The 110621-nt window shown below is 39.5% G+C and carries 114 protein-coding genes, 1 other RNA gene, 1 pseudogene and 2 other annotated features (1 of these 118 only partly in view); of the genes and pseudogenes, 96 read left to right on the forward strand and 20 right to left on the reverse strand.

Going from position 1 to position 110621, the window contains the following annotated elements:
• The 8 genes from A4245_RS08465 to yajC all read left to right on the forward strand — a co-directional run.
• A protein-coding gene (locus A4245_RS08465) for a YhcN/YlaJ family sporulation lipoprotein (protein WP_067727292.1) crosses the window boundary here: on the forward strand, nucleotides 1-82 show its final stretch. The gene continues 473 nt to the left of window position 1, outside the view; only the last 82 of its 555 coding nucleotides appear in the window; its start codon lies off the left edge, out of view; its stop codon occupies nucleotides 80-82.
• Nucleotides 83-169: 87 nt separating this feature from the next.
• Nucleotides 170-901 carry a YebC/PmpR family DNA-binding transcriptional regulator gene (locus A4245_RS08470; RefSeq protein WP_067727293.1) on the forward strand — a complete coding sequence of 244 codons (732 nt, stop codon included), beginning with the start codon at nucleotides 170-172 and terminating at the stop codon, nucleotides 899-901.
• A gap of 88 nt (nucleotides 902-989) precedes the next feature.
• Nucleotides 990-1598: a Holliday junction branch migration protein RuvA gene (gene ruvA / locus A4245_RS08475; protein WP_067727294.1), complete on the forward strand. Its 609-nt coding sequence runs from the start codon at nucleotides 990-992 to the stop codon at nucleotides 1596-1598.
• 14 nt (nucleotides 1599-1612) lie between these two features.
• Entirely contained in the window at nucleotides 1613-2614 is a 1002-nt protein-coding gene (gene ruvB / locus A4245_RS08480) for a Holliday junction branch migration DNA helicase RuvB (RefSeq protein ID WP_067727295.1), read from the forward strand.
• Nucleotides 2615-2619: 5 nt separating this feature from the next.
• Nucleotides 2620-2811, forward strand: coding sequence for a DUF2905 domain-containing protein (locus A4245_RS08485; protein ID WP_084268733.1), 192 nt, complete (start codon nucleotides 2620-2622; stop codon nucleotides 2809-2811).
• 21 nt (nucleotides 2812-2832) lie between these two features.
• Nucleotides 2833-3861 carry a tRNA preQ1(34) S-adenosylmethionine ribosyltransferase-isomerase QueA gene (queA, locus tag A4245_RS08490; RefSeq protein ID WP_067727297.1) on the forward strand — a complete coding sequence of 343 codons (1029 nt, stop codon included), beginning with the start codon at nucleotides 2833-2835 and terminating at the stop codon, nucleotides 3859-3861.
• A 16-nt stretch (nucleotides 3862-3877) separates the two neighbouring features.
• On the forward strand, nucleotides 3878-5017 hold the full coding sequence (tgt, locus tag A4245_RS08495) for a tRNA guanosine(34) transglycosylase Tgt (protein WP_067727298.1): 1140 nt from the start codon (nucleotides 3878-3880) through the stop codon (nucleotides 5015-5017).
• Nucleotides 5018-5044: 27 nt separating this feature from the next.
• Nucleotides 5045-5305, forward strand: coding sequence for a preprotein translocase subunit YajC (gene yajC, locus A4245_RS08500; protein WP_067727299.1), 261 nt, complete (start codon nucleotides 5045-5047; stop codon nucleotides 5303-5305).
• A gap of 173 nt (nucleotides 5306-5478) precedes the next feature.
• Here the strand turns inward: yajC and A4245_RS08505 are convergent, their stop codons facing one another.
• Nucleotides 5479-5859, reverse strand: a complete 381-nt coding sequence (locus A4245_RS08505) for a TIGR04086 family membrane protein (protein WP_067727300.1) — start codon at nucleotides 5857-5859, stop codon at nucleotides 5479-5481.
• 130 nt (nucleotides 5860-5989) lie between these two features.
• Here A4245_RS08505 and A4245_RS08510 point away from each other — a divergent pair, with 130 nt between their 5' ends.
• Nucleotides 5990-7288 (forward strand): ArsB/NhaD family transporter, encoded by a 1299-nt coding sequence (locus A4245_RS08510; RefSeq protein ID WP_067727301.1) that lies wholly within the window; start codon nucleotides 5990-5992, stop codon nucleotides 7286-7288.
• A gap of 36 nt (nucleotides 7289-7324) precedes the next feature.
• Here the strand turns inward: A4245_RS08510 and spoVB are convergent, their stop codons facing one another.
• Complete coding sequence (gene spoVB, locus A4245_RS08515) at nucleotides 7325-8872, reverse strand: stage V sporulation protein B (protein ID WP_067727302.1); 1548 nt, start codon at nucleotides 8870-8872, stop codon at nucleotides 7325-7327.
• 112 nt (nucleotides 8873-8984) lie between these two features.
• Between spoVB and A4245_RS08520 the strand changes: the two genes are divergently transcribed.
• The 7 genes from A4245_RS08520 (at nucleotide 8985) to dtd (ending at nucleotide 17782) form a co-directional block, all read left to right on the forward strand.
• Nucleotides 8985-9281, forward strand: a complete 297-nt coding sequence (locus A4245_RS08520) for a post-transcriptional regulator (protein ID WP_067727303.1) — start codon at nucleotides 8985-8987, stop codon at nucleotides 9279-9281.
• 46 nt (nucleotides 9282-9327) lie between these two features.
• Nucleotides 9328-11580, forward strand: a complete 2253-nt coding sequence (gene secDF / locus A4245_RS08525; RefSeq protein WP_067727304.1) for a protein translocase subunit SecDF — start codon at nucleotides 9328-9330, stop codon at nucleotides 11578-11580.
• Nucleotides 11581-11677: 97 nt separating this feature from the next.
• On the forward strand, nucleotides 11678-12013 hold the full coding sequence (locus A4245_RS08530; protein WP_067727305.1) for a LapA family protein: 336 nt from the start codon (nucleotides 11678-11680) through the stop codon (nucleotides 12011-12013).
• A 56-nt stretch (nucleotides 12014-12069) separates the two neighbouring features.
• On the forward strand, nucleotides 12070-14388 hold the full coding sequence (gene recJ, locus A4245_RS08535; RefSeq protein ID WP_067727306.1) for a single-stranded-DNA-specific exonuclease RecJ: 2319 nt from the start codon (nucleotides 12070-12072) through the stop codon (nucleotides 14386-14388).
• A complete protein-coding gene (locus tag A4245_RS08540) occupies nucleotides 14378-14890 on the forward strand; it encodes an adenine phosphoribosyltransferase (protein WP_067727307.1) in 513 nt (170 codons plus the stop codon). Before recJ ends, A4245_RS08540 begins: the two co-directional genes overlap by 11 nt.
• 213 nt (nucleotides 14891-15103) lie before the next feature.
• The gene (locus A4245_RS08545) at nucleotides 15104-17305 is read left to right on the forward strand and encodes a RelA/SpoT family protein (protein WP_067727308.1); all 2202 of its coding nucleotides are present in this window, start codon (nucleotides 15104-15106) and stop codon (nucleotides 17303-17305) included.
• Between the two features lie 30 nt (nucleotides 17306-17335).
• On the forward strand, nucleotides 17336-17782 hold the full coding sequence (gene dtd / locus A4245_RS08550; protein WP_067727309.1) for a D-aminoacyl-tRNA deacylase: 447 nt from the start codon (nucleotides 17336-17338) through the stop codon (nucleotides 17780-17782).
• Between the two features lie 170 nt (nucleotides 17783-17952).
• Here the strand turns inward: dtd and A4245_RS08555 are convergent, their stop codons facing one another.
• On the reverse strand, nucleotides 17953-19017 hold the full coding sequence (locus tag A4245_RS08555; protein WP_067727310.1) for an N-acetylmuramoyl-L-alanine amidase family protein: 1065 nt from the start codon (nucleotides 19015-19017) through the stop codon (nucleotides 17953-17955).
• Between the two features lie 115 nt (nucleotides 19018-19132).
• Between A4245_RS08555 and A4245_RS20070 the strand changes: the two genes are divergently transcribed.
• The 4 genes from A4245_RS20070 (at nucleotide 19133) to ssrS (ending at nucleotide 23083) form a co-directional block, all read left to right on the forward strand.
• A complete protein-coding gene (locus A4245_RS20070) occupies nucleotides 19133-19306 on the forward strand; it encodes a hypothetical protein (protein ID WP_157087684.1) in 174 nt (57 codons plus the stop codon).
• Nucleotides 19307-19357: 51 nt separating this feature from the next.
• Nucleotides 19358-19579 (forward strand) — a binding site (T-box leader).
• A 143-nt stretch (nucleotides 19580-19722) separates the two neighbouring features.
• Nucleotides 19723-21015 (forward strand): histidine--tRNA ligase, encoded by a 1293-nt coding sequence (gene hisS, locus A4245_RS08560; RefSeq protein WP_067727311.1) that lies wholly within the window; start codon nucleotides 19723-19725, stop codon nucleotides 21013-21015.
• Nucleotides 21008-22783 carry an aspartate--tRNA ligase gene (gene aspS / locus A4245_RS08565; protein ID WP_067727312.1) on the forward strand — a complete coding sequence of 592 codons (1776 nt, stop codon included), beginning with the start codon at nucleotides 21008-21010 and terminating at the stop codon, nucleotides 22781-22783. Before hisS ends, aspS begins: the two co-directional genes overlap by 8 nt.
• Nucleotides 22784-22888: 105 nt before the next feature.
• Nucleotides 22889-23083, forward strand: a non-coding RNA gene (gene ssrS / locus A4245_RS08570) — 6S RNA.
• Nucleotides 23084-23165: 82 nt separating this feature from the next.
• On the opposite strand, the gene A4245_RS08575 is transcribed toward ssrS, so the two are convergent.
• Together A4245_RS08575 and A4245_RS08580 are read right to left on the reverse strand one after the other, a co-directional pair.
• Nucleotides 23166-23834, reverse strand: coding sequence for an RsfA family transcriptional regulator (locus A4245_RS08575; RefSeq protein WP_067727313.1), 669 nt, complete (start codon nucleotides 23832-23834; stop codon nucleotides 23166-23168).
• A gap of 83 nt (nucleotides 23835-23917) precedes the next feature.
• Nucleotides 23918-25195, reverse strand: a complete 1278-nt coding sequence (locus A4245_RS08580) for a replication-associated recombination protein A (RefSeq protein ID WP_067727314.1) — start codon at nucleotides 25193-25195, stop codon at nucleotides 23918-23920.
• A gap of 140 nt (nucleotides 25196-25335) precedes the next feature.
• Between A4245_RS08580 and cymR the strand changes: the two genes are divergently transcribed.
• The 15 genes from cymR (at nucleotide 25336) to greA (ending at nucleotide 39987) form a co-directional block, all read left to right on the forward strand.
• Nucleotides 25336-25755, forward strand: a complete 420-nt coding sequence (cymR, locus tag A4245_RS08585; protein WP_067727315.1) for a cysteine metabolism transcriptional regulator CymR — start codon at nucleotides 25336-25338, stop codon at nucleotides 25753-25755.
• 30 nt (nucleotides 25756-25785) lie between these two features.
• Nucleotides 25786-26928, forward strand: coding sequence for a cysteine desulfurase family protein (locus A4245_RS08590; protein ID WP_067727316.1), 1143 nt, complete (start codon nucleotides 25786-25788; stop codon nucleotides 26926-26928).
• Nucleotides 26929-26941: 13 nt separating this feature from the next.
• On the forward strand, nucleotides 26942-28054 hold the full coding sequence (mnmA, locus tag A4245_RS08595) for a tRNA 2-thiouridine(34) synthase MnmA (protein ID WP_067727317.1): 1113 nt from the start codon (nucleotides 26942-26944) through the stop codon (nucleotides 28052-28054).
• 12 nt (nucleotides 28055-28066) lie between these two features.
• Entirely contained in the window at nucleotides 28067-28729 is a 663-nt protein-coding gene (locus A4245_RS08600; RefSeq protein ID WP_067727318.1) for a tetratricopeptide repeat protein, read from the forward strand.
• Nucleotides 28730-28754: 25 nt separating this feature from the next.
• Nucleotides 28755-31073, forward strand: a complete 2319-nt coding sequence (gene recD2, locus A4245_RS08605) for an SF1B family DNA helicase RecD2 (RefSeq protein ID WP_067727319.1) — start codon at nucleotides 28755-28757, stop codon at nucleotides 31071-31073.
• A gap of 69 nt (nucleotides 31074-31142) precedes the next feature.
• Nucleotides 31143-31331: a hypothetical protein gene (locus tag A4245_RS08610; RefSeq protein WP_067727320.1), complete on the forward strand. Its 189-nt coding sequence runs from the start codon at nucleotides 31143-31145 to the stop codon at nucleotides 31329-31331.
• 51 nt (nucleotides 31332-31382) lie between these two features.
• Nucleotides 31383-32450, forward strand: a complete 1068-nt coding sequence (locus tag A4245_RS08615; RefSeq protein WP_067727321.1) for an AI-2E family transporter — start codon at nucleotides 31383-31385, stop codon at nucleotides 32448-32450.
• 42 nt (nucleotides 32451-32492) lie between these two features.
• Nucleotides 32493-32699, forward strand: a binding site (T-box leader).
• Nucleotides 32700-32845: 146 nt separating this feature from the next.
• The gene (gene alaS, locus A4245_RS08620; RefSeq protein WP_067727322.1) at nucleotides 32846-35485 is read left to right on the forward strand and encodes an alanine--tRNA ligase; all 2640 of its coding nucleotides are present in this window, start codon (nucleotides 32846-32848) and stop codon (nucleotides 35483-35485) included.
• 97 nt (nucleotides 35486-35582) lie between these two features.
• On the forward strand, nucleotides 35583-35852 hold the full coding sequence (locus A4245_RS08625) for an IreB family regulatory phosphoprotein (protein ID WP_067727323.1): 270 nt from the start codon (nucleotides 35583-35585) through the stop codon (nucleotides 35850-35852).
• On the forward strand, nucleotides 35849-36262 hold the full coding sequence (gene ruvX / locus A4245_RS08630; RefSeq protein ID WP_067727324.1) for a Holliday junction resolvase RuvX: 414 nt from the start codon (nucleotides 35849-35851) through the stop codon (nucleotides 36260-36262). Before A4245_RS08625 ends, ruvX begins: the two co-directional genes overlap by 4 nt.
• A gap of 12 nt (nucleotides 36263-36274) precedes the next feature.
• A complete protein-coding gene (locus A4245_RS08635; protein ID WP_067727325.1) occupies nucleotides 36275-36556 on the forward strand; it encodes a DUF1292 domain-containing protein in 282 nt (93 codons plus the stop codon).
• Between the two features lie 253 nt (nucleotides 36557-36809).
• Nucleotides 36810-37928: an endolytic transglycosylase MltG gene (mltG, locus tag A4245_RS08640; protein WP_067727326.1), complete on the forward strand. Its 1119-nt coding sequence runs from the start codon at nucleotides 36810-36812 to the stop codon at nucleotides 37926-37928.
• A 71-nt stretch (nucleotides 37929-37999) separates the two neighbouring features.
• Nucleotides 38000-38641 (forward strand): O-methyltransferase, encoded by a 642-nt coding sequence (locus A4245_RS08645; RefSeq protein ID WP_067727327.1) that lies wholly within the window; start codon nucleotides 38000-38002, stop codon nucleotides 38639-38641.
• Nucleotides 38642-38661: 20 nt separating this feature from the next.
• Nucleotides 38662-39291 (forward strand): uridine kinase, encoded by a 630-nt coding sequence (gene udk, locus A4245_RS08650; protein ID WP_067727328.1) that lies wholly within the window; start codon nucleotides 38662-38664, stop codon nucleotides 39289-39291.
• A 219-nt stretch (nucleotides 39292-39510) separates the two neighbouring features.
• Entirely contained in the window at nucleotides 39511-39987 is a 477-nt protein-coding gene (gene greA, locus A4245_RS08655; protein WP_067727329.1) for a transcription elongation factor GreA, read from the forward strand.
• A gap of 56 nt (nucleotides 39988-40043) precedes the next feature.
• Here greA and A4245_RS08660 read toward each other — a convergent pair.
• The 3 genes and pseudogenes from A4245_RS08660 to A4245_RS08665 all read right to left on the reverse strand — a co-directional run.
• Nucleotides 40044-40415 (reverse strand): annotated as a pseudogene (locus A4245_RS08660) (hypothetical protein); the annotation flags it as partial.
• A 129-nt stretch (nucleotides 40416-40544) separates the two neighbouring features.
• Nucleotides 40545-40718 carry a TcaA 3rd/4th domain-containing protein gene (locus A4245_RS20940; RefSeq protein WP_407668376.1) on the reverse strand — a complete coding sequence of 58 codons (174 nt, stop codon included), beginning with the start codon at nucleotides 40716-40718 and terminating at the stop codon, nucleotides 40545-40547.
• A gap of 78 nt (nucleotides 40719-40796) precedes the next feature.
• Entirely contained in the window at nucleotides 40797-41474 is a 678-nt protein-coding gene (locus A4245_RS08665; RefSeq protein WP_067727331.1) for a TcaA second domain-containing protein, read from the reverse strand.
• A 629-nt stretch (nucleotides 41475-42103) separates the two neighbouring features.
• Between A4245_RS08665 and A4245_RS08670 the strand changes: the two genes are divergently transcribed.
• The 10 genes from A4245_RS08670 to mtnN all read left to right on the forward strand — a co-directional run bounded on the left by A4245_RS08670 (nucleotide 42104) and on the right by mtnN (nucleotide 48044).
• A complete protein-coding gene (locus A4245_RS08670) occupies nucleotides 42104-42796 on the forward strand; it encodes a DUF4352 domain-containing protein (protein ID WP_067727332.1) in 693 nt (230 codons plus the stop codon).
• Between the two features lie 253 nt (nucleotides 42797-43049).
• Nucleotides 43050-43667: a DUF4352 domain-containing protein gene (locus A4245_RS08675; RefSeq protein WP_067727333.1), complete on the forward strand. Its 618-nt coding sequence runs from the start codon at nucleotides 43050-43052 to the stop codon at nucleotides 43665-43667.
• A 21-nt stretch (nucleotides 43668-43688) separates the two neighbouring features.
• Nucleotides 43689-43835 carry a TadE/TadG family type IV pilus assembly protein gene (locus A4245_RS20075; protein ID WP_157087685.1) on the forward strand — a complete coding sequence of 49 codons (147 nt, stop codon included), beginning with the start codon at nucleotides 43689-43691 and terminating at the stop codon, nucleotides 43833-43835.
• Nucleotides 43805-43993 (forward strand): hypothetical protein, encoded by a 189-nt coding sequence (locus A4245_RS08680; protein WP_157087686.1) that lies wholly within the window; start codon nucleotides 43805-43807, stop codon nucleotides 43991-43993. Before A4245_RS20075 ends, A4245_RS08680 begins: the two co-directional genes overlap by 31 nt.
• Before the next feature lie 21 nt (nucleotides 43994-44014).
• A complete protein-coding gene (locus A4245_RS08685) occupies nucleotides 44015-44689 on the forward strand; it encodes a DUF4352 domain-containing protein (RefSeq protein WP_067727335.1) in 675 nt (224 codons plus the stop codon).
• Between the two features lie 62 nt (nucleotides 44690-44751).
• Nucleotides 44752-45360 carry a DUF4352 domain-containing protein gene (locus tag A4245_RS08690; protein WP_067727336.1) on the forward strand — a complete coding sequence of 203 codons (609 nt, stop codon included), beginning with the start codon at nucleotides 44752-44754 and terminating at the stop codon, nucleotides 45358-45360.
• A 202-nt stretch (nucleotides 45361-45562) separates the two neighbouring features.
• Nucleotides 45563-45694, forward strand: a complete 132-nt coding sequence (locus A4245_RS20780; protein WP_267886908.1) for a hypothetical protein — start codon at nucleotides 45563-45565, stop codon at nucleotides 45692-45694.
• A gap of 253 nt (nucleotides 45695-45947) precedes the next feature.
• Nucleotides 45948-46346: a hypothetical protein gene (locus A4245_RS08695; RefSeq protein ID WP_067727337.1), complete on the forward strand. Its 399-nt coding sequence runs from the start codon at nucleotides 45948-45950 to the stop codon at nucleotides 46344-46346.
• 293 nt (nucleotides 46347-46639) lie between these two features.
• Nucleotides 46640-47326: a YrrS family protein gene (locus tag A4245_RS08700; RefSeq protein ID WP_067727338.1), complete on the forward strand. Its 687-nt coding sequence runs from the start codon at nucleotides 46640-46642 to the stop codon at nucleotides 47324-47326.
• Nucleotides 47327-47354: 28 nt separating this feature from the next.
• The gene (mtnN, locus tag A4245_RS08705) at nucleotides 47355-48044 is read left to right on the forward strand and encodes a 5'-methylthioadenosine/S-adenosylhomocysteine nucleosidase (RefSeq protein ID WP_067727396.1); all 690 of its coding nucleotides are present in this window, start codon (nucleotides 47355-47357) and stop codon (nucleotides 48042-48044) included.
• Nucleotides 48045-48088: 44 nt separating this feature from the next.
• Here the strand turns inward: mtnN and sigK are convergent, their stop codons facing one another.
• The 10 genes from sigK to A4245_RS08755 form a co-directional block, all read right to left on the reverse strand.
• Nucleotides 48089-48793, reverse strand: a complete 705-nt coding sequence (gene sigK / locus A4245_RS08710) for an RNA polymerase sporulation sigma factor SigK (protein WP_067727339.1) — start codon at nucleotides 48791-48793, stop codon at nucleotides 48089-48091.
• Between the two features lie 146 nt (nucleotides 48794-48939).
• A complete protein-coding gene (locus A4245_RS08715) occupies nucleotides 48940-50418 on the reverse strand; it encodes a UDP-N-acetylmuramoyl-L-alanyl-D-glutamate--2,6-diaminopimelate ligase (protein ID WP_067727340.1) in 1479 nt (492 codons plus the stop codon).
• 251 nt (nucleotides 50419-50669) lie between these two features.
• The gene (gene mnhG / locus A4245_RS08720) at nucleotides 50670-51020 is read right to left on the reverse strand and encodes a monovalent cation/H(+) antiporter subunit G (protein ID WP_324609851.1); all 351 of its coding nucleotides are present in this window, start codon (nucleotides 51018-51020) and stop codon (nucleotides 50670-50672) included.
• Entirely contained in the window at nucleotides 50995-51273 is a 279-nt protein-coding gene (locus tag A4245_RS08725; RefSeq protein WP_067727342.1) for a Na(+)/H(+) antiporter subunit F1, read from the reverse strand. The genes mnhG and A4245_RS08725 overlap by 26 nt, the downstream gene beginning before the upstream one ends.
• Nucleotides 51273-51749, reverse strand: a complete 477-nt coding sequence (locus A4245_RS08730) for a Na+/H+ antiporter subunit E (protein WP_067727343.1) — start codon at nucleotides 51747-51749, stop codon at nucleotides 51273-51275. Before A4245_RS08730 ends, A4245_RS08725 begins: the two co-directional genes overlap by 1 nt.
• A 5-nt stretch (nucleotides 51750-51754) precedes the next feature.
• Nucleotides 51755-53239, reverse strand: a complete 1485-nt coding sequence (locus A4245_RS08735; protein WP_067727344.1) for a Na+/H+ antiporter subunit D — start codon at nucleotides 53237-53239, stop codon at nucleotides 51755-51757.
• Complete coding sequence (locus A4245_RS08740; RefSeq protein WP_067727345.1) at nucleotides 53232-53570, reverse strand: Na(+)/H(+) antiporter subunit C; 339 nt, start codon at nucleotides 53568-53570, stop codon at nucleotides 53232-53234. The genes A4245_RS08735 and A4245_RS08740 overlap by 8 nt, the downstream gene beginning before the upstream one ends.
• Complete coding sequence (locus A4245_RS08745; RefSeq protein WP_267886909.1) at nucleotides 53570-54010, reverse strand: Na(+)/H(+) antiporter subunit B; 441 nt, start codon at nucleotides 54008-54010, stop codon at nucleotides 53570-53572. The genes A4245_RS08740 and A4245_RS08745 overlap by 1 nt, the downstream gene beginning before the upstream one ends.
• Complete coding sequence (locus tag A4245_RS08750) at nucleotides 54007-56424, reverse strand: Na+/H+ antiporter subunit A (RefSeq protein WP_067727346.1); 2418 nt, start codon at nucleotides 56422-56424, stop codon at nucleotides 54007-54009. The genes A4245_RS08745 and A4245_RS08750 overlap by 4 nt, the downstream gene beginning before the upstream one ends.
• A 316-nt stretch (nucleotides 56425-56740) precedes the next feature.
• On the reverse strand, nucleotides 56741-56881 hold the full coding sequence (locus A4245_RS08755) for a sporulation histidine kinase inhibitor Sda (RefSeq protein WP_067727347.1): 141 nt from the start codon (nucleotides 56879-56881) through the stop codon (nucleotides 56741-56743).
• A 384-nt stretch (nucleotides 56882-57265) separates the two neighbouring features.
• On the opposite strand from A4245_RS08755, the gene A4245_RS08760 reads away from it, so the two are divergent.
• The 11 genes from A4245_RS08760 (at nucleotide 57266) to A4245_RS08810 (ending at nucleotide 66433) form a co-directional block, all read left to right on the forward strand.
• On the forward strand, nucleotides 57266-57781 hold the full coding sequence (locus A4245_RS08760) for a YqeG family HAD IIIA-type phosphatase (protein ID WP_067727348.1): 516 nt from the start codon (nucleotides 57266-57268) through the stop codon (nucleotides 57779-57781).
• A 2-nt stretch (nucleotides 57782-57783) separates the two neighbouring features.
• Complete coding sequence (gene yqeH / locus A4245_RS08765; RefSeq protein WP_067727349.1) at nucleotides 57784-58884, forward strand: ribosome biogenesis GTPase YqeH; 1101 nt, start codon at nucleotides 57784-57786, stop codon at nucleotides 58882-58884.
• 11 nt (nucleotides 58885-58895) lie between these two features.
• On the forward strand, nucleotides 58896-59741 hold the full coding sequence (gene aroE, locus A4245_RS08770; protein WP_067727350.1) for a shikimate dehydrogenase: 846 nt from the start codon (nucleotides 58896-58898) through the stop codon (nucleotides 59739-59741).
• Nucleotide 59742: 1 nt separating this feature from the next.
• The gene (yhbY, locus tag A4245_RS08775; protein ID WP_067727351.1) at nucleotides 59743-60033 is read left to right on the forward strand and encodes a ribosome assembly RNA-binding protein YhbY; all 291 of its coding nucleotides are present in this window, start codon (nucleotides 59743-59745) and stop codon (nucleotides 60031-60033) included.
• A gap of 481 nt (nucleotides 60034-60514) precedes the next feature.
• On the forward strand, nucleotides 60515-61081 hold the full coding sequence (locus A4245_RS08780) for a nicotinate-nucleotide adenylyltransferase (RefSeq protein ID WP_067727352.1): 567 nt from the start codon (nucleotides 60515-60517) through the stop codon (nucleotides 61079-61081).
• Entirely contained in the window at nucleotides 61071-61643 is a 573-nt protein-coding gene (gene yqeK, locus A4245_RS08785; RefSeq protein WP_067727353.1) for a bis(5'-nucleosyl)-tetraphosphatase (symmetrical) YqeK, read from the forward strand. The genes A4245_RS08780 and yqeK overlap by 11 nt, the downstream gene beginning before the upstream one ends.
• Nucleotides 61644-61647: 4 nt before the next feature.
• Nucleotides 61648-62004 carry a ribosome silencing factor gene (rsfS, locus tag A4245_RS08790; protein ID WP_067727354.1) on the forward strand — a complete coding sequence of 119 codons (357 nt, stop codon included), beginning with the start codon at nucleotides 61648-61650 and terminating at the stop codon, nucleotides 62002-62004.
• Nucleotides 62005-62007: 3 nt separating this feature from the next.
• Nucleotides 62008-62760, forward strand: a complete 753-nt coding sequence (locus A4245_RS08795) for a class I SAM-dependent DNA methyltransferase (protein ID WP_067727355.1) — start codon at nucleotides 62008-62010, stop codon at nucleotides 62758-62760.
• Nucleotides 62761-62875: 115 nt separating this feature from the next.
• Nucleotides 62876-63463 (forward strand): helix-hairpin-helix domain-containing protein, encoded by a 588-nt coding sequence (locus tag A4245_RS08800; protein WP_067727356.1) that lies wholly within the window; start codon nucleotides 62876-62878, stop codon nucleotides 63461-63463.
• An 83-nt stretch (nucleotides 63464-63546) separates the two neighbouring features.
• Entirely contained in the window at nucleotides 63547-64110 is a 564-nt protein-coding gene (locus A4245_RS08805) for a ComE operon protein 2 (RefSeq protein ID WP_067727357.1), read from the forward strand.
• 22 nt (nucleotides 64111-64132) lie between these two features.
• Entirely contained in the window at nucleotides 64133-66433 is a 2301-nt protein-coding gene (locus A4245_RS08810; RefSeq protein WP_067727358.1) for a DNA internalization-related competence protein ComEC/Rec2, read from the forward strand.
• Nucleotides 66434-66540: 107 nt separating this feature from the next.
• Here the strand turns inward: A4245_RS08810 and A4245_RS19660 are convergent, their stop codons facing one another.
• The gene (locus A4245_RS19660) at nucleotides 66541-66675 is read right to left on the reverse strand and encodes a YqzM family protein (protein ID WP_084268734.1); all 135 of its coding nucleotides are present in this window, start codon (nucleotides 66673-66675) and stop codon (nucleotides 66541-66543) included.
• Nucleotides 66676-66995: 320 nt separating this feature from the next.
• Here A4245_RS19660 and holA point away from each other — a divergent pair, with 320 nt between their 5' ends.
• A complete protein-coding gene (holA, locus tag A4245_RS08815) occupies nucleotides 66996-68015 on the forward strand; it encodes a DNA polymerase III subunit delta (RefSeq protein WP_067727359.1) in 1020 nt (339 codons plus the stop codon).
• A gap of 53 nt (nucleotides 68016-68068) precedes the next feature.
• Here the strand turns inward: holA and rpsT are convergent, their stop codons facing one another.
• Nucleotides 68069-68329: a 30S ribosomal protein S20 gene (gene rpsT, locus A4245_RS08820; RefSeq protein ID WP_067727360.1), complete on the reverse strand. Its 261-nt coding sequence runs from the start codon at nucleotides 68327-68329 to the stop codon at nucleotides 68069-68071.
• A 229-nt stretch (nucleotides 68330-68558) separates the two neighbouring features.
• Here rpsT and gpr point away from each other — a divergent pair, with 229 nt between their 5' ends.
• From gpr to A4245_RS09010, 39 genes are all read left to right on the forward strand, one after another.
• On the forward strand, nucleotides 68559-69659 hold the full coding sequence (gene gpr / locus A4245_RS08825) for a GPR endopeptidase (RefSeq protein WP_067727361.1): 1101 nt from the start codon (nucleotides 68559-68561) through the stop codon (nucleotides 69657-69659).
• A gap of 115 nt (nucleotides 69660-69774) precedes the next feature.
• Nucleotides 69775-70938: a stage II sporulation protein P gene (gene spoIIP, locus A4245_RS08830; protein WP_067727362.1), complete on the forward strand. Its 1164-nt coding sequence runs from the start codon at nucleotides 69775-69777 to the stop codon at nucleotides 70936-70938.
• Between the two features lie 13 nt (nucleotides 70939-70951).
• A complete protein-coding gene (locus tag A4245_RS08835; RefSeq protein ID WP_067727363.1) occupies nucleotides 70952-71251 on the forward strand; it encodes a hypothetical protein in 300 nt (99 codons plus the stop codon).
• A gap of 182 nt (nucleotides 71252-71433) precedes the next feature.
• Nucleotides 71434-73242, forward strand: coding sequence for a translation elongation factor 4 (gene lepA, locus A4245_RS08840; protein WP_067727364.1), 1809 nt, complete (start codon nucleotides 71434-71436; stop codon nucleotides 73240-73242).
• A 95-nt stretch (nucleotides 73243-73337) separates the two neighbouring features.
• Nucleotides 73338-74501: a radical SAM family heme chaperone HemW gene (hemW, locus tag A4245_RS08845; RefSeq protein WP_067727398.1), complete on the forward strand. Its 1164-nt coding sequence runs from the start codon at nucleotides 73338-73340 to the stop codon at nucleotides 74499-74501.
• A gap of 97 nt (nucleotides 74502-74598) precedes the next feature.
• A complete protein-coding gene (hrcA, locus tag A4245_RS08850) occupies nucleotides 74599-75630 on the forward strand; it encodes a heat-inducible transcriptional repressor HrcA (protein WP_067727365.1) in 1032 nt (343 codons plus the stop codon).
• 77 nt (nucleotides 75631-75707) lie between these two features.
• Nucleotides 75708-76310 (forward strand): nucleotide exchange factor GrpE, encoded by a 603-nt coding sequence (grpE, locus tag A4245_RS08855; RefSeq protein WP_067727366.1) that lies wholly within the window; start codon nucleotides 75708-75710, stop codon nucleotides 76308-76310.
• A 30-nt stretch (nucleotides 76311-76340) separates the two neighbouring features.
• Entirely contained in the window at nucleotides 76341-78173 is a 1833-nt protein-coding gene (gene dnaK / locus A4245_RS08860) for a molecular chaperone DnaK (RefSeq protein ID WP_067727367.1), read from the forward strand.
• A gap of 236 nt (nucleotides 78174-78409) precedes the next feature.
• Nucleotides 78410-79537, forward strand: a complete 1128-nt coding sequence (dnaJ, locus tag A4245_RS08865) for a molecular chaperone DnaJ (protein WP_067727368.1) — start codon at nucleotides 78410-78412, stop codon at nucleotides 79535-79537.
• Between the two features lie 59 nt (nucleotides 79538-79596).
• Nucleotides 79597-80550 carry a 50S ribosomal protein L11 methyltransferase gene (prmA, locus tag A4245_RS08870; protein ID WP_067727369.1) on the forward strand — a complete coding sequence of 318 codons (954 nt, stop codon included), beginning with the start codon at nucleotides 79597-79599 and terminating at the stop codon, nucleotides 80548-80550.
• Between the two features lie 11 nt (nucleotides 80551-80561).
• Complete coding sequence (locus A4245_RS08875; protein WP_407668379.1) at nucleotides 80562-81341, forward strand: 16S rRNA (uracil(1498)-N(3))-methyltransferase; 780 nt, start codon at nucleotides 80562-80564, stop codon at nucleotides 81339-81341.
• Nucleotides 81329-82678 carry a tRNA (N(6)-L-threonylcarbamoyladenosine(37)-C(2))-methylthiotransferase MtaB gene (mtaB, locus tag A4245_RS08880; protein ID WP_067727371.1) on the forward strand — a complete coding sequence of 450 codons (1350 nt, stop codon included), beginning with the start codon at nucleotides 81329-81331 and terminating at the stop codon, nucleotides 82676-82678. Before A4245_RS08875 ends, mtaB begins: the two co-directional genes overlap by 13 nt.
• 30 nt (nucleotides 82679-82708) lie before the next feature.
• A complete protein-coding gene (deoC, locus tag A4245_RS08885) occupies nucleotides 82709-83380 on the forward strand; it encodes a deoxyribose-phosphate aldolase (RefSeq protein ID WP_067727372.1) in 672 nt (223 codons plus the stop codon).
• A gap of 147 nt (nucleotides 83381-83527) precedes the next feature.
• Entirely contained in the window at nucleotides 83528-83704 is a 177-nt protein-coding gene (gene rpsU / locus A4245_RS08890; protein ID WP_010650937.1) for a 30S ribosomal protein S21, read from the forward strand.
• Between the two features lie 15 nt (nucleotides 83705-83719).
• Nucleotides 83720-84166 carry a GatB/YqeY domain-containing protein gene (locus A4245_RS08895; RefSeq protein ID WP_067727373.1) on the forward strand — a complete coding sequence of 149 codons (447 nt, stop codon included), beginning with the start codon at nucleotides 83720-83722 and terminating at the stop codon, nucleotides 84164-84166.
• A 210-nt stretch (nucleotides 84167-84376) separates the two neighbouring features.
• Nucleotides 84377-85723, forward strand: a complete 1347-nt coding sequence (locus tag A4245_RS08900) for an NfeD family protein (protein ID WP_234402381.1) — start codon at nucleotides 84377-84379, stop codon at nucleotides 85721-85723.
• Between the two features lie 19 nt (nucleotides 85724-85742).
• Nucleotides 85743-86735 carry a flotillin-like protein FloA gene (floA, locus tag A4245_RS08905; protein ID WP_067727374.1) on the forward strand — a complete coding sequence of 331 codons (993 nt, stop codon included), beginning with the start codon at nucleotides 85743-85745 and terminating at the stop codon, nucleotides 86733-86735.
• Between the two features lie 31 nt (nucleotides 86736-86766).
• Nucleotides 86767-87273 carry a hypothetical protein gene (locus tag A4245_RS08910; protein WP_067727375.1) on the forward strand — a complete coding sequence of 169 codons (507 nt, stop codon included), beginning with the start codon at nucleotides 86767-86769 and terminating at the stop codon, nucleotides 87271-87273.
• 770 nt (nucleotides 87274-88043) lie between these two features.
• Nucleotides 88044-88325, forward strand: a complete 282-nt coding sequence (gene yqfC / locus A4245_RS08915) for a sporulation protein YqfC (protein ID WP_067727376.1) — start codon at nucleotides 88044-88046, stop codon at nucleotides 88323-88325.
• 21 nt (nucleotides 88326-88346) lie between these two features.
• Nucleotides 88347-89567 (forward strand): sporulation protein YqfD, encoded by a 1221-nt coding sequence (gene yqfD / locus A4245_RS08920; RefSeq protein ID WP_067727377.1) that lies wholly within the window; start codon nucleotides 88347-88349, stop codon nucleotides 89565-89567.
• A gap of 2 nt (nucleotides 89568-89569) precedes the next feature.
• Nucleotides 89570-90529 (forward strand): PhoH family protein, encoded by a 960-nt coding sequence (locus tag A4245_RS08925; RefSeq protein WP_067727378.1) that lies wholly within the window; start codon nucleotides 89570-89572, stop codon nucleotides 90527-90529.
• Between the two features lie 368 nt (nucleotides 90530-90897).
• Nucleotides 90898-93039, forward strand: a complete 2142-nt coding sequence (locus A4245_RS08930; protein ID WP_067727379.1) for an HD family phosphohydrolase — start codon at nucleotides 90898-90900, stop codon at nucleotides 93037-93039.
• Entirely contained in the window at nucleotides 93040-93504 is a 465-nt protein-coding gene (gene ybeY, locus A4245_RS08935) for an rRNA maturation RNase YbeY (protein WP_067727380.1), read from the forward strand.
• On the forward strand, nucleotides 93482-93850 hold the full coding sequence (locus A4245_RS08940) for a diacylglycerol kinase family protein (protein ID WP_084268736.1): 369 nt from the start codon (nucleotides 93482-93484) through the stop codon (nucleotides 93848-93850). The genes ybeY and A4245_RS08940 overlap by 23 nt, the downstream gene beginning before the upstream one ends.
• 310 nt (nucleotides 93851-94160) lie before the next feature.
• Entirely contained in the window at nucleotides 94161-95069 is a 909-nt protein-coding gene (gene era, locus A4245_RS08945) for a GTPase Era (RefSeq protein ID WP_067727382.1), read from the forward strand.
• A 97-nt stretch (nucleotides 95070-95166) separates the two neighbouring features.
• Nucleotides 95167-95313: a YqzL family protein gene (locus A4245_RS19665; RefSeq protein ID WP_084268737.1), complete on the forward strand. Its 147-nt coding sequence runs from the start codon at nucleotides 95167-95169 to the stop codon at nucleotides 95311-95313.
• A gap of 45 nt (nucleotides 95314-95358) precedes the next feature.
• Nucleotides 95359-96102, forward strand: coding sequence for a DNA repair protein RecO (recO, locus tag A4245_RS08950; protein WP_067727400.1), 744 nt, complete (start codon nucleotides 95359-95361; stop codon nucleotides 96100-96102).
• 984 nt (nucleotides 96103-97086) lie between these two features.
• A complete protein-coding gene (gene glyQ, locus A4245_RS08955) occupies nucleotides 97087-97965 on the forward strand; it encodes a glycine--tRNA ligase subunit alpha (protein WP_067727383.1) in 879 nt (292 codons plus the stop codon).
• Nucleotides 97966-100053 (forward strand): glycine--tRNA ligase subunit beta, encoded by a 2088-nt coding sequence (gene glyS / locus A4245_RS08960; RefSeq protein ID WP_067727384.1) that lies wholly within the window; start codon nucleotides 97966-97968, stop codon nucleotides 100051-100053.
• A 188-nt stretch (nucleotides 100054-100241) separates the two neighbouring features.
• Complete coding sequence (locus tag A4245_RS08965) at nucleotides 100242-100901, forward strand: transcriptional regulator CcpN (RefSeq protein WP_067727385.1); 660 nt, start codon at nucleotides 100242-100244, stop codon at nucleotides 100899-100901.
• 41 nt (nucleotides 100902-100942) lie between these two features.
• Nucleotides 100943-101755, forward strand: coding sequence for a pyruvate, water dikinase regulatory protein (locus A4245_RS08970; RefSeq protein ID WP_067727386.1), 813 nt, complete (start codon nucleotides 100943-100945; stop codon nucleotides 101753-101755).
• Nucleotides 101756-102204: 449 nt separating this feature from the next.
• Nucleotides 102205-104019 (forward strand): DNA primase, encoded by a 1815-nt coding sequence (gene dnaG / locus A4245_RS08975; protein WP_067727387.1) that lies wholly within the window; start codon nucleotides 102205-102207, stop codon nucleotides 104017-104019.
• Between the two features lie 31 nt (nucleotides 104020-104050).
• Nucleotides 104051-105166: an RNA polymerase sigma factor RpoD gene (rpoD, locus tag A4245_RS08980; protein WP_067727388.1), complete on the forward strand. Its 1116-nt coding sequence runs from the start codon at nucleotides 104051-104053 to the stop codon at nucleotides 105164-105166.
• Between the two features lie 86 nt (nucleotides 105167-105252).
• The gene (locus A4245_RS08985) at nucleotides 105253-105810 is read left to right on the forward strand and encodes a hypothetical protein (RefSeq protein WP_067727389.1); all 558 of its coding nucleotides are present in this window, start codon (nucleotides 105253-105255) and stop codon (nucleotides 105808-105810) included.
• Nucleotides 105811-105894: 84 nt separating this feature from the next.
• Nucleotides 105895-106278 carry a cytochrome c550 gene (cccA, locus tag A4245_RS08990; RefSeq protein WP_067727390.1) on the forward strand — a complete coding sequence of 128 codons (384 nt, stop codon included), beginning with the start codon at nucleotides 105895-105897 and terminating at the stop codon, nucleotides 106276-106278.
• Between the two features lie 164 nt (nucleotides 106279-106442).
• Nucleotides 106443-107168 (forward strand): tRNA (adenine(22)-N(1))-methyltransferase, encoded by a 726-nt coding sequence (locus A4245_RS08995; RefSeq protein WP_324609852.1) that lies wholly within the window; start codon nucleotides 106443-106445, stop codon nucleotides 107166-107168.
• The gene (locus A4245_RS09000) at nucleotides 107146-108264 is read left to right on the forward strand and encodes a Nif3-like dinuclear metal center hexameric protein (RefSeq protein WP_067727392.1); all 1119 of its coding nucleotides are present in this window, start codon (nucleotides 107146-107148) and stop codon (nucleotides 108262-108264) included. Before A4245_RS08995 ends, A4245_RS09000 begins: the two co-directional genes overlap by 23 nt.
• 21 nt (nucleotides 108265-108285) lie before the next feature.
• Nucleotides 108286-109599, forward strand: a complete 1314-nt coding sequence (locus A4245_RS09005) for a DEAD/DEAH box helicase (protein WP_067727393.1) — start codon at nucleotides 108286-108288, stop codon at nucleotides 109597-109599.
• 41 nt (nucleotides 109600-109640) lie between these two features.
• Nucleotides 109641-110534, forward strand: a complete 894-nt coding sequence (locus A4245_RS09010; RefSeq protein ID WP_067727394.1) for a deoxyribonuclease IV — start codon at nucleotides 109641-109643, stop codon at nucleotides 110532-110534.
• Nucleotides 110535-110621 lie beyond the last annotated feature (87 nt).

The following is a 110621-nucleotide window of genomic DNA, read 5'->3' on the forward strand; positions in this document are numbered from 1 at the left end:
TCTGGATGCAAGGCTGCAGGCGAAAACGATTGGTGAAGACATGGAGATCTTCGTGGAGGAATTGTTCCAATTGAATGACTGATACATGGAGCTTTCAAAGGGTTTCTCTTTTCCGGGACCGTATTATTTGGTATAGTAAGAAAAGAATTTCTAGAGAGGGGAAAGTCTAATGGCTGGTCATTCAAAGTGGAAAAATATACAAAAAAGAAAAAATGCACAGGATGCCAAAAAAGGAAAAGTCTTTATGAGGCATGCTAAAGATATCTATAATGCGGCGAAACAAGGTGGAGGAGATCTCGATACAAACGCCTCTTTGCGAACTGCAGTGGAAAAAGCGAAAGCCGATAACATGCCCAATGAGAATATCGACAGAAATATCAAAAAGGCAACAGGTACGCTTGATGGAGCGACATATGAGGAAATCACCTATGAAGGTTATGGACCTGGTGGTGTTGCAGTCATTGTAAATGTCCTGACTGATAATAAAAATAGAACTGCGGCAGATATTAGACATGCATTCAAGAAAAATGGCGGAAATCTCGGAGAAAATGGAAGTGTCTCCTTTATGTTCGATCGGAAAGGATATATCGTTATCTCCAATGAAGAAGGCTCTATCGATGAAGATTCCATTACATTGGATGCTCTTGAAGCGGGAGCAGAGGATATCACAAACCAGGAAGATGCCTATGAAATTTTCACAGAACCTGAAAACTATCAGGAAGTAGTTGATCGTCTTAAAGAAAACGGCTATGAGATTGCTGATGGAGAAGTGACGCTTATCCCGCAGAATTATAATAAATTACCTAAAGAAGATGAAGATAAGATGATGAACCTTATTGATACATTGGAAGAAAGCGAAGATGTGCAGGATATTCATCATAATCTCGAAGAATCCAATTAAACCGCCGTATAAACTTCTATTTCTATGCAGGAATAGAAGTTTATTGCTTAGAACACATTTATGTTAAAATAAGTAGAGGAATGATTGCATGATAGCATATATAAAAGGTCATCTGGCAATGATCCAGGATGAATCCGTCATAGTGGATGTACATGGTGTCGGTTATGAGTTGGTCTGTGCAAATCCTTTTTCTTTTCAATCATCGCTGAATAAAGAGGTACTGATTAATACATATCACTATGTCCGGGAAGATACACAAGTATTATTTGGCTTTAAAAACGAAGATGAGAAATATTTATTTACAAAACTGATTTCAGTGTCCGGTATTGGCCCAAAGGGTGCCCTGGCAATTCTTGCAGGTGTGGATATAGCTGGTTTTGTTTCGGCAATCGAACAGGAAGACGATAAGTTTCTTACAAGCTTTCCTGGCGTAGGCAAAAAAACAGCGAGACAGATTATTCTGGACTTAAAAGGTAAATTAACGACTGTATTCTCCGTGAATGCCAAAGAAGAAAAAGACCTTGTCGAGCAGGAAGGGAATGCATCCGAATCATACAGGGAAGCGGAAGAGGCGTTAAAAGCACTTGGTTATACAGACAGGGAAGTGAAAAGTGTTATTCCTGTGCTGAAAAAGGAAAAAATTACAAATACAGATGAAATAATACGTAAGGCGTTAGGATTACTCGTACGAAATTAAAGGGGGGAAGTGAAATGGAAGAGCGTATGGTGACCGGTGATTTGCAGGAAGATGATACAGCAATCGAACTGAGTCTTCGTCCAATAAGCCTGAGACAATATATTGGTCAGGATAAAGTCAAAGAGAATCTCAGTATATTCATTCAAGCTGCAAAAATGCGGGAAGAACCGTTGGATCATGTATTGTTATATGGACCGCCGGGGTTGGGAAAGACTACCTTAGCTGCAATTATAGCGAATGAGATGGGTGTCAACTTCAGATCTACATCCGGTCCAGTCATCGAGCGTGCCGGAGATCTTGCTGCTATTCTGTCTTCCCTCGAACCAGGTGATGTATTGTTTATTGATGAAGTACATCGTTTGCCAAGGGCTGTGGAAGAGGTCCTCTACCCTGCCATGGAGGATTTCTTTCTTGATATTGTCATTGGAACTGGTCCAAGTGCCAGATCGGTAAGGATTGATCTGCCCCCATTCACTCTTGTCGGTGCGACTACAAGAGCTGGATTGCTGACGGCCCCACTTCGGGACAGATTTGGTGTTCTTAGCAGACTGGAATTTTATGAAGTAAAAGATCTGTGCTCCATTGTTGAAAGAACAGCTGAAATTTTTGATACGACGATTTCAAAAGAAGCAGCTACTGAAGTGGCACGCAGATCCAGAGGAACCCCCAGAATCGCTAATCGATTGCTCAAACGAATCCGGGATATTTCCCAGGTTAAGGGAGAAAAAGAAATCAGCCTGGAATCAACGGATATCGCTTTAGAAATGCTTCAGGTCGATGATGCTGGGTTGGATCACATTGACCATAAAATCCTAAAAGGGATTATTGATGGATTCCAGGGTGGTCCGGTTGGTCTTGATACGATTGCTGCTACAATCGGAGAAGAATCCCAGACAATCGAGGACGTTTATGAGCCATACCTTCTGCAAATCGGTTTTATCCAACGAACGCCGAGAGGAAGGATTGTAACTCCGAAAGCATATCAGCATTTGGGATTAAAAAGGCATGGTGAGTGATGAATATGGGCAGACTTTTTATCATACTTGGTATTTTGTTTATCATTATCGGCCTCATATGGTCATTTATCGGAAAATTGCCAGGGGATATTACTTTTAAAAGAGGAAATTTCACGGTTTATTTTCCTATCATGACATCTATTGTAGTCAGTATCATACTCTCATTGTTATTTTTTATATTTGGCAGATTTCGTTAAGATACAGTTAGGAGATTTATTATGAATATAGAGGATTTTGATTTTGAATTACCAGAAGAGCTAATTGCGCAAACACCTTTGAAGGACCGGACAGCATCACGATTACTCGTTCTGAACCGAAAGTCACAGGAAATCGAACATAAGCATTTTGCGGATATAAAATCTTATTTCAAAGAAGGCGATTGCCTGGTTCTTAACGATACGCGAGTGCTGCCTGCCAGATTATATGGCATCAAGCAGGGTACTGGTGCAAATATAGAAGTGCTATTGCTTCATCAGGAAGAACAGGATCAGTGGGAAGTACTCACAAAGCCTGCCAAAAAAGTCAAGGTTGGAACAGAACTCATTTTCGGCGACGGAAAATTGAAAGCCACCTGTAAAGGAATCAAGGAACACGGTGGTCGGATATTGGAATTTTCGTATGAGGGGATATTTTACGAAGTCCTGGATGAACTTGGAGAAATGCCTTTACCCCCATATATTAAAGAGCAGCTTCCTGAAAAAGAACGTTATCAGACAGTTTATGCCAAAGAAGAAGGATCTGCAGCAGCACCTACAGCCGGGTTGCATTTTACAAATGAGCTTCTGGAGGAAATAAAGGAGATGGGTGTTACTGTTGCCTTTATCACATTACACGTTGGGCTTGGGACTTTTCGGCCTGTCAGCGTAAATGATATTAACGATCATAAAATGCATTCTGAGTTCTATCATATGACACAGGAAACAGCAGATATACTGAATAGGATCAAAGCGGATGGGGGAAGAATTATTTCTGTAGGAACTACTTCTACAAGAACGCTAGAGACCATTGCCAGAGACAATGACGGTAAATTTGTGGAATGCAGTGGATGGACGGATATTTTTATTTATCCACCATATGAATTCAGGGCTATTGATGGTCTGATTACGAATTTTCATCTTCCAAAGTCGACACTGATCATGCTTGTAAGTGCATTGTCTGACAGAGATACAATCTTAAAAGCCTATAACGAGGCAGTGAAAGAAAAATATCGTTTCTTCAGCTTTGGAGATGCGATGTTAATTTTATAAAAGAGGAACGAATACGATGACACCAATAACATATGAATTAATTAAGACAGATAAACAGACAGGTGCCAGACTTGGACGAGTTCACACACCCCATGGTTCATTCGACACTCCGACATTCATGCCTGTAGGGACTTTGGCTACAGTAAAAACGATGAGTCCAGAAGAATTGCACCAAATGGATGCGAAGATCATTCTGTCCAATACCTATCATTTATGGCTGCGACCTGGTGAGGATATTATCCGTGAAGCGGGTGGACTCCATCAGTTTATGAACTGGGACGGAGCAATTCTCACAGATTCCGGTGGATTTCAGGTTTTCAGTCTAAGCGACATGAGGGAAATAAAAGAAGAAGGGGTACATTTCCGTAATCACCTGAATGGTGAAAAACTGTTTTTATCCCCTGAAAAAGCAATGCAAATACAAAACGCGCTTGGTTCAGATATTATGATGGCATTTGATGAGTGCCCGCCATATCCTGCGTCCTATGAGTATATGAAATCCTCCGTGGAAAGGACTTCCCGGTGGGCTGAGCGGTGCTTGGCAGCACATGAGAGAGAAGATGCGCAAGGTCTTTTTGGAATCATTCAAGGTGGAGAATATGAAGATTTAAGGAAACTTAGTGTTCAGGATCTTGTTTCCCTTGATTTTCCCGGATATGCCATCGGTGGACTTTCTGTAGGAGAACCGAAAGATATCATGAACCGGGTCCTTGAAACAACGACACCGTTGATGCCTGCCAACAAACCCCGTTATCTGATGGGTGTGGGATCACCAGATTCATTAATTGATGGAGCGATCCGCGGTATTGATATGTTTGACTGTGTACTTCCGACAAGAATAGCACGTAATGGAACTTGTATGACTTCCAATGGAAGACTTGTTGTAAGAAATGCAAAGTATGCAAGAGATTTCAGTCCCATTGATGAGAATTGTGACTGCCATGTATGCAAAAATTATTCTCGAGCATATATCAGACACTTAATAAAATGCAATGAAACGTTCGGTTTCAGACTTACGACTTATCATAACCTCCATTTTCTGTTAAAATTAATGGAGCAAGTTCGAACTGCTATAAAAGAGGATCGACTTGGAGACTTTAGAGAGTCATTCTTTGAGCAATATGGTTTAAACAAACCGAATCCAAAGAACTTTTAATTTAATGAAGAAATGAGGTGAAAATATATGGAAATGTTAGTATCATTATTACCTATTATCCTGATGTTCGTCATTTTTTACTTCTTGCTTATTCGTCCGCAGCAAAAACGTCAAAAGCAAGTAAGACAAATGCAGAACGACCTGCAAAAAGGCGATGAGATCGTAACGATCGGTGGTTTGCACGCAAAGGTCCATGCACTTGATGAAGCTACAATCGTCCTGATTACTGGCGATGGAGCGAAACTTACTTATGACCGCTCAGCGATCCGCGAAGTAAAACAGTCTTGATAAGTATCGGGTCATAAGCCAAAGATGATGATCTTTGGCTATGCAGGTACTCGTTTTATGTATTTTTCAGTACATAGATGACTTTACAACTTAATCGATGTTAACGGAATGTTAACGCTAGAAGCAGAAAAGAAGTTAATGCACAGGCATTAACTTCTTTTTATTCGATAGAGTCACTCACTTGGTTCCCCTGCGACATTCACTCCAATGATACCGCCTAATAATGCGACAGCAAGATACGCAAGGTGGTAAAGGGACTGTTCGAGTGAAAATCCTTGCTGGTATCCAAGGTACTGTACCAAAAAAATAATGAGAGAAAATCCGAGTCCAATTGTACCTCCTATCATCCATCCTTTAGCTTTTCCTTTAATTCCCGCCGTGATTCCACCACTGAAAAGTGCCACAAGTCCAATAATCAATGTTGCCCATTCCAGTCCCGGCCGTTCAAATGAAGTGAAATTCAGAATAAGAGCTAATACAAAACTGGATATTAGAATGATACCGAAGACTACAATCCACCCATACAACAATGCAATAAATTGATTTTTTTGCATCTGTTTCCCCCCTAATGTTTGTCCGTCTATCACTATATTATTCCTGACAAATTAATTTAGAAGAAAATATTTAAATTTTCCAAGCATATAATCTATAGAAGAATTTACCTTTGGATGAAAGAGGGGTAATATGGATGTCATCCTTGCAGCTTTAATTTTTGTAATCAGTTATTTTTTTATTATGACAGAAAAAATAAACCGTGCTATTGCGGCACTTGCAGGAGGGGTACTCCTACTACTGACTGGAATATATTCGACATATGAAGTGTTCTTTCAGTATATAGACTGGAATACAATTGCACTATTGTTCTCGATGATGGTACTGATATCCATCACAGAGAAGACAGGTTTATTTACATTTATAGCAATCCGGTTTGCACAGAATGCACGAGGGAATCCAATATATCTTTTAATAGGTTCGGCATTGCTTACCGCATTAGGCTCTGCATTCCTTGATAATGTAACAACGGTGCTGATATTCGTCCCAGTGATGCTCAAAATTACTAAGCTGCTGCAGCTGCCGGCGTTTCCATATCTGCTGACAATCATATTCAGTTCGAATATTGGCGGTGCTGCTACATTGATAGGAGATCCTCCAAATATAATGATCGGACAGGCTGTTGACCATTTTACCTTTCTTTCTTTCATTCAGCATACCGCCCCTGTTGCGATAATCATGTTTGCCGTACTAATTGGCTTTAGTCTTATTTTCTTTAGGGGAAGCTTAGCTGACATAAAGCCCAATCTGAAAGACCTGTCAGCTATTGATGCAAAAGAAAATCTCATTGTTTCTCCATTGTTGTTCAAATCTGTTGCGGTTCTTTTCATGACCTTGCTGGGATTTCTGCTGCATTCCTTTTTGCATATGGAGATGACAGCAATTGCCCTCACAGGAGCAATATTACTGTTATTGCTGACAGAGAACGAAGTGGAAACGGAAGAGATTCTATCAAGCGTGGAATGGGTAACACTGTTCTTTTTTATCGGCTTGTTTGCCATTGTTGGGGGATTACAGCAGGTGGGTGTTATTGATGAAATGGCGAGAATGATTGTTGTGTCAACGGAAGGCGATTATGCCAAAACGACATTGCTGATATTATGGGCCTCAGGGCTTTTTTCAGGATTTATTGACAATATTCCATTTGTGGCTGCCATGATTCCAGTTATTCACGAATTCGAAACATACGGAATGGTCTATTTGGATCCGATATGGTGGTCATTGGCACTTGGAGCATGTCTTGGGGGGAATGCGACGTTGGTTGGGGCGTCGGCGAATGTGGTTGTTGCTGGGATGGCTGAAGCGGACAATCAAAAAATATCTTTTATCCGATTCATGATATACGGCATACCGATCGTAATGATATCATTAATTGTATCAACCATTTACATTTACATCAGATACTTGATTCCATATATGGGACAAGGATAAAACGGACACTTGGAATGAAAGCCAAGTGTCCGTCTTTTATCTTTTACGAAAGAATGGTATCTGTCTCAATTCCTCTTTTGTAATAAATTTGAGTGCAAAAATCAGTACCAGATATACAACAATAAATACAAATAAAACGAGTAAGAATGTCATCAGATTGGAATCCATTGTTTCAAGAATATTTTTCAGATAGCTTCCAACCATCCAGGAAAGAAAAAGCAGCACAATCATTTTACATGCATCCAATAGTGGGATAGCATAGCCTATTGCTTTATACAGAACAGCCAGATGAAGTAATGTTACTACTACCACTCCAGCACTGATTGCGATGGCAGCTCCCATAATGCCAAAGTTAGGGTTAGTTGCGAGTGCCAGTAATACAACAGATTTGAGGACGACACCTATCAGACTATTCCACATAGCCGGCCTGGCAAGGTCCAGCGCCTGCAACGTTGCCTGTAATGGAGATTGTATATAAAGAAGCAAGAAAAATGGTGCCATCAAAACAAGATAATGACTTGCATTGCCTGTCCCATACATATAGGTGAGCAGCTGTACGGAAAAGAGGGATAATACAACTGTTGAGATGGCACCGGAAGCAAATGATATTCTTATAGACTGATGGATACGATAATGAATCAACTTCCGGTTCTGATTGGCCTCTGCCTCCGCAATGGATGGAACGAGTGCAACTGACAGCGAATGGGTAATAAAAGTGGGGAGAAACAACAATGGCATTACATAGCCGGTTAATTCCCCGTATTGCTTTGTGGCAAGTGAACTTGACACTCCGGCCATGGCAAGACTCTGGAATACCAAAATCGGATCAAGAAAATTGGAGATGGATCCAATCATTCTGCTTCCGAGGCTGGGTAGTGCAATGGAGAACAGTTCTCTTAGAACAGTTTGCCCGGATTTGACATAGGAAAAAAATCTGCTTCTCAGTTTCAAGGTTTTTTTCCTCTTAAACACATACAGCATATACATCAATGAAATGAGTTCGCCGAGTATAACGCTGAACATAGCTCCGGCAGCGGCATACTCCACACCATAAGGGAGCAGGAGGTTTACAAAAAATGCCACACACGCAATACGGACTACCTGTTCGATGACTTGAGCATAGCTTTGCGGTTTCATATTCTGCTTTCCCTGAAAATACCCTCTAATGACAGCGGACACAGCCGCAATCGGAATTATAGGAGTTATGGCGATCAATGGAAGCATGGATCTGCTGTCTGTTAATAAGGTGGATGCAAGATATGGAGCTCCAAATGCCAACAAAATGGTAAAAAGGACACTCGAAAGTAATGTGATCGCCAATGAAACAATCACTATTTTCTTGATTTTACTCTGGTCATTAACAGCATCCGCTTCGGCAACCCGCTTGGATATGGCGACAGGCAGTCCGAGCTGGGTCAAGGTCATTACTAGAAACAGCGTTGGAAGTGCCATCATGTATAGACCGACGCCTTCCTCCCCCATAAGCCTTGCAACTACAATCCGATTGATAAACCCCATGAATCGGGTAATCATTCCTGCGATAATTAAGATGATCGCCCCTTGCAAAAATGTTTGTTTGGTCATTTTTGTCGACCTGCCTTCTCAAATAATTAAATATCATATACAATGATATATATGCAAAAAGGTGTACAAAGCATGACAGGCTAAAAGTATAAATCGGAATTGGTGGGATAACATGGAAATCAGACAGACCGTAAGTGAGTGGAAACAAATGGTGATTCCTGCATTGAAAAGCAAAGCAGAAGAATTGGAAATGATGGGTTACTCCCAGGCTACACCTGAAGATGTTTGGTCTTGCCTTGTGCAGAAAGTGTGGAAAGGAGCACCTGAAAAACGACTTTATGAGATCGTGCAGGATATTCTTCATCTGGCTTCAAATACATATTTAAGCTATTTAACAAGGAGTTCCTATCAGGACGATAATCTGATGGCTTCCATTGCAGCTTTAACAGGAGAAAAGAAGGAAATTTAGAAATCCTACATACTTGTTTTCGAAAAATTAGGGAGGAAGCAATTTAATGAAAAAGAGAGGCAGAATCGTTGCCTTTTTTCTTGTCGTTTTGGTTTTGGCAGGAACAATCGGTACAACGGTAGCAGGAATTACAAAAGATATTAATCTAGGTTTGGACCTTCAAGGTGGCTTCGAAGTGCTTTATGAGGTCGAGCCTGTTGATGAACGTCAGGAAGTATCAAGAGGATTGCTGGAGGGCACTGTTCAAACATTAAATGATCGTGTGAACCGACTCGGAATCAGTGAAGCCGTCATCAATATTGAAGGTGAAGATAGAATCCGAGTCCAGCTTGCGGGGGTTGAAAACCAGTCTGAAGCAAGAGATCTGCTATCTACATCGGCGCAATTATCTTTCCGTGATGTAAATGACAACGAATTGCTTGATGGTAATGACGTCAGAGAAGGAAGTGCAACACAGGATTTCGATCCGCAGACAAATGCTCCTATTGTCACTTTGCAGTTAAAAGACGCATCCAAATTTGGTGAAGTAACGACAAGGATCAGTCAGATGACACCGCCTGATAATAAGCTTGTTATTTGGATGGATTATCAGGAAGGTGACTCCTATGCAGAAGAAGCACGGACTGCAGATTCAAAGTTCGTATCTGCCCCAAATGTATGGGACCCTTTACATACAACGAATGTCATGATTTCTGGTGATTTTACTGTAGAGTCTGCAAAACAGCTTGCAGATATTATAAATTCTGGATCATTACCAGTTCATATGACAGAAATATTCTCCACTTCAGTTGGGGCACAGTTTGGTGAGCAGGCACTAAACGAAACCATTATCGCGGGAATTGTTGGTATCGGATTGATTCTGCTGTACATGGTTGTTTTTTACCGATTCTCCGGATTAATTGCAGCTATCAATTTGACCTTCTATGTATATCTTGTTTTATTAGTATTTGAACTCTTAAACGGGGTACTTACCCTCTCAGGAATCGCAGCCTTAATATTAGGTGTTGGTATGGCTGTTGATGCCAATGTGATTACCTTTGAACGCATTCGGGAAGAATTACGGACAGGAAAATCTGTCAAAGCTGCTTTTAAAGCGGGTAACAAAAACTCGCTGACAACTATACTGGATGCAAATATTACGACGTTGATCGCGGCGGTTGTTCTATTTATTTTCGGGACAAGCTCAGTTAAGGGATTTGCAACCATGCTTATCATCAGTATATTGATCAGCTTCCTGACAGCTGTTCTGGGAACAAGAATATTACTCGGTTTATGGGTTCAGAGCGGATTCCTTACAAAGAGAAAAACGTGGTTCGGTGTTAAGAAAACGGAAATTATGGATATCTCTGAAAGTGAAGGGGAACCGACGTTGTTCAACCGTAAAGTTGATATTGTCCAGCATCGGAAGAAATACTTTATGGGAACTTTAATACTCATCATAATTGGAGCAATAGCACTTGGTATCTACCAAATTAATCCTGGTATAGATTTTACGAGCGGGTCTCGGGTGGAAGTAGTTTCCGATTCAACATTGACTACTGAGGAAGTAGAGGCTGGGTTTGAAGAGCTTGGATTGGAAACGAACTCCATTGTACTTTCCGGTGGAAATAATGAACTGGCTGTAACACGGTTTGAGCATGTGCTTTCAGATTCCCAAGTGGAAGAAGTTCAGTCCTATTTTAATCAGCAATATGGTCAAGATCCGAGTGTAAGTGTCGTATCGCCGATCGTCGGGCAGGAACTGGTTAAAAACGCCATTTATGCAGTTTCCATTGCAGCCATTTTCATGATTATCTATGTGACCTTCCGATTTGAGTTTTTCTTTGCAGTCACGGCATTGATTGCATTGCTCCATGACGTATTTATTGTGCTTGCTGTTTTTAGTATTACGCAAATTGAATTCGACATTACGATTGTTGCAGCGATATTGACAATTGTTGGATACTCGATAAACAATACAATCGTTATATTTGATCGGATCAGGGAAAATATAAGGAAGAAAAAACGGGTGAAGTCATTTAAGGAACTCGCTGGAATTGTAAATACCAGCATCATCCAATCCTTTACAAGAACGATGAACACCTCTTTTACAACGATTGTAGCAATAATGGCATTTCTCATTTTGGGGGCATCTTCCATTGTCAGCTTCGCGATTGCGTTGGCAGTAGGTATAGTTGCCGGAACCTATTCATCGTTATTGCTTGCTTCCCAGCTGTGGCTCGTATGGCGCGGGAAATCAGTTAAAAATAAACCGTTGGACTTTACGAAGAAAAAAGGCGTTGAAGGACCCCAGGTATAGCTGAAAATACAAGCTTTGTTGGACTACTTGGGAAAACTTGCACACATCTGGATGGATGAGAAAGCACTTAGATTTCGACTGGGAGGAGGTACCCGAGGTGAAAGGACAGACATATGTGATACTGGCAATTATTTTAGTAATCGTTGTCGCTGTATTTGCTGTAATCAACGTGGACCCTGTAGAAGTGAATTATTTATTCTGGACACAGGAATCTCCGCTAATACTTGTCATATTATTTTCTGTATTGATGGGTGGAGTGATTACTGCATCAGTAGGTGCATTTCGCTTTTACCGATTACAGAAAGATTTGAAGCTCTTGAAAACAGAAAATGCTAATTTAACGAAAAAACTAGAAGATAACGAGATTCCTGCAGCCTACACTCAAAACGATACGGAAACTGACGCAGAGGACAATAATTCTATAACTAAATAATTCTGATTGCTACCCCTGCCTGTCTTTAGTATAATAGATAGGTCAGGGGTGAAATTATGTTAGAGAGTAAGGCAAAATGGAAATATCTTGCAGCAGATAACAATATAGGAGCAGCCTCGGATCCGTCACTTGATCTGTCACCAACTGTAAGACGGCTTCTAGAGCTTAGAGGCATCACCAGTACAGAAGAGGCCAGACAATTTTTATCACCTGATATTAAAAATTTACACAGTCCATTAAAAATTGATTCTATTGAAATAGCAGCAGAGCGTGTACATAAAGCAATCGCTGCGCATGAGAAAATACTTGTTTTTGGAGACTATGATGCTGATGGTGTAAGCTCGACAACCGTCCTTATCAAAGCTTTGAAAGAACTTGGCGCGATTTGTGATTATTATATACCAAACCGTTTCACAGAGGGATATGGACCCAATGAGGCCGCATTTAAATCCGCTGCAGAAAATGGATATACATTAATCATTACTGTCGATACTGGCATTGCCGCTGTACATGAAGCAATGGTAGCGAAGCAAATTGGTATTGATCTTATCATAACGGACCATCACGAGCCACAGGAACAACTGCCTGATTGTTTTGCAATTCTTCATCCGGGGTGTTCTGCGGATTATCCGTTTCGTGAACTTGCCGGTGTCGGGGTTGCATTCAAATTTGCTCAAGTGCTGCTTGGGTACTTTCCAAAACATTTGCTTGAATTCGTGGCAATTGGTACGATTGCGGATCTTGTTCCATTAATAGATGAGAATCGCGTGTTTGCGTTTTACGGACTTCATGCATTAACGATTTCAAACAATCCGGGAATCAGAGCACTTAAACAAGTTTGCAATATGGAAGGGAATGTCTCTGAGGAAGATGTAGGGTTTTTAATCGGACCGAGAATCAACGCCGTTGGGAGATTACAGGATGCTGACTTGGCCGTCCAGTTGCTTTTGACCGATGACCATGAGACTGCTCAGGAAATAGCGGAAGAAATTGATGCGATTAATCAGCAACGGAAACAAGTGGTCAATGAAATTGTCAAAGAGGCTGATTCAATCGTCCAGGAATCTGGTCCACATGGGGTTATTATTGTCGCAAAAGAAGGATGGAACGAAGGTGTGCTTGGTATTGTGGCCTCGAAGCTTGTCCGGACGTATGACCGACCGGCAATCGTTTTGACGATCAAGCCAGAGTCAGGTGTTGTTAAAGGCTCGGCAAGGAGTATACCTGCATTCGATCTATTTCATAACTGTATGAAAATCAGAAGTCTGTTTACACATTTTGGAGGTCACTCACAGGCAGCAGGAATGACCTTTCCACTGGAAAATATGGAAAGCATACAGAAAAGTCTCGATCAATTTATTCATGGACAATTAACGGTAGAAGATTTCAAACAGGAAATCATGATTAGCGCAGAACTATCATTGGAAGATATTGACGAAGAGCTTGTCAATGAAATTGATAAACTGGCTCCGTTTGGAATGAAAAATCCCAAACCGGTTTTTCAGTTAAAAGAAATACCTTCTGATGCAAGAAAAATCGGAAGTGCCAAAAATCATTTAAAGCTCCAATTCAGAAATAATGGCTCTTCGCTTGATGCGATTGGATTTGGCATGGGTGAACTGTACGGCAATATTTCCCCCAACACACCGCTTACTATCGCTGGGGCGCTTGGAATCAATGAGTGGAACGGAAACCGAAAGGCACAGATCCTTATTCAGGATATGAAGATTGATGAGTGGCAGCTGTTTGACTATCGAGGAAAACGAAATGGCAATATCAAACCTTCAGGGAATGGGAAAGAGTTAATTATAGGTTTTCCGACAGACAACGATTATACCCAAATTGACCAGATAGGCTACAAGGCGCCTATCGATAAAATTGAACAAAAGGATACAGTTTATTTATTTGACCTTCCTGATGATCTTGATTCTTTGAAGGAAATTATTCAGCATACTAAGCCATTAAATATTTACGCTTGTTTTGAACTGGAGGAAAGTGCCTATTTATCAGCTTTCCCTTCCAGGGAGGAATTTGTTTGGTTCTATGCACTGGTCAGACAAAGAAAAGTGATGGATCTGAAAAAGGAACTTGGCAATATCATGAGACATAAAGGATGGAATAAAGATAAAGTTATCTTTATCTCAAACGTGTTTTTTGAACTTGGGTTTGTTAAAATAGAAAATGGTATCATAGAAGCACAGCCGAATCCGGCGAAAAAGGATTTGCAGGGTTCAAAATTGTACCAGGAAAGACTTCAGAAGGCTGCCATCGAAAAACAACTATACTATTCAAACTATGATGAACTAAAAAATTGGTTCGCCAGTTATATGGATTATTTGGGAAACCCCAAGGAGGAAGTAATAAATGGATTATAAGCAATATGTCAAAATAGTAGAAGACTGGCCAAAACAAGGCATTAAATTTAAAGATATAACCCCGTTGATGGATAACGGCAAAGCTTACAAATCAGCAGTCGATGAAATTGTTTCATTTGCAAAAGAAAAAGAGGCAGACATCGTAGTTGGCCCGGAAGCAAGAGGTTTTATCGTTGGCTGCCCGGTTTCCTACGCATTGGAAATTGGTTTTGCTCCTGTTCGAAAAGAGGGGAAATTGCCGCGTGAAGTAATTAAGGTTGACTATGGCCTCGAATACGGCTCGAATGTCCTGACTATCCATAAAGACGCAATCAAACCAGGTCAGCGTGTATTGATTACCGACGATCTGCTTGCAACTGGCGGAACAATTGAAGCAACGATTAAACTTGTCGAAGAACTCGGTGGTATTGTTGTTGGTTGTGCATTTTTGATTGAATTAAGCTATCTAGACGGAAAAGAAAAACTTGATGGATATGATGTATTAACCTTAATGACATACTAAAAAACCTCATAATAGGTCTGATGCTATGAAAATAACGTCAGACCTATTGTTATATAAAAATTTAAATGGACACGTGAACAGGAAAAGCATATAATTAATAATATTTAGGGATTTTGTAAAAATTTGCGCTACCACTGAATGCGTGCAATATTCGGTTTTTAAAATCCGTTTGCTACGTGGTAAATAATGCAGACAGCTAGTAAAGGTGATTACATGGCAAAAGACGAAAATTTAACGATAGCAGATATTATAAATACAACTAAAATGTATTTGTCGATGGATGATGTCGGCTTGGTTCAGCATGCATATGACTTCGCAAATGAAGCACACCACGACCAGTTCAGAAAGTCAGGTGAGCCATATATTATCCATCCGGTACAGGTTGCTGGAATACTCGCCAATCTTGAAATGGATGCCGAAACAATTGCCGGTGGTTTTCTTCATGATGTTGTGGAGGATACTGATATTACAATAGAAAGATTGGAAGAGGAATTTAATCATGAAATTGCCATGCTTGTCGACGGTGTAACCAAGTTAGGGAAAATCAGGTATGAAACGAAAGAAGCGCAACAAGCAGAAAATCATCGTAAAATGTTTGTTGCAATGGCAAAAGATATTCGTGTAATCCTCATAAAACTTGCAGACAGACTGCATAACATGCGAACATTGAAGCATTTGTCTCCTGAAAAGCAGCGACGGATTTCAAATGAAACATTGGAAATATTCGCTCCTCTTGCACATCGCCTGGGGATTTCAACCATTAAATGGGAACTGGAAGATACGGCATTAAGATACCTCAACCCACAGCAATACTACCGAATAGTACAGTTAATGAAGCAGAAAAGGGAAGAGCGCGAATCCTATATCAGAGAAGTAATTGACGGGCTTACGGAGGAATTAGAGGAAGTAAATATTGAAGCTGAAATGTCAGGACGTCCAAAACATTTATACAGCATTTATCAAAAAATGGTGAAACAGAATAAACAATTCAATGAAATTTATGATTTGCTTGCGGTCCGGATTATTGTGGAAAGCATCAAAGACTGTTATGCGGTTCTTGGAATTATTCATACACATTGGAAGCCGATGCCGGGAAGATTTAAAGATTATATCGCAATGCCAAAGCAAAATCTATATCAATCCCTGCATACAACTGTGATTGGACCAAAGGGAGACCCGCTCGAGGTTCAGATACGAACAAAGGAAATGCATGAAATCGCCGAATATGGAATTGCAGCTCACTGGGCTTATAAAGAAGGTAAACAGGTTAAAACAGGCAAGCAGTCATTTGAAGAGAAATTGACCTGGTTCCGGGAAATACTCGATTGGCAAAATGATACACACGATGCAGAAGAGTTTATAGAATCACTGAAAATTGACCTGTTTTCCGATATGGTTTATGTCTTTACACCAAAAGGTGAGGTGGTTGAACTGCCGTCTGGCTCCATTCCACTTGATTTTGCCTATAAGATTCATACAGAAATCGGAAATAAGACAATAGGGGCAAAAATAAACGGCAAGATGGAGCCCCTTGACTATAAGCTGCAAAATGGTGACATTGTAGAGGTCATGACTTCCAAGCATTCCTATGGACCTTCACAGGACTGGCTTAAAATGACACAAACTTCTCAGGCTAAAAGTAAGATCAAGCAGTTCTTTAAAAAACAAAGAAGAGAAGAGAATGTTGTGAAAGGCAAGGAAGCAGTTGAAAAAGAAATTCGAGCGTTAAACATCGAACCAAAAGATGTTTTAGTAGCAGACAATATGCAGCGGGTGTTTGATAAATTTAATTTTACCAATGAAGAGGATATGTATGCTGCTGTCGGATATCAAGGAATCACAGCAGCGCTTATTGCCACACGACTTACAGAGAAGATCCGACAGACAAGGCAAAAGGAACAGGACCTTGCAGCAACGATTGAAGAAGTCAAAACCGATCAGACCTCTAAAAAAGGCCACAAAAGGGACTCCGGCGTAAGAGTGGAAGGAGTAGATAATCTCCTTGTTCGTCTTGCCAAGTGTTGTAATCCAGTTCCAGGTGATGAGATTTTGGGATATATTACAAAAGGAAGAGGGGTTTCTGTTCATCGGTCAGACTGCCCGAATGTACAGACAGAAGAAGCGAAGCAGCGCTATCTTCATGTTGAATGGGAAAACGAAAACACCGATAAAAAACAATACCATGTAGATATTCAAATAACTGGCTATGACCGAAGAGGTCTTCTGAACGAAGTTTTACAAGCAGTCAATGAAATGAAGACAAATATTACCCATGTAAATGGGAAATCGGACAGAAATAAAATTGCGATTATCCAAATCACCATATTGATCCATAATACGAGCCATCTGAGAAAAATTGTGGAGCGTATCAAACAAATAAAAGATGTATATACAGTAACGCGTACAGTTCAATAGCCGATAATAGTTGCAAAAGGGGAAAAGATGATGAAGGCCGTACTACAGCGGGCGAAAAATGCCAATGTTCGAGTGGATGAAAAAATAACTGGAGAAATTAAGAATGGCTTTGTTGTGCTTCTCGGTGTAACCCATGAAGATACAATGGAAGATGTTGACTATCTCGTAAATAAAATTATTCATTTACGGGTATTTGAAGATGAAAACAAGAAGATGAATCTTTCTTTAAAAGATGTTGATGGAAGTATTTTGTCAATTTCTCAGTTCACTTTATATGCTGACACAAGAAAAGGCAGACGTCCCAATTTTATGCAGGCTGCCAGACCGGGAACTGCAAATGATTTGTATGAGGCGTTTAATCGCTCCCTGATCGAGCAGGGGATACATGTCGAGACAGGGGAATTTGGTGCAATGATGGATGTCACATTAACAAATGCAGGACCGGTTACACTAGTCATTGACAGTAAGGAAAAATAGAAGTGATTGGGACATAACTGAAAGTACCATTACTAAAAACAAATGATTTCAAGATAAGTAGCTTTAAAAAAGAAAAATCCGAACTAATTCGAATTCTGACTAAAGAATTCTGAATCATAGTTCGGATTTTTCTATAACTAAACAACTTTTGTCCCATCCTCTTCTTTTGTTCATTCAACAGAATGGAAGTATTTATTTAGTCCATCAACAATACCAGAAACCAATTTTTTTTGATAGGCATTGGTTTGAAGCAATACATCACTTTCCGGATTTGACATAAAACCGAGTTCAATAAGAACGGATGGCTTCAAGTTCAATCTCAAAACTAAAAGATCTCCCTCATGAGATCCACGGTCCGTTTCATCCGTCGCACTGATAATACCATTGTGGATATAGTTTGCCATTTTTTCGTTTTGTTTAGAGTAATAAAATGTTTCAATGCCGGTTACTTCAGGAAGTTCGGGAACACTGTTATAATGAAGGCTTATAAATGCATCACTATCAACCAAATTGGAGTATGTTACTCTGCTCGTAAGTGAAACAAACTCATCCTGCTCTCTTGTTAAAAGTACATCGGCACCCAGATACTGGAGCTGCTTTTCCAGTTCTTTAGCAGTCACATAGGTAATGTCCTTTTCATAGGCATCAGTATCACTGACAGCACCGACATCCCTTCCACCGTGACCGGCATCGATAACAATTGTTTTGTTTTTAAAACCTTTGTATGTGGAATTATTCTCCGCAGTCTCCACAAGCTCCTTCAGTACAAATCCGGTTAGCTCCCCATTTCGGATTTCATACCATTCTCCTGAGGTGGAGACGACCTCATATTCCGTTCCCTTTTCTGCAAAGTGCACAATAGCATGTTCTGTTGAAGGTCCATCTCTTAACTGCGTGTTGTCATATTGGATTGTAATAGAGCTGATATCGGAATCCTCAAGGGGTACGGTAGAATCGGTTGAGGCTGTTTCATTAATTGTGATGAATTCTGCTGATACCCAGCCGGTTTCCTTTTCCAGTTCGATCTCTACCCAGCCATCAGCCTGCTGAACAACCTGATAAGTTTCTCCTGTCTCAGCTTGACCAATGCTTTCATATTCCGTTCCAGGCCCACTGCGGATATTCAAGTTGGACCCTTCGATAACCCCTTCATTGGCATAAGCCTGTTCTGTACCTAAGGCACAAAGAAAGATAAATGCAGTAAATAGCAGTAAAATTATTTTTCTGATATACACAGTATTCCTCCCTGAAATATTGTCTGTATGTAATCTATCTACTTAGTATAATAAAAATTGTACTTTTAGGCAAAACTGTATTAAAGATATTTGCCAATAGAGGAGGTAATATAAAGTGAGAATGTCTGATAAACAATGGAATGCAGGCAATCAAAAAGATATTTTTTCCGCAGACCCGCATCATTATCCAGATATCGAGGAAAACGGAACACTTATGGAAATTACCAGTGAACTGGGGATTTCCATTGGGGAAGTAAAAATGTTAAAGAAAAAGCTAAGTCGCTCTTGACATTATAAACGGTTCGGCTTAATATAATAGACATTCAACTAAATGAAATTAATAATACCGATGAAGGAAAGAGTAATCAGGTACCACCTGTGTAGAGAGAAAATGTCATTGGCTGAAAACATTTTCCCTGCTGGTCTGATGAAGGACGTTCCCGAGGATTTATATCGAAATATATAGTAGATATGAACGTTTTGCAGGCGTTAACTGTGAAGAGCGGGTGCAGTACTATAGCATCAACTAGGGTGGCAACGCGGGTGAACTCCCGTCCCTTATATTTATATAAGGGACGGGAGTTTTTTATTTGCAAGTAAGAAAGTATAAACTTTCTTACTTGCATAAAGGCAACTGAACCCGTTACCGAAAGGCTTGGTGACAGGCAAGTTTTCAATTAAATTAAGCTATTGGGGGTTTTTGAGATGAGCATGAAAGCGCCAAGAGGTACAGTAGATATTTTACCTGCTGATGCAGCAAAATGGCAGTATGCAGAAAACAAAATCAGGAATGTATGTGACAGATTTCATTTTAAGGAAATTCGTACGCCTTTGTTTGAGCATACCGAGGTGTTCCAGCGTGGAGTGGGGGATTCTACTGATATTGTACAAAAAGAAATGTATACATTTGAAGATCGGGGCGGCAGAAGTTTGACACTGAGACCAGAGGGCACAGCTTCTGTCGCAAGGGCATACGTGGAAAACAAATTATTTGGTAATCCCAACCAGCCTGTAAAGCTATATTATTTTGCGCAAATGTTCCGTTATGAGCGTCCTCAAAAGGGGAGAATGCGCCAGCTGAATCAATTTGGTGTCGAGGTCATGGGGAGTGCAGATCCAGCAGTGGACGCTGAAGTAATCGATCTTGCCATGACGACATACAAGGAAATGGGATTGAAATCATTAAAATTAGTAATTAATTCACTTGGTGACAAAGAAAGCAGAAATAACCACAAAAATGCGCTAGTAAAGCATTTTGAACCACATAAAGAGGAGCTGTGCAAGGATTGCCAGACACGACTCACACAGAACCCTCTTCGGGTGCTGGACTGTAAAACAGATCGTGATCATCCTGCAATGAGAACTGCACCCTCGATACTCGAGTATCTAAACGAGGAATCCAAAATATACTTCGATAAAGTCAAGGAGTATCTGTCCTTGATGGATATCGACTATGTTGTTGACCCCAACCTTGTAAGAGGATTGGATTATTATAATCATACTGCTTTTGAAATTATGAGTGAAGCAGACGGTTTTGGTGCCATTACAACGCTTGCTGGCGGAGGGCGTTATAACGGATTGATCCAGGAGCTAGGCGGTCCGGATACACCAGGCATTGGATTTGGAATGGGGTTTGAACGCCTTCTTATGGCTCTCGAAGCAGAAAATATTGAAATTCCCCTGAGCGACAGCCTCGATTGTTTTGTGGTGGCGATGGGTGCTGAAGAGGTGGAGAAAGAGGCAGCACGTCTCGTTCACCAGCTCCGGACAAACGGAATTCAGGTCGATAAAGATTATCAAGGCCGTAAAATGAAAGGTCAGTTCAAAGCTGCCGACCGCTATCACTCCAGCTATGTACTTGTTCTTGGAGAAGAAGAACTTGAAAAAAAGATTGTACACGTAAAAGAAATGAAAACAGGCGAACAAGTGGAAGTGCCAATTGAAAATATTGTGGAAGTAATAAAGCAGAAGCATCTGGGAGGTAAAATTGATGAGTGAACGGATGATGGCAGGTAAGTTATCAGAAGAAAATATCGAACAAGCGGTCCTTTTGAAAGGATGGGTCCAAAAAAGACGGGATCTGGGTGGGTTAATTTTTATTGACCTTCGTGACAAGTCCGGTCTTGTACAGGTTGTATTCAATCCGGATCATTCAAAAGAGGCATTGGAGGTCGCAGATAAAATCCGCTCGGAATACGTAGTTGAGCTGTATGGCAAAGTGGTTTCCCGTGACGTATCGACCATAAACCCAGCTATGAAGACGGGGAAGATAGAAGTTATAGCGTCATCCATTAAGATCTTGAATAATGCCAAGACACCACCTTTTACGATTCAGGATGAAACGGACGTATCCGAAGATGTGAGACTTAAATACCGTTATTTGGATTTAAGGAGGAGTCCATTGCAGGAAACTTTTAAGCTTCGCCACAGAACTACACAGGCAATACGAAATTTCCTCAATGACAATGAGTTTTTGGAAATGGAGACACCAATTTTAACGAAAAGCACTCCAGAAGGGGCCCGTGATTACCTTGTGCCAAGCCGTGTGCATCCTGGTGAATTTTACGCATTGCCCCAATCACCGCAGTTGTTTAAACAATTAATCATGATGAGTGGCTTCGAAAAATATTACCAAATTGCAAGATGCTTCCGCGATGAAGATTTACGTGCGGACCGACAGCCTGAATTCACTCAAATTGATATTGAAACATCATTCATGACCAGTGATGAGATTATGGAAATGACAGAGCTTATGATGCAGCAAGTCGTGAAGGAAGTTAAGGATATTGATATTGAATTGCCACTGCAGCGAATGCCATATGATGAAGCGATGGAACGTTTTGGTTCAGATAAACCAGATACACGATTTGGGCTTGAGTTAATCCATGTTTCCGACACCTTGGCAAATTCAACCTTTAAGGTGTTTCAGGGTGCAATTGAATCTGGTGGAAAAGTTGCTTTGCTGAATGTAAAAGGGGAAGCAGCTAATTTTTCCCGTAAGGACATTGATAAGCTGACTGAATTCGTAAAAATATACGGTGCAAAAGGGCTGGCATGGCTTAAAATGGAAAATGATGAATTGAAGGGCCCGATAGCAAAATTCCTTTCCAATGAAGAGAAGGCTGGTCTGATGGTAAAAGCTGAAGTAGAAGCAGGGGATTTGCTGTTGTTTGTTGCAGATAAAACGCCCGTCGTTCATGACAGTCTCGGGGCTTTACGATTAAAACTTGGTAAACAACTGAACTTGATCGATGAGTCACAATATAATTTCCTATGGGTAACTGACTGGCCATTATTGGAATATGACGAAGAATTAGGCAGGTATTTTGCAGCTCACCATCCTTTCACATCGCCTGTTGAAGAAGATATGGACAAATTGGAAATTGACCCGGCAACAGTCCGAGCCAATGCATACGATCTCGTTCTTAACGGTTATGAGCTTGGCGGAGGGTCCATCCGTATATATCAAAAAGAGCAGCAGGATCATATGTTTAAAATATTGGGATTCAGTGAAGAAGAAGCAAAAGAGCAATTTGGGTTCCTATTGGATGCATTGGAATATGGTGCTCCTCCACATGGCGGAATTGCCCTGGGACTTGACCGTATCATCATGTTGCTTTCCGGAAGGTCAAATCTAAGGGACACCATCCTGTTCCCGAAAACTGCATCTGCTTCCGACTTATTGACAGATGCACCAAGCGAAGTCAGCAATGCCCAATTAGAGGAACTATCCATTCAATTGAATAAGACGGGTAAGGACATATAAATACCAATATGCTTCATTGTGTAATCGAAATTTAATTTTTATAAACATTGAAAATACACAGTGCCTATGTTAATATTTATTTACAAATCAATACTACTTTATCGCTTCATCCTGATGTGTTCGTCTATTAAAAGTATTTTGACCGAACAATTTTATATTTGGGAACCCGTTATTGTTTTTACTGTGCGTGTATGCCACTGTCCATTGGACGTTGTGGAAACACAATAACAGTAAAACAGGGTACCCACCTGCCTCAAGCGGGATCAAAACTTAAAATAGGACGGCACAATCGGGATTGAGCGAGTACATAGAATAACAAAAGAGGTCGTGTATACAATGTATACATGACCTCTTTTTGATTCTATGGTAGCCAGCAGCGAAACTAATTTGATCCTTGTGCGAGTTGTTCAAGGTTACCGTTCTTATCCATCCGAAATGTTGGCGGCACATGGCTTCCTTTGTCATCAAGCACTGTCATTTTTCTTGCGCGGTCCATAATCTGTATGAATGTCTGATAGTCTTCCTGGATGGAAATCATCTGTTCTTCTGTGGAAGAAAGCTGCTTCTCGAGTTCCTTTACTTTTGTCTGCAACATTGAATTCTCTTTTTCAAGGTCTTCCAAAGCAGATTTTGATTGATTGGAAGCATGATAGTCTTTTTTCAATTCTCTTAAAAATTGAATGACCATATCAATATTTATAACAGGTGTATCCATAATGACAAGAGAATTGTCTTCTGGTTCCTCCATTTTACTTTCTTCCTGTACAGGAGATAGAGAAATTGCAGGGACTCTTGATTTCTTCATCGTGGAGCTCATCGCCCTTTTTTTCTCTTTTCGCTGCCTTTTGGCAAGATCGATCGCACTTTCATATTTTGTCCTTACTTCCGCATTCCAGCGAAACCCGCAGGCCGCAGATGTTCTGTTGAGCTTGTCACCAACCTCATCGAAGGCGTTCAGTTGTGTACTTCCTTCCCGAATATGGCGCAATACTGTTTCGGCAAGCAATAAATCATCTTCATGGGACCAGGCATCCTGTCTAACTTTTACCATATATACAACTCCTTTTTCTAGTATCACAGCAATAGATTGTAACTTTTATGTTTATTGTTGCCGCCTGAAAAAGGATTTATACGTCAATTCTTTTTATCTCTCGAGATTTTATCATAAACTTGCTTTAAAGCCTGTTCGAATTTACCGCTGTTCTTTGGCTGATAGTAGTTTTTGTTTTTGATAGAATCCGGCAAATACTGTTGCTCAACCCATGCACCTTCATAATTATGTGGATATTTATAATCGATGCCGCGACCCAACGTTGAAGCACCCTGATAATGGGAATCCTTGAGATGTGGCGGTATTTCCCCGCTTTTACCATTTCTGATGTCAGACAATGCGGCGTCCAGAGCTTTGTATGCCGTATTTGATTTGGGCGATAGGGCGAGTTCAACGATTGCTACCGACAATGGAATTCTTGCTTCAGGAAATCCGAGTCTTTCAGCAGCCTGGACTGCAGATACTGCTCTAGGACCAGCCTGCGGGTTTGCAAGACCAATATCTTCATAGGCTATGACAATCATCCTGCGTGCAATACTATCCAAATCCCCAGCTTCAATCAATCTTCCTAAATAATGAAGTGACGCATCCACATCACTTCCACGGATTGATTTTTGAAAAGCGGATAGAACATCATAGTGGGCATCACCGTTTTTATCATGGGAGAAGCTTTTTTTCTGCATACATTCTTCGGCTGTGTTCAAGTCTATTCGTATCTGATTTTCATTGTCTTCCGGTGTTGATGAAACCGCAAGTTCAAGCCCATTTAGAGCGGAACGGAGATCGCCGTTTGCTGAATTGGCCAAATGGTCGATAGCATCATCCGAGAGGACAACCTGCTTGTTTCCGAATCCTTGTTCCTCATTGTGAATCGCGCGAATAATCGCTTGTCTGACATTTTCAGCTGTTAAAGCATGCAATTCAAAGAGATGACATCTGCTTCTGATTGCAGGATTTATCGAATGATAGGGATTGCTTGTTGTACAGCCGATTAAAGTGATCAAGTTGCTTTCCAGATGGGGGAGAAGGAAGTCCTGTTTTGCCTTATCCAGCCGATGAACTTCGTCAAGGATCAAAACAACCTGTCCCATCATTTTTGCTTCTTCCACAACTATTTCCATATCCTTCTTCTTATCTGCTACCGCATTCAGCATTTTCACCGGTAAGCCCACGCTCTTGGCCAGAGCATAAGCCATGGAAGTTTTACCTGTTCCCGGTGGACCAAAAAGAATCATGGATGCCAATCTTTTCGCCTGCACCATTCGATTAATGATCTTACCCTCACCGACCAGATGCTCCTGGCCGATGATGTCTTCTATATGTTCTGGTCTCATACGAAATGCAAGTGGTTTTTGTTTCATTTTAATCGTCCTTTATATATAATTATACATTTAAAAGCTTAATCCTGATTCAGCTTAAATGCAAGGGGTATACTATTCATGCTATAATAGCATGTAAAATGGAACAATGGACGAAAAAACGGTTTTGAGGTGCAAAATAGATGAAAATTTCCACAAAGGGTAGATATGGTTTAACAATTATGATTGATTTGGCAAAGAAAAGCGGAGAAGGACCTGTATCCTTGAAATCAATCGCAAAAGAAAATAACTTGTCAGAGCATTATTTGGAACAGCTTGCTTCACCACTCCGTAATGCGGGTTTAATCAAAAGCATACGTGGCGCCTATGGGGGTTATATTTTAGCAAAAGAACCTAAAGAAATAACGGCAGGTGATGTAATCCGCGTTCTCGAAGGTCCGCTTACTATTGTAGAAGGCATTGAAGATGAACAGCCAGCTCAACAATCATTATGGCTGCAAATTCGGGATGCGGTTAAGGGAGTTTTGGATAGGACGACATTGGACGATCTGGCTAATCACGAAAATGATGAGCCACAGGATGCTTACATGTTTTATATCTAATATTGACTTGTAAAGGGAAGGAAAGTTACTATGAAACAAATTTATATGGATCATGCTGCTACCACACCTATGGCGGAGGAAGTTATACAGGAAATGCTTCCTGTCTATAATGATGTTTTCGGAAATCCTTCCAGTGTCCATTCGTTTGGGAGAAAGGCTCGTCAGATACTTGATGAAGCACGGCGTGTGATGGCGGGAAGCATTCATGCAGACGAAAAGGAAATTATTGTTACCAGCGGTGGAACGGAAGCTGACAACCTTGCATTAATGGGTACGGCATTGGCAAACCGTGATAAAGGCAATCACATCATTACAACTGCACAGGAGCACCATGCTGCTCTCCATACAGCAGAAGCCCTGGAAAAACAGGGTTTTAAGGTAACCTACCTCCCAATATATAAAAATGGGAAGATTTCACTGGAAGATCTTGAGATGGCATTGACTGATGATACGATTCTCGTCTCGATCATGTATGTAAACAATGAAACGGGAATTATCCAGCCAATCAGGGAAATCGGGGAACTTCTAGAAAACCATCAGGCATATTTTCATACAGATGCAGTACAGGCATACGGTCTCCTTGATATAAATGTTAAGGACTTAAAAATCGATCTGTTGACTGTGTCTTCACATAAAATAAACGGACCTAAAGGGATTGGATTTTTATATGTAAATGAAAATGTAAAAATCAATGCTTTGCAATTCGGTGGAGAACAGGAAAGAAAACGCCGTCCGGGAACAGAAAATATTGCGGGGGCGGCAGGGTTTAAAAAAGCAATTGAACTGGCAATCGAAAATAAAGAAAAAAGAAAGATGCAATATGGAAGGTACAAAGAAATTTTTATTGACGTATTAAGGGAAAATGGAATCAGCTTTGAGATTAATGGCGATATGAATTCTGCCATCTCCTCCATCGTCAATATCAGTTTTCCTGGGGCAAACGTGGAAACATTGCTGACAAACTTTGATTTGGACGGAATCGCAGCCTCCAGCGGAAGCGCCTGTACTGCAGGAAGTGTGGAACCTTCCCATGTATTAACGGCGATATATGGAGAGAACCATCCATGTACAACAAATTCGATTCGTTTCAGTTTTGGGATTTTTAATACAGAGGAAAACGTTAAGGAAGCAGCTGGTCGGGTAGCGAAAATTGTAAAACGATTAACAAAATAAGGGAATGAATGATATGAAAAGCAATAAAGATATACGCGTAGTAGTGGGAATGAGCGGTGGTGTTGATTCCTCAGTGGCTGCATTGCTCCTTAAAGAACAGGGCTATGATGTGGTCGGCATTTTTATGAAAAACTGGGATGATACAGATGAATTTGGTGTCTGTACAGCGACAGAGGACTTTGATGATGTCATACGGGTCTGCAACCAGCTGGATATCCCTTACTACTCTGTCAATTTCGAAAAACAATATTGGGATAAGGTTTTCACCTATTTTCTGGATGAATATAAAGCCGGTCGCACTCCAAACCCAGATGTTATGTGCAATAAGGAGATAAAATTTAAAGCATTTCTTGATCATGCGATGTCCCTTGGTGCAGATTACCTTGCAACCGGCCATTATGCCCAAGTAAGGGAAGAAGAAGGGCGAGTTGAAATGCTGCGGGGGGCAGATGACAATAAAGATCAGACATACTTCCTCAATCAGCTTTCAGCAGACGTTCTGAAACAGGTCATGTTTCCTCTCGGTCATTTGCCAAAAACCGAGGTGCGTAAAATCGCCAAAGAGCGCGGTTTGGTAACGGCCGAGAAAAAAGATTCGACCGGAATCTGCTTTATCGGAGAACGTAATTTCAAAGAATTTCTGAGTGAATACCTTCCAGCACAGCCCGGCGAAATGCAAACATTGGACGGTGTGACTATAGGCAATCATGATGGGTTAATGTATTATACGATTGGCCAGCGGCAAGGTCTTGGTATAGGAGGTTCAGGTGACCCGTGGTTTGTTGTAGGGAAAAACCTTCAGGAGAATATTCTGTATGTGGAACAGGGGTTCAGTAATGAAAAATTGTATTCTGATGCATTAGTTGCAACCGATATAAACTGGATCAATGAAGATGTGATTGCGGAGACGTTTACATGTACAGCCAAATTCCGTTACCGTCAAAAAGACAGCAGTGTAACCGTTCACCTTCGAAAGGACGGAAAAGTGTTCGTGCAATTTGCTGAAAGAGAACGTGCTATAACACCAGGACAGGCAGTGGTATTCTATAATGGTGAGGTCTGCCTTGGCGGTGGAACGATCGACGAAATTATAAAAGATGATCAAGCACTCGATTATGTTGGCTAAGGAGTTAAGCACATGAATAAAAATACAGAGGCAATAAATCAGATGAGAGAGCAAAACTACGAGGAAGCAGCAAGATTATTTAATGAAGTCATTGAGGAGCAGCCAGATGAACCATTGGGCTACATCAATTTTGGCAATCTTCTCGTGCAATTAAATGAAAATGAACGGGCAGCCCGTTTTTTTGAAAAAGCAATTGAATTGGATTCCAAAGCGGCGACAGCATATTACGGCTTGGGCAATCTGTTTTTCGAACATAATGATTACGGAAATGCACAGTTAAATTTTCAAAAGGCGATTGAACTTGGTCTTGAAGAAAGTGATGTCTATTTTATGCTCGGTCTGACATTACAGAATCAGGAACAATTCAAATTTTCATTGCCGTATCTGTTAAGGGCGACCGAATTGGCCCCGAACGATGAAGAAATACTGTTTCAATATGGTCTTTCCCTGGCACAGAGCGACAGCTTGAAGGATGCTGAGAATGTCTTTCTGCGAGTGCTTGAAATGAATGACGAACATAGTGATGCCCATTATAATCTCGGTGTGTTGTCTTTATTCAAGGAAGATGCCGATAAGGCTTTAAATCACTTTGAACATGCACTGCGTATTCAGCCGGATCATTTACTGGCTGCCAATGGCAAGAAAAATGTAGAGGAACTATTAAAAGAAAATTAGGCATAGGATAGTGGGGTTGTCTGAAATGGAATATGAACAACAACAATCAAATGAAGAACAAGGTTATATTAAAGGGAAAATAGTGAATACGATCTTTCATAATGAAGCAGAACATTTTTCAATCGTGAAGATCAGCGTGCAGGACACAAATGAAGAATTTAAAGAAAAAGAGATTGTTGCCAAAGGATATTTCTCCAACCTCCAGGAACAGACAACCTACTATTTTTATGGTGAATTTGAGAGACATGTCCGATTTGGGCTGCAGTATAAAGTATCTTCCTATAAAACCATCATTCCGGATACGAAAGAGGGACTCGCAGCTTACTTATCGAGTGATCTTTTCTATGGGATTGGTGAAAAAACGGCGGAACGAATCATCGGTCATCTGGGAGAAACCGCCATCTCCAAAATTCTGAATGATTCGAGCGTATTAAATGATATACCTGGCCTGAAAAAGGAAACTGCTGAGAGATTGGCAACGAGCCTTAAAGAAAATCAGGGCTTTGAACATGTAGCTGTCCATTTATCCAAATATGGGATCGGCTTGAAAATGGCACAGAAAGTATACCAAATATATAAAGAAGATGCGATGAACATTCTTGATAGAGACCCATATCAATATGTTTTTGATATAGAAGGGTTCGGATTTCGGACTGCAGATGAGATTGCCAGACAAAAAGGACTTCCATTGACACACCCAAACCGGATAGGAGCAGGATGCATTTACGTCCTTCAAAAGAGTATCCAGGATGGACATGTCTATTTGCCAATTGACCTTTGTTCGGATCAGGTAAGGGAGCTTCTTGCAGTGCATCCAGCAGAAACTTCCATTATCACCGATAGACTTGAGGAAATGAACACGGAAAAGAAAGTGATCATTCATGAAGGCAATGTGTATCTGCCATCACTTTATTATGCGGAGGATGGTTTTGCTTCCAACCTGAAGCGTATTATCAGTAAACCAATTGAAGAAGAAACTTCCTTGGCGGAAATGCTAAAGATTATCGGTGAAATTGAAGAGTCGGAAGTTCTGAGTTATGGGAAGGAACAGTTTTCAGCAATTAATCAGTCACTGCATTCCAAAATCATGATTTTGACTGGTGGGCCGGGTACAGGCAAAACGACAGTAATAAAAGGAATAATCAAAGCATATGCTGCAATCCATCAATTATCTCTAGACCCGAAAGACTATGAAAAAAAGCAAGTGTATCCTTTCATTCTTACTGCACCAACAGGTCGTGCTGCCAAGCGCTTGAACGAATCAACAGGGCTCCCAGCATTGACGATACATCGGCTGCTAGGCTGGAATGGAAGCAGTTTTGACAAAGATGAGCAGGAACAGCTTTCAGGAAAATTCTTGATTGTGGATGAATTTTCAATGGTAGACATATGGCTGGCGAACAGTCTTTTTAAAGCAATTCCTGACGACATGCAGGTTCTGCTCGTTGGTGATGAGGATCAGCTCCCATCAGTCGGTCCTGGACAGGTTCTGTCAGACCTGCTCAAAAGTGATTTAATGCCGCTAGTGAGTTTGAACGAAGTATATCGACAAAAGGAAGGTTCAAAAATCATTCAGCTTGCACATGAAATTAAAAATGACGCTTGTTCGGAACAATCGCTTCAGAATGATAAGGATTTCAGTTTCATTTCCTGCAATGAGCACCACATCCTGCAAGTAATTGCTTCGATTTTTAAAAAGGCTCAGGATAAGGGTCTTGATGTTCGGGATATTCAGGTACTAGCTCCGATGTATCGAACACAGGCAGGGATAACGATGATCAATAAAGAATTGCAACAGCTGGTCAACCCAAAAGTGAATCGAAAGAGGGAAGTTACCTTTAATGATGTTATCTATCGTGTCGGTGATAAAGTGATTCAACTCGTAAACCAGCCCGAACACGGGGTCTATAATGGTGATATCGGTGAAATCGCAGCAATCTTCAAAGAGGACGAAAATAAGGAAAACGTGGAACAGATCGTGATTACGTATGAGGACAGAGAGGTCGTTTATGTAAGACAAGATTATGTGAACTTTACCCATGCCTATTGCATCTCCATTCACAAATCACAAGGAAGCGAATTTCCGATTGTTATTTTGCCGGTAGTTTCAGCCTACAATCGCATGCTGCGTAAAAATCTATTATACACGGCAATCACGAGAAGCAAGGAGTCGCTAATCATCTGCGGGGAACAGCAGGCATTCCTGCGTGGCATACAGACGATGGATACGAATAAACGGTATACTTCATTAAAGGAACAGTTAACTGAAAGACTTAAGGATGTATCTGTACCGGAAATGAAAGAAACTGAAGCTGGAGAAATTTCTCCTTACGATTTTATGTAAGTGACGATGTATAAAACGTTTCAAATCGGGCAAGTATAGTAGCGTATTATTCGAAAAGGGGTATTAAATATGCTGCGCTGTCCGAATTGTAACGGAAAAGATATAGGTAAAATAGGTACACAGGATTATTTTTGCTGGACCTGCTGTATTGAAATGACAGTATCCGGCAATGAATTAATGGTTCATCAGATCGAATCTGACGGCAGTCTGAGTTCATTGGATGATCTATTTACAAAAGAACAAAGACAACTTCCATAAAGTGCTCCCAGTCTGGACAAAGAAATCCTAAATAGCTGAGGAGTGTCTTTTATGTTTGAAGATAAAAAGCGGTATAATTTGTTGTATTGGTTGCTTATCGGTATTGTCTTGTTTATATTCTCTTATCTGCTCGTGAAGACGATGCCTTTTTACGGGGCTTTTTTTTCGTTTCTATTAACTTTGCTTGTTCCTTTTATCATTTCCGCTCTGATTGCTTATTTGCTGCATCCCTTGGTTGAAAAACTGCATCGTATGAATATACCTAGAAGTTTAGCAATCCTGTTTATCTATCTTATTTTCTTTGGAGGTACAGGCTATTTGATATATAGGGGCTATCCTGCAATTGTGCATCAGCTAGAGGATTTAAATGATAATCTTCCGGAATTTATAGCAATGTATGAAAACTTGATTTATCAAATTTATAACTATACATCCTTTTTGCCTGAAGCAGTCCATGAAAAAATTGATGATCTGATCGTAGCTGTGGAAAGTTCTCTTGAAGGGCTGCTGAACAAGCTTGTGGGCGGGTTTTCCAAAATCGTGGATACGATTATCCTTATCACTGTCATCCCAGTTCTTGTCTTTTATTTTATTAAGGATTACGGGGAAATCAGCAAATTTTTCACGCGATTTATACCGCATAAATACAGGGACAATGTAAGCAATCTGATGACTGAAATAGACAAGGGTTTAGGTGGCTACATACGCGGGCAGTTAATTGTAAGCTTGTTCGTCGGCCTGACTGCCCTGATTATGTTTAAACTGCTTCAAATCAGATATGCTTTGCTACTGGCTCTTGTTATGGGAATAACGAATATCATTCCCTATTTTGGTCCGATCATTGGTGCGATTCCTGCAGTGACGATTTCCTATACTACTGCAGGAAATAAGGTTTTCTTCGTCATTGTTGCAATTTTTGCCATACAGATCATTGAAGGAAATCTGCTTTCTCCCTATATCATGGGCAGAAGCATCAAAATTCACCCCGTTGCCATTATTTTTGTATTATTACTGGGAGGTCAATTATTTGGAGTGTGGGGAATGATGCTGGCAGTTCCGGTTCTTACCATACTAAGAGTAATTGTAGGACAGCTGCTTCTCCTGCGTACATATAATTGACATCGGTGGCAAAGTTTCATATAATATCGCTAACATAATAAATTCAACACGAAGATGGTTATAAGTACATGATTGACCGGTTTAAAGAGAAGAATTTCCTTGGCTGAGAGAAATTCTAAACGCAGGATCATGGAAAGCTAAACCTGAGTACGGTTAATTCCCGTCGGTCTCATACCGTTAAAATGATCAAGTGATGGATGAATTTCATTCATAATTAGGGTGGTACCGCGAAAATATCTCGTCCCTGCAGGAATGCAGAGAGGGGATTTTTTTTATTTTCTGCAACAAGAAAGTATAGCCTTGTTGTCCGTATTCGTGCAGCGAAGACATTCGCCCAAGGTTTAAGAATGCCTGGTTTTTTAACTAACATAATACATTTTAATGGAGGAATTTACATGAAGCAATTAAGTTCAGCTGAAATCAGACAAATGTTTATCGACTTCTTCAAAGAAAATGGCCATCGTGTGGAGCCTAGTGCTTCACTTGTTCCAAATGATGATCCAACATTACTATGGATCAATAGTGGAGTTGCCACTTTAAAGAAATATTTCGATGGTCGTGTAATACCCGAAAACCCAAGGATAGTGAATGCACAAAAGTCAATCCGTACAAACGATATCGAAAACGTCGGCTTTACAGCACGCCACCATACTTTTTTCGAAATGCTCGGAAACTTTTCCATCGGCGATTATTTCAAAAAGGAAGCAATTGATTTAGCATGGGAATTTCTGACGAGTGACAAATGGATCGGCTTTGATAAGGAACTGCTCTCAGTGACCGTTCACCCGGAAGATGATGAAGCATATGACATCTGGTTGAACGATATTAAATTGCCGAAGGAACGAATCATTCGCCTTGAAGAGAATTTCTGGGATATCGGGGAAGGTCCAAGTGGGCCGAATACAGAGATATTTTACGACCGGGGGCCGGAATACGGCAACGATCCGAGTGATCCTGAACTTTATCCTGGTGGGGAAAACAATCGCTATCTGGAAGTTTGGAATCTCGTTTTTTCACAGTTTAATCACAATCCGGATGATACGTATACTCCACTTCCAAAGAAAAACATCGATACAGGAATGGGCCTTGAACGACTGACTTCGATCATACAGGAAGTCCCTACAAATTTTGAGACGGATTTGTTTATGCCGATAATTCGTAAAACCGAAGAAATAGCCGATACCGTCTATGGGAAAGATCGTGCAAGTGACACAGCTTTTAAAGTCATCGCAGACCATATCCGAACAGTAAGCTTTGCAATTGGAGATGGAGCTGTCCCTTCAAATGAAGGAAGGGGGTACGTATTGCGCAGACTTGTGCGGAGAGCTGTACGATTCGCTAAAGAGATTGGGATTGAAAAACCATTTCTGTTTAGTCTAGTCGGAACAGTCGGAGAAATCATGAAAGATTTCTACCCCCAAGTACTGGAACAGCGTGAATTCATTGTAAACATCATAAAGGTTGAAGAGGAACGTTTTCATGAAACGCTGAATGAAGGACTTGAAATTCTGACAACAATTATGGACCGAGAAAAAGCAGCAGGAAATTCTGTGTTTCCGGGAGAAGAAGTTTTTCGCCTCTATGATACGTACGGGTTCCCAAAAGAACTGACAGAGGAATACGTAGAGCAACAAGGATTCACAGTCGATAAAGAGGGCTATCAACGTGAAATGGCTAAACAACGCGAACGTGCCAGAAGCGCAAGACAAAAGGTTGATTCCATGCAAGTACAGGATACGATCCTCAGTGAAATCAATGTGGACAGCGAGTTTATCGGCTACAGCCACATGGAAGTGGAAACAACAGTAGAAACAATCATAGGAGGTAAGGACGTTATCGAAACAGCCGCAAAAGATGATGAAGTTTTCCTGTTTTTGGAAAAAACTCCTTTTTATGCGGAAAGTGGCGGCCAGGTTGCTGATCATGGTTGGATATATACAGATACTGCTTCCGCATACGTCCTGGATGTGCAGAAATCGCCGAAAGGGCAAAACATTCATCGCGTTCAATTAAAGGACGGCGAAATCCGTACAGGCGACAAGGTGAAGGCGATTGTTGATTCGCGCTTTAGAACATCTGTAGTAAAAAATCATACAGCTACACATCTCCTTCATCAAGCACTGAAGGATGTGCTCGGAAAGCATGTAAATCAAGCCGGCTCATTAGTTACACCCGAAAGATTGCGATTTGATTTTTCTCATTTTAGTGGAGTTTCCAGTGATGAATTGAAGCAGATAGAACAAATTGTAAATGAAAAAATTTGGGAATCTATTTCAGTAGCCATTGATAATAAGAAACTTGATGAAGCTAAAGAGATGGGTGCAATGGCATTGTTCGGCGAAAAATATGGGGATGTCGTTCGCGTCGTACAGATTGGTGGGTACAGCCTTGAGTTATGTGGAGGCTGCCATGTTACAAACACGTCAGAGATAGGATTATTCAAAATCATCACCGAAAGTGGAATTGGTGCCGGCACCAGAAGAATTGAAGCTGTAACGAGCAAACATGCCTATGAATTTCTGAATCATAAACTCGCCTTATTGGCAGACTCAGCGGAATTAGTAAAATCAAATGAAGAACAGTTGCCTGAGAGAATCGAAAGCTTACAGCATGAATTGAAGGCGGCTCAGAAGGAAAATGAATCGTTAAGTGCCAAGTTATCAAATCTTGAGGCTTTATCGATTCTGGATCAGGTTAAAACTGTACAAGGAATTCCATTACTCGCTCAAAAGGTTAATGTGAAAGATATGAATCAGCTTCGAAACATGCTTGATGGGTTAAAACAAAAATTAACTTCCGGTGTCATACTGCTTGCTGCAGAAAATAATGGAAAAGTCCAATTGGCTGCTGGAGTTTCCAAAGATTTAATCGAAAGAGGATTACATGCGGGAAATCTTATTAAGCAAGCTGCAACGGTGTGCGGTGGTGGTGGCGGTGGCCGTCCGGATATGGCTCAGGCCGGCGGTAAGGATCCTGCCAAAATTGAAGAGGCACTTGTCTCAGCCAGACAATATATCACCGAGAACGTCAAATAACGATACAGTTTGAATCAAAAAAAGTAAAAAAGTATAATAATACCAATAAACATGTTAGAATGATGTTTAGAAGGCAAACTTGGAACGAGGTGTCACGATGAGTTCAATTGATAAAACGATGAAATTCAATTTTTCTGAAGAGCCATTTGATCAGGATATAAAAGATATTCTTTTGAAAGTTCATGGATCTTTGAATGAGAAAGGATATAATCCTATCAATCAGATTGTGGGTTATTTATTATCAGGTGACCCGGCGTATATTCCGAGATACAATGACGCCAGAAATCTAATCCGGAAAGTGGAACGGGACGAAGTTATTGAAGAACTTGTTAAATTCTATCTGGAACAGAACAGGGAGAGTAAATGAAATTAATTGGACTGGATGTCGGATCCAAAACGATCGGTATTGCGGTTAGTGATGCATTTGGATGGACTGCACAAGGATTAACCACAATCAGCTGGGATGAAAACAATATTTATTCCGCCGATGATGAATTAAAAAAGATTATAAAAGAGCATGAAATTGGTAAAGCTATTGTCGGCCTGCCGAAAAATATGAATGGCACCATAGGCGAGCGTGGAGAAGCTTCTCAAAGATATGCCCGGCATATAGAAGAGATTCATGGAATTCCGACAGCATTATGGGATGAAAGGCTTTCTACCATTGCTGCCGAACGCGTATTGCTGGAGGCAGATATGAGCAGAAAGAAAAGAAAAAAAGTTATCGATAAAATGGCAGCGGTAATGATACTTCAAGGGTATTTAAATCAGAGATAAAGGAGTGGTCAAATGGCTATGGAAGAAAAAGAAAGAATTATCATTCCCGACGAAAATGGCGATGAGCATTTATTCGAAGTCTTGTTTACATTTGATGTTGACGAGACGGAACAATCTTACATTGCAGTAGTGCCAGCAGAACAGGCTGAAGAGGAAGAAGTCGAAGTTTATGCATTCCGTTTCGAGGAACAGGACAACGAAGATTTTACGCTTTTTCCAATTGAATCAGATGAAGAATGGGAATTAGTGGAAGAAATGCTGAACACACTGGCGGACGAAGAAGACGAAGCGTAAGATTGTAAGTGAAAAAGCGGCTGATGTCAGAAATTTGACATCAGCTTTTGCTTGGATAGCAAGAAATTATTAACTTTGGCAGTCATTAATTCTAATACATACATGTCCATGTCCAGCTCCGATTCTTAAAAACGCATGAATAAGCAGGTACATTCGAGGCAGAAAAAACTATGCGCTTTTGTTTTAAACCACTATATTATGGATTAAAAATATCTTTTTTAGTATAATATAGCGGATGAAGGGGGGATACTGGATGTCTAAGAAAAAAAAGACTGGCAGTTTTAAGGAAAACCTTATTGCCAGAAGTGAAGAAGCCAGCACTGTCAGAAAGATCGTATTTATTATTCTTATAGGGATACTGTTAATATTGATTATTGGCGGGATATCAGGGTTTCTGTACGTTAAATCTGCCCTTGAACCAGTGGATCCGGAAAGTGAGGAGCAAATTACAGTAGAAATCCCAATTGGGTCTTCAACTTCAACCATATCCAGCATTTTGGAGGAAAATGGAATTATTAGGGATGGAAGGATTTTTCAATTCTATACTAAACTAAATAATGACGCTGACTTTCAGGCTGGGGAGTATACGTTTACACCTGCCGTTACTTTTGATGAGATTATTGAGTCATTAAAACATGGACGAGTTATGTTGGAACCAGTCCACACTGTTACGATACCTGAAGGTTTGACAGTTGATCAGATAGCACAAATATACAGTGAGAGATTTGACTTTACAAAAGAGGAATTTCTCGAGCAAGTTAATGATCAGGCATATATTGAAGAACTAATCGCCAACTATCCGGATCTTTTATCGGAAGATATACTCGACCCGGAAATCAGAACTCCACTGGAAGGTTATCTGTTCGCTTCAACATATAATTTCTATGAAGAAGAACCAAGTATAGAGACAATCATTGACGAGATGCTTTCCCAGACACAAAAGGTCTACGCAGAATATGCAGAGGACGTGGAGCAATTGAATTTCACGGTACATGAAGCATTAACATTTGCGTCACTCGTCGAAAGGGAGACTGCCAGCGAAGAACAGCGGCAGCAAATTTCCCGCGTTTTCTATAATCGAATGGAAACTGGGATGCCACTGCAAACAGACCCGACCGTGCTTTATGCCATTGGTGAACACAATGAAAGAGTGACATATGCGGATTTGGAAATTGAATCACCATATAATACGTATTATGTGGAAGCACTGCCCATTGGTCCGATTTCCAACTTCGCTGAAAACTCATTAAAGGCCGTCGTGGAACCTGCAGAATCGGATTATATGTATTTCCTTCATGACTCAGAAGGTAATATCTATTATGCGGAAACACATGAGGAACATCTTCAAAACAGAGATGCATACATCAATTGATATGGAAATGTGGAGCTGTCTTCACATTTCCCATTTTTATTGAGATATTTCTAATTAAAGAGGTAGCTAAGATGAACGAAAAGCTAAACAACTACTTAAATGAAATACATCCAAACGAGCATAATTGGATTAACGAACTGGAAATACAGGCGAAAAATGAAAATGTCCCGATTATGGACAGAGTCGGTATTAATTTTGTCATGCAATTGACCCGAACGTCTAAACCGGAAAAAATCCTGGAGATCGGAACGGCAATCGGCTACTCCGCATTAAGAATGGTGGAGGCCTGTCCGGATTGTTCCATTGTAACGATTGAAAAAGATGCTGAGCGCTATAAACAGGCTATTCTAAACATAAGCATTCAGAATAAACAAGATCAAATAAAAGTCATACTTGGTGATGCTCTGGATAAACTAATGGAGCTTTCTGCACAAAAACATAAGTTCGATTTAATTTTCATCGATGCTGCGAAGGGTCAGTACCAGCGATTTTTTGATCTTGCCGAGCCCATGCTGAATAAAAATGGAATGATTATTACAGATAATGTATTATTCCGAGGTTATGTGGCAGACCCAGAAGCTGTCCCAAAAAGATATAAAAAAATGGTAGAAAAAATAAGGAATTATAATACAATGCTGATGAACCATCCTAATTATAAAACTTCAATCGTACCTGTTGGGGATGGCGTAGCAGTAAGTCTTAAATTAACGTAAGGAAAGGTGCTATTAAGCCTATGAAAAATAAACCGGTAGTCATCGGAGTGGCTGGTGGAAGCGGCAGCGGGAAAACATCGGTAACACGTTCCATCTGCAAGCGATTTGCAGATAAATCGATTCTTGTCATCGAACAGGATTATTATTATAAAGACCAGAGCCATCTTCCACTGGAAGAACGATTGAATACAAACTATGATCACCCTTTGGCATTTGACAATGATTTATTGATAGATCATCTGCACCAGCTGATGGACAACAAAGCCATAGAAAAACCTGTTTATGATTATAAAATTCATACAAGATCTGCTGATATTATTCATGTAGAACCAAAGGAAGTTATAATTGTAGAGGGCATTTTAATTCTGGAAGATCCTAGACTGGTCGATCTGATGGATATCAAAGTATTTGTGGATACAGATGCAGACTTGAGGATTATAAGAAGATTGTTGAGAGATATAAAGGAGAGAGGCCGTACGCTTGATTCTGTGATAGATCAGTACATTAATAATGTCCGGCCATCGCATCTTCAATTTATCGAACCAACGAAGCGTTATGCCGATATCATTATACCTGAAGGTGGACAAAACCACGTAGCAATTGATATTATGGCTACAAAGATTGAAACAATATTATCAAATGACACTTAAAAAACTTGGTTGGCACCAAGCTTTTTCGGTGACAGCCATAGTTGCGCTTATGCAGGTTGGTGAGTTTGCACTTTCCTGCCTGCCAAGAAATAAATCAATCAAAAATATTGAAAAATTTAATCAAATCTGCCATAGTATTGATTAGTATATTCATACTACCCAACGCATAAGCTTTAAAGCTTATTTTTATTTGCACAGTGAAAAGAAGGAGTGTTTTTAATGGCTGTAGAGAAAAGTTATTATATGACTCAAGAGGGGAAAGAAAAGTTAGAGAAAGAATTGCATTTTCTTAAGACAGATAGAAGACAGGAAGTAGTGGAACGCATTAAAGTTGCACGTGACTTCGGTGATCTGTCCGAGAACTCCGAATATGATGCGGCAAAGGATGAGCAAGCCTTTGTTGAACAACGCATTACGCAAGTGGAGAAAATGATCCGAAATGCAGTTATCATTGAAAATGACAATGATAACCCAAACGTAGTATCTTTAGGGAAATCCGTAACCTTCGTGGAGTTACCTGATGGTGAAGAAGAAACGTTCACCATTGTTGGCAGCGCAGAGGCAGATCCATTTGAAGGTAAAATATCGAATGACTCTCCAATGGCGAAAAGCCTATTGGGACATGAAGTCGGTACAGAGGTTGCAGTTGCAACACCTGGTGGTGATATACAGGTAAAAATCGTAAAGGTTGACTAATATAGATAAAACAGAAAAAAAGCGGGGACATGCCTCGCTTTTTTTCTGTTTATTTGCTAATTTAATTTAAGAACTCTCTGATCGGACGTTGTAATTGTAAAATATAGATTTTCTTTCGATTCCAATTTCCACTCTATCTCTTCTTCATCATACAAAACTGTTAAAAGCGCTGTTCTTCTGAATTCATCTTTATCCAAGTCTCTCCATAACCAGCCGAGGTTTGAGTTCGGCACACGGAAAACATGGTGTACTCTCAACGTCATAATATATGCATTTAATTCATCTTTATATACCGGGTCTGATATTTGGCTCATATCATAGATAGCTTTGACAAGCTCCCCTTCATAATCCGGCCTTTCCAAATTTACCACATCGATATGGTCTTCTAAAGAAGCTTTCAGATTATCCGTTCCTCCTTCTGTTAGTAAAGAAGCATCTCTTTACGAAAGGGCTAATTGATATTGAGCAACCGTTTGGTTCAATTGTTCCATCAGCTCATTCAAATCTTCCTCGGAAAATGCATACAAAAAACATCAAAAATAAAATAATTATCCTGGTCAATTATATTCATCGCTTTTTACGACACCCCACGGACATTCTTTTCTAATTTCTAGTTTCACAGACCCGTCATTTGGAAATTCCCCTATGGATTGCTCACCTTCATTAAGGACAATATCAGTCTTTTCGCCATTTACATATAAAGTAAAATCATCAGCACTTGCATTAACCATAATTTCGGCAAGAGGCAGGTCGAAAGAACTTAAAACTGCTTCTTGTCCTTTGTCATAGAGATTTACTTCATTCGTGAATTAGGCTTTAGCATATGTATTATCAAAAAAGGCTTTCAATGAGTAGGAACCAGGCATGAACGGATCGAATCTTGCCTCAAATTCCCCGTTGTTTGTTGTTGCTACTTGTTCTTTATTAATATATAGTGTGATATTTTCATGATTTGTGTAAAGATAGATAAATGCCGGCACTACTTCCATTTTATAATCATCAAATACCAACCATCGTTTATCTTGCTTCGTTAGATTTAGTGTAGCGTACATATCGTCTGTGTATACGGAGGCATGATTACCGGATTCATTTGAGTTTATATTGGCCGCCTGCTGTTTAAATTTTTTGAGCAACTCTTCTTGTACTTCAGGATTTTCTTCCAGATAGGACAAAAATGCTGCTATGTTTTCTTCGGTTATCTCCATCGATTCATCTGCAGGTGTTAAAAAATTCATTAGTTGACTTATATCTGCATTTTTTACTGCTTCTTCAAATTCGGAAATTGCCAATTCTGGATTGTATCTATTACTTCCAATATTGTAAAAAACAATAAAGGCTATTAAGATAATTCCAATAATGCTACCGAATAGAATCTTTTTCTTAAGAGCAATGTTTCTTGCTTCATACTGTTCGGCCAGATCTGTGCCATATTCTGGACAATAATGTTTCGGGCCGGTTAATTTATAACCACAATTTGTACACTCCAACTCAATTACCTCCTGTTCTGTATTTAGAATATTGAATTCTTATTTATACTATCATACCGGTTTGTTTTAATAATGATACGATTAGACTGTTTATGCAATCTATTCAGTAGGTATTTAAGTTAGCTGTAATAGTGTATTGAGGTCTAAAGAGACAGGGAAGAGGATTTTTCTGAAATCAATGAATCAAAAAGTAAATTGAACGTGGAGTTAATATTACAAAATTATTACAATCCCGATTACTTTGTCACTTAAAAATGCTTTTAGATAATTATACCTAGTGCAAAATGGCTATAACATTACCAAATAATTCCTTTTTTAGAAATAGCTTAAATTAGAAAATGGAAAATTTTACTTATAAATTACTTTTCATATATTGGAAAATTTTAATGTAACCCGAATAAAATTACATAAAAATATAAAAACGTATGGAAAATGACTCATAATATAAATGAATAAAAGCAGATTATCTTTAATTAAAGATAAATTCCACACAAAAACAGGACTTAATTACTGTTTTTGTGGGTTGCTCTTAAAAAGATGTGACATATTTAGTAATATGATGTAGGACATATTTATTGAAAAAGAGATAAATTACTCGTACTAGAAACTAAGATGATGAGGTGTTAAGAATGAAAAAAGTTTTAATTACTATGACTATTTTAATTTTAACTATGGTGTTATTAGGTGCCTGTAGTGATAGTACTGAAGATGAAGAAACTCCGGTTAATGAAGAAACTACAGCTGATGAGGATACAACAGGAGATAATAAAGAGGAAACGGACACTGCTGCAGAAAACAACAATAAGGAAGATCAAGTCGATGAAGATGAGGAAACAGAGGTAAAGGATCAAGGTTCCACTAATGGTGGCTTTACAACAGGTACCGAGGATCAATTGGATTTATCGATTGGAGACACAGGCAGATTTGATTCTGACCTTACCACATATGAAATCACGCTGGAGAATGCAGAATTGGTTGATGAAATAGATGGTACAGCATCTCAGTTGGACGCATTCCTAATCGTTGAGTTAACAATTAAAAATACTGGTGAGGATACACAGTCTACCGATGATCTACTTTATGGTTTAGAAGTAACGGATAATCTCGATATGAGTGGTTACCAGGTTTACGGATATAATTTCGATGGCAGTAATGATTCGATAAAAATGGAACTTGCTCCAGGGAAGGAAACATCTGGTAAATTTTATGCGGAAACATATACAGGAGATACGTATTATTTCCTTCTTAGAACAGGGATTGCAGGATCGGGTTCAAGTAACCAGGTAACATGGGTTATCCCTAGTGAAGAGGTTAACCAATAGTTTAGTTTAATAATCCACTCTGCACCGGTATTAATATGGTGCAGAGCATACATAATTAATCCCATCTTAATTTGAAAATTAAATGGGTGTTGGAAGACTGAAAAAATAGGCTGGCATATTCTTTTTCTCTGCCTGTAAGTAAACAAGCATCCCAATAGTTTATTAATCTATATAGTACCGATATTACTTATGGTTTAGTGCATACATATTATTTCTTCAACTAAATCTGGAAATAAAATGGGAGGATAGAAAGATGGATAAAAAAATTTTTAACATAGTGGTTCTATTAATGGGAGTTTTGCTCCTATCGGCATGTGGAAATGGCGAGGATGCAGCTGCATCCATCCCGGTACCTGAGGAATTGATCGAGAATGAAGAACCATTGGCGATTAAGGATCAGTTTGACCTGTCAATAGGAGATAATGGCTGGGTGATTGATTATGCCAATAGGAATATTTTGGAATTCACCTTAAATTCAGTTGAAATTGCGACTGAAATTAATGGAGAAAGACCTAGAGGAAATGATTCGGCTGATGATGTCTATGTGATTGCCAACTATACGATGAAAAATCACGGAGACATTGAAATTCCGGGACAGGGTGTCGAATATCCGCTTTTGGTTGATGCTAAGGATAATCAGGAGATAGAAAATGATAGTTTCGAAGGTGATTTTCTGGGCACTGGGAATACAGGAATAGGTGTTGAAAATGCAATGAGTAAACAGAAACCAACAGCACCTGGAGAAGAAAGGACCGGAAATATAGTACTTCTCGCGAACTATGAGGTAGATACGTACATGATCTATTTCGGTGATGATGAGTACCAGAATAAACTGACATGGGAATTCGATGCAACTGAAGCAAAACGATAGGAATTCGTGGGAGCGATCACATTGAAACGTTTTTTGAAAAATAATCGAGGGAGTTTAACACTTGAAGCAGCAATGATTCTTCCTTTCTTTATTTATTTGCTCATCCAGAACGAAAAACAACTGAGAGAGCAATGGCTGTGCTTGAACATGACACCAATGCAGACTTAACACAAGCATCAACGTATATAACAGCAGATGCAACAGCATCAATTGAGTTATGGTTTATCCCAGGAATTATGGATATGCTCGGAAAGACAGGTGCACTTAGTGGTCGGGTTGAAGGGAAAATGTATTATATTGATAAGGAAATTAACTATTCATACTAATGGAATATGAGGTGAAAGGACATGGAAAAAGTATTAAAATTATTATCAGTTTTAATATTATGTGGAATAATTTTAGTAGCGTGCAGTAATGAGAATAATACAGAAAATAATAATAAAGCTAATGATAATGAAACCGAGGAGAGCGAAGAGAGCCAATCAACGGATATCACTACAGAAGATTCTACAAGCGAATCTGAGGAACAAGATGAGAATACAGAATCTGAAGAGCAAACTAAAGGTGGATTTTCTACTGGCATAGAGGACCAATTAGGATTTGCTATTGGTGATACAGGTCAGATAGATTCAGATCTAACAACTTACGAGATTACATTAGATGGTGCAAAAATAATTGAGGGTGAATTAGATGGAGAAGAATCCTTGCTCGATCATTTAATATTGCTTGATATAACATTGAAAAATACAGGGGAAGATACACAAACAGTTAAAGATCTAATGTATGGTCTTGAGGTAACTGAAGATATGGATAAAACAGGCAGGCAAGATGGGGCAGAGTATTTCGAAAGTGTCGAAGAAATGACAGGTAAACTTGCACCTGGTAATGAGGTAAAAGGTCAATTCATTACTGATATTTATGAAGCAGAAGAGTATTACTTCCGTTTAAGATCTGGAATATCGGGGTCAGGCAGCAGCAATCAGGTTATTTGGACAATACCCGCTGAAGAGGTGCAATGGTAATTGAATCTGCAAAACAATTTTAGTGAACTAAAATATTCTGCTAATAAAGGGGTACTTAAATTATGAAAAAATTATATGCATCCGTCTCTATTATATTCTTAGTTTCTGCCTTACTTGCTGCATGCAGTGATAGTGAGGCAGAAGAAAAGATTGATTTAAATAATACCGAAACACAAATACAAGATGAGGGGCAAACTACAGATAGCTCTTCTGAAACCAGCTTTAATTCAGAAACTGAAGATCAAGAAAATTTAACCATTGGTGAAACAGGAAGATTTGATTCCGATCTAACAACTTATGAGATAACATTAGAAAACGCAAAGATTGTGGAAGAACTTGATGATACACCCTCTCAATTGGCTGGGTTTATCATCTTGGATCTGACGATTAAGAACACTGGTGAAGAGACTCAATCTGTTCGTGATCTGCTATATGGTTTGGAAGTAACGAGTGATTTAGAAAGAACTGGCTACCAGGATTATGCGGACAGTTTTGAAAGTGTTGAGGAAATGGCTGGTGAACTTAAGCCAGGTGATGAAGTATCAGGTCAGTGGGTTACAATGATTGCCGAAGGAGATACACAATACTTCCGTCTCCGATCAGGGGTTGCTGGTTCTGGTTCAAGTAACCAAGTAACCTGGATTATAGCTTCAGAAGAGGCAAAGCAATAATTAAATTAATCTGCATCATAGGGACAGATGGTGCAATACATACAAAGTTAAAAAATTAAGGAAATTAGGGCGTTGCAATGGAAAAGTTCCTATACTTTTCACTATTTCTGGGTCAGCCCTACAAACTGGATGTGCAAGTTTAACAAAGGCTTCTGAAATCAGTGAGGTCTATCATATCGAAGCAGCAGAAGCACTTGCTGTATTGAACAAGGAAGAAGCAAATGATGCAATTCTCGCCATCGAATCGGATGAAGTTGAAGTCCTGATTGAAAAGACATGGATCAATAAAAAGTATAAGGAACTAATCGACACTATCAAACTATTGCTGATTTAGACGAGGAAGAAAAGCAACCCGCAACAGAAACGATAGATGAAGAAATCGAAAAACTGAAAGAATAATATCAATGAATTAGTTATTATTAGAGACGTAGCTTATCCCGCTAAGCTTGAGTGGCACATATATTGATTTCCTGATTAATGGTCTACTTACAATGCTCAGTCAGAATACAGATGACACCGACTGACTTCGAAATCCTAAAAAAAAAATATTAGTACCATAAAAATAACACAGCAAACGAATAGATGTCATGACAAATTCAATTTGGCAAAATGAATGTGATATAAATGTGATTCATTTAAAAATAGTGTGTGTTCAGTATGCTCAATGGAGGCAGCAAGTAGTCGATAATATTGGTGAATCTATTGGCAATGTAATTGAAAATATAATTTTGGCAGTCGTAAAGGCTCTCATGTCCTTCATTATTTTCATGCGGGATTTCATATTGGATATTGGCATGACAGATAATATTGGACTTGCTACCGGAATAGCACTTGGTATACCGATCTTAATGGGAGTTGTGATTATAGGTATTGTCATCGGTCCGAAGCATGAATATCTCCTGCAAAAAGAACGGAGACGCAATAATCAGCGGAATATGCGTTATAATCAATTTAAGCAAATAAAAAAATGGCTAAACAAAAAATAAATATGCTAAATTTTTGCAGAAATAGTCAGTTGATACAGTAGTGGGTGTGATGTGGCTTGGCAGTTACTGTAAGAGAATCTTAAACAATTATTGTGATAGTGGAAGACTGCTATTATTCCTGTAATTGCTCTCTTAATCAGATTTCGGTATTAGTAGTTTGGTTTATTGGTCCTGTCATATCTATGCCCGGTATAATAACGGTAATTAATATTATTCAACCCTATAATTTTGTTTTAAATCGGCATATAACCTATAATATGATACTATATTAATGTTAATAGGAGGGAATAGAAATGGGCAAATCTGACAACCATTCAAGATTGAACAAATTTGAAAAACGTAGAAAAAATACAAAGGCAATTTCTATTTTCCTTATAGTTGGAGCAATTCTCCTGATCATATTGCTGGGTATATGGTTTTTCGGAGGCGGCAATGAGGAAGCTGGTAATGAACAGGCGGCAAACGAGGGAGAGGAATCATCCGATTTCCTTAATATGGAGCCTTCTGATGAAGAATCCAATGACAATGGAATAGATGGTGATTCAGCAACCAATGACGATGCCGATAATGAAGAATCTACTGAACAAACTGAATCGGAAGAAGAAAAAGCCAATGAAGACGAAGAAGAGGAAAATACAGAAACCGAACCGGCAGAACCTTCTGATGACAATGTAGCTGAAGCTTATACAGGTGACTGGGAACCAGTAGGCACAGAACAGGAAGGACCACATACTACTAATTATTCAGATGGTTCGCAGGATCGTATTGAGATTAAGCGGGCCGCATCTACCGCAACAGGAATCGATGAAAGTGAAATGGTAGAATGGTGGGTCGAGAACGGCGGAGACCAAAAAGTTGTCGCTACTGTTTCGGATAGCGAGGAGACGAATGTCTATCGTGTTTTCATGAGCTGGGTGGACAATGAAGGCTGGCAACCGACGAAGGTAGAACTTCTTATTGAAAATGATAAAAAACAATAATTTGGATAACGAATTTGGAGGACACATCATGAAAATCGGTATTATTGGTGCAATGGACGAAGAAGTTGCACTTTTGTTGGAAAGCATGACGGATAAGAATGAACAAACAGTTGCTAATTGTCTGTTCGTTGAAGGGAAAATACAGGATAAAGATGTTGTATTACTAAAATCAGGGATTGGCAAAGTCAATGCAGCGATGGCAACAACGATTATGCATGAGCGCTTTTCACCCAGCCATGTTATCAATACTGGGTCAGCTGGAGGATTTGCAGAAAAACTGGAAGTAGGGGATGTAGTAATCTCTACGAAGGTCGTTCACCATGATGTTGATGTGACAGCTTTTGACTATGCTTATGGACAGGTTCCAGGTCTTCCTGCGATGTATACAGCTGATCAACTGTTAATTGACCAGGCTGTCTCTGCCATCAGCGACATTGAAATTAATTATGAAAAAGGAATCATTGCAACTGGCGACGCTTTTATGGAAGATCCGGAAAAAGTAGCATTTGTACGCACTAAGTTTCCTTCCATGCTCGCTTCTGAAATGGAAGCAGCTGCAGTTGCACAGGTCTGTCATCAATATGGGAAACCATTTGTAATTATCCGTGCATTGTCTGATATTGCAGGAAAGAAATCGTCGCTCTCTTTTGATCAGTTTCTTGATAAAGCGGCCAAAAATGCAGCACAATTAATTATGACTATGATTAAAGACATGTAAACAATAAAGCAGGAGCGCCAAATCGTATATTTAGCGCTCCTGCTTTAATTTTGTCTTTCCTTCCGATAATACTCATGAAAAACTTTCATTAATGCTCTTTTTTCAATCCTTGATACATAGCTTCTTGAAATGTTTAGCTTTTTGGCTATTTCTCTTTGGGTCATTTCATTGTGGTCGTTTAGCCCATAACGGAAAATGATAACTTCACGTTCACGTTTATCGAGAACGGAGAAATACTTTTGCATTTTTGCAATTTCCATATTCAGTTGGATATACTCGATGACATTGTCGTTTTCCGCTTCAAGAATATCAATTAGGCTAATTTCATTACCTTCTTTATCCTGACCAATCGGATCATGCAGGGACACGTCTTTTTTGACCTTTTTCAGTGCGCGAAGATGCATAAGTATTTCATTTTCAATACATCTTGCTGCATACGTAGCCAGCTTCGTACCTTTGTCAGAAGAGAAACTTTCAACACCTTTGATTAATCCAATGGTACCGATTGATATTAAATCTTCCATATCTTCTCCTGTATTTTCAAACTTTTTGACGATATGTGCAACTAGGCGCAAATTATGTTCAATTAACTTATTTCTCGCTGTTTCACTGCCATTTTGCATTTCCTGAATGTATTTAGCTTCTTCATCAGAGGGCAGGGGCTGTGGGAATGCATGGTTCTTAACATAGGAAACAAAAAAGAGGGCTTCTTTAATCAGAAGAGCAAGAACAGATAAAATCCCGGACAAACACGATCACCTCCCAGGTAAATAGGCTGCTTCAAAAAGGAAAAGATGTGGTGTGGGTATTTGCCTATATAACATCTTTATGAAGCTTGGGAGTAATTCGTGTCTGTCCATGATAATAATCTTATAGAAGGTTTTATGAATAAATTTTACACTTTAAAATGAAACTTTGACATACATTTTTCCAAGGCAATGTCCATGTCACTATGCGGGTATTTTTTGTCTTCGATAATTTGATAATCTTCCTGTCCTTTCCCGGCAATTATAACAATATCACCAGGTTCACTTATTTCGATTGCCTGCAGTATCGCCTCTTTGCGATCCGGAATTAGCTCGTAATTGTCGTGCTGCATGCCTTTTTCCATATCGTACAAAATGTCAGCAGGGTCTTCAAAACGCGGATCATTGATCGTAAGAATCACATAATCGGCAGCAGATGCCTTTTCAGCCATGATCGGTCGCTTCAACGGGTCCCTGTTACCACCAGTACCTGCAACAAAAATTATTCTGTTTTGTTTGAAAGGAGCAACGGAAGAGATTGATTTTTCGATTGCATCTGGTGTATGTGCATAATCAATATATACACGGATCGGTATGTCAACATCCAACTTTTGCATTCTGCCATTAATTTGTTCGATATCCTTCACCGTTTTAGCTAAGTCTGCTACTGCATAATCACCTTTTGCATAGACAGAAGCTATCGCAGCCAGTATGTTGTAAACATTAAATTCCCCAAGCAGCTTCGTTTGGATGGGATATTTCCCTTCCGGTGAGAGTAAAGTGAAATATGTTGCATCCTCATAATATCTTATATCAACCGCTTTGAAATCTGCGTCACTGTATATAGCATACGAAATGACTTCAAATGGAGTCATTGAGTTATACGTTACAAACCAGGATTCATCCTTATTCAGTACGGCCGCTTTATGCTTCGATAAATCATTGCCCAGCTGGGAGAAGAGGAGACTTTTTGTATTGCCGTATTGATCCATTGTATCGTGATAATCTAGATGGTCCTGGGAAAGATTAGTAAATGTTACGATATCAAAATCAATTCCCCACAACCTTCCTTGTATTAATCCGTGGGATGAAACTTCCATAATCATATGGTCAATTCCGAGATGGTGTGCCTTATGAAGCATCTTCTGGTTCGTCAAGACATCACAAGTGGTATTATTGCTTGGTGAGATCTCATTGTCAAAATCGAAACCGTTTGTCCCTGATAATGCGACCTGGCTATTATTCTTTTGCAGGAGATGCTTCATGAGAGTTGTTACGGTCGTCTTCCCATTTGTTCCGGTTACACCGAATAAAGTCATGCGTTGAGAAGGATAGCTGTAAAATTTACTAGCCAGTATTGCTAATGCCTTATAGGAATCTTTTACTACAATGAGAGCAGTTTTGTCTAAGTCCATTTCAAGCATCTCTTCCGCAACAATGATCGTCGCTCCATTTTTAATCGCCTCTAAATAATAATCATGGCCATCCACCGTATATCCTCGTAAACATGCAAATAATGAATTTGGTTTAGACTCTCTGGAGTCATGATGAATTGACCCAATCGTTTTGGGTAGCTGTCCATAAATTTCTTTTATTTTCAAGCTTGATAATAACTCATATGTATTCAATGTAAAAACCCTCTCGTATCATTTATTACTTATCACCATACAGTTCGTTGCAGCCGTTATTTTAATATACCCCTATTTGAAAAATTTTAACCGATTAATGCAGAAAACGGGCTTTTTGAATTATTTTTGAAAATTTAGTTCCATGTCAATAATGGTTGGGGATGCAGAAAATAAAAAAGGGGAAAAAAGGGGATAAAAAATTGAATCCTCTAGAAGCTAGAATTCAATTTTTATCCAATATACATATTTACTCAATCTTCATATCTTTCTTTTAAATCATCACCAATCGTATTTTTTGAAAGAGGGACACCGCTTCGATACGCTGAGCGGTTTACCATTAGGGACGACAAGGGGGCTGTCATGAAAATAAACAGAATAGCCAATAGTATTTTGGCATTAACAATACCCTGACTCATAAAATAAAGAAATGCCGCAACCATAATTGTCATAACACCGAGCGTTGCACTCTTTCCGGCTGCATGTGTTCTGCTGTACACATCGGGAAGTCGGATAAGCCCGATGGCACTTAGTAAAGTAAAGAAAACACCTATTACAATCAGTATAACGATTACTGTTTCAATCACCGCGTTCAAAAACAGCACCCCTTTCCAAGAATTTCGATAATGCTACTGTTCCTACGAAGGAGAGTATGCTCAGAACAAGTACCACATCAGAATAAACGATAGTATCTTGCAGAATCATAAGAATACCTATAAAACCCACCAAAGTAACGCCGATAGCATCAAGACCTAAAATACGATCGGCAATGGAAGGGCCGATGAGCGTACGTACAAAGAAAACAAGCAAGGCAACTGACATCATAACTAATGCAGCCATTAAAATTATCTCAAACATTATTTTGTCACCTCCATGATTGCCCTTTCGAATGTATTATGAATCTGATCCACCATTTCATCCTTATTCGGAACATCTATGGAGTGCACATAGATGGTTCTGGAGTCATCCGAAAAATCCATTGATACAGTACCGGGTGTCAGTGAAATTAGAGCTGCAAGGATGGATACCTCCAGATCAGTATCAAGTTCCGTGGTAACTGCCACAATGGCCGGCTTATTGTTTAGATTAGGGCTTAATACGATTCTGACAACATCAATATTTGCCTTAATTAATTCTTTGAAAAACAACAAGATCAGTTTCATCACAGCCCAGACTCGGATGAAATAAAAATCGAATAACAGAAAACGTCTTATGACGAATAAAACGAATATACCAACTACATAACCTATGAAAAAGCTTAGTGCCGTATAATTATTTTGCAGGAACATCCAAATAACGGCAATAAATACATTTAATAAGACTTGAAAAGCCATAGCAACTACTCCTTAAGAACAGATTCGATGTAAATGGATGGGTCCATGATTTGTTCAGCCACTTCCAATGAATACACGAACATAGGCTCAGCAGCAAATCCAAGTATGATTGTCAGTGCTACAAGCGGTGCAATCGGAAGCAATAGTTTACCAATCGGAAGTCTAGCTTGTTCCTCAGTATGTTTCTGTTCACCCCAAAAAGCATAACTGAAAATCTTCATCATAGAAAACAGTGTTAATAATCCTACCAACAATGCCACTCCAGATATTACGTACTGTGCTTCTTCAAAACCTGCTAAAATAATCGGGAATTTACTGAAGAACCCACTTAGTGGCGGAATACCTGCTAGCGATATTGCCGTAATGAAGAACATCCAGGCAAGCACGGGGTGGGTCTTAAGTAATCCACCCATTTGCTTCAGATCTGTAGTGCCAGTAACTCTCTGCGCAACACCTGCAAATAGGAATAGGGCAGTTTTTACAATCATATGGTGGGCAATATAATAAATCGCTCCAGCAACTGCAAGGGGAGTAAATATCCCGAGACCCATTACCATATATCCTACCTGACTGATGATATGGTAGGAAAGAATTCGTTTAAAGTCAAACTGCGATACTGCACCAAGAACACCAAATAACATAGTAAACCCGGCAATCGTCACAATTATACCTTTGTGTGTGTAACCAGGATCATGATTAAAGATTAAAGTAAATGTTCGGATAATCGCATAAATACCAACCTTGGTCAAAAGTCCGCCGAATAGAGCGGCAATTGCCGCTGGTGGCCCATAATATGACCTTGGAAGCCAAAAATACAGTGGAAAAAGGGCACCTTTCATTGCGAAAACAATGAGAAACAGGATAGCAACCACATTCAGTACTCCGGACTGTTCCAATTCTGCAACTCTTTCAGCGAGGTGCGCCATGTTAAGTGTTCCGGTAATAGAATATGTCCAAGCAATTGCGACGATAAACAACGCTGATGCAAATACATTGATAATAACGTATTTGAATGACTCACGAAGCTGATAGCTTGTACCTCCATGCACAATCAGTGCATAGGATGCAATAAGCATTACTTCGAAAAATACAAATAGGTTAAATAAATCACCTGTTAAAAATGCGCCGTTCACTCCAATCAAAAGAAAGAAGTATAGGGGATAAAAGTAAAATTTTTCCCTCTCGGGTGAAATCGTTTTGAAAGCAAAGAACAAACAGACTGTACTTACCAGTGTGGACAGTAAAACCATCAACGTGGATAAAAGGTCTGCAACCATAACAATCCCAAAGGGTGCGGGCCAATTACCCAGTTCAAGTACGATCAGTCCATCCTGATATACGACTACAGCAAGATAGATGGAAATTGCCAGCAGAACCAGAGCGGATATTCCGCTGACAATTCGCTGCAATTTATGATGTTTTGTCAATAATATTAAAACTGCTCCGATAACAAATGGAAAGATTATCGGGAGTATAACTAGATTATTCATCTGCAGAACCCCTTAATTCGTCTAAATCGTCTGTGTTATGCACTTTAAAAGTACGATAAGCCATAACAAGTAATAATGATGTTACACCAAAGCTTATAACAATCGCTGTAAGCACAAGAGCCTGGGGCAGGGGGTCTGTATATGCATCAGCCTGAAAATTCAGGAAAGGAGATGCACCCCTTTGCAGGCCGGACATTGTCAGCAAGAGCAAATGAACGCCATGTGACATTAGCAAAGTTGCCAGAGTTACCCGGAGTAAGCTTCTGGATAGAAATAAATAGATGCTGACTGTAAAAACGATACCGATCATAATAGACATCAATATTTCCATTATTTATCATCCTCCGCAATCGTCAAGATTATCGTTAGTGCACTTCCAACCACCACAAAATAAACTCCTAAATCAAAGGGAAGTGCGGTTGTAAGTTCGGCTTCTCCCAGTATTGGCAAATGAAAATAGTCGAAAAACTGGGTTAAAAATGGGTAACCGAATAACATTGTGACGATTCCGGTTCCTACAGCCAACAACAAACCTGCTCCAATCATGGTTGTAAAGTTGATGGGGATAGCTTTTGTAATTGTCTTCATATCAAAGGCCAAGTACATGATCAATAAGGCACTGGCAGTCATTAACCCACCGATAAACCCGCCTCCTGGATTATTGTGTCCAGCGAGTAACAGGTAAATCGAGAAGGTGATAATAATAAGAATAAGTATTCTTGCAAAGATTTGAAGCATAACGTCATTGGATTTTATTTGTTTTTGTCTCACACATCTTCACTCCCTTTTAATCGGAGTTTAATCATGGTTACAACAGCAAGTGCTGCAATACCCAATACCAGTATTTCAAGCATCGTATCAAGTCCACGGAAATCAACCAGAATTACATTGACAATGTTGTATCCGCCAGCCAGTTCTTTGGCATTCTCTATGAAATACTCGGATATGGAAGGGAATCCAGCGCCACTTCCCATAGCAAAAGCACTTATCGAAACCATCGTCATGATCGCTCCGAATCCTACAGAGATGATAAGCTTCAATACGCTTAACCGTTTATTCACGGGCTCTTTTTTCAGTTTAGGCAGATGGTAGAACACAAGCATAAACAGTACTACAGTAACCGTCTCTACCAGCAGCTGTGTTAAAGCTAAGTCAGGTGCCCTGAATACGACAAACATAAGCGCTACTACGAAACCTGCAACACCAGTTACGATAATGACACCGATGCGGTTATTGATAAATGGTACAGAAACGACAGAACCGATAAATATGATAGAGATCACCCACATATATGGATCGATAGGTGATAAATTTGATGTATCAACCGAAAACACATCATAACGGTACATGGTGTATCCCAGGACAAGGATAATGAAACTGCACATATACATAAAGTAATCTCGAAGACGGCCAGTCATCTGTATTCTGGTTATTCCTTGAGCTCCTTTAACCAGACCATCATACCCGCCATCATAAACTTGGTTGAATATATCACGTTCCCCTTGATAAAAAGCTGATTTGGACCACTTTTTCATTGTAAGGAAAATTAATGTTCCGAGGATGACCACAGCAATAGTCATGAATAATTCGGGAACAAATCCATGCCAGTGGTGGATATACACGTCAAAAACCTCACCAGGAGCCAAAATCCCAGGCAAAATTGCTGCCATTGCCGGCTCTATCAAAGAATAGGCAAGGATATTCGGGAAAAGGCCAAACACGACAACCAGCAGTCCAAGAATAATGGGGCTGACCAACATACCAAAAGGTGCTTCATGAACATGATCCACGTCAAGCTCTTCAGGTTTGAATTTACCTGTGAATGTCTTAAAGAACATGATTAAACAGTATGCAAAAGTAAATACGCTAGCAATCCAAGCTAAGACCGGTAAAATAATTCCGAAGCTTTCCAGACTGAAAATACCAAACTCTGTAGCATTCAACATAGAGGTAAAGAACAGTTCTTTACTTAAGAAACCATTGAATGGCGGTAATCCAGCCATTGAGGCCAGTCCGACAAGTGAAATCGTAGCAGTGACGGGCATGATCGTCATGAGGCCACCAAGCTTACGAATATCACGAGTGCCTGTTTCATGATCAATAATTCCAGCGGTCATAAATAAGCTGCCTTTAAATGTAGCGTGATTTATAAGATGGAATACAGCAGCAAGTATCGCAACAGTATATAGCGCATTGTCCCCATCATTGAAATAATATGCAGCTGAACCTACACCAAGCAGACTCATAATTAACCCGAGCTGACTGATCGTTGAGAACGCCAGAATACTTTTTAGATCTTTTTGCCTTATTGCCGATACGGAACCCCACATTAAAGTCGTTAAACCGGCAAGCGTAATAATCCAGAACCACTCTGCACTCCCTCCAAAGACAGCAGTCAGGCGTGCAACTAAATAAATACCAGCTTTAACCATTGTTGCAGAGTGCAAATATGCACTTACCGGTGTAGGTGCCTCCATTGCATCTGGCAACCAGATGTGGAATGGAAATTGGGCTGATTTCGTAAAAGCACCAAGCAATACTAAGATCATCGCTGGCAGGAAAAGCTCACTGCCGGTCACCAATTCGACATTCGCGATAATCTCTCTAATACTGAACGTACCAGTCATAACATAAAGCAGTGAAAAACCACCAAGCATGGATAGGCCGCCAAAAACAGTTATAAACATTGATTTTTGAGCGCCATATGTGGATTTTTCACGGTGGAACCAGTAGCTGATCAATAGAGAAGATGCAATACTTGTCACTTCCCAAAACACATAAATAACAATGATATTGTCAGATAAAACAACTCCGAGCATTGCCCCCATAAACATCAAAAGATATACGTAGAAATTATTCAATTTTTCTTTTACTTTAGATAAGTAATAAATAGAATACAGTACAACCAGTGTACCTATTCCTGTAATCAGCAGTGCAAATAACAGACTTAGTCCGTCAATATACAGTGCAAAGTTTATTCCAAGGGAAGGAACCCAAGGAACCGAACGTAGAATTACATCGCCGGAAGAAGTTACAGGTATAAATGACAAAAAGTAGACAAACAACACGAGAGGCAAGATCAGAACAAACCAGCCCGTGTGAATTTTCTTAAGGTATTTATAGAAAAATGGAATAAAGATGGCTAACAAAAAGGGGGAGATTGTAGCCCAATGTAGTAGTGTCATTTGAAATTCCTCCTTTTTAAACAATTAATCACGACTAATGTAGTATGGATTTTGGCTCGAAATCTATGCGGTTTCTGAACTATTTAACAGTATAACCTATATTTTAAGCACATGCATGCATAACATCACCAACGGTAAGACCTAATCTTTTACTTTATAAATAAGAAGAAACAGGGATATTTCATCAAAAAAAATTATAAATTCATCAGAATGCAACTGCAGATAGGAAAGTTTGCTTTTCCTATCTGCAGAAAAAAACCGGCTTCCAATAGTGCAGAACTGGAAACCGGCTTTTGTTTTTTGTTTTATATAAAGTTTAGCCAGAGAATTTAATTTTATGAGCTAATGATCTTTTATGAATCTCTTCTTCAAATAAAGAGAGGAAATCAGGGCTTAATTTTAATTCACATGCTGTATAGTAGGATTCCAGCAATAATTCATCTGATAAGTTTTCCATCATACAGCCCTCCTAATTATATTATGTCTTGAAGTTATTAATAATTTAACATGTTTCATAAAGCAGGACAAGGCGCAAGTTATCTACATATGCTTGTAGATAACTTGTGTATAAAGCTGTTATCAAAACTGTTAACTGCTCACCTTAAACCTTTTTTAATGTTAGCAAAGTTATCCACAGTGAAAAGAATGCAGGAATTTGTCGAACGATTCTTTCTGATATTGACAATAAATCAGTTATTTCTTTTATTTTTTACTCATATAGATATAATTTAGTTGTATATATGGTTAATCAGCCGTTTTCACTGTAAAACTATAGTAAGATTAGGTTATAATGAGATATTGTATTTAGGTGATACCAATTGAACGCATTGAGGTGTATGACATGTTAACGTATTTTTTGCCAAATCAGCATGTAAAAAGTGTTTTCGACATTCAACCGGAAACATTGAAAAAACAGGGAATTAAAGGAATTATTACTGATTTGGATAATACACTGGTGGCCTGGGATGTAAAAGATGCCACACCGGAGGTTATCCAGTGGTTTAAATCAATGAAAGATCATGATATAAAAGTTACGATCATTTCAAACAATAATCAGGAACGGGTGCAGGTTTTTTCCGAACCATTAGGAACCCCTTTTGTATTTAGTGCAAGAAAACCTTTAAGTAAGGCATTTAAAACTGTAGCAAAGGAAATGGAATTAAAGAAGGAAGAGGTTGTCGTCATTGGAGATCAGCTGTTAACAGATGTGCTTGGCGGAAATCTTGCCGGCTTTTTTACGATTCTTGTTGTTCCAATCGTACAAACCGATGGGAAGATAACTCGTTTTAACAGGAAAATCGAACGAAGAATCCTGAACTATATGCGGCGCAAAGGGAAAATAAGTTGGGAGGAATAGATTTGGAACATATTTATTGCCAGGGGTGCGGCGTGCAAATCCAAACAGACAATCCGGATGCTGCAGGTTATACACCACCTTCATCATTAGAAAAGGAAAACATATTATGCAAGCGTTGCTTCAGATTAAAACATTATAACGAGATCCAGGATGTTTCAATCACGGATGATGATTTCCTTCAAATGGTAAGCACAATCAGAGATGCAAACGGCTTGGTTGTTCATGTTATTGATATTTTTGATGTAAATGGGAGTCTGATCAAGAGCCTCCCAAGGATAACAGGAGATAATCCTATTTTACTTGTTGGAAACAAACTCGATCTATTGCCCAAGTCTGCCAATCGCAACAAATTGGAACAATGGCTGCGATCTGAAGCAAAAGATGCTGGGATTAAAGTAAAAGATGTATTCCTGATTTCCTCTTCGAAAGGAACAGGCATAGAAGAACTAACTGTTCAAATCGAAAAGCACAGAGAAAATAAAGATGTATATATTGTTGGTACAACCAATGTAGGAAAATCAACATTCATTAATCGTCTGATCAAGCAAACGACAGGGTTAAAAGATGTTATTACCACTTCCTATTTTCCCGGGACCACTCTAGGGTTTATTGAGATTCCTTTGGATGACCAATCCTCTTTAATTGATACACCAGGTATTGTCAATAAACAGCAGATCGCCCATTATATATCCGAAGAAGATCTGAAAGTAATCACTCCCAAAAAAGAAATTAAAGCCAGAGTGTATCAACTCAATAGTGAGCAGACACTGTTTTTCGGTGGACTGGCCAGAATCGACTTCATCAAGGGGGACAGGCAGTCATTTGTCTGCTATTTCTCCAATGAACTGCCGATTCATCGGACAAAGCTGGAGAAGGCTGATGAGTTGTATGAAAATCATATCGGTGAGCTGCTTTCACCCCCTAATGCAAAAACAATGGAACAATTGCCTAAGCTCACTCCGAGCACGTTTAAATTGAACAGTGAAAAGATGGATATCGTATTCCCTGGTTTAGGGTGGGTAAGTATTTCAGGGGAAAATACTACAATTACAGCACATAGTCCAAAAGAAGTTTCGGTCTCCGTGCGTAAATCACTTTTATAAGGAGGGTTCAAATGGGATATCATTTCAAGCTTATTGGCTATCCAATACAACATTCCCTATCTCCTTGGATTCATGGTCAATTTCTTGAGAAATCTAATTTACAGGGAACGTATACGAGAATGGAAATTAAGCAGACCGATTCTTTTGAAGAAAGAATTATGCAAATGAAAAATGAGCGCGTTGATGGGTTTAATATCACAGTACCTTATAAACAGGCTATCATCCCTTATTTGGATATGCTGGATGAAACCGCCGAGAAAATGGGGGCTGTCAATACGGTTGCATATAAAGATGGAAAATGGATCGGTCATAATACGGACGGGATTGGATATGTCCGTTCCTTGGAAAGTAAATTTCCAAAACTTCTAAACAACAAAGAAATCAAGGTTTTGATAATTGGCGCTGGAGGTGCCGCAAGAGGGATCTTCGTTGCGCTCGATGCACTAGGTATTACTGCTATAGATATTGCAAACCGAACAGAGGAAAGTGCTTCTTCTATTGCCCGCAACGCTTCTTCATCCAAGGGCACAAATATACTTACTTTAGAAGAAGCAGAAAGAACATTAGGTGACTATGACCTTATCATACAGACTACTTCGGTCGGTATGAAACCGAATGAAAATAATGCAATCATATCCATAGACAAAATCAAGAGGAGCACAATTGTCAGTGATATTGTATATCAGCCTCTGCAAACCGAATTTCTGCGTAAATCAGCCGAGCGCGGGGCAAAAACGCATCATGGTCACACGATGTTACTGTATCAAGCACAATATGCTTTTGAGATTTGGACAAACAAAAGAGTGAATATTGGTGATATGGAAATAAAATTAAAAGCTTTACTGGAAGGAAGATAATATGTTGACAGGCAAACAAAAAAGATTTTTAAGATCTGAGGCCCATCATTTAAAACCGATTTTCCAGGTTGGAAAAACCGGTGTAAATGAGAATATGATTGAACAGATTTCGGATGCTCTGGAAAAAAGAGAGCTGCTGAAAGTAAGTGTTCTGCAAAACTGTGTGGAAGATAAGGACGATGTAGCGGAACAGCTGTCGAATGGGACCAATTCTGAAATCGTGCAAATAATTGGAAATAATATCGTGTTATATAAAGAATCAAAAGAGAACAAGCAACTGCAATTGCCTTAATAATCAACAAAAGCGCAAGCGCCCGTTAAGGGACCTACGGACTGCGCCCCGTACTATGGGGTGGTTCGACTTGTCGAACATTCCTACGTAGGAGATAAAGGAAACATGCCCCTTGCACTTTAGGGGTATGCCGACGTTGGCGTAGTCCGTTTTTAGTCGGCCTTCCTTAAGCAACAGAGTCGATGTTGATTTTCACCACAAGGGTATAAGTGCGACTAAGCCTCTGGCAAAGCCAGTCGGCAAGTCTTCTTTATCGTACGGAGGCGAAGGAAGTCTCGCTAGTCCCTGGGCGCTGGAGCTGGACGTGGCTGTTTATGTGTAAGAATTAATTGCTGCCAAAATTTATACTTTCTTATTTTGGAACAAAAGCGAAGGTGGACCCGGCTGTTTATGTGTAAGAGTTAATTGCTGCCAAAATAGATACTTTCTTTTTTGAAAAAATGAGCCAAATATCATTGATGTATGTTAAGAGGGGTTTAAGATGGAGCGGATAGGAATATTGGGTGGTACATTTGACCCGCCACATTTAGGGCATCTATTGATTGCGGAAGAGGTTAGGCTTGCAATGGAATTGAAAGAAGTATGGTTCATCCCGACCTATACTCCACCGCATAAAGATGCAGCAAAAACAAATGCAGACGAACGTATCACAATGCTTCGTCTAGCTACTGACAGTAATCCTTTTTTTAAAGTGAATACAATTGAAATAGAACGCTCAGGTAAATCATATACTTTGGATACAATAAAACTTTTAAAAAAGCAGTATCCAGAAAAAGAATTCTATTTTATAATTGGGGCAGATATGGTTGAATATTTACCAAACTGGTACAAGGTGGAGGAACTATTTGCACTTGTCAACTTCGTCGGGGTTAAGCGTTCCGGTTATAAACTCAATACGGAATACCCTGTAACTGAAGTCGATATTCCAATGATCGATATATCATCCTCCATGCTGCGCAAATGGCTTAGGGATAAAAGGTCAGTCAATTATATCGTACCGGATTCTGTTAATACCTATATCAAGGAGAATCATTTATATGAAAATTGATATGGCAATAGAAAAAGTCAGGCCGCATTTGACAGAATCAAGGTTTCAGCATTCATTAAGAGTTGCCGAAACAGCTGTGAAATTAGCGGGTTTGTATAATGTTTCGCCAGCAAAAGCCGAAATTGCTGCAGTATTTCATGACTACGCAAAATATCGCCCACTGGAAGAAATGAAGCATTGGATTGTGAAATCCACGCTTCCAAAAGATCTTCTGTTGTATCACCATGAACTATGGCATGGACCGGTAGGAGCATTGCTTATCCAGGCTGAGCATGGGATCGCTGACAGGGAGATACAGGAAGCCATTCAATATCATACAACGGGAAGGGCCAATATGAGTATGTTAGACAAAATCATTTATCTGTCTGATTATATTGAGCCGGGAAGGAATTTCCCCGGTGTGGATGAAGTTAGAGAAATGGCTGGGAAAGACTTGACGAAGGCATGCTGGATGGCATCAAGAAATACCATCGATCATCTAATGAGGAAACAGGGAACTATATATCCAGATAGTTTTTATGCATATAATGACTTAACGAACAAACTTAACGGAGGGACTTAATTATATGGAAAATAAAGAAATTGTGGAATTAATTGCGGAAGCTTGTGATGATAAACGAGCTGAAGACATAATTGCTCTAGACATGAATCAGGTGTCATTAGTTGCAGATTATTTTTTGATATGCCATGGCAGCACAGAGAGGCAAGTTCAGGCGATTGCAAGAGGCATTAAGGATGCCATGGAAGAAAATGAGGTCAATGTAAAGCGAGTGGAAGGATTTGAGCAGGCACGCTGGATTCTTGTCGACATTGGTGATATTGTATGTCATATTTTCCATAAGGATGAACGCCAATACTATAATCTGGAGCGATTGTGGGGAGATGCCGCACGTCTTCCTTTGCAATTAGGACAGGAAGGCTAATCGATGGCATACCAGGAAATGGCATACCTGTACGATAAATTAATGCTGAATGCACCATATAATGAATGGATTTCGTTTACGCAAGGTATAATGAAACGTACCGGTAAGAACATTGCGAAAATAGCAGACCTTGGTTGCGGCACAGGAGAAATTACAACAAGATTGGCTGAGCAGGGCTATCAAATGACCGGTGTAGATTATTCGGCCGATATGCTGACGTACGCAGAGCATAAGGCAAGTGAAAAAAATCTGACTATCCAATGGATCCAGCAGGATTTAATTTCACTGAATGGCCTAAGCCAATATGATATGGCAATTAGCTATTGTGATGTAATCAATTATATTACAGACAAAGACGATTTGAGAAAAACGTTTCACAACATTGCAAACTCTTTAAAGGACGGCGGTCTTTTTATATTTGATGTACACTCCCTTTCTCACGTGGAAATGAACTATATTAACCATACTTTCGCAGATGTTACAGACGATGCTTCCTATATCTGGTTTTGTTCAGAAGGGGAAGAACGTGGTGAAATGTTTCATGATTTGACATTTTTCTCGCGAGAGGGAGAACATTATGTGAGATTTGATGAATGCCACCACCAACAAACATATCCGGTTGAATTTTATAAAAAACTATTGAAGGATGCAGGGTTTGAAAACTTGAAATTGTATGCTGATTTCTCCTTAAAAGAGAATAATGTGGATGAAAAATCGGAAAGAATTTTCTTTTTGGCTGAAAAAAGGTCGGGATAAATACTATTTTCCGATCTTTTTTTATGTGCAGGAATTTCACTGATCATGTCGAATATAGAATTATGGATAATCCCCGAGTGTAAAAAACGTACTGATGGAAGGAGGTATTTCTTGATTGCTGGAGCTTCTGAAAAAAGCGACATTTTTTATTATTACCGCTGCTGTTGTGATTATTTTTATCCTATTAACAACAAATGAAGATGCTGATTATGTTTCGACGGATTTACATGCCGTTCCCCAAAATGATAACCCTCAGGAAGAGCAACCTTCACAATCTCCACCAACTAATTATGCGGTCGTTGATGTAAAAGGAGCAGTTATGAATAATGGTATCTATGAAGTTTCCATAGATGCAAGAGTGAATGATGTCATCATTTTGGCTGGTGGTTTCAAGGAAAATGCTGATTCTTCGCAAGTGAATCTTGCCCAGAAGGTCCATGATGAAATGGTTATTCATGTTCCGGTATTAGGTGAGATTGCAGAGTCATCAGCGGATGCGTTGAGCAATAATAAGGTGAAAATTAATTATGCTACCCAGGAAGAGATTGAAACACTTCCGGGGATTGGCCCTTCAAAAGCACTTGCAATTATTCAACATCGGGAAGAATATGGTCATTACCAAAAAACGGAGGATTTGCTGCAAGTATCCGGAATAGGTGAGAAAACGCTTGAAAATATGAAAGAGTCCATTCAAATCCCGTAAGTTTTGGAATCAGGTTGCGATTGACGAAATTTCAGGATGGAATGTAAACTAGTAACATCAATATAAAAAAGGGGCATACGCAGATGGAAAGAATATCCTGGGATCAATATTTTATGGCACAAAGCCATTTACTAGCATTAAGAAGCACATGCACAAGATTGATGGTAGGCGCTACCATTGTCAGAGATAAACGAATCATTGCAGGAGGATATAATGGGAGTGTATCTGGCAGTGTTCACTGTATTGATGATGGGTGCTATGTCATTGATGGTCATTGTGTCCGGACAGTGCATGCTGAAGCAAATGCTTTATTGCAATGTGCGAAATTTGGTGTTCCGACAGATAATGCAGACATTTATGTTACCCACTTCCCTTGCCTGCAATGTACAAAGCAGCTGATACAAAGCGGGATCAGGACCGTTTATTATGCGGAAGATTATCATAACCATGAGTATGCCATTCAATTGTTTAAAGAAGCAGGTGTGGAGACAAAGAAAGTAAAATTGGATTATTTGGCAGTCGACACAAACTACAAGGAAAAGGTTTCTCTGGTCAATAATCTGATTGGAAAGCTCGACGCTATGACAGATGAAGATCAGGAAGTTTCTTTCTTGAAGAAAGAAGCGGAAAAATTATTTCAAAAATAAACCGGAATAGGTGAACAGAAAATTGAAAGGCTATTGGCATTTGGTTGCTTTAGCGGGAGGGGCAGCCATTATAAAGGCATATTTCCATAATCAGTGGATTATTCTCGCTTTCCTATTATGGCTCTTCTATTTGTATTATTACGAACGGTTAGGGAAATGGCCGATAATCGTTTCCTTAACTGTATTTATCTTTTTTTCACTTTATATTCCCTCGATTGACAAACAGGTTTACCACGACAATCATTTTCCAACAGAACAATCCCTTTATACTGGAAAGATAGTAAGTCCTGTTCTAACTACAAAAGACAAATTGGAATTTACACTGGAAGAAAGAAAATCCGGTAACAGTATCCTTATCCTTTATTTCCCGAATAACGATAACGAAACATATCGCAACGATCCTCACTTTTCAAGTTTACAGCATGGAGCAACATGCATGCTGGAGGGGATTGCGGAATTACCTGCCGAAAGCAGAAACCCCGGTCAATTCGACTACCGCCATTTTCTTCTCACCAAAGGCATAAGCCACCAGCTTGTATTAGATTCTCTGGAAAATATTTCATGTAATGGCTCGTCTTTTCTGAATCGTTTTTATTTGTTGCGGCAATATTTGCTTAGACATATTGAAACGCAATTATCTGCATTTACTTCATCCTGGTTAACTGCAATCGTATTCGGTGAAGATTCATCGATTGATTCTGAAACAGAAAAAGTTTTTCAAAGATGGAGTTTAACCCATATTATTGCAATTTCTGGTTCGAATATAGGTTTAATCGTTGGGATATTCTACTTTATGCTGATCAGGCTTCAGTTACTTACAAAGGAAAAAACACAGTGGCTTGTGATTTTTCTGCTGCCCGTATATGCTTTGTTGGCTGGTGGCGAACCGTCTGTATGGAGAGCATCTGTCATGGTAGTGGCATTTATACTGTTCAATAAGTACAGATTTAAGTTCAGTTATACAGATGTGCTAAGTATCGTTTTCTTATTGTTGATTTTGTTTGATAAGTATATCGTTTATCATGTAGGTTTCCAGTTGTCGTTTATCGTTACTTTCGCAATTTTCCTCTCAAGTAAATGGGTCGCTGAATCGAAATCTCCTTTCTGGCAGGTACTTCAGATAAGTTTTGTTTCCCAAATGGTAATTATACCCATTCAGTTAGCGTATTTTTCCATATTCCAACCATTGTCAATTATCCTTAACTTGTTGATCATTCCATATTTTACGTTATTTGCCATCCCATTGATGTATATTCTATTACCTCTGTCATTTTTTCCCTCCGTTCTTGTGCGGCCGCTGGATTCCATTTTTGCTGAAATTCATTCCCTTGTAATATCCTTCACTGCCTTCGTTGACAGAAACTTTTATTTCCCGTTTCTATCAGGAGGATTGCCTTTGATAGCGGCAATCATCTACTTCGGTTTATTCTTTGTCTTTATGGGTGATTTGCAACGACGTCGATTAAAGCAAGCATTTCGGACAGGCGTCTTACTTTGTTTATTGGTCATGCTGATTGCTGCAAAACCATATTATTCTTCAACTGGTACGGTTACAATGTTTGACATTGGTCAAGGTGACGCATTCCTTATTGAATTGCCTTACAGAAAAGGTGTTGTAATGATCGATGCTGGTGCTAGATTTTCGTTTGAAAATATGGAAGCTTCAGAAAATGTTTATGAACAAATTTTAAAGCCTTATTTTTATTCACGTGGTATAAGGAAACTGGATGCTTTAATTATTTCGCACGAGGATTTGGACCATATGGGAAGCGCAACGTTTATTTTGCAAAATATGGAGGTGGAAGAAATAATCGTATCGGACTATTTTGATGAAATTTTATTGAGCGATTTGATAAACGGTAACTCCAATACGAATATTAGAAAAGTCCATAGGGATGATTCTGAGGCTATAGGAGGAAATGTGTTTCATGTACTGGCTCCCGGTGAAGAACGTTTTTCGGCAAACGAAAATTCACTCGTATTATTAAGTGAACTAGGCGGTGCCAACTGGCTTTTCACTGGAGATATCGGAAAAGATGAAGAAAAAGAACTGTTAGGAGCTTACCCGAATTTATCTTTGGATGTTTTAAAAGTTGCTCACCATGGAAGTAATACATCAACAGACCCAATTTTTCTTGAAAGGACAAGTCCTCGATTCGCTCTCATTTCAGTAGGAGAAAATAACCGATACGGACATCCTGCAGTTGACGTGCTCGATGCTCTAAAGGAAAAAGGAGTTGTAATACTACGAACAGATCAAAGTGGGGCTGTACAGTATATATTTAATGGGCAGGGCGGAACATTTTTTACGTACATACCATAAACTGCAAATATAGAGGTATGTTGGAAGAATGAAAAATAGAGATGGAAAAAAGAGACTGTAGATCAGTCTCTTTCAAGTTACATTCATAAAGATATGATTTCAGCTTACTATTGGCCAATCACACTGATAGTCGTACCAATAGCAAAAATTAACACGAAGAAAATAAATGAGAAAGCAAATCCTTTAATTGAGTCGACTACATCGTTGCCTTTAGACTGTACATCTTTTTCAAATTCGTTCACAATATACCCCTCCTATGTCATCAAATTCAGTATAAATTAAATGGTTAAAAAAATCTACTTTCCAGCCACTACTTATTGCAAATTAATTATTCATCTCCATTTTTAGAAAGACTTAACATCTATACTTTTGCTCTGTCGGCATAACCTAATGACAAGTAAAACATCGTTTGATATCTTTGTTTCTAGAGCTTAGATATCAGGCGTTCATATAGATGCTGGAGGGGGGATTTGTTTCTCCCCCTCCAAAATATCACTTGCCATTCACGAGTTTCAGCTTTACCATTATACCTATACATAGTTGGAATGAGAGTGAGTAGTGAATGTCATATATCGATGTAATGAAACAGCTTAAAAAAAACAATATTGATCAAGTATATCTCGCATATGGAACGGAGTCCTTCTTTCTGCAAAATATCAAAAAAGAAGTTATGAAACGGGTGCTTGATGGAGATGAAGATAATCTTTCTGTGTATGATCTTGAAGAGACACCTATACAGGAAGTTATCGCAGATGCTGAAACCTATCCGTTCTTTGGGGACAGAAAGCTTATTATCGCCAGCAATCCCGGTTTTCTTAAAGCAAAGCCGGACAAGCTCCCTTTCGAACATGATACATCCTCATTGGAAATGTATCTCGATTCACCTGCGGAATATTCCGTTTTAGTATTTGTTGCTGCTTATGAAAAAATAGATGAGCGCAAAAAAATCAGTAAGCTCCTTAAGAAACACGCCGCCGTTGCTGTTTGTAATGCAGTTAAGGATCAGGATTTAAAACAATGGATTGATACATTGGCAGGGCAGCAACGGGTAACTATAGAAAATGAAGCATATGATATTTTTGAGACAGAGTTATCATCCAATCTTCACTTACTGGAAAGTGAGTTGACGAAGCTGGCATTATATGTTGGCGACGGAGGAACTATAACAAAAGAGATAGCTGAGCAGCTTATTTCCCATACATCAAATAGTTCTTCGCTCCGATTGGTAGATGCTGTAATTGAACGTGATTTACATAAAGCGATATCTGTTTATAAGGACTTGGAGAAGATGAAAGAAGAGCCCATTGCCATGATAGCTCTGCTCGCATTTCAATTTCGTACCATATTAAGAGTTAAACTTCTTAAGCAAAAAGGGTACAGTCAATTTCAAATGCAAAAGACAATCGGGGCACATCCATATGTCATCAAGATTGGACTGGCACGGGAAAAGAAATTTTCCATATCTGAACTTGAAGATATCATCAGCAAGCTAACCGATGCCGATGCGGTAATGAAGCAAGGGAAAATGGAAAAAGAACTGGCATTTGAACTTCTGCTGTATGAGTTAATACAAACCTCTTAAAGTCTTTGGACCATACAAAAAAAACGATCCGGTTATTCCGAATCGTTTTTTTATTATAGAGCGTTAACTTTTTTAGTTAGACGTGATTTTTGACGGTCGCCTGCATTTTTGTGGATTAATCCTTTTTGGACAGCCTTGTCAATATGTTTTGTTGTAGTTTGCATTGCAACTTTAGCATTTTCTGCATCATTTGCTTCCACTAAACCTTCAACGCGTTTGATCTCTGAGCGCAATGCTGATTTTTGAGCAGTGTTAGCTGTGCGTTTCTTTTCGTTTACACCAATACGTTTGATTGCTGATTTTACATTAGCCATGTATTTCACCTCCTAGCAGTGAACATTATCTCGTTAATCGTTAATAAAGTTCAATTATCCTCTTAAAGTTATCCGTTAATTTAAATCAACTTTCAGTTGGGACAAGATGTATTTTACCAAAGGAAGCCGATGTTTTCAATAGAATTGTTATACGACCGGAATATTTCGTATGTTTTCGGGTGAATTGTCAATTCTATAATTGATAACCTTATGAAGGGAAGACATGCAGATGGATGATTTAAATAAAGCGTATCAGGTAAGAACCGATTTGGCTGTAGAAGCACGTGATATGTATACCGAAACCGAATCTAAAACGAAGAAAAGTGAAATAAAAGGAGTTTCTTTCAAAGAAAGGAACGAAGATGATATAAAAATATCCTATGTGGATATTGATGAAGAAGGTGCAAAGCTGATAGGGAAAAAGCCTGGAGCCTATGTCACGATTTATGCAGATGGAGTTAAAAAACAGGATACAGCAAGGCAGGAGGCAGCTGCAAAAGTTCTTGCAAGAGAGCTGGAGGATTTAATTTCGAGGAATAATATCCCATTGGGCGGCACCGGTTTAATTGTCGGATTGGGAAATTGGAATGTGACACCAGATGCACTCGGACCGATGACGGTCGAAAAGGTACTCGTGACAAGCCATCTGTTTAAGCTCCAGCACGAAACGGTGGCAGACGGCTATCGGCAGGTTGCAGCAGTCACTCCAGGGGTTATGGGGGTTACTGGTATAGAAACGAGTGACATTATTTTCGGTATCGCAGAAAAGTACAAGCCTGATTTTGTGATTGCCATAGATGCGCTTGCTTCAAGATCTATTGAGAGAGTCAATGAAACGATACAGCTTTCCGATACTGGTATTCATCCTGGATCAGGGGTCGGCAACAAGCGAAAAGAGATCAGCAAGGAAACGCTTGGAGTTCCTGTTCTGGCGATTGGTGTTCCGACGGTTGTTGATGCGGTGACAATTGCCAGTGATACAATCGATTTTTTGCTGAAGCATTTTGGCAGGGAATGGAACGAAAAGGACAGACCATCCAAGTCATTGGCACCGGCTGGTATGGCTTTTGGAGGGAAAAAGCTTACTGATGAAGACATGCCGGATAAAGAGAAGAGAGAAACGTTCCTTGGCATCGTAGGCTCTCTATCGGATGATGAAAAAAGAAAGCTGATTACAGAAGTCCTGACACCAATCGGTCATAATTTGATGGTAACACCAAAAGAGGTGGACGGATTTATGATTGATATGGCTAATCTGATAGCCAATGGGGTGAATGCAGCATTGCATGAAAAAGTAAATGTGGACAATTTTGCATCTTATTCCAGATAATTGAAGCCGGCTCTATTAAATGTTCTATTTTTCAAATACATGGTTCTAGTTTTTCAGTTCAGCTCATAGATTTTAAACAAGAGTTGACAGCAGAAAGGTGGAATCATGTATTTTTATGAACAGAAATCACCTGAAAAACAATGCCCAGCATATATCGAGAAATAGCGGTTTATATTTGCTTAGTGTTATTGTTCTTTTTATATTTATTGGTTTACTTACAACCGTTCAGCCAGCATACCGTTTTTCATCTGGTTTGATTACGGAGTGGACAAGGGATATCGATGGATTCGTGTTTTACAGCCTATTAGGCATGGAGAACCGGTCGTTTAAGGAAGCATTTCCAGATGATCGTCAATTGCCAAAACTTTCAGGAGTGCTCTTTCAAGTAGCGACAAATTTAAAACCGAATGATCCACGAAGTCTGCTCGGAAACGAAATTCCCGGATTTTCCATTTACGATAGACGTATTCTTATAGCGGGAGAGGGAACGGATTATACCAATCTTCCTATCGAATCACTTCCGCCATTGGAAGAAGTATTGAAAGAACGGGAAGCAATCATGGATGAAGAAACAGAAGAACCGATTGTTGAAGATAATCAGGAAGTATTACAACAAACGACTGGGGGACGCAATGTAGTATTTATTTACAACACACATAACAGGGAATCTTTCCTTCCCTATTTGCCAAATGATTCAGACCCAGATTCAGCACATCATCCCGAGATGAACATTACCAAGGTCAGTGAACGTCTTGCTCAATCACTGGAAAGGAAAGGGATTGGCACCTATGTTGATGATACAGACATTGGTAATTTATTGAATGAAAAAGGATGGCAATACGGGAAATCATATGATGCTTCGAGAGAAATTGCCGAAGAAGTTTTCGCCTCCAATAAAGATATACAGTTTGCTTTTGATCTTCACCGTGACTCACAACCTAGAGATTTAACAACGACAGACATTGACGGAGAGGCCTATGCAAGAATTATGTTTGTCATAGGGATGGAGAATGCTGATCATGAGAAGAATCTTGAATTGGCTACTAAATTGCATTATCTCATGGAGGAAAAATACCCTGGTATAAGCAGGGGACTTCTTCCTAAAGAAGGAGGGGGGACAAATGGTGTCTATAATCAGGATCTCTCGGACAATTCTATTCTGATTGAATTTGGCGGGGTGGAAAATACAATGGAAGAATTGTACCGCTCTGCAGATGCACTGGCAGAAGTTTTCAGTGAATTTTATTGGGACGCAGAAGCAGTTCAAGCGAATCCATAGGAGGAGATAGACGGTGCGATTACTTGTAGTCTTATTATTCATGGCTGTATTTTTCTTGTCAGGGATTGTTTATGGAATGAACAAGGAGCAGGATTTACCAACTGTCACCGATTTTACGGAAGAAAGAGGAACCGAAGAAGAACAAAATGTAATTGTCGAAACGGTCTCCACTCCAGTAAGCCAGCCGGATATCACGGAGGCTTCATCAGTCCAATATACACAAAAAACAGCCTCCATCTTGGAAGCGGGTGTAAAAGGTTTCTTTGAAGTTCTGATGGAGTTTATGTATCAAATTGCAAAAATCTTTTTTTGACATGTAGATAATTGTTTATCCCGCATACAACGGACTGAAATCCCACTATTCAATGAAGGTTGGCTTTTATTGATTGAATATAACCGCTGCAATTGCTATAATCAATCCTAGTGATTAATGCCTTAAATTTGGAAGCTTTTATCTGATTAAGGGATGAAAGACTGTGGGAGTGAGCATCAGGAATGGTGAAAAAGCAACGGAAAGTACGTAATTTTTCGATAATAGCACATATTGATCATGGAAAATCAACGTTGGCTGATCGAATTTTGGAAAATACAGAAACAGTAACAAAAAGAGAAATGAAAGAACAGCTTCTTGATGGGATGGATCTGGAGCGTGAACGCGGTATTACGATTAAATTAAATGCTGTTCAACTTGCGTATACAAGTAAAAGTGGAGAAGAGTTTATCTTCCACTTAATCGATACTCCAGGACATGTCGATTTTACATATGAAGTATCAAGAAGCCTAGCTGCCTGTGAAGGAGCTATTTTAGTAGTCGATGCTGCCCAGGGAATTGAAGCACAAACCCTGGCGAATGTTTATTTGGCTATGGAAAATGAATTGGAAATAATCCCTGTCATCAATAAAATCGACTTGCCAAGTGCAGATCCTGAGAAAGTGAAAAAAGAACTGGAAGACGTTCTGGGGATTGATGGCGAAGATGCCATCCTGGCGTCAGCCAAAGCGAACATAGGGATTGAAGAAATTCTCGAAAGAATAACCGAAGTTGTGCCTGAACCGGCGGGCGATCCGGAAGCTCCATTAAAAGGACTGATATTTGATTCTCTATACGATTCCTATCGTGGGGTAATTGCATATGTGTGTATTAAGGAAGGTTCGGTCAAAGTCGGTGACAATATTAAAATGATGGCAACCGGGAAGGAATTTGAAGTGAATGATGTCGGTGTATTCACTCCGAAAGCAGTATCCAAGGATGGATTGACTGTTGGTGATGTAGGTTACATTACTGCTTCCATTAAGAATGTAGGCGATACACGTGTCGGTGATACAATTACACATGCTTCCAGACAGGCGGAAGAAGCACTGCCGGGATATCGCAAATTAAATCCAATGGTTTTCTGCGGGTTGTATCCTGTTGATTCCAATGATTATAATGATTTACGTGAGGCTTTGGAAAGACTTGAATTGAATGATTCCTCCCTGCAATATGAGCCGGAGACTTCCCAAGCATTGGGATTTGGTTTCCGTTGTGGTTTTCTCGGATTGCTTCATATGGAAATCATCCAGGAAAGAATTGAGAGAGAGTTTAATATCGACTTAATTACAACTGCTCCAAGTGTTATTTTCGAGGTCGAACAAACCAATGGGGAAGTAGTCGATATTGACAATCCATCCAAAATGCCAGATCCGCAAGTTGTCCAGGAGATTCGTGAACCGTATGTGGAGGCTACCATCATGGTTCCCAACGAATATGTCGGGGCAGTAATGGAAATTTCCCAGAAGAAACGCGGGCACTTTATGGATATGCAGTATCTAGACGATATTCGCGTAAATGTCATTTATCATATCCCATTATCCGAGATTGTTTATGATTTCTTTGATCAGTTGAAATCACAAACGAAAGGGTATGCTTCTTTCGATTATGAGCTTATCGGCTACCAGCCATCAAAACTGGTGAAAATGGACATTCTGCTTAATGCTGACACAATTGATGCATTATCATTCATTGTCCATCAGGATTTTGCATATGAACGTGGCAAACAGATTGTAGAAAAACTGAAGGAACTTATTCCAAGACAGCAATTTGAGGTTCCCGTACAAGCGGCAATCGGAAATAAGATTGTTGCCAGATCTACAATTAAAGCTGTGCGTAAAGATGTTACAGCAAAACTGTACGGCGGTGACATTACCCGTAAGCGGAAATTGCTGGAAAAGCAAAAAGAAGGTAAAAAGCGAATGAAAATGGTTGGTTCTGTTGAAGTGCCACAAGAAGCATTTATGGCTGTTTTGGAAATGAATAACGACTAAAACGACAGAGGAAAAAAGGAAGAACTAGAATGCATCTACATTGCTGGATAGTTTTTCCTTTTTGTATTTTACACAGGAGCTGAATACTATTGAATATGATCAAATCAGTATATATCCACATACCTTTCTGCAGGCAGATTTGCCATTACTGCGATTTCGTCAAGTTTTTCTATAATGAGCAATTGGCGACAGAATACCTGGAGGCTCTTCAAACTGAGATAAATGTTTCGCTTCCGGGTAAAAATCATAAGATGAAGACGATTTATATCGGTGGAGGCACACCAACAGCATTAAATATGGAACAGCTGGAAACGTTACTCATATTCCTGAATAAGAAATTTGACATCCCCGCATGTGAAGAAGTTTCCATTGAAGTTAACCCAGGTGACATTGATGAAGAGAAAACGCGTTTGCTGAAATATTACGGAATCAGCAGGATATCATTTGGTGTACAGGTAATGGATGACATCATGCTGGAGCAGCTCGGGAGGATTCATCGGGTAAACGATGTATATGATACGGTAGGGCTTTTGAAAAAGCACGATTTCAATAATGTAAGTCTCGATTTGATCTATGCATTGCCGAATCAGACAGTGGAACAATTCGGTGACTCATTGCAGGAGGCCTTAGCATTTGAACTCCCGCATTATTCCACTTATGCTTTGCAAATTGAGCCGAAAACAGTTTTTTATCAAAAGCATAAAAAGGGACAGCTGCACCGTCCAGCCGAAGATGACGAAGTTACCATGTACGAAATTTTGAAGGATACGATGAAATCAAAAGGAATTCATCAGTACGAAATAAGTAATTTTGCCAAGCCTGGATATGAGAGTAAACATAATTTAACCTACTGGAGCAACGATTTTTATTATGGGTTTGGTGCAGGAGCCCACGGTTATTTGCCAGGAAAGCGAATTACCAACATTCGTCCGCTGCCGGCTTACGTAAGCCAGGCGTCAAAGAATGGAAAACCGGTCTTACAGGTTGATCCTATCTCGCTAAAGGAGAAAGTGGAAGAGGAAATGTTCCTTGGTCTCCGTAAGATAAATGGGATCAATAAAGCACATTTTCAGAGCAGGTTTGGATTCAGAGCGGAAGAGTTATACAAAAAAGAGGTGGAAGAACTGATAAATAATGGGCTTCTTAAGGAGACTGGGATGGCAATACAGCTTACAGACAAGGGAATGTTATTAGGTAACCGGGTGTTTGAAAAGTTTCTTCTGGATGATCAAAATGAGATGCTGCTTGAAAGTAACTGAGATTGGAGACATTCTGATTGACAAAAAAAACTGTGTTTGATAATTTAATTATAGTATTAGCACTCAGGAGTTAAGAGTGCTAACAGGGGTGATCATCATGTTAACAGAAAGGCAACTTATCATTTTACAAGTCATAATTGATGATTTCATTGATTCTGCAAGGCCGGTAGGATCACGAGCACTTTCCAAAAAAGCGAACCTTCCATACAGTGCCGCTACAATAAGAAATGAAATGGCGGATTTAGAGGAATTGGGGTTCCTGGAAAAAACCCATACTTCATCCGGAAGGGTACCGTCGGAAAAAGGGTACCGTTATTACGTCGATCATTTGATTGGCCCAAGCACAAACCCAAATGAGATAAGGATTCTCGAAGATATTATACAGGATGGTTTTTTTGAATTTGAACAAATCGTGCAAATGTCAGCAGAAGTCTTGTCAGAACTCACAAATTATACGTCGATCATTCTCGGTCCTGAAATGTTCGAAACGACTTTGAAGCAGATTCAAATTCTGCCTCTTTCCGATCATTCAGCTGTAGCCATACTCGTTACGAATACAGGTCACGTTGAGCATCGTTCGTTTACGATTCCGGAGAAGATTAATTCTTCCGACTTGGAAAAAATGGTCAATATCATGAATGAACGGCTCAAGGGCGTACCGATTATCAAACTGCAGGAAGTGCTGCATACTGAAATAGCCCTTCTCATGAGAATGTATATCGACGATTTTGAAAAATCATTTGATTACTTGAAGGCATTCATTGTGACCGACAATCCAGTAAAGCTTTATATTGGGGGGAAATCCAATATATTAATGCAGCCTGAATTCAACGATGTGGATAAAATCCGTTCCTTTTTTACAATGATGGAAAAAGAAAATGAATTAGCCAACATATTGAAAAACAGTAAAAATGGTATTGAAGTAACAATTGGCAATGAAAATGAAGTGGATGCAATAAAAGATTTAAGTCTGATTACCGCTTCTTATCATATGGCCGGTGACCACATGGGAACAATCGCGTTGCTTGGTCCTACGAGAATGGAATATAAAAAAGTTATTTCATTAATGAAAGGTTTGTCCAATGAAATGACAGATGCGATGTATATGTGGTACAGAAATGATGACTGAAATGCAAAATATGCATTTCGACAAGTATGATCATGCATTGTAGTTTCTTTAGGGTACTTTTCATGATATAGTCTTACATGGAATTTTTAAATTGGAGGTGGCAGATAGTGGAAGATCAAAAAAAGAACGCATCTGTTGAAGACGATCTGAATACGGAGGAAGAAATAGAAGTAATTGACTCTGCTGAAAGTGATGATGCGGCTGATGATGTGCAAGCAGATCCGACAGCAGCAGAAAAGGAAATCCAGGCATTAAAAGAAGAAAAAGATGAGATTTATAACAGGTTGCTCAGACTTCAGGCTGAATTTGACAATTTCAAAAAACGGTCGCAGAAAGAGAAAGAGGCTGCCCGCAAATATAAATCCGAGGACTTAATCACTGAACTCCTTCCTGCTATCGATAATTTCGATAGAGCATTACAGGTGGAAGTGACTGAGGCGAACGCGAGTCTGTTTGATGGCATTACCATGGTGTACCGTCAATTGCAGGATGCCTTGAAATCCCAAGGCGTAGAACTGATCGAAACTGAAGGGAAAACATTTGACCCGACAGTTCATCATGCTGTCATGCAGGTTGAAGATGATGGTATCGCACCGAACACGGTTGTGGAAGAACTGCAAAAAGGGTATATGCTAAAAGACAGAGTAGTTCGACCAGCCATGGTTAAAGTTAATAAATAATTGGAACAGAAGTTAAGGAGGAAATAAGTTATGAGCAAAATTATTGGTATTGATTTAGGAACGACAAATTCATGTGTTTCTGTAATGGAGGGTGGAGAAGCGGTAGTTATCCCAAACCCGGAAGGTAACCGTACAACACCGTCTGTTGTTGCTTTTAAAAATGGCGAAAGACAAGTAGGGGAAGTTGCAAAGCGTCAGGCGATTACTAACCCTAACACAATCCAATCCATAAAACGTCATATGGGCACCGATTATAAAGTGAAAATTGAAGATAAAGAATATACACCACAGGAAATTTCTGCTATCATTCTTCAATATATCAAATCATATGCAGAAGATTATATCGGCGAAAAAGTTGATAAAGCTGTTATTACTGTTCCTGCATACTTCAACGATGCAGAACGTCAGGCAACAAAAGATGCAGGTAAAATCGCTGGACTCGAAGTGGAACGTATCATTAACGAACCAACAGCTGCAGCTTTGGCATATGGCATTGATAAAGAGGACCAGGATCAAACCATCCTAGTTTATGACCTTGGTGGCGGTACGTTTGACGTTTCCATCCTCGATATTGGCGATGGTACATTTGAAGTAATTGCAACAGCTGGAGACAACCGACTTGGTGGAGATGACTTTGATGAAGTGATCATCAATCATATGGTTCAAGAATTCAAAAAAGAAAACGGCATCGATTTATCCAAAGACAAAATGGCGATGCAACGCCTGAAGGATGCTGCCGAAAAAGCGAAGAAAGACCTTTCAGGCGTATCCCAAACACAAGTTTCACTTCCATTTATCACTGCTGGCGAAGCAGGTCCATTGCATTTGGAAATGAGTGTATCACGCGCGAAATTTGATGAATTATCATCCGACCTTGTTGAACGTACAATGATTCCTACACGCAAGGCTTTATCTGATGCCGGATTGTCAAAAAGCGACATCCATAAGGTAATCCTGGTTGGTGGTTCCACACGTATTCCTGCAGTGCAGGAAGCAATTAAGAAAGAACTTGGACAAGAACCTTCCAAAGGAGTTAACCCTGATGAAGTTGTTGCATTAGGTGCGGCAATCCAGGGTGGAGTGTTGCAGGGCGATGTGAAAGATGTTGTATTACTCGATGTTACACCACTTTCTTTAGGTATCGAAACGATGGGATCTGTATTTACTAAACTGATCGAACGTAATACAACCATTCCAACAAGTCATTCACAAGTTTTCTCTACTGCGGCAGATAATCAGACAGCAGTTGATATTCACGTATTGCAAGGGGAACGAGAAATGGCTGCAGATAATAAAACGTTAGGACGTTTTCAATTGACAGATATTCCACCAGCACCAAGAGGGGTTCCACAAATTGAAGTGACCTTCGATATTGATGCTAACGGTATTGTCAATGTACGTGCTAAAGATCTCGGTACAAACAAAGAGCAGTCCATTACAATCCAGTCTTCTTCAGGTCTATCAGAGGAAGAAGTAGAAAAAATGGTACAAGAAGCTGAAGAGAATGCAGAAGCGGATAAAAAGCGCCGCGAAGAAATTGAATTGCGCAATGAAGCAGACCAATTAATTTTCACTACGGATAAAACAATTAAAGATCTTGGCGATAAAGTATCTGAAGATGAGAAACAAAAAGCGGAAGCTGCAAAAGAAGAATTGAAATCTGCCATGGAATCAGATGATACCGAGCAGATCAAAGAGAAAAAAGAAGCACTGCAGGAACAAGTGCAGCAGCTATCAGTAAAAATGTACGAGCAAATGCAGCAAGACGCTCAGGCAGAACAAGGCCAGGAAGAAAACGGCAGCAGTGATGATGTGGTAGATGCAGATTACTCTGAAGTTGATGATGATAAAGAAAATAAATAACTGAAAAAGCATACAGGATGTAATACTTAAGTCAAAGTCAGGATTCTCTTGGCTTTGACTTTTTTAGCAAGTAAGGAAGCATAAACTTTCTTACTTGCATAATTGTAACTAAGACTGTCACCGAAAGATTTGGGTAAACCTTAGTTTTCTGAAAGTGATCATCATCATTTGCCATTGGTGAATAATTGATGATATGATAAAACCTATGCTATATTGGGTCGGGAGAGTGATGAAAGTTGAGCAAACGAGATTATTATGATGTCCTTGGTGTGGAAAAAGGTGCATCGAAAGAAGAAATCAAAAAATCATACAGGAAATTAGCCAGGAAATATCATCCTGATGTAAATAAAGAGGCGGGTGCCGCAGATAAGTTTAAAGAAGCAAAAGAAGCTTATGAAGTATTGAGCGATGATCAGAAGCGGGCACAATATGATCAGTTCGGTCACGCTGGAGCACAAGGCCAAGGTTTCGGAGGATTTGGCGGAGGTGCGCAGGACTTCGGAGGATTCGGCGACATTTTTGATATGTTCTTTGGTGGCGGTGGTCGAACGAGAGACCCAAACGCTCCACAACAGGGTGCGGATTTGCAATACACGATGGTTCTTGATTTTGAAGAAGCTATTTTTGGTAAGGAAACGGATATTAACATACCAAAAGAAGAATCCTGTGAAACATGTAATGGATCTGGTGCCAAGCCTGGTACAAAAACGAAAACCTGCTCCCATTGCAGTGGATCTGGTCAGTTAAACCAGGAACAAAATACACCATTTGGCCGTGTGGTTAATCGCAGAGTATGTCATCATTGTAATGGGACAGGAAAAATCATCCCTGAAAAATGTACAACGTGCGGCGGCGATGGAACTGTCAGGAAGAATAAAAAAATTCATATCAGTATTCCTGCTGGTATTGATGAGGGTCAGCAAATTAGAGTATCTGGGAAAGGTGAACCGGGTAAAAATGGCGGACCTGCAGGGGATCTCTTTGTTCTCATTCAAATCAGGGAACATGATTTCTTTGTAAGGGAAGGAGACCATATTTTCTGTGAGCTGCCGTTAACAATTACACAGGCCGCTCTAGGAGATGAAGTTGAAATTCCTACCGTCCATGGGAAGGTAAAACTGAAAATACCAGCCGGTACACAGACAGGCAAAACATTCCGTATAAGAGGAAAAGGTGTCCCGAACGTTCGTGGTCGAGGCCAGGGGGATCAGCATATAAAAGTAAAAGTCATGACACCAACCCAACTAACTGATCGGCAAAAAGAACTCTTGCGTGAATTTAATGAAATTGGGGGAAATGATTCTACAGATGAGCAAGACGGGAATATTTTCCAAAAGTTCAAAAAGGCGTTTAAAGGGGAATAAGGATATTGCCACTGCAATATCCTCTACATAACAGCTACCAATGGAATGGGTGATTAACGGTGCAATGGTCAGAGATTTGTATCCATACGACAAACGAAGCGATAGAACCAATTTCCAATATCCTGCATGAAACAGGGGCCAGCGGTCTTGTTATCGAAGACCCTCTTGATCTTGTAAAGGTCCATGCAGAAGAGTTCGGTGAAATTTATGATTTAGATCCAAATGAATATCCGGAAGAAGGTGTCAGAATAAAAGCATATCTTCCAATCAACAGTTTTTTGGGTGAAACCGTTGAGCAGATTAAACAGGCGATCAATAATTTGCTGATCTATGATATTGATCTTGGCAGAAATGATGTGTCTCTAAGTGAGGTTAATGAAGAAGAATGGGCTACCGCCTGGAAAAAATATTATAAGCCAGTTAAAATTTCACAGCGCATAACGATCACACCGACATGGGAGGACTATTCACCCGTGTCAACAGATCAAATCATTATCGAGCTTGATCCAGGTATGGCTTTTGGCACTGGCACACACCCTACAACCGTACTTAGCATCCAGGCACTTGAAGAATATTTGACCGACAATAATATTGTCATCGATGTCGGGTGCGGTTCCGGGGTTCTTAGTATTGCTGCTGCCAAACTAGGCGCGAAGGAAGTTTTTGCCTATGACCTGGATGAAATAGCAGTAAACAGCACAAAACTAAATGCAAAAGTCAACCAGCTGGATAAGCAAATTACAGTTAAACAAAATAATTTGCTTAATCATGTTTCCATGAAAGCAGATGTAATAGTGTCCAATATTCTAGCTGAAATAATCGTAAGGTTTATTGAAGATGCTTGGAACAATCTCATAGAAGGCGGATACTTTATCACTTCAGGAATCATTCAGAAAAAAAAGCAGCTTGTAAAACAAAAGCTTGAAGAACAGGGATTTTCAATTATAGCTGTTAATGAAATGGAAGACTGGGTCTCGATTGTTGCGAGAAAAAATGAACTAGCGCAATTTTAAACATGAAGTAGGTGCGTGAATTGCAAAGATATTTTATTCCTTCATCCAATTTTAACGGAAATGAAGTAAAAATTACAGGTGACGATGTCCATCACATTTCCCGAGTAATGAGGAAAACAACAGGGGACCAAATCATTTGCAATAATGACCAGGGAAAAGCTGCTTTATGCAGCATATCGGCAATTGATGATAGCACTGTTACTGCAGTGATTGAAGAATGGTTGGATGAGAATGTCGAACAGCCTGTCAATGTGACGATCGCCCAAGGGATTCCTAAAGGTGATAAATTTGAATTGATTTTGCAGAAAGGGACAGAACTTGGGGCCGCTTCTTTTATTCCATACCAGGCTGCCAGGTCTGTTTCATTGTGGGATGATAAAAAACAGGCGAAAAAGCTAAAACGTTTTGAAAAAATTGTTAAAGAAGCAAGTGAGCAAAGCCATCGAAATAAAATACCTGTGATAAAAAAAGCGATGAACCTGAATGGTTTAATATCGGAAAGCAAGCAATATGACAAAGCCATCTTTGCATATGAGGAAGAAGCAAAAATTCCTGCTTACCAATCCCTTGGAAATATTATTGATGAGCTTTCGCCAAATCAGAATCTTTTGGTGTGTATAGGACCTGAAGGCGGGTTTTCAGAGAAAGAAGCCGATGCACTAAAAAAAAGCGGATTTCACCCTGTCCGTCTGGGCCCTAGAATCTTAAGAACAGAAACTGCTGCACTCTATGTGTTAGCAAGCATTTCCTATCATTTTGAAGAATTGAGGTGTGATGGATGCCAACAGTAGCATTTCATACATTGGGCTGTAAGGTAAATCATTATGAAACTGAAGGTATATGGCGTATGTTTATGGATCATGGTTATGAGCGAGTTGAGTTTGACCATGACTCAGATGTTTATGTCATTAATACATGTACCGTCACGAATTCCGGCGACAAAAAAAGCAGACAGGTAATCCGGAGGGCGATCCGGAAAAATCCTGATGCGGTTATTTGTGTTACAGGATGTTATGCACAAACTTCTCCAGGGGAAATTATGGAGATTCCGGGTGTCGATGTTGTAGTAGGTACTCAGGATCGTAAAAACATATTCAAATATATTGAAGAACACAAGCAAACGAAGGAACCAGTTAATGGTGTTTCCAATATCATGAAAAATCGTGTCTTTGAGGAAATGGATGTACCTGTATTTACTGATCGCACACGTGCATCATTAAAAATTCAGGAAGGATGCAATAACTTCTGCACATTCTGTATTATTCCATGGTCTCGAGGTCTGCTTCGTTCCAGAGAGCCTGAAAATGTAATCAAACAAGCTCATAAACTGGTGGAAGCCGGTTATAAAGAACTTGTCCTCACAGGTATCCATACTGCCGGTTACGGAGAAGATCTGAAGGATTATAATTTTGCTATGCTTCTCAGGGAACTGGAGAAGGTAGAAGGGTTGGAGCGCATTCGTATCTCATCAATAGAAGCAAGTCAGATTACAGATGAGGTAATTGAAGTACTGGACAATTCCGAGAAAATTGTAAGACATTTGCATATACCACTGCAATCAGGTTCTGATACAGTATTGGCAAGAATGAGAAGAAAGTATTCCACAGGATTCTATAAGGAAAAAGTGGAGAAAATAAGAAAGGCCTTACCAGATCTCGCGATTACTTCAGATGTTATTGTTGGTTTCCCAGGTGAAACGGAAGAAGAATTTATGGCGACATATAACTTCATAAGAGAAATTGGTTATTCTGAATTGCATGTATTCCCATTCTCACGACGGACAGGTACACCTGCCGCAAGAATGGAAAACCAAGTGGAAGACGAGGTTAAAGAAGAGCGGGTGCATCGTCTCATAGCCTTATCGGATCAATTGGCGAAAGAATATGCTTCACAGTTTGAAAACGAAGTACTTGAGGTTATACCGGAAGAACGGATTGTTGATGAGAAACATCCCGAGATGCTTGTTGGCTATACGGATAATTACATGAAAGTTCAATTTGAAGGAACAGCGGACATGATTGGCAAAATTGTTCGTGTGAAAATTACAAAACCAGGTTATCCATATAACGAAGGTACGTTTGTGAGAGTTATGGATAATGCTACCCATGCAGGTGAAAAGGTTCATTGATAATAGCTCTTTACAGAGAGGGAGATTTAAATGAGTAAAGCATTGGCTAAATATATTGATCATACACAGTTAAAACCTGAAACCACCAAAGAAAAAATCCAACAGATTGTTGATGAAGCAAAAGAATATGAGTTTGCTTCTGTCTGTGTTAACCCCCATTGGGTTTCCTACTGTTTTGACCAATTGAAAAACACTTCCGTAAAGGTATGTACGGTAATAGGTTTTCCATTAGGGGCAACAGCCACTGCAACAAAGGTTTTTGAAACTAAGCAGGCTATTGAAGATGGTGCAACTGAAATTGATATGGTAATTAATGTAGGAGAATTGAAATCCGGCAATGATGATTTTGTTATGTCTGACATTCAAGCTGTAGTCGCTACAGCAAAAGGAGCAGCCCTGACAAAAGTAATCATTGAAACTTCATTGCTTACAAATGAAGAAAAAATTCGTGCTTGCACACTTGCTAAAGAAGCAGGAGCGGATTTTGTCAAAACATCAACCGGTTTTTCCGGTGGAGGCGCCACCGTGGAAGACATTAAACTGATGCGTGAGACAGTTGGGGCTGATATGGGTGTCAAAGCATCCGGTGGTGTCCGTGACCTCGAATCGACAAAGATGATGATTGATGCCGGGGCTACACGTATAGGTGCAAGTGCAGGGATTGACATTGTGAATGGAAACAAAAGTAATTCCGATTACTGATTTTTTGGCAGAGACTTTTATTTAGACTATATAGGTATAAATAATCGTTGACCTGTTAGTAGGAATATATTATACTTTAACAAGGCATGAAAAGGTAATATATGTCTGTATAAATTGGTTTTGTGCTTCGGAGGGAGGGAAATTAGCATGTCAAATACAACTCGCGTTCGTAAAAACGAGTCTCTTGAGGATGCTCTTCGTCGCTTTAAACGCAGTGTGTCAAAAAGTGGTACACTACAGGAATATCGCAAGCGTGAACACTATGAAAAACCTAGTGTAAAACGTAAGAAGAAATCTGAAGCTGCTAGAAAGCGTAAATTCTAAAGAGGGTGCAAGCGTATGACGTTACTTGATCGTCTGAATCAAGATATGAAGCAAGCGATGAAGAACAAAGATAAAGAAGCCCTAAGCGTTATTCGCATGGTGAAAGCTTCCATACAAAATGAATCGATTAAACTTGGTAAAGATACTCTATCTGAGGACGAAGATTTAACTATTCTATCCAGAGAAGTTAAACAAAGAAAAGATTCCCTCCAGGAATTTAAAGCTGCAGGACGAGAAGATCTGGTTGAAAAACTTGAAAATGAACTTTCAATACTTGAAAAGTACTTACCGGAGCAGCTGTCAGAAGACGAATTATCGGCAATTATTCAGTCAACGATTCAGGAAGTGAATGCTACATCTATGAAAGATATGGGTAAAGTGATGGGTGCTGTAATGCCTAAAGTAAAAGGTAAAGCAGATGGCTCTCAAATAAAAAAAGCAGTGCAACAACAATTACAATAAGTGATAATTGGACTCCAGTCATTTTGACAGGGGTCCTTTATTATATTGCTGCTTCGTGCAAAAAAATATTTTGACAAAAAAGCAGTCACGGTTTCTCTATAGAGGATGATTGTGATAGTATCTAATTATGACGATGCTCCTATAAAACATTATGAAACCAATTACATACCTCTTTCGTATACGTATGTAACAGGCTGAGGGAGGTGAATCATTTTGTCGGTAAAACGGGTTACATTATACATAGTAATGATTGCAGCCATTTTTCTATCATTTTTCACTTTAACAGTGAATATTGGGGCTGCCGCCATTGCTCAGCAAGGTGGAGGTAAAACCGTTTATGTCATACCGATAGAAAGGGAAGTGGAACGGGGACTGGAGGCATTTTTATCACGAACAACCTCGGAAGCAATTGAAGCAGGTGCTGACCACATCATATTTGAAATAGATACGCCTGGAGGAAGAGTAGATTCTGCTGGTCAAATAGGCTCTCTGATCCAAAGCCTGGATATACCTACCACCGCTTACATTGTTAATGAAGCACTATCTGCAGGATCCTATATCGCATTATTTTCGGATACCATTTATTTCAATCCCCATGCGACTATGGGTGCGAGCGGGGTCATTAACTCTGATGGGACAGCAGCTGATGAAAAGGCACAATCAGCTTGGCTTGCTCAAATGCGCAGTGCCGCGGAGTCAACCGGAAGAGACCCTTTGTATGCAGCGGCTATGGCAGATAGCAGTATTGACCTGCCTGAATACGGTGCCCCAGAAGGGAAATTCCTGACTCTCGGTCCATCAGATGCGATTGAAGTCGGTTATTCCGATGGTACCGTTAATGATCGTGTTGAGCTTTTATATGAGCTTGAATTATCAGAGGCTGCCATTGTCGAAACAGACCCTTCTGTTGCTGAGGAAGTTGCGAGATTCCTGACCAACCCAATCGTCATTCCGATTCTTCTTTCGGTAGCAAGCCTGGGACTTATCGTCGAACTATATTCACCTGGCTTCGGTGTACCGGGAATTATGGGAATCGTTTCACTACTCTTGTTCTTCTACGGACATATAATTGCTGGTCTTGCCGGAATGGAAGCTATTGTCCTGCTACTGCTTGGAATTATTTTGATTGCAGCTGAGTTCTTTGTTCCCGGAGGTATTCTTGGTTCACTCGGTATTGGGGCAATTATTGGTTCATTATTTATGTCTGGATATGATCTGGGACATATGTCAATGAGTATTGGAATTGCCTTTCTTGTTACATTGGTTGCTGCAGTCATTCTTTTTAGAAGGATTGGTATGGATAAAGGCATTTTCCGGCACATTATTCTTAAAGACAGTACAACGACCGAACAGGGCTATGTATCTGCTGTAAACCGTTTGGAACTTCTTGGTTTGGAGGGTGTGGCTCTCACGCCTTTAAGACCGTCCGGCATTGGATTATTCGATAATGAACGAATAGATGTCGTGTCAGAAGGCGGATTTATCAATAAGGATAAAATAATAAAAGTGGTTAAGGTAGAAGGAGTCCGTGTTGTTGTAAAAGAAACAAACGAATAAAAAAATGGGAGGAATTTAAATGACATTAGGAGAACTTATGCCGCTCATTATCATAGCGGTAATCTTAATTGCACTAGCAATACTATTTACTTTTGTACCGGTAGCATTGTGGATCAGCGCTCTGGCTGCAGGGGTAAGGGTAAGCATCTTTACATTAATTGGTATGAGATTACGTCGAGTTGTACCAAACAGGGTAATTAACCCATTAATTAAAGCACATAAAGCTGGATTAAATGTAAAAACAAACCAATTGGAGAGCCATTACCTAGCTGGCGGTAATGTTGATAGAGTAGTAAATGCTTTGATCGCAGCTCACCGTGCGAACATCGATCTTCCATTCGAAAGAGGCGCTGCCATTGATTTGGCGGGTCGTGATGTATTGGAAGCAGTACAGATGAGTGTTAATCCGAAAGTAATTGAAACACCGTTCATCGCCGGTATTGCAATGGATGGGATTGAAGTCAAAGCATTGGCAAGGATTACAGTTCGTGCCAATATTGACCGACTTGTCGGTGGTGCTGGTGAAGAAACAATTATTGCCCGTGTTGGTGAAGGTGTAGTTAGTACGATCGGTAGTTCTGAGTCGCATTCCAGAGTCCTCGAGAATCCGGACACCATTTCACAAACTGTACTAAGTAAAGGTCTTGATTCAGGTACAGCGTTTGAAATTCTCTCGATTGATATTGCAGATGTCGATATCGGCAAAAACATCGGGGCAATCCTGCAGACTGACCAAGCTGAAGCAGATAAAAACATCGCACAGGCAAAAGCAGAAGAACGTCGTGCAATGGCTGTTGCACAAGAACAGGAAATGGTTGCCCGTGTTCAGGAAATGCGTGCGAAAGTTGTGGAAGCTGAGGCAGATGTACCACTAGCCCTTGCAGAAGCTTTAAGAACAGGGAAAATGGGTGTAATGGATTATATGAATTATCAAAATATCGGTGCTGACACTGAAATGCGTGACACCATTGGTAAATTGACCAAAGACAGCAAGGAAGATGATCAAAAATAATGATTCGTAATTTGCTGAAAGGAGGGATCTGATGGACTGGATTTTTGATAATCTCTTTATTATAATCATTATAGTTTCTGCGCTTTTAGGATTTTTTAGAAACGGTAATGATCAGGAGACCACCCAAAAGGAAAAGAAACGACCAGCTCCCCCAATGACTGGCAGAATCCCGAAAGCTCCTCCGGAAAGAAAAGCACAGCCAAGGGCTGAAAGACAAGTCTACCGTGAGGGGTCACGGAAGCCAACTGTCTCAACTGCATCGATTGAAGAACAGCAGAAGGCACAGATGGAAAGGCTGGCTAACAAATACAATACTGTAACAGATTCCATTGAGGATCTAACGAGTCAATCTTCCCGAGGAAGCAACCTGAAGGAACCAAAAAGAGAATCAACGATACAGAAACAGAAAATGAAAAAACAAGTTGTCGGTAACTTTGAAGCCAAAGGTTTAGTTAACGGAATCATCATGTCCGAATTACTGGGATCACCAAGGGCAAAGAAACCGTATAAAACTGTTATTCAAGATCGAATAAGATAAAATTGAAAGCCATTCATGCAAAAGTACCACTTCTGCATGAATGGCTTTTTCTTTGGACGTTTTCCATAAAATTTCCACTGAGGTTACTGGTCTACTTAAGAAATTGTTGTTGCGCATATATGTAAAATGCGAAGTAACTTAGGCTTATTACATATGCTTCTCCCGCCGTCCGGGATCGCTCTGGCCGGATGCTTTCCACGGGCACGGCCTCAGCCCCGAAGAGAAAACCACTCTGCGGGGTCTTCGGACACGTGCTGTTCCCGCAGGACAAGGAACGCTTCGTCAGCATCTGCATCTTCGTAAGAAAATTGGTTTATATTTTCGAGGAGTCACTGCCCGCCGCTCACCCGAACTGGTAAAGCTGTGTAATCTTATCGCTGTATGAATGTAGTTAATCGGTAACTAGCTCGGGGAAATACACGGAGACTCCAACGGGAGGAAAGGCATAGGTGAGACACTGAAATGCGTAGCATGAAGGGGCTCACCAGCCGCCTTAGGATGCGCGCAGTGTATTTCCCCGAGCGGTAGCCGGAGCTTCTCATCCCGCGTCGCATTTTATATCAACTCTTATGGTTATAGAGCCGAAACACTAAAAGAGATTTTACAGGATTACTTCGGTTAAATAATGTCCAGATTGATTTTTGTTTTCCTTCCTCGCACACCCTCCAATTTGCAGTCTTTCAATTCCAATCGTTAAATTGGTAAAATCACCAATTCTGTTCTTATATTGTCTCCCCATTCATACATATCTATGTGAGGGGGGATCATCATTGGCTAATTGGCAACAACGTTTGCGTTCCTTATTAATTGAACAATTCTCTCTTCCTTCTGATGTTATTCTCGAGATGCCACGGATAACGATTATAGGGCATATTCATATTTATATTGAAAATCATCAGGGGTTGGCAACTTATTCTGATAATGAACTGAAGTTAAAAATAAACAAAGGTTATGTTCAAATTAAAGGTTCTTCCTTTGTTTTAAAGATGATGTTACCAAAAGAGATTTTGCTGGAAGGCACTATCTCTGAAGTGAAGTTCTTAATGAATTGAGCTATTTTTAAGGAGGATGCTATGAAATATAGAAATGGAACTGTTCGCGCCACAGGATATGTAACCATCTTAGTTAAAGGCACTGCTCCTGAGTTGTTTTTTCAAAAATGTGCAAGCGAAGGCATCATGGTCTGGGATGTAAAGAAGTTAGACAAAGATGCTTGTGAAGGAAAAATAAAACTATCTGACATACAAAAGATGAAACAGATCAGAAGGAAAACAATCTATAAAGTATCATTTACAGGGAGAAACGGTTATCCATTCTTAATGAAACGATTTTTCAGAAAGAAACCTTTAGTTATCGGGTTAATGATTAGCTTTCTATTTTTCCTGTTTCTCTCAAACATAATCTGGGAAGTGAAAATTACTGGTGTACCGAGAGATATTGAAGAAAAAATAGACAAGCAGTTAAGCAGCTATGGCGTTCACCCAGGTGCATGGCTCTTTTCAATTGATACTCCGACAGAAATACAGCAAAGATTAATTAATGACATTCCTGAACTTCTCTGGGCAGGGGTAGACCAAAAAGGGACAACCTTTTACCTTGAGGGTGTAGAAAAAATAATTGTTCAGGAAGCAGATCCTGAACAGCCAAGAAACCTTGTCGCATCAAAAAAAGGGGTCATTACTAAAATGTATGTATCCAAAGGGACCCCAATGGTAAAAGTAAATGATTATGTTGAACCTGGAGATATACTAGTTTCAGGGGTTTTAGGAAATACAGACGAAAGTGAAGATGAAGATGAAAATAATAAAAGAATAGAGCCCATAGCTGCCGAGGCCGAAGTTACTGCAAATACTTGGTATGAAGTTTCCTTAACCGTACCATTACAATACAATTATGAAAGACTGACAGGGAATTCCAAAAAGAAATTCTTTTTAAAGACGGGAGCATTCCAGTTTCCTATCTGGGGATTTAAAGACCCTCCCTATCAGGACGTTCATAGAGATATAAAAGAAAATAAAATTAACTTCCTGAAATGGGAGCTTCCGGTTTCCGTTATTGAAACGGTATTAAGTGAGAAGGAATATATTCAGGCTGAAAGGTCAAAGGAAGAGGCAATTAAAGCAGGTATGGAACAAGCGGTTATTCAGCTGAAGCATGAATTAGGACCTGATGCGGAAATATTGTCAGAAAAAGTTTTGCATGAAACTATAGAGCGTGGTAAAGTTAACTTAAACATATATGTTTCTGTAGAAGAAAATATAGTAAAGCAAGAACCATTAAATCAAGGAGATTGATTATGTCAGGTAGCCTAACTGAAATTGATTTGCAATTAACAGGTACGAATGAAGCGCTTGCTTTATTCGGAACAAATGATAAGAACCTTAAACAGCTTGAATCCCAATTGGAAGTTTCTATAGTATCCAGAGGGGAAGCGGTCAGTGTTTCCGGAACTGAGGAATCCGTTTCTCTTGTGCAGGAAATTCTCCTGACACTGCTGTCGGTTATTAGAAAAGGTCAATCCATTTCTGAAAGAGACGTTGTATATGCAGTAGATTTAGCGAAAAAGGGAAAAATCAACCAATTGGAAACGCTTTTTGAGGATGAAATAACAAAAAATGCCAAAGGGAAATCTATCCGGGTAAAAACACTTGGACAAAAAAGTTATATTCATGCTATTAAATCCAATGATCTCGTATTTGGAATAGGACCAGCAGGCACTGGTAAAACCTATTTGGCGGTAGTCATGGCTGTACATGCTTTAAAGAATGGGATGGTCAAACGAATCATCCTTACCCGTCCAGCTGTTGAAGCTGGGGAAAGCCTCGGATTTTTACCTGGTGATCTTAAGGAAAAAGTGGATCCATATTTAAGACCATTATACGATGCCCTTCATGACGTTTTGGGGGTAGAGCATACGTTACGCCTGATTGAACGTGAAACAATCGAAATAGCTCCTTTGGCTTATATGCGAGGGAGAACGTTGGATGACGCATTTGTTATTTTGGATGAAGCACAAAATACAACACCGGCCCAAATGAAAATGTTTCTAACCCGCTTAGGATTTGGATCAAAAATGATTATTACAGGTGATATTACTCAGATTGACCTTCCTAAAGGGGTGAAATCTGGTTTGAATGTCGCCCATCAGCTGCTAAGCACCGTGGAAGGAATATCCTTTATTCACCTAAATCAGACTGATGTAGTGAGACACCCGTTGGTTCAACGTATTATAGCAGCATATGAAATTGACAAGTAAAGAAGAAGAAAAGAGGAGGAACTGCTCAGAAACTCAATGCTAGCAAGGGACTGGAAAGCGCATGGTTTTCGCGCTTGGAATGTCCAGTGCTTATGACAGGAGTTTCTAGGAACCGGAGCTGGACGAACAAAAGCGCAGGTGACTGTTTAGAAACGCATGCATAAGCAAGGGACTGGAAAGCGCATGGTTTTCGCGCTTGGAATGTCCATTGCTTATGACAGGAGTTTCTAGGAACCGGAGCTGGACGTGGCTGTTTTTGTATGAGAGTTAATTGCTGCCAAAATTTATGCATTCTTATTTTTTGAAGTAAGACCCTGAAAGACGGGTCTTATTTCTTTATAACTGTTACAAACAGTGGGGTGATGCAAATGATTGATAGATTAAAAAGAATCTTTGAATCAAACAAGGATAGACATAGTTGGATCTTTATCTTATTGCCAGTAGCATTATTAGGTATTTTCTTCTTTTTTATTACCCTTAACAATGTACATACAGAAACTTATGATATAGAGCGTTTTAGCAATGCCAGTGCAACAATCCGTTCTCCGATTACGATTGAAAACGAAAAAGAAACTGAACGCAAAACAAGAGAAACCGTACAGTCCGTCCAGGATAGGTATAATATATCCAACGAAATCACCAATGAACAAATCAGTTTTATTGAAGAAATATTCGACGCCATTATAAAAATGGGAGAAGAGCCTGCAATAAATGACGTTGAAACCGGTGAGGAAGAAACATCCGACCAGTTAACAGATCAGGAAAAAGTCACAGATTTAAAAAAAGTTTTATCGGAAGAAATTAATGAATCGGTTGAAGATAATACTCTTATTGAATTAATGAAATTTTCTCCAGAGGAACTCGAAGATGCCCGAGCTATATTTATAACATCTTTGGAAGAAACGTTAAATAATGGTGTTCGGACAGAGAATCTGCAAACTGCCGGAACAAATGTAAGACAAACCATCGATTTTTCCTCTCTGGACCAATCACTGAAAGAGCCATTAAATGAACTTATTGAATTCGCGGTAACAGAAAACTCTTTCTTTGATTACGAAAAAACATCAGAAGCACGCAAAGAAGCAGCTGCAAGCGTTGATCCTGTTCTCATTCGTGCTGGTGAGGTAATTGTTAGAGAGGGGCAGCCAATCACAAACGAAGTATATGAAGAACTTGAACTTGTCGGCTTGTTGGACGATGAAAGGAATATTTTTCCTTTAATTGGACTTTCGCTCCTGATTATTTTAATTTGTAGTTTAATAGGATTGGAGATGTACCGAACGGCAAGAGAGAATGAATGGAATTATGGAAAAATCATGGTGATTTTCATTATCAGTATAATTGTCGTATCATTAATGAAAATCATCAGCCTATATACCACCCAGTCAAATCACCTATTCTTTGTTACACCGATTGCTACAGGTGTTCTGCTTGTTAAAATATTAATAAATGAGCGGCTGGCAATCGTACTCGCTGCCTTGTATTCCATTCTCGGAAGTGTCATATTTAATGGGCAGATTGCAGGTGCATTAAATGTGGAAGCTGGGATATACTTTCTCATTTCACAGCTTACCGGGATCATTTTCCTGATAAACTTGAAAGACAGATTGGCAATCCTAAAAGTGGGTGTTGGTATAGCGGCTGTAAATATTATCACTGTTTTACTATTTTTATTTCTATCTTTTGAAAAATATTCATGGATTGATTTATTTATCCATTCAAGCTTCGGTCTCGTTTCCGCTTTCCTTGCAGCAGTACTTACAATCGGGCTGCTGCCGTTTTTCGAGACTACACTAGGCATTCTGTCGGATGTAAAGTTACTGCAGCTTTCAAACCCGAACCAGCCATTAATGAAAAAACTTTTGACGGAAGCCCCCGGGACATATCATCATTCGGTTATGGTGGCAAATATAAGTGAGACGGCGTGCGAGGCAATTGGTGCAAATGGTCTGTTGGCACGTGTGGGCGCATACTATCATGATATCGGAAAAACGGTTCGTCCACATTATTTTATTGAAAATCAGGTATCTATGCGAAACCCCCATGACTTCATAGACCCGAAAGAAAGTGCGGAAATCATTATAAGCCATCCTTACGACGGAGCAGAAATGCTAAAGAAACATAAGCTTCCAAAAGAAATTATCGATATTGCAATGCAGCATCATGCGACATCTTTATTACAGTTTTTTTATTATAAAGCAACAGAGAATAATGGAAACGTAAAGGAAGCCGATTTCAGATATCCGGGACCAAACCCCCAGACAAAGGAGGCTGCGATCATTTGTGTATGTGATTCGGTGGAGGCAGCCGTACGTTCTCTGAAGGAGCCGACCGAAGAAAAGATTGAGGCAATTGTCGCCTCGATTATTAAAGATAAAGTCGCTGATGGACAATTGGATGAAAGTCCTTTAACATTAAAGGAGCTAAATATCATTCAGAGTGCTATATGTGAATCGCTTAAAGGTATTTTTCACTCAAGAATACAATATCCGATGAAGGAGGCTAATTGAATGTATATTGACTTTCATGATAATACGAATTCTGTACCGACCGATTATATTGACCTGATTCAACGATTACTGAATTTCGCCGCAAAAAAAGAAGGAATAACAAGTGAAGCTGAAATGTCCGTTAATTTTGTTGACAATAAAGAGATTCAGGAGCTTAATCGGAATTACAGACAAAAGGACACACCAACAGATGTAATCTCTTTTGCAATGCAGGAATCTGTTGAAGGTGAACTGGAAATCGTTGGTGAAGATATGCCTCTGACTCTGGGTGATATCGTCATTTCAGTTGATAAGGCTAAAGAACAAGCTATGGAATACGGCCACACAGACGAAAGAGAACTTGCATTTCTTACTGTTCATGGCTTTCTTCATTTACTGGGATATGATCATATGAATAAGGCAGATGAGGAAAAAATGTTTAAAAGACAGGAAGAAATTTTAGGTGAGTTCGGAATTGAAAGATAAACGAAAAGGTATTGGATTTTCCTATGCTTGGAATGGTATCAAAGAAATTGCAAAAACGGAACATAATTTCAGGATTCATTTAGCCGCGACCATTGCTACAGTTTTAGCGGGATTCGTCTTTCGCCTGTCGAATGTCGAATGGGCGATAGTTACTTTGGCTATAGGGCTTGTTCTAATGGCTGAAGTAACGAATAGTGCTATTGAAAAAACGATTGATTATCTGAAGCCAGAAATTCATCCAAGTGCCAAAGTGATCAAAGATATTGCGGCGGGGGCAGTGCTGATTAGTGCTGTCATCGCATTCATCGTCGGTTTGCTCATTTTCTTTCCGAAATTGCTCGGTTAGCATATTTTAAAAGCCCTGTGTCGAAAGGGCTTTTTGTTGTTCACAAACATACTTCCTTCAGCTAATAAGAGTGTATTCCATTTCCCCCTTAATTAATAAGATAAAAATAATAAAGTAAGCTAACCAGGCATTTTTTCACTGCAAGAAACGGCTGTTTAATGAAATAGACAGCCATTAGTTTTATATTTTTGTATATGTGGTAAGTTAGAAAAAAAGGTATTCTTTTTAAAGGTTTTGTCGATTAAGTGAAAGCGTGCATTATTTGTAGTATTATATAAAATATAAAAGAAAATGTCTCGGAGGACACAATATGAACTCAAACAGTACATTCAAATCAGGATTTATAACCATTATCGGGAGACCAAATGTTGGCAAGTCAACATTTATGAATCGTGTCATAGGTCAAAAAATTGCAATTATGAGCGATAAAGCCCAAACTACGAGAAATAAAATACAAGGTGTTCTCACAACAGAGGATGCACAGATAGTCTTTATTGATACTCCAGGTATTCATAAGCCGAAACACCGACTCGGTGATTTTATGGTCAATATTGCCGAGAATACGCTAAATGAAGTGGATGCCGTTTTATTTATGATTAATGCCAAAGAAGGCTACGGAAGAGGAGATCAGTATATCATTGATCTGTTGCAGAAGGTTAAAAGCCCTGTCTTTCTGATTATAAACAAAATTGATCTTATCCATCCGGAAGAAGTATTTGCTTTAATTGAACAATATAGGCAAAAACTTGAATTTCAGGAGATCATTCCAATTTCAGCTCTAGAAGGCAATAATGTAGACCACTTAGTAGATGTTTTAAAAGGTCATTTGCCTGAAGGCCCGCAGTATTATCCAGCTGATCAGGTAACAGATCACCCGGAGCGGTTTGTAATTTCTGAATTGATCAGAGAAAAGGTACTGCATTTGACGAAGGAAGAAGTTCCACATTCCATTGCAGTAGTAATTGAAAATATAGAAAAAAGAGAGCAGGATAAATTATTAATCCAAGCAATAATCGTTACGGAACGAAGCACCCAAAAAGGTATTCTGATCGGTAAACAGGGAAGCATGCTGAAAAATATTGGCAGAAATGCCCGTAAAGACATTGAGGCGTTACTTGGTTCGAAAGTATATTTGGAGCTTTGGATAAAGGTGAAGAAAGATTGGAGAAACAAACAGAGTCAGCTGCATGAACTTGGATTTCGCAATGATGAATATTAAAGTTGGTAATTTTTTATACTTATGATATTCAGCATATGAGCCACTCTAATTACTGAGTTACATTTTCAGGTCAAATTAAAGAAAGGTGGGGTTTCTTGTGATAGAACTAACGTGGAAAGTATTTAGTCAGACAGGAAACATTGAAACCTATTTATTAATGAAAGAGTTGGAAGATGCAACATATAATCAGGAGCAAGGCCAGGCTGATCCGGAAGAAATCTCTTCGCTGGATGCAAAAATATAATTGAAATACGTTCATCTTGGAATGGGGAAGAAAGGTGAAACGGTTGTGTTGGAAAAAATTGACGGTTTTATTATAAAAACACAGGACTATGGTGAGACACATAAAATTGTTACGATATTCAGTAAGAAAATAGGCAAATTTACAGCACTTGCAAGAGGAGCAAAAAAAACAAAGAGCAGAATGGCTGCTGTTACGCAGCCGTTCATCCATGCTCAGTTATTCATTTATCTCAACAGCGGTCTAAGCACAATCCAACAAGGCGAAATCATTGACTCTTTCCGCGCAGTGAGGGAAGATATTATAAAGACTTCCTATGCAGCTTACATTACGGAACTGACAGATAAGCTGCTGGATTCCAAATTGCCGGATCCATATCTGTATGATCAATTCCATCAAACGTTGACATGGATTGCAGAAAATGAAGATGCAGCCATTCCGATTTTGATGTATGAGTTGAAACTATTTGAAAAAGGCGGGTTCGCGCCAACTGTTGACCGCTGTACAAATTGCGGTAATCGAAACACACCATATGCATTTTCCATATCTGAAGGTGGGATGCTTTGTATAAAATGTCGCCATCTTGATGAAAATGCTGTAGGTCTGTCCGATTCACTAGCTAAACTGCTTCATATTTTTTCAGCTGTCGGTCTTGAGAGAGTCGGCTCCATTTCTGTCAAACCAGAAAATAAAAAAACACTTCGGCAATTGCTGAACATGTATTATGACCAATATGGCGGTTTTCATCTGAAATCAAGGAAGTTTTTGGAACAGCTCGATCGTTTAAAGTAGTTGTTTATTGACATATTCAGATGGATAAAGTATTATTTTTACATATTTCAAAATTAAATAATGAACTGTGACGATGGAGAAGAGTACCAGTCAATTTTCTTTCAAAAGCGAGTCTGGGATAGTGAAAGCCGGATGAAAGGAATCCTGGGAAGGGAGCTCCGGAGCAATCATAATAAAGTGGCTTTTATCATGAGCAAATAGGGTGGAACCGCGGCAAAAACCGTCCCTATGTCTATCTGCAGGTAGACATAGGGACGGTTTTTGTCTTCTAACAGATTGGGCCTGCAGTTAATCGTTCCACCGACACAATATATGTAAACTGCGAAGTAACTACTATTTGCGTTAGAACTGTGGGCACTAACGATGGAAGCGAGTTACTGCGGCTACCGCGCGGGAAAATACACTGCGCGCATCCTAAGGCGGCTGGTGAGCCCCTTCATGCTAGTGCATTTCAGTGTCTCACCTATGCCTCTCTTCCCGTAGGACAAGGAAAGCTGCGGCAGCACTACATCGCACGCAGAAAATGCGGATGCATTTTCAAGGAGTCTCCGTGTATTTCCCCGAGCTGGATAGAAGATTGCTGCATTTACTGTACTTGCAACAGTTAATGGGGACGGAGGAATCTTTTTGTTATAAAAAATAGCTGATGCACTGAAAGTAAATCAAATGTATTGATTTTTCATGCACAGATTTTTTTGTGAATTTCCGTATCAGCATCCCGTATACACGTAGACTCCAGCGGGAGGAAAGGCATCGGTGAGACCCCGCAGTGCGATAGCACGAGGAGGGCTCACCAGCCGCCCGCGGAAAGCGGAGTGTATACGGGCTGCGGTTGCCGAAGTAACATGCTTCCATTACCAGGTTAGAGACCCAACATACAAGTTACTTCACAGTTTATATCAACTACGATAAATATAAAAAAACAAAACTTACGAACAGAGCCTTTATGTATTACAAAAAAATTGTTATGAAGGAGAGCATGAAATGAATATCCAGGAAATGATTTTAACACTTCAAAAACACTGGTCTGAAGAAAATTGTATACTCATGCAAGCGTACGATACAGAAAAGGGAGCAGGGACAATGTCACCAATGACATTGCTCCGCAGTTTGGGACCAGAGCCTTGGAATGTTGCATATGTGGAACCTTCCAGAAGGCCGGCCGATGGGCGTTATGGCGAAAATCCAAACCGTCTGTATCAGCACCATCAATTTCAGGTGATCATGAAGCCATCTCCAGATAACATACAAGAACTTTATTTAGAATCCCTAAAAAAACTGGGTATTGATCCGCTTGCACATGATATCCGTTTCGTGGAAGATAATTGGGAAAACCCGACATTAGGTGCAGCAGGACTAGGCTGGGAAGTTTGGCTCGATGGTATGGAAATAACACAGTTCACTTATTTCCAGCAAATTGGTGGTCTTGAAGCAAATCCAGTGACAGTGGAAATTACCTATGGCATCGAACGTCTGGCATCATATATTCAGGATAAGGAAAATGTGTTTGAACTGGAATGGAATAACGGTGTAACAGTGAGAGATATATTTTACCAGCCTGAATATGAACATTCTAAATATACGTTTGAAGAATCGAATACGGAAATGCTTTTTCAATTATTCTCCATGTATGAGGAAGAAGCAAGGGCGACGATGGAAAAAGGTCTGGTGTTCCCGGCATATGACTATGTATTGAAATGTTCGCATACATTTAATCTGCTGGATGCAAAAGGAGTCATTTCGGTAACTGAACGTACAGGGTACATATCGCGCATCCGTAATTTGGCAAGAAGTATTGCAAAAATATATGTTGCCGAAAGAGAGAAGCTGGGATTTCCAATGCTTCAAAAGGAGGAAAATTAAATGGCTAAGGATGTTTTAATTGAAATCGGACTTGAGGAGCTGCCGGCAAGATTCATTGATGATGCAGAAAAGCAGCTTTTAAGTAAAGCGACAAAATGGTTGGAAGAACAAAGAATATCTTTTGATTCCGTAACCTCCTTCTCTACACCAAGACGCTTGGCGGTTAAGATCAGTAATATAGCTGAATATCAAACTACAATTGAGGAGGAAGCGAAAGGCCCTGCAGAAAAAATAGCCAAAGATGAAAATGGTGAATGGACGAAAGCTGCCATTGGTTTTACGAAAGGTCAGGGTAAAACTCCGGATGATATCTATACAAAAGAAATAAAAGGGATTTCCTATATCTTTGTAAAGAAACATATAGATGGAAAGCCTGTGTCTGACTTGCTTCCTGAATTTAAAGGAATTATTGAATCAATTCAATTCGGCAAGAACATGCGATGGGCGTCTGAAACACTCCGTTACGCACGTCCAATCCGCTGGCTCGTTGCATTATATGGAAATGATGCAATTCCCTTTGAAATCACGGGTGTTCAAACAGCCAACAAAACCGTTGGACATCGCTTTCTTGGGAAGGAAATCACATTAAATGATCCATCAGAATATGAATCATCGCTGGCTGAAAACTATGTCGTCGTCAATTCCAAAGAACGTGAAAAATTAATTTTAAAAGGCATTGAAGCTCTTGAGAAGGAGAATGGTTTCAAGATTCCGGTCGATGCCGACCTGCTTGCAGAAGTACGAAATCTGGTGGAATATCCTACTGTATTTATGGGTTCATTTGAAGACAAATTCCTTCATTTACCAGCTGAAGTATTAATTACGTCAATGAAAGAGCATCAACGTTATTTCCCGGTAATTACAAAAGATGGTGATTTACTTCCACATTTTATTGGAGTCAGAAATGGCGATGACCATCACCTAGGTACCGTTGCAAGGGGTAATGAAAAGGTGCTGAGGGCAAGACTGTCTGACGGAGAATTTTTCTTTGAAGAAGATAAAAAACAGTCTATATCCTATTATCAGGAAAAGCTTGATCGTGTCGTATTCCAGGAGAAGCTTGGTACAATCAGTGACAAAGTAAAACGTATCATCGCAATAACTGAAAGTATTACAGACTTATTAGAATTAGAAGAATCAGCAAAGAAAAAGGCATTAAGGGCAGCGGAAATCAGCAAATTTGATTTAATGACCAATATGGTAAATGAATTCACTGAACTTCAAGGTGTGATTGGTGAAAAATATGCTGTCCACTTCGGAGAAGACGCAGATGTGGCACAAGCAATCAGAGAACATTACTTACCGAAGCAGGCCAATGGAGATCTTCCCGATACACTCATTGGTGCGATTGTAAGCATCGCTGACAAGGTGGATACGATTGTTGGTTGTATTTCAGTGGGATTAATCCCAACCGGATCCCAGGATCCTTATGGACTGCGCAGACAGGCTGCAGGAATACTAAGAATAATGGAAAACAGAAAATGGGACGTTTCTTTGGAAGAAATTTTAGATGCTGCACTTTCGGTCTATCAGCAAACACAAATTGAACAGCATAGCAATGAAGAAGTACAGAAAGAGCTGAATGAATTTTTCAGACATCGTGCTGTATTCCTGCTTAAGGAAATGGATATTGCACAGGATGTCATTCATGCTGTTTTACATGCGGAGGTTGGCAGATTTGATTATACAATTTCAAAAGCAAAAATACTTGCCGATAAACGAAATGATGAGTCATTTAAACCGGTACAGGAAGCATTGACAAGGGTGCTTAACCTGTCTGATAAAGCAGGTGACACAGATTCAATCACACCAGAACGGTTTGTAACCGATACGGAAAAAGAATTATTCGAGAAATACCGTTCGGCGAAAAAAGATTTCCCAGCCTATAACCAGGTAAAGGCGGCAGACGATGCTTTGTCTTCTCTGGCCGAATTGGCGGAACCGATACATGAATTCTTTGAAAACAATATGGTCATGACGGATGATATAAAAATACGTGCGAATCGTCTTGGATTGATCCATGAATTATCCTTAATGATTAAGGATTTTGCGGATTTTAGAATCATTGAATGGAAACAGCAATTTTAATTTGAAGGTGTTTTATGAAATGCTTAACAGAATCTGTATCTCCCAATGCGGTCGCCAAATTACGTCGCAACTTATACAAGTTCATGCATCTAATAGCAACCACTTTCGAAAAAAACCTAATTTAAAAATAATTAGTATAACATACTTTCCCTTTTTACTATATAATTAGTATTATATTTTGAAATTGTATGGCATATTGTTTTACGGGTGGTGAAAAGGTGGAATTAAGTAAAAGACAAGAACAGATTATAGAAATAGTAAAAGGAAATGGACCGATTACCGGTGAAAACATAGCTGATCAATTAAATCTTACCAGAGCAACCTTGCGACCGGATCTAGCTATTTTGACAATGGCAGGATTCCTCGATGCGAGGCCGCGTGTCGGTTATTTTTTTACAGGTAAAACGGGTTCGGAACTGTTGACAGAGAAAATCAGGAAATTCAAGGTACAGGAATTTCAGCAGGTCCCAATTGTAGTAAAAGAAAGTGTCTCTGTCTATGATGCAATATCAATGATGTTTCTTGAGGATGTTGGTACATTATTTGTAGTAGATGATCAATCATGTCTGACTGGTGTGCTTTCCCGTAAAGATTTACTGCGGGCCAGCATCGGCCAGCAGAATTTAAATTCAGTACCGGTCCATATTATAATGACCCGAATGCCAAATATAACTGTTTGTCGAAGGGAAGATTTACTGATTGAGGCTGCACAGAAATTAATAACGAAACAAATCGATGGTCTTCCGGTGGTAAAAGATACAGAAGCGGGTTTGGAAATCGTGGGAAGAATAACAAAAACGACAATGACAAAAGTCCTTGTGGAGTTAACAACAGACGAACAAGTGTAGCATTTGAAGCAATAACAAAGGGATGGAGAGGGGTTTGGAAAATGAGTGATCAACCAACTGTTTATGTATTATCTGACTCTGTCGGTGAAACTGCTGAATTAGTAGTCAAAGCGGGGCTTAGTCAGTTCAGAATCGGTGATTATAAAATCCAGCGGGTCCCATACGTGGAAGATAAAGAGACAATTGACGAGTTTCTTCAAATCGCAAAAGAGAAGAAAGGTATGATTGGTTTCACGTTGGTCGACCCCGAATTAAGAACCTACTTAAACGAGCAATCAAAAAGTATGGATGTGGAAGCTATCGATATTATGGGTCCGACAATGGATGCCATGGAGAGAGTATTCAATAAAAGTCCCCGGCTTGAGGCTGGACTTATCCATAAATTGGATGATGATTACTTTAAAAAGATCGAAGCAATCGAATTTGCTGTAAAATATGATGATGGGAGAGACACACGGGGGATTGCAAGGGCAGACATTATACTAATCGGAGTTTCCCGTACATCTAAAACCCCACTGTCACAGTATCTGGCACATAAACGAATTAAGGTGGCAAATGTTCCGATTGTTCCTGAAGTGGATCCACCTGAAGAACTGATGGTTGTCGATCCATCTAAATGTATCGGCTTACGGATTACTGCAGAGAAGTTGAATGGCATCCGAAAAGAAAGACTTAAAGCTCTTGGGCTCGGTGATCAGGCTACATATGCCAATATGGAAAGAATACAACAAGAACTTGAATATTTTAATAAGGTCGTTGATAAGATCGGTTGTCCGGTAATTGATGTATCGAACAAGGCAGTGGAAGAAACTGCAAATCTTATCATGCGCATGATGCAAAAGAAACAAATCTAATGGAATTTTCTAAGCATAAGCTCTTTTCAAGAAAACTATAACGTTCTGTGCCACTATGGGCAGAATATTTTCTTTTATAAAGAAAATAAAAACATATTGATAGCTATATTAAAAGAAATGTACTATAATAAATTTTTGTGTAATATTTATGTTTAAAAACACAATAATAGGCTATTCTGAAAAATAAAACATTCATAATAAAGAAGGATTCCTGCATGTTTATGTAGAATTAAACCATATAGCAATTTAATAAGTAACTGCTTTCTTTATTATTTGGTTTATAATTCGACTGGTGGAGGTACAATGGTAACTAAATATGGATAATAATAGCCTTCTTAGAATGACTTAGCATATAGAGGGTAATTTTTTTCGGAGTTTTAGAAAAAAATGTCGAAACGTGAAGGATTTTTTAAATTCATCACGAATATTAGTATAGTATGGTGGTTACTATGGCCAATCAAATACCTGAAGAGTTTATTGAAGAAATAAGAAAGTCCAATGATATTGTCGATATCATTGGTGAATACGTTCAGCTGAAAAAGCAGGGCAGAAACTATTTTGGACTATGTCCATTTCATGGTGAAAAAACCCCTTCCTTTTCTGTAACACAGGAAAAACAGATCTTTCATTGTTTTGGATGTGGAAAAGGCGGGAATGTAATAACATTTATGATGGAAATGGAAAGCTTTTCCTTTTATGAAGCTGTAAAGTTTCTTGCTGATAAAAGCGGGTTTACACTACCTGACACAGGGATTAAAAAAGAATCTTCCATGTCTGAAGAAAGTCAAAGCGTTCTGTCTGCCAATGACTGGTTAACGAAATTATATCATCATTTAATAAGGTATACAAAAGATGGTAAAGAAGGTTATCAGTATCTGAAAGACAGGGGAATCGGCGATGAAGCAATTGATGCCTTCCAATTGGGATTCGCTCCTAATGTGAAGGATTTCGTGGCTGAATTTCTTACAAAAAAGGGGTTTCATCAACAGCTGTTAATCAAGGCAGGAATATTATCTCAGCAAAATGATAATGCTGTGACGGACCGTTTCAGGGGAAGAGTTATATTTCCAATCAGAAATCATATTGGTAAAACAGTTGCTTTTGGCGGCAGGTCGATTACAAATCAGGAACCAAAATATCTAAATAGTCCAGAGAGTGAACTATTTCATAAGGGAAAACTGCTGTATAATTTTGATCTGGCTAAAAAACATATCCGGAAAGAAAATGAAGTTATCTTATTTGAAGGATATATGGATGTAATTTCTGCTTACCAGGCCGGGGTCAAGAATGTTGTCGCTACACTGGGCACCTCATTGACTGAACCACAGGCGAAGCTTTTGAATCGTTACGTGGAAACGGTTATCATATGCTACGATGGGGATATGGCTGGACTTGATGCAACATACAAAGCAGCTAATTTATTAAAGAAAGTCGGCTGCTCGATTAAAGTGGCAAACCTTGACAATGATATGGATCCTGACAGTTTCATTCAAAAAAATGGCCCAGAAGCATTCAAGGATAAAGTAATAAAAGCAAGTGATACGTACATGAGTTTTTATATGCGATACCTGAAAAAAGATTTTAACCTGAATGTAGAAGGGGATCGCATCAAGTATATTGAATATGTATTGAAAGAACTGGCAATGATTGAGAGTTCCATTGAAAGGGAATATTATCTTAAAGAGCTGAGCAATGAATATCATATCTCAATCGAAACCATGACATCAGAAATACATGAATACAGGAAAAAACGGGGAATACCTAAGGATAATCAGCAAAAGAACAGATATACTAATAAGCATACGATCTCACAACGCAGTAAAAAATTGCTTCCAGCTTTTTATAATGCTGAAAAAAAACTTATTTCCTATATGCTTCAAGATTCTTACATTACGGATAAGGTACAGGAGGAATTGGGTGCCGGTTTCAATGTGGATGCACATAAAATTATTGCAACCCACTTGTATGGGTTTTATGAGGAAGGACATTCATCAGACATTAGTTTGTTTATCGAAAGGCTGAATGACGACCAATTAAAGCAGCAAGTAGTTGAAATGGCAATGATTCCTGAACTTGGTAATATCAGTGACAGGGAAATTAATGATTATATCCGCATCATCAAAAATGAATCAAATGATTCCATGAATATAAAAACACTGAAGGAACAGCAGAAACTTGCCGAACAGCAAAATGATCCTTTAAAAGCCGCACAAATTGCGATGCAAATTATCGAAATTCAAAAACATTTGAGAAATACGAACTAAATCACTATTTAGACTGGAAGGAGGGGGACTCATGGCCGAAAATAAGCCTTCGCAAACAAAAGATAATGAACTGTCATTGGAACAAGCAAAGGAAAAATTGGTGGAAATGGGTAAAAAACGTGGTACATTAGCCTATGAAGAGGTGGCAGACCGTCTATCCAATTTTGAAATCGAATCCGATAAAATGGATGAATTTTATGAGCACCTGGAAGAACAGGGTGTAGATGTAATAGGCGAATCGGAAGATGACCCCAACATGCAAAAGATTGCAAAAGAAGAAGAATTTAATCTGAATGATTTAAGTGTACCACTGGGGATTAAAATTAATGATCCTGTGCGCATGTACTTGAAAGAAATCGGACGAGTGAATTTACTGTCCGCTGCTGAGGAAATCGAACTGGCATCCCGTATTGAAGAAGGGGATGAAGAAGCTAAACGCCGCCTTGCCGAGGCAAACTTGCGACTTGTTGTAAGTATTGCCAAGCGATATGTCGGCCGTGGTATGTTATTCCTTGATTTAATTCAGGAAGGTAACATGGGACTTATCAAGGCTGTTGAAAAATTCGACTATCGTAAAGGGTTTAAATTCAGTACGTATGCCACATGGTGGATCAGACAGGCGATAACGCGTGCAATTGCCGACCAGGCAAGAACGATTCGTATTCCTGTACACATGGTGGAAACAATCAACAAACTTATTCGGGTTCAACGATCACTATTGCAGGATTTAGGGCGTGAACCTACACCGGAAGAAATCGGTGAAGAAATGGAATTAAGCCCAGATAAAGTGCGCGATATTTTGAAAATTGCCCAGGAACCAGTTTCACTAGAGACACCTATTGGCGAGGAAGACGATTCCCATCTCGGAGATTTCATTGAGGACCAGGAAGCTGTATCACCATCTGATCATGCAGCATATGAATTGCTGAAGGAGCAGCTTGAAGATGTGCTCGATACCTTGACAGATCGGGAAGAAAATGTATTACGCCTTCGTTTCGGTCTTGATGATGGGCGAACCAGAACGCTTGAGGAAGTAGGAAAAGTGTTTGGGGTTACGAGAGAACGTATTCGCCAGATTGAAGCAAAAGCACTTCGTAAACTTAGACACCCCAGCCGCAGCAAACGTTTAAAAGACTTTTTGGATTGATAGGCAGTCATTGTTCGCATTGTTGTGGATAATGACTTTCCCTGTTATATTTATTTGATCATAAGGCCTGTATTGGGGTGAAAAACATGGCGGCTGACAGAATCGCTGTAATTATAAATGAAATTAAGTATTGGAAGGAACACAGGCTGCTTCCTGAAACGTATTGCGATTTTCTTTTGGCCCTCTATACAAAAGGTGAAGCGGTAGAGGAAGATGATAAACAAGCAACTTCCAGGATCAGATGGACACCGTTAGGTATAATCCATATATGCTTATCAATAGCCGTGATACCGTTTTCATTCCTTGTATTATATTTTACTGAATTTCATACCGTTTTGCAACTAGGGATTTTATCGCTTTTCTGGGTATATACCGTATGGCTTTATTTTTACTTCCCTAAGAAGGGATATGACGATGTACAGTTGCCTTTATATGTTTCATTGCTAATGCTATTGTTGATCACTGCAACGAGCAGCACTGTTTTATCGACCAGCAACTTTTTTCATACAGCGATAATCCTGTCCAATTTTGTACTGTGGTTTTACGTGAGTATAGTAAAAAAATATAGAATACTGCAGTTCATAAGTGTAATTTTTGTCATTTTCACCTTATCTTATTTTATTTTTACAAATTTAACAGCTTAATCCTTTAAAATTATTCAAAATTCGAGTAAACTATATATAGTATTTTATAGATTTAATTAGGGGATTACATAAGGAGGAAACACAATGAGAAAAAACCCGGTTGTACCATATGCAATCATTGCAGTATTAGGGATACTTACAGTAGTTATCATTTCAATTGTTGGAATTAATCAGCGCGCAGACATACAACAGGCTGGAGATGGCAGTGGTGAACAAACAGAAGAAACACAAGAGGGCGAAACAGCAGGTGGAGACGCAGATGCTGTTTATCAATCTAACTGTGCTGCATGCCATGGTGCAGACTTATCTGGTGGAGCAGGCCCAGATCTGACTCAGGTAGGCTCCAAATATTCTTCAGATGAAATTGCAGACATCATTCAAAACGGAACTGGTTCAATGCCACCACAAGACCAGGTTGCCGGCGAAGAACTTTCTGCCCTCTCAGAGTGGCTGAGTGAACAACAATAATATTAATATGTAACAGGTATTCAAAGTCTAGCTTTCTGCGAAAAACAGAAAGCTTTTCTTTTTTAGCAGGTAAGAAGCATGAAACTGTCTAATCTGCCATAAGTCCAATGAGGCATTTGCCGAAAAGCTGCCGATGCCAAGCTTTCTAAAAGGAGAACATGATGATGAACAAATTAAAACTGTCAAATCGACTATTGGAAGTAGCTTCATATATTCCTGAAGGAGCTTATTTTGCGGATATTGGCTCCGATCATGCCTATTTGCCTTGTCATGTATGTCTGAAAGATCCAACTGCAAAAGCGATAGCAGGGGAAATAAACGAGGGGCCATTTAATAGTGCGCAACATACTGTCGACCTTTATAAACTTGGACAACAAATTGAGGTAAGACTCGGAAATGGGCTGGAGGTACTTAAAGATAAAGAAGTTAATCATATCGTGATTGCAGGTATGGGCGGTTCCTTAATTAAAACAATTCTTGACGAGGGAAAATCAAAATTGTCTACCGTAGAGCGAATTATTGCTCAGCCAAATGTAGATGCTAGAAATGTCAGAAGATGGTTCTTTGAAAACAATTTCACATTAACGAAGGAAGTCATTTTAGAAGAAAATGATCATATTTATGAAATTATTGTTGCAGAAAGGAATAACGGAGATAGTCTTTATTCTGATGAGCACTTCGAAAAAGAATTGTTATTCGGGCCGCTGCTTTTGAAACAAAAGACGTCTGTATTCCTGAAAAAATGGAAACTGGAGCATGAGAAACTAGGGAGAGCAATAGCGCAAATGAATAACGCAACCGCACCCGACAACGTAAAGATGGAACGATTCAAAAAGGAATTAGCTTGGATGGAGGAGGTATTGAAGGATGAATGGAAAAGTCCTGAATAACTCAGATATATTCGGTATCATGGAAAACTGGGCTCCCCAAAGCATGGCCTATGACTGGGATAACGTAGGCTTGCAACTCGGTTCATATAGTAAGTCAGTTAAAAAAATTATGATTACACTAGATGTAACCGAGTCAGTAGTAGACGAAGCGATCGAACAAGGTGCAGATCTGATTATCGCGCACCATCCATTATTATTCAAACCGGTGAAACAGATTAATATAGATACCGCTCAAGGGAAAATCATCCAAAAATTAATAACTAATGAAATCACCGTTTATGCTTCCCACACCAATCTGGATGCTGCAGATGGCGGTGTGAACGACATGTTAAGTGAACTGCTGGGCTTGCAATCAAGAAAAGTTCTCATAGAAACTGAAAGTGAGCAATTGTATAAACTTGCTGTCTATGTACCTGTGTCGCATGAAAATGTGGTTAGAGAAGCTTTAAGTAAGGGCAGAGCGGGGCACATCGGAAATTACAGTCATTGTACATTCCAGACAGAAGGCCAGGGTACTTTCAAACCTCTTGAGGGGACAAATCCATTTATCGGATCAAAAAATCAGCTTGAATATGTTAATGAAGTTAAAGTAGAAACGATTGTTCAGCAGACTTATCTTCAGAATGTGATAAATCACATGATTGATGCACATCCTTATGAAGAAGCAGCCTACGATATATACCCACTGATTAATGAAGGAAAAAAATACGGAATTGGAAGAATAGGGACCTTGAAAACTCCGGCAAAACTGAGAGCACTTTGTGATTATGTAAAAACCGCGTTTGATGTTCCAGCAGTTCGCGTTACAGGTGATCTCGATAAACCAGTAAAAACAGTAGCTGTTCTCGGTGGGAGCGGGGAAAAATATATCCATGCTGCAAAGCGAAGCGGTGCAGATGTGTATATTACGGGAGATATGTCATTCCATATTGCTCAAGAAGCAGAACAAATCGGCCTTTCAGTAATAGACCCTGGTCATTATATAGAGAAAGTGATGAAAAAAGCGACGAAGGAATATTTGCAGCAGCAGCTGAAACAGGAAAAAATTGAAATTACAATCTCCAAATCGAACACCGAACCATTCAAATTTTTGTAAACAAAAAGGAGTAATGCATACATGAAAAACAATAACTTCGATCATTTCGCTTTTCATCCATTATTACAGGATATTATTGAAAAACTTGGATTTAAGAAGCCCACAGAAATACAGGAAAAAGTAATTCCTGGAATATTGAAAGGACAGAGCGTCATTGGGCAATCACGAACAGGATCAGGAAAAACCCATGCTTATTTGCTGCCTTTGTTCAATAAGATAGACAGTTCAAAACAGGAAGTACAGTTTGTAATCACTGCTCCAACAAGAGAGTTGGCAACACAAATACATGATGAAGTAAGAAAGATGATTCACTATGCAGAAAAAGATGGTAAATGGATAGCCAAGCTGCTAGTTGGGGGCACAGATAAGCAGAAAATGATGGATAAATTAAAAACACCCCCACATATTGTTGTCGGAACCCCTGGAAGGATTTTGGATCTGGTCAAAGAAGATGCGTTATCCATATACTCAGCCACTTCCTTTGTTATAGACGAAGCGGATCTGATGCTTGATCTAGGATTTATTAATGAGGTGGACCAGCTCCTTGTACGGTCAAAAAAAGATATACAGCTAATGGTATTTTCAGCAACAATTCCACAACGATTACAGCATTTTTTCAAGAAGTATTTGGAAAATCCTATATATGTTAAAATTGATGAGCATTTTTCTCCTGAAACAATGGAGCATAGACTCATTGCACGCAAGCATAGAGACGAAGCGGACATCATTATGGACATTTCCAAAGTCATTCAGCCTTATCTTGCGATTATTTTTACAAACGGTAAAAAACAGGCTAACGAATTGGCTAAGGGTTTACAGGAAAGAGGTCTGGATGCTGGTCTGATCCATGGCGGCCTGACACCGAGGGAACGTAAGCGCGTATTAAAAGAGATCCAGGGTCTTCGCTATCAATATGTTGTAGCCACAGATTTGGCCGCGCGTGGAATCGATATTAAAGGTGTAAGCCATGTAATCAACGCTCAGATTCCAAAAGAAGAGGAATTTTATATTCATCGTGTAGGAAGAACTGCCAGAGCAGGTATGGAAGGTACTGCAATCAGTATATATGATGAATCCGATTTAAAATTGGTCGATAAACTCGAACAAAAAGGACTTACGTTTTCGTATGTGGAAGTAAAAAATGGAGAATGGAAAGAAGCCAAACCATGGAACGAACGTCATTTGCGGACAAAGACTACTACAAATGTGGAAAGAGAAGCATGGAAGCAGGTTTCGAAAACAAAAAAAGTAAAACCTGGCTACAAAAAGAAAATGAAAAGACAGCAAGAGTCCATAAAACGGAGATTGAACAAGAAATCAAAATACAGTAAATAGAGAGAAGCAAGGTATATTTATTACAGGGAGAGGTGTAGCAATTGTTGAAATTAGGATCTCACGTATCGATGAATGGGAAGAATATGCTGCTTGGTTCCAGTGAAGAAGCCATTTCTTATGGAGCAAACACTTTTATGATCTATACGGGAGCACCCCAGAATACGAGAAGAAAGCCAATTGAGGAATTAAATATCATGGCAGGGAGAGAACATATGGAAATGAACGGTATATCAGACATTATCGTTCATGCACCATATATTATAAATATTGGGAATTCAGTCAAACCCGAAACCTTTGAACTTGGGGTAAATTTCTTAAGGAATGAGATTGACCGAACAGAGGCACTTGGTGCAAGACAGATTGTCCTTCATCCAGGTGCACACGTTGGTGAAGGTTCAGCGGCTGGAATCAAAAAAATTATCGAGGGATTAAACGAAGTACTCGTAAAAGACAGTGGAGTACAAATTGCTCTTGAAACAATGGCAGGTAAAGGCTCAGAAGTTGGACGAACGTTTGAAGAACTGGCAGAAATATTTGATGGTGTAACACATAATGAGAATCTGTCCGTCTGTATGGATACATGCCATATCCATGATGCAGGGTATGATGTAATAAACGATTTTGACGGGGTATTAAATGAATTCGATAAAATTATTGGTGTAGACAGAATTAAAGTCGTCCATGTCAATGACAGCAAAAATGAACGTGGTGCACATAAAGACCGACATGAAAATATAGGTTTAGGACACATCGGGTTCAAAGCACTTCACTATGTTGTCCATCATCCACAATTGCAGCAATTACCTAAAATATTGGAAACTCCTTTTGTTGGAACAGATAAAAAGAACAAAAAAGCCCCTTATAAGTTTGAAATCGAGATGATTAAGGAAGGCAGTTTCAACGAAAATTTAAAAGAAAAAATCATGGATGCCTAAACGGGAGAGAGAGGAATAACATTGTTATTCCTCAGCTTGTAGAGAAAGTAGGTGTTTTTCTCTACAAGTTTTTTTTGTAAAGATATT

This window comes from Oceanobacillus damuensis, from assembly GCF_001618145.1.
GTDB lineage: Bacteria > Bacillota > Bacilli > Bacillales > Amphibacillaceae > Oceanobacillus > Oceanobacillus damuensis.

Bases quoted from the DNA above. Each gene is read 5' to 3' on its own strand.
- secDF (WP_067727304.1), top strand. From the start codon at position 9,328: ATGAAAAAGAGAGGCAGAATCGTTGCCTTTTTTCTTGTCGTTTTGGTT.
- A4245_RS08485 (WP_084268733.1), top strand. From the start codon at position 2,620: ATGGGCAGACTTTTTATCATACTTGGTATTTTGTTTATCATTATCGGC.
- ybeY (WP_067727380.1), top strand. From the start codon at position 93,040: ATGTATATTGACTTTCATGATAATACGAATTCTGTACCGACCGATTAT.
- A4245_RS08645 (WP_067727327.1), top strand. From the start codon at position 38,000: ATGAACGAAAAGCTAAACAACTACTTAAATGAAATACATCCAAACGAG.
- udk (WP_067727328.1), top strand. From the start codon at position 38,662: ATGAAAAATAAACCGGTAGTCATCGGAGTGGCTGGTGGAAGCGGCAGC.
- rpoD (WP_067727388.1), top strand. From the start codon at position 104,051: ATGGCCGAAAATAAGCCTTCGCAAACAAAAGATAATGAACTGTCATTG.
- dtd (WP_067727309.1), top strand. From the start codon at position 17,336: ATGAAGGCCGTACTACAGCGGGCGAAAAATGCCAATGTTCGAGTGGAT.
- A4245_RS08795 (WP_067727355.1), top strand. From the start codon at position 62,008: ATGGCATACCAGGAAATGGCATACCTGTACGATAAATTAATGCTGAAT.
- mtaB (WP_067727371.1), top strand. From the start codon at position 81,329: ATGCCAACAGTAGCATTTCATACATTGGGCTGTAAGGTAAATCATTAT.
- A4245_RS08750 (WP_067727346.1), bottom strand. From the start codon at position 56,424: ATGACACTACTACATTGGGCTACAATCTCCCCCTTTTTGTTAGCCATC.
- dnaK (WP_067727367.1), top strand. From the start codon at position 76,341: ATGAGCAAAATTATTGGTATTGATTTAGGAACGACAAATTCATGTGTT.
- A4245_RS08910 (WP_067727375.1), top strand. From the start codon at position 86,767: ATGGACTGGATTTTTGATAATCTCTTTATTATAATCATTATAGTTTCT.
- yqfD (WP_067727377.1), top strand. From the start codon at position 88,347: ATGAAATATAGAAATGGAACTGTTCGCGCCACAGGATATGTAACCATC.
- A4245_RS08580 (WP_067727314.1), bottom strand. From the start codon at position 25,195: ATGAAACAAAAACCACTTGCATTTCGTATGAGACCAGAACATATAGAA.
- yhbY (WP_067727351.1), top strand. From the start codon at position 59,743: ATGTTGACAGGCAAACAAAAAAGATTTTTAAGATCTGAGGCCCATCAT.
- A4245_RS08505 (WP_067727300.1), bottom strand. From the start codon at position 5,859: ATGCAAAAAAATCAATTTATTGCATTGTTGTATGGGTGGATTGTAGTC.
- A4245_RS08685 (WP_067727335.1), top strand. From the start codon at position 44,015: ATGGAAAAAGTATTAAAATTATTATCAGTTTTAATATTATGTGGAATA.
- A4245_RS08995 (WP_324609852.1), top strand. From the start codon at position 106,443: ATGAACAAATTAAAACTGTCAAATCGACTATTGGAAGTAGCTTCATAT.
- A4245_RS09005 (WP_067727393.1), top strand. From the start codon at position 108,286: ATGAAAAACAATAACTTCGATCATTTCGCTTTTCATCCATTATTACAG.
- spoVB (WP_067727302.1), bottom strand. From the start codon at position 8,872: ATGACCAAACAAACATTTTTGCAAGGGGCGATCATCTTAATTATCGCA.
- deoC (WP_067727372.1), top strand. From the start codon at position 82,709: ATGAGTAAAGCATTGGCTAAATATATTGATCATACACAGTTAAAACCT.
- spoIIP (WP_067727362.1), top strand. From the start codon at position 69,775: ATGAACAGAAATCACCTGAAAAACAATGCCCAGCATATATCGAGAAAT.
- A4245_RS08930 (WP_067727379.1), top strand. From the start codon at position 90,898: ATGATTGATAGATTAAAAAGAATCTTTGAATCAAACAAGGATAGACAT.
- A4245_RS08725 (WP_067727342.1), bottom strand. From the start codon at position 51,273: ATGTTTGAGATAATTTTAATGGCTGCATTAGTTATGATGTCAGTTGCC.
- A4245_RS08985 (WP_067727389.1), top strand. From the start codon at position 105,253: ATGGCGGCTGACAGAATCGCTGTAATTATAAATGAAATTAAGTATTGG.
- A4245_RS08740 (WP_067727345.1), bottom strand. From the start codon at position 53,570: ATGGAAATATTGATGTCTATTATGATCGGTATCGTTTTTACAGTCAGC.
- A4245_RS08735 (WP_067727344.1), bottom strand. From the start codon at position 53,239: ATGAATAATCTAGTTATACTCCCGATAATCTTTCCATTTGTTATCGGA.
- A4245_RS08760 (WP_067727348.1), top strand. From the start codon at position 57,266: ATGTTAACGTATTTTTTGCCAAATCAGCATGTAAAAAGTGTTTTCGAC.
- cymR (WP_067727315.1), top strand. From the start codon at position 25,336: ATGAAAATTTCCACAAAGGGTAGATATGGTTTAACAATTATGATTGAT.
- hrcA (WP_067727365.1), top strand. From the start codon at position 74,599: ATGTTAACAGAAAGGCAACTTATCATTTTACAAGTCATAATTGATGAT.
- A4245_RS08965 (WP_067727385.1), top strand. From the start codon at position 100,242: ATGGCATATTGTTTTACGGGTGGTGAAAAGGTGGAATTAAGTAAAAGA.
- A4245_RS08615 (WP_067727321.1), top strand. From the start codon at position 31,383: ATGTTTGAAGATAAAAAGCGGTATAATTTGTTGTATTGGTTGCTTATC.
- glyQ (WP_067727383.1), top strand. From the start codon at position 97,087: ATGAATATCCAGGAAATGATTTTAACACTTCAAAAACACTGGTCTGAA.
- A4245_RS08575 (WP_067727313.1), bottom strand. From the start codon at position 23,834: ATGGTAAAAGTTAGACAGGATGCCTGGTCCCATGAAGATGATTTATTG.
- aroE (WP_067727350.1), top strand. From the start codon at position 58,896: ATGGGATATCATTTCAAGCTTATTGGCTATCCAATACAACATTCCCTA.
- mnmA (WP_067727317.1), top strand. From the start codon at position 26,942: ATGAAAAGCAATAAAGATATACGCGTAGTAGTGGGAATGAGCGGTGGT.
- A4245_RS08970 (WP_067727386.1), top strand. From the start codon at position 100,943: ATGAGTGATCAACCAACTGTTTATGTATTATCTGACTCTGTCGGTGAA.
- recD2 (WP_067727319.1), top strand. From the start codon at position 28,755: ATGGAATATGAACAACAACAATCAAATGAAGAACAAGGTTATATTAAA.
- A4245_RS08675 (WP_067727333.1), top strand. From the start codon at position 43,050: ATGGATAAAAAAATTTTTAACATAGTGGTTCTATTAATGGGAGTTTTG.
- ruvX (WP_067727324.1), top strand. From the start codon at position 35,849: ATGAAATTAATTGGACTGGATGTCGGATCCAAAACGATCGGTATTGCG.
- A4245_RS08470 (WP_067727293.1), top strand. From the start codon at position 170: ATGGCTGGTCATTCAAAGTGGAAAAATATACAAAAAAGAAAAAATGCA.
- queA (WP_067727297.1), top strand. From the start codon at position 2,833: ATGAATATAGAGGATTTTGATTTTGAATTACCAGAAGAGCTAATTGCG.
- grpE (WP_067727366.1), top strand. From the start codon at position 75,708: ATGGAATTTTTAAATTGGAGGTGGCAGATAGTGGAAGATCAAAAAAAG.
- A4245_RS08520 (WP_067727303.1), top strand. From the start codon at position 8,985: ATGGAAATCAGACAGACCGTAAGTGAGTGGAAACAAATGGTGATTCCT.
- rsfS (WP_067727354.1), top strand. From the start codon at position 61,648: ATGGAAAATAAAGAAATTGTGGAATTAATTGCGGAAGCTTGTGATGAT.
- dnaG (WP_067727387.1), top strand. From the start codon at position 102,205: ATGGCCAATCAAATACCTGAAGAGTTTATTGAAGAAATAAGAAAGTCC.
- A4245_RS08780 (WP_067727352.1), top strand. From the start codon at position 60,515: ATGGAGCGGATAGGAATATTGGGTGGTACATTTGACCCGCCACATTTA.
- A4245_RS08635 (WP_067727325.1), top strand. From the start codon at position 36,275: ATGGCTATGGAAGAAAAAGAAAGAATTATCATTCCCGACGAAAATGGC.
- A4245_RS08540 (WP_067727307.1), top strand. From the start codon at position 14,378: ATGGATTATAAGCAATATGTCAAAATAGTAGAAGACTGGCCAAAACAA.
- greA (WP_067727329.1), top strand. From the start codon at position 39,511: ATGGCTGTAGAGAAAAGTTATTATATGACTCAAGAGGGGAAAGAAAAG.
- ruvB (WP_067727295.1), top strand. From the start codon at position 1,613: ATGGAAGAGCGTATGGTGACCGGTGATTTGCAGGAAGATGATACAGCA.
- era (WP_067727382.1), top strand. From the start codon at position 94,161: ATGAACTCAAACAGTACATTCAAATCAGGATTTATAACCATTATCGGG.
- A4245_RS08510 (WP_067727301.1), top strand. From the start codon at position 5,990: ATGGATGTCATCCTTGCAGCTTTAATTTTTGTAATCAGTTATTTTTTT.
- A4245_RS08590 (WP_067727316.1), top strand. From the start codon at position 25,786: ATGAAACAAATTTATATGGATCATGCTGCTACCACACCTATGGCGGAG.
- A4245_RS08670 (WP_067727332.1), top strand. From the start codon at position 42,104: ATGAAAAAAGTTTTAATTACTATGACTATTTTAATTTTAACTATGGTG.
- yqeK (WP_067727353.1), top strand. From the start codon at position 61,071: ATGAAAATTGATATGGCAATAGAAAAAGTCAGGCCGCATTTGACAGAA.
- recJ (WP_067727306.1), top strand. From the start codon at position 12,070: ATGTTAGAGAGTAAGGCAAAATGGAAATATCTTGCAGCAGATAACAAT.
- A4245_RS08625 (WP_067727323.1), top strand. From the start codon at position 35,583: ATGAGTTCAATTGATAAAACGATGAAATTCAATTTTTCTGAAGAGCCA.
- A4245_RS08600 (WP_067727318.1), top strand. From the start codon at position 28,067: ATGAATAAAAATACAGAGGCAATAAATCAGATGAGAGAGCAAAACTAC.
- rpsU (WP_010650937.1), top strand. From the start codon at position 83,528: ATGTCAAATACAACTCGCGTTCGTAAAAACGAGTCTCTTGAGGATGCT.
- hemW (WP_067727398.1), top strand. From the start codon at position 73,338: ATGATCAAATCAGTATATATCCACATACCTTTCTGCAGGCAGATTTGC.
- mltG (WP_067727326.1), top strand. From the start codon at position 36,810: ATGTCTAAGAAAAAAAAGACTGGCAGTTTTAAGGAAAACCTTATTGCC.
- A4245_RS20940 (WP_407668376.1), bottom strand. From the start codon at position 40,718: ATGGTTAATGCAAGTGCTGATGATTTTACTTTATATGTAAATGGCGAA.
- tgt (WP_067727298.1), top strand. From the start codon at position 3,878: ATGACACCAATAACATATGAATTAATTAAGACAGATAAACAGACAGGT.
- A4245_RS08695 (WP_067727337.1), top strand. From the start codon at position 45,948: ATGACAAATTCAATTTGGCAAAATGAATGTGATATAAATGTGATTCAT.
- ruvA (WP_067727294.1), top strand. From the start codon at position 990: ATGATAGCATATATAAAAGGTCATCTGGCAATGATCCAGGATGAATCC.
- A4245_RS08545 (WP_067727308.1), top strand. From the start codon at position 15,104: ATGGCAAAAGACGAAAATTTAACGATAGCAGATATTATAAATACAACT.
- hisS (WP_067727311.1), top strand. From the start codon at position 19,723: ATGAGCATGAAAGCGCCAAGAGGTACAGTAGATATTTTACCTGCTGAT.
- rpsT (WP_067727360.1), bottom strand. From the start codon at position 68,329: ATGGCTAATGTAAAATCAGCAATCAAACGTATTGGTGTAAACGAAAAG.
- alaS (WP_067727322.1), top strand. From the start codon at position 32,846: ATGAAGCAATTAAGTTCAGCTGAAATCAGACAAATGTTTATCGACTTC.
- A4245_RS09000 (WP_067727392.1), top strand. From the start codon at position 107,146: ATGAATGGAAAAGTCCTGAATAACTCAGATATATTCGGTATCATGGAA.
- A4245_RS08610 (WP_067727320.1), top strand. From the start codon at position 31,143: ATGCTGCGCTGTCCGAATTGTAACGGAAAAGATATAGGTAAAATAGGT.
- A4245_RS08690 (WP_067727336.1), top strand. From the start codon at position 44,752: ATGAAAAAATTATATGCATCCGTCTCTATTATATTCTTAGTTTCTGCC.
- A4245_RS08805 (WP_067727357.1), top strand. From the start codon at position 63,547: ATGGAAAGAATATCCTGGGATCAATATTTTATGGCACAAAGCCATTTA.
- aspS (WP_067727312.1), top strand. From the start codon at position 21,008: ATGAGTGAACGGATGATGGCAGGTAAGTTATCAGAAGAAAATATCGAA.
- A4245_RS08700 (WP_067727338.1), top strand. From the start codon at position 46,640: ATGGGCAAATCTGACAACCATTCAAGATTGAACAAATTTGAAAAACGT.
- A4245_RS08730 (WP_067727343.1), bottom strand. From the start codon at position 51,749: ATGGCTTTTCAAGTCTTATTAAATGTATTTATTGCCGTTATTTGGATG.
- gpr (WP_067727361.1), top strand. From the start codon at position 68,559: ATGGATGATTTAAATAAAGCGTATCAGGTAAGAACCGATTTGGCTGTA.
- yajC (WP_067727299.1), top strand. From the start codon at position 5,045: ATGGAAATGTTAGTATCATTATTACCTATTATCCTGATGTTCGTCATT.
- lepA (WP_067727364.1), top strand. From the start codon at position 71,434: ATGGTGAAAAAGCAACGGAAAGTACGTAATTTTTCGATAATAGCACAT.
- floA (WP_067727374.1), top strand. From the start codon at position 85,743: ATGACATTAGGAGAACTTATGCCGCTCATTATCATAGCGGTAATCTTA.
- cccA (WP_067727390.1), top strand. From the start codon at position 105,895: ATGAGAAAAAACCCGGTTGTACCATATGCAATCATTGCAGTATTAGGG.
- holA (WP_067727359.1), top strand. From the start codon at position 66,996: ATGTCATATATCGATGTAATGAAACAGCTTAAAAAAAACAATATTGAT.
- A4245_RS08755 (WP_067727347.1), bottom strand. From the start codon at position 56,881: ATGGAAAACTTATCAGATGAATTATTGCTGGAATCCTACTATACAGCA.
- A4245_RS08895 (WP_067727373.1), top strand. From the start codon at position 83,720: ATGACGTTACTTGATCGTCTGAATCAAGATATGAAGCAAGCGATGAAG.
- mtnN (WP_067727396.1), top strand. From the start codon at position 47,355: ATGAAAATCGGTATTATTGGTGCAATGGACGAAGAAGTTGCACTTTTG.
- glyS (WP_067727384.1), top strand. From the start codon at position 97,966: ATGGCTAAGGATGTTTTAATTGAAATCGGACTTGAGGAGCTGCCGGCA.
- A4245_RS08925 (WP_067727378.1), top strand. From the start codon at position 89,570: ATGTCAGGTAGCCTAACTGAAATTGATTTGCAATTAACAGGTACGAAT.